The organism is Pseudobutyrivibrio sp. ACV-2 (assembly GCF_900107545.1).
In the GTDB taxonomy this organism is placed as follows: Bacteria; Bacillota; Clostridia; order Lachnospirales; family Lachnospiraceae; genus Pseudobutyrivibrio.
In genome coordinates, this window is record NZ_FNQZ01000006.1 from 115,343 (window position 1) to 209,821 (window position 94,479).

Genomic DNA, 94,479 nt, shown 5'->3' on the forward strand with positions numbered 1-94,479 from the left:
AGTATGTTGATGATTTTATCAATGTATTGCGAGGTTTCATGTTCTTCAGCAGTGACAATCTGAAACGATAGGCAGGGGGATTGGGATGAAGAGAAGAGGTACACTACTAAATAAAAAGTATAATGCCCTGCTGGTGGCAACCCTTGCTATGACAGCCTCTAACTACCTTGCCGGTATTTTTGATGGCATCATGGTGGGCAGGATACTTGGTACTATGGAGCTGTATGCCATAAATTTGACAACGGCTATCATATTTTTACGAAGTATTCCTATAGCCCTGTTTACCTTTGGTGGCAACACATTATCCGTCTATCATAAGAGTCAGCGTGATTCGAAATCAGCTAATATCGTGTTCACACTGTCATTCTGGGCGGGAGTACTGATTAGCGTACTTATATCAGGGGTTGGTATTTCTTTGCTGAAACCTACTGCAATGCTGCTTGCGCAGGGAAAAGAAGAACTTGCTGGACTTGTAATGGATTATCTGCTGCCCCTGTGGATTCTGACCCCACTTGTGGCTGTAGTCAATCAAACAGCTGCCTACGCCAGAACTGACGGGCATAAGGAAAAAGCTACAATGCTTCCCATAGTATCAAATGTAGTTAACTTAATCTGTGACTACATTTATATGGCCCTATTTGGCTGGGGAATTGCTGGAGCTGGTTGGGCGACCATCACCGGCTATGCAGTAGGTGTTGTTATGTCGGTTCTTTACTTAAGGTCGGATGGAAGAACTGTCCATTTCACAAAAGATGCCATTACCAGGCTCAAAGCTCTGGGTGAAATATTCCGCGTGGGACTGCCTTCAGCATTGATATATGTATGTAGTTTCATAAGACTGTTTTTCACAAATGCCATTATTCTTTCATTTACCGGCATAATGGGAGGAAAGATTGCTTCGGTGTCTTTCTCCCTGAATAGTCTTGCCTTTATATTCGTAGAGGGGGCATCTATGACCCTTCTGCCGATACTTGGTGCGTTGTACGGGGAGAAGGATGTCAATGGCCAAAGGCTTACACTACGTTATGGAATGATATTCAGTATCGCAATATCCTTGGGGGTGTTTATTATATCCGAGCTGTTTCCTGTTCAGCTTGCGATGCTATATGGTATGAAAGACCCTGAAATCATTCAGGTGTTTGCAGTCACATTCCGTATAGTTTCGCTGAACATCCCTATACTGGCAGTCATATACGTGATGCGATCCTTTTTTCAGGCAACAAAACAGGAGAAGCTTGCCAACCTGATAGTCATTCTGGATGGCGCTTTGGCAATCGTACCCCTAATGTTTTGGTTTGCACATTATAATATTTACTGGCTTTGGGCTTCCTTCCCGGTATCCAAACTGGTAACAGTAGCTATTACATTAATAGCAATGTTGATTAGCTGGAAAACAGAGCATAAGCAGAACATTCTTGGAATTCAGGAACAGGACTGCGTTTTATATGATTTTTCTGCCAAGAAGGATATTAATCAGGTCATAAAGGCTTCACAGGAAGCTCAGGACTTTTGTGAGAAGAACAATGTTCCTAAAAGAACAGCAAATGCTGTTGGTGTAACGGTGGAGGAACTATGTCACAATATCGTGGATTATTCACAGGGAAGCAGTGACGCCATTGATGTGTGTATACGCATTTTCCCTGAAATGGTAAATGTGCGCCTGCGTGACGATGGTGTAGAATTTGATCCTACCAATTATCTGGATGATAGTGGAAAACGTATAACCGGTCTAAAACTGGCACGAATGCTGAGTTCGTCCATAGATTATAATCGTGTGCTAGGCTTTAATGTGACAAATATTGCTATAAATTACTAAATGCAAAACCAAATATATACAATATGAGAAATCTAAGGACTTTTTTGCGTTAAAGTTTAAAAGTTTAAAGTGCTAACACATTGTATTTATAATGTTTTAAATCATTCGTTTTATAGAGATGACCTCTAAAAGATGGTATAATTTACGACGCTGTCGTAAAAATTAAATAAAGAATTCATTTAGAGGAGTCTTGAATATCAAAATGAAAGAGGAAAAGAAATTGGGACTCATGTCCCTCATACTGATGATTTTTACATCAGTTTATGGATTTAACAACATTCCAAGATCATATTATTTGATGGGCTATGCAGCTATTCCTTGGTTTGTTATCGCAGGTATTTTGTTTTTTATACCTTTTGCATTTATGGTTGCAGAATTTGGTTCTGCATTTAGAAATGAGACAGGTGGTATGTACTCTTGGATGTGCAAGTCTGTAGGTCCAAAATATGCATTCATAGGAACATTTATGTGGTACACATCTTACGTACTTTGGATGGTAAATGTATCATCAGGTATCTGGGTACCTGTTTCAAACGTTATCTTTGGTGAGGATAACACAGCAGGCTGGTCACTTTTTGGCTCACAGTTCTTATCTGGTTCAAGATTACTTGGACTTATGGCTGTAGTATTTTTCATCATCATTACTTACTTTGATTCAAAGGGAATCGATAAAATCAGCACAGTAACATCTGTTGGTGGTTCAGCAGTTCTTACAATCAACATTTTAGTAGTAGTTGGTTCAATCGTTATGATTATTGCCCGCCATGGACAGCTTGAGCAGCCTTTCGCAGGTCTTGAGTCTCTTAAGACACCACTTAATGTGGCTTACCAGGGCAGCCCAATCATGATTTTATCATTTATCGTATATGCGCTTTTTGCATACGGCGGAATCGAAGCAGTAGGTGGTCTTGTAGACAAGACAGAGAACCCTAAAAAGAATTTCCCTAAGGGAATCGTTTCAGCAGCGCTTGTTATCGTTGTTGGATACGCGCTTTTAATCATGCTAGTTGGTTCTTTCACAAATTACAGTGAGATCCTCGGATCAGACAGCATCACACTTGGTAATGTTTCATATGTAATCATGTCAAACTTTGCCGCATCATTTGGTAAGGCTTTTGGTGCATCACAGGCTACACAGATTGCACTTGCACACGGATTCGCCAGAGTATATGCCCTTATCATGCTTCTTGCACTTATGGGTGCTATGTTTACACTTGTTTATTCTCCACTTAAGCAGCTTATCGATGGTACTCCAAAGGAGCTTTGGCCTGGAAAGATGGGCGAAATCGCTGAGGACGGTATGCCAAAGAACGCTATGTGGGTACAGTGTACAATCGTATGCATCATGGTACTTTTAGTATCATTCGGTGGCGACACAATGCAGCAGTTCTTCGTTATTTTAACAGCTATGGTAAATGTTGGTATGACAGTACCTTACATGTTTATCTCATTTGCCTTCCCTAAGTTCAAAAAGATGAAGGGTGTTGACAGAAGCTTCGTAGTTTACAAATCACAGACTTCAGCAAACATCTGGGGCTATGTAGTAACACTTACACTTCTCTTTGCCAATGTATTTGCTATTATCCAGCCAGCACTTGATGGCGATTTCAAAACTACATTCTGGTCACTTAGTGGTCCTGTAGTATTTGGCCTTGCAGCTTGGATCATTTACACAGGCTATGAAAAGCGTATCGCTTCTGGCAAGATTGCAGCAGAAAAGACAAACACAACAGGCGTTACAGCAAACGCTAACGACTAAACCAATCATTAACCATCTGGTGAAAGCCAGATGGTTTTTTGTTATCTATAAATAAATCAGAAAATGGGTCGATATAAGAGGTAAGAAAGCAAAAATGAATTGAAACTTCAAAGAATAAATCCAAATCTCCGCTGGTTGATTTGGGAGATAGGCCAGATTGATTGGCGCGAAGGATGAGTATTTGAAATTCAATTCAGAAAGGACCCAAAATACATGACATTATCACAATCTTCATAAGAGCTGCTTCCCGATTTCAAAAAGAAGTCGGGGGGCAGCTGGCATCTTGTGAAAAGAAATTATGAAAATTTTGTTAAATTTTTATAATTCAGCTATAAAGTTTACAAAACACTGACCGATATATGCAGTGTAAAGGTAAAGATAGAAATGCTTTATGAAAAATGGTTAAACAAAAAAAGGGAGGAAAGGAGTGTGGCGTATGCGTATAGAGTCTTATAATCAGGTAGCACAGCTCTATCAGACAACAAACACTAAAAACACTACACAGGCTGCAAAATCAAGCGGCATGGGACGTGATCAGGTCCAGATTTCATCAAAAGGAAAGGACTATCATGTAGCAAAACCAGCAGTAGCAGACGCAGCTGACATCAGAGAGGACAAGGTTGCGGACATCAAAGCCAGAATTAAGAACGGCACTTATGATGTAAGCCCGGAAGACTTCGCAGAGAAGTTATTATCTCAGATGGGATCAATTTTTTAACAGAATTGTGAGGATTAATGCGTGGCTAGTTTAATGGATGAATTGCTCTTAACTATGGATGGTGAAACGGAGCAGTATGAAAAGTTAATTAGTCTTAATGGAGAAAAGAAAGATTCTATTATCCATAAGAAACTGGACGTACTGGAAGCAATAACCGCTCAGGAGCAGGCCATCGCAGACTCCTTATTGGAGTTGGAAAAAAGGCGCGTCAAATTGCTGGGTAGCATTGCGACAGTCATGGGCCACGATGGGGAGCAAATTAGTGTATCATGGATGATCGATAATTTGTCGAACCAACCTGTAGAGCAACAGCAGCTAATAAATGCCAGAGGAAGGCTTAAAGAGGCGGCAAGTAATGTTCAGGTTTTGAATAACCAGGTACAAGCGCTTTTAAGACAGGCTCTTGAAATGGTGGATTTTGACATCCAGCTAATCAAGAGCATAAAGCAGGCTCCTCAGACTTCAAACTATGGTAGAGATGCAAATACTACAGGATCAGTATTAAGTAGATCAGGATTTGATGCTAAGCAGTAGGAAAAGGATGTCCTTAAAGTTTTAGCAAGCTTTAAGGAGGACCTATGGCTAATAGTTTTGGAAGCTTATATGTTGGAGCATCTGGCCTACAATCAGCATCACACGGTTTAAATACAACATCTAACAACCTTATGAACGTAAACACAGAAGGTTACGTTCGCGAGCAGGTTGTTTATGAAGATAGAAATTATCAGAAAATAGGTAGAGCATCCGTCAGTGACCAGTATAGGGGTCTCGGCGTTGATGTTGGAACAATCGTCCATACTCGCGATGTCTTTTTGGATAAAGCATATCGTCAGGAGAATGGGCGACATTCTTTTTATGACGCTAGTTCAGAAGCAGTGCAGGAGGTATACACACATCTGCAGGAGATTGACGGCGTAGCTTTTAAGGATGCCATCGCTAATTTTGAGGAGGCATTTGAAGAGTTCGCCAAAGATCCGTCAGATACTGTATACCAGAATCTTGTGTTGCAAAGAGCTAGTCTTTTTTTAGATAGAGCACAAAAAGTGCAAAAAGGCTTTGAAGATTATCAAACCATCATCAATTCTAAGATTACAGAAGATTTGGACCGAATCAATAAAATAGGAAAAGAGATGGTTGAATACAATAAAAAAATCCAGACCATTGAAGCTGGCAAGGTAGAAAAGGCAATGGAGCTTCGTGATAAAAGAGATTTACTTTTAGATGAGCTTTCCGGTCTGGTTCGTATGTCATACGAGGAACTGCCAAGTGGTGTAGTAAGGGTTCAGATAGAGGGTGCAGAATTTGTAAGCGAAGTAAAATACAACCCTATCGGAAATCTTAAGAATCAAAGAACAGGCTATGTGACACCTTACTGGCCATATCTTTCAGAGATAGTTGATAAAGATGATCCTTCCAAGAACTTTTACTATCCTGTATTTGATACAACGAATGTCAGTGCCGAGCAAAACTCAGATATAGGTGAAGTAAAAGCGCTTCTTATGGCAAGAGGAACTGGCTGGAGTAATTTCCTTGGATTTTACGATGAAAAGGGAGAGCCTCTGGCTGCAGATGCTTATAAAAAGGGTATCGCTAATTCGATTATGATGAATTCTGAGGCTGAATTGGATACTCTTGTACATAAACTGGTTACAACAATCAATGATATCTTTAGTCCATTAACCACAGTTAAAGATGCATATTCTAACGCCGTTAATGCTATTTATAAGGATGCGGACGGAACGACTGTTACGGTGGATATGGACACTACAAGGATTCTTGATGAGGTTAATTGTTCCGTTGGTAGTGATGATGAGTTACCACCACGAGAGCTTTTCATAAGAAATAGTTATGAAAATAGATATGTGAAGCGTAAAGTTACCCTCACAATTGAGGACAAGGATAATCAGGGTAATGTAACAGGCTCACATGTAGAAGAGAAGGATATGTGGTTCTACAATGAAGAGGACTACACAAATCCTGACACCTGCTATTCAGTAAAAACTATTCACATTAACGAGGATTTGGAAAAGCAGGAATCATATATTCCACATTTAAAATATCTGGATCACAAAGGTGCTGTGGATATGGCCCTTGGCTCAGCATTGAGCAAGATTTGGAACGCCACAGATTTCAACCTTAATCCTGGAGATACAACTCCATGTGGCTACACCGGATTTTATGTAAAGTGGATAGGAGAAATTGGCAATACTGGAAATATTTATAAGGGTACAGCCAAGGCTTTGGAAGGCACAAAAGAAGAAATAGAATTCAGCCGACAGGGAGTAATTGGCGTATCTTCTGACGAAGAGCTTACAACAATGATTAAATATCAGTCAGCTTATAACGCAGCCAGTCGATATATAAATGTAGTAGATGAAATGATTGAGCATATACTTAATACCCTTGGCAATGCTTAGAAAGGATAGCCTATGTCATCAACATTTTTTGGTTTAACAATCGCAGCTTCAGGTCTTAACACATCTCAGGCTCAGATTAATACCACGGCTAACAATATTTCAAATGTAAATACTGACGGGTACAGCAGGCAGACTGTAAATACCGTGTCTTCATCTGCTCTGAGAGCTTATGCAAGCTGGGGTACCACAGGTACTGGTGTTGAGGCTGTTTCTGTAACACAGCGTAGAGACCTTTATTATGATGAGAAATACTGGAACAACCAGGCATCGCTGGGATTTTACACCAAAAAGCAGTACTACATGAACCAGATAGAGGACTATTTCAACGAGAATAACAACAACACCGGCTTCACCACTGTGTACACAAAGATGTTCAATTCCATGAGTTCAATGCAGGGTAATCCTGGTGATGACACCATCAGAAAGCAGTTCGTTTCAGGCGCTAAGCAGCTGACAGAATATTTCAATCAGTTATCAACAAAGCTTGAGGAATTGCAGAACAATATCAACGATGAGATAAAGACCGCAGTGGATAGTATCAATTCAGTATCTGAAAAGATAATGATTTTGAACAAGCAGATAAATACAATCGAACAGGGCGGTGGTCACGCCAATGAGCTGAGAGACCAAAGAGCACTTCTCATTGATGAGCTTTCAGATATTGTTGATGTAAAAGTTACAGAGTCTGAGGTTAGAAATAATAATAATCCGGATATGAAAACCGGAGCCACCTACTACACTGTTTATATCAACGGTCAGGTTTTGGTTGACACTTATGAACGCTATGAGCTGACAGTACAGTCCAGAGAAACTGAGCAGAAGCATAATCAGTGTGACATAGATGGCTTATATGAAATCATATGGGCAAAGGATGGAAATAGATTTAATGCAACACCAAGCTCTGGTGGTGGAAGTCTCAAGGCCATGTTTGAGGTTAGAGATGGAAACAACAATGAAAATATGCATGGTGTGGTAAGCGATGATTCTCCAACATCTATTACTATCTCAGGCCTGAGCATAACTGATTTAAATGAACTGAACATGCCAACCAAGGGTTCCTTGGATGTAAACAATAAAGAATATACATATCACGATTTTTCATTTAAAACCGATGCGGACGGAGCAGTTACTGAGGTAACCTTTTATCTGGAGCAGACACTTTCCGTATCAGAGCAGGATGGCCTAAGGGGTAAAGCACTCCAGGTAGGTGATGATGTGGACTTTATGGGTATTCCATATTATCAAAATCAGATGAATCTGTTTTTGAGAAACTTCTGTCAGGCTTTCAACAATGTAGAGATAGGCACAGAAGTATATGATGCAGATGGAAACCCAATTCTTTTAAAGGATTTTGAGAAATATGTTGAGGGCCAAGTGTATAATGCAGCAGGCGTGGCTCTTACAGGTGAAGAATTTGAGAAAGCCCTTAAAAAAATGGGTTCCGATTTAAACGACAACAGAATAGGCGCATTTTTCATTGCACAGGATAAAATGGACCAGGCCAATGAACATCAGATGAGAGGCAATGTGAGCAATGCAACTTTCTATAGCGCTCAGGATATAAATGACCCGGACAAAAAATATGAGTCATATTATCTTTTAACAGCGAAAAATGTAACAATAGCTAAAGAATCTGATAAAAATGCTGATGTATTCGCAACAACTACACATGGAAATTACAGCTCAGGTGTGGATTCAGCAGAATTAGTTGTAAAGCTGCTGCCACTACAGACAAAGGAAAAACTGTTTAGAGGCGGAGGAGGAAACGCATTTTTACAGTGTATATATTCAGACGTAACTGTTGACACCCAGGAATGCAAGATTTTCACCAAAAACTTTGAAAACATAGGGACCTCTATCAAAGAGCAGAGAATGTCAATCTCTGGCGTAGATGAAGATGACGAGGCCCTTGACCTGATGAAATTCCAAAACGCTTACAATCTGGCATCTAAGTGTATTTCGGTTTTCCAGGAAATATATGACAGATTGATTTTAAATACTGGAGTTTAATCTATAGCCTTCCCCTTGCGGTGGATGAGGTGTCATATTAGAGAGGTATTACTATGAGAGTCACAAACAAAATGATAATGAACAACGCATCTTCAAACATCAACAGCGCAAAGGAGTGCGTCAATACCAGAAACAAACAGATGACCAGTCAGAAAAAAATCGATCGTCCATCTGATGATCCTGTAATTGCTGTGCGTTCTCTTAGATTGTCTACGACTCTCTCTCAGGTTACGCAATATCACCAGAAGAACATCCCTGATGCTACAAGCTGGATTGAGGTTACAGAAACATCCCTTATCAACATCAGAGCGCTTTTTGACGATTGCAAAGGTCTGGCAAACAAGGGTACCAACGACACCTATAATAAAGAAGACAGAAATACCATGATTACTCAGATGGAAGCTTTGCAGAAGCAGCTTTTTGAAGAGGGCAATGCTGACTATGCTAATCGTACTGTTTTTACAGGCTACAGGACAAATAGCACTCTTACATTTACAGAGGATGCAAAAGAGACTACATATAGTATTTCACAGCGCCTATCCATTGAAAAAGACATGGAAGAGCATAGATACTACGATGGCGTTCAGGCAATTCCTACCACTGAAGAGGGGATTTTAGCACCTACAAAAACCCCTGGCACCGCAGATTACAGGGAAGTTGACTATATTGAGCAGACTACATATTACAGATTGCGCCTGAATTATGACAAAGTAGATTTTGATGCTATAAATGACAATCTTAAGATTATAGGTTCTGATTATCAGGAGATAGGATACGAAGCAGTAGTATTTGATAATGAGTCTGTGTGGAGTGATTATTCGGCTGATAAAGAAAAGGGAACAAAGACTGTTCCTGATGACAAAATTTATATTATAAAAGAGACTGGAGACATCATATTAGGTAAAAATGTGGCTGCTAATCTTAAAGAAAAACAGGCAGTCATAGATATAAATTACAAAAAAACAGGCTTCAATCAGGGGGAAATCCGTCCTGAATTCTATTACAACTGCACCAAGACTGCAGACCCAAAGGAAAAGGTTCCTGTAACATATACCAAGTATACTTTTGACGGAACTACAAATAACTATGTTATGAACCGCAATTTTTTTGATATTGAATATACAGTAGCTGCAAATCAGACAATGAATATCAACACCGAAGCTTGTGATGCCTTCACAAATGATATTCAGCGTGACCTTACAGAGCTTATAGATGCAGTAAAAAAGCAGATTGCAGCCCATGATAAATATGACCAACTCAAAAAGATGAAGGGTGAAACCCAGTATCAGTCAGAAGCTGTTCAGGAGCAGTTAGGTATTTGGATGGATGCCTTAAAGAAGGAAAGTGACTACTTTGATGACAATATTCAAAAACTTTTCTCTACAGAAATAGGCAAAATTGACAAATATTATGCTACAATAAGTTTATCTATTACTGATTTGGGTTGTAAGAAGGATTCTCTTGATCTTACTGGTAATAGAGTGGGGGACCAGAGAGAGACAGTACAGAGTTTACAATCACAGAATGATGACCTAGATTTATCCCAAATCATCATTGACTATACAGCCGCTTACACCGCATATCAGGCATCGCTTACAGCCGCTGGAAAGCTGGGCGATTCGACATTACTTAATTACCTATAATAACGCACAAAGGAGAAGGGATAATGCAGGTAAAAACTAGACTGTTCGGTGAAATTGAAATTTCAGATGAAAAAGTCATCAATCTCATTCATGGGCTTATCGGTTTTCCAGACATGAAGAGATACACCCTTATTTTTGATGAGGAAAAAAGGAACAAAGGTAATATCATGTGGCTACAATCATTAGATGAGACAGATTTTGCAATGCCGGTTATGCTTCCACACGTAGTAAAACCAGATTACGCACCAAGCTTTAATACAGATGCGTTGGCGCAGCTGGGGGAGCTTAACAACAATAACACCTATATCCTGGTAACAGTTCGAGTTCCAAAAAATCCAAAAGAAGCATCCATAAACTTAAAGGCACCTATCGTCATCAATACAGACTCAAATGTAGGGGACCAGATTATTATCGATGGCAATGAGCCAGTCAGGTTCCTTATTCATGACGCAATACATGGAAAGGATGGTGAGTAGCGATGTTGGCATTAACTAGAAAGACAGGCGACGCAATCATGATCAACAACAACATCGAGATTACAGTCCTTGACGTTCGTGGCGATCAGGTAAAGATTGGTATTTCAGCTCCAAAGGAAGTGTCAATTTATAGAAAAGAAGTATACTTAGAAATTCAGAAAGAAAATCAGGCAGCTCAACATATCAGCATAGATGATGTTGAAGCACTCAAGAATTTATTATAGGCAATAGTCTTCCCCCCAGGGGGAAGGTGCCCGAAGGGAAGAGATAATGCTTTAGCGTTATCTGCCAGCCCGGCGAGGGGCGGATGAGGTGTCCTCAACCTAAAAAACTTATACTAAACTACGATCTAGCCAGCTTCCCGCCCAGGGAAGCTTTTTTTAAACATTTTTCCGAAAATATTATTTCTCCCTATAAACTTTCCCCACCCACCCGACGATATAATGAATAGAAAACTATTAAACTCTGACAATAATACAAGGATGTATAGAAGGAGGAAACAATGAAAATAGGCGAAGTAAGTAGTGCGATAAGCAACTACCAGGGACAGGGAAGTTCAGCAAAAACGGCGCCAACACAAGAGACAAGAAGTAGTTCACCAGTGGATTTCTCAACAGTAGCAAAAGAAATTCGCGCCAGTGAGACTGAAGATAAAAAAGTTATCCAGAGTGAAGATGAAGAAGTGCATCAGGCTACATCATCTTTGAAGGAAGCGATCAGCAAAATTAATTCAGCACAGGGTAATGCCGAGGCAGTATTTGGAATACATGAAGGTACAAACCGAGTGATGATTAAAATGGTTGATAAGGAGACAAAGAAGGTTATCAAGGAATTCCCTGCTGAGGAAACACTAGATTTAATCGCAAAGGCTTGGGAACTTGCAGGAATAATGGTTGACGAAAAACGATAGTAAGATAGGAGGGTTGGTTATGCCTATTAGACTTTCGGGCTTAACATCAGGCTTGGATACAGAGGCTCTTGTAGGAGCTCTGGTGTCAGCCTATAGCTTTAAAAAAGATAAATATACCAAAGCGCAAACCAAGCTATCTTGGAAGCAGGACGCTTGGAAGAGCTTAAATAGTAAGGTGTACAGCCTTTATACTGAGGTGGGTAACATGCGTTACTCTGGTAATTATGCCACCAGAAAAACCACTCTCAGTGACAATACAAAAGCTTCAGTTACTGCAAGTGGTACAGCCATTACCGGTACGCAAACCCTTGAAGTAAAGCAGCTTGCAAAGACTGCTTATTTAACAGGTGGCGAGCTTGCCAAAACCACTACAGCTAAAACTGCATTAAAGGATTTGGGCCTGAAAACAGGCACATCTACAGGTGATGCAAGTATAGAGATTAAAACTGCTACATCTACAAAAACCATTACAGTGGATGGCAATACCACAGTGCAGGAATTTGTAGAAAAGTTAAATGGTGCTGGAGTTCAGGCAAACTATGATGAAAAGCACCACAGAATATATGTCAGTGGAAAATCGTCAGGTAAGGACGGAGACTTTAGCATTTCCGCAAATAACAATATGGGTCTTACCGCACTACAGAGTGTAGGCTTGCTATCTGATAGTGAAGTAAGGTCATACAATGACACCACAATTCAGGACAAGAATCTTATAAGCAAGACTTTTACCTTTGCAGCAGACGGTCAGGACAACAATATTCTTACTAAGGATATTGCTGGATTTAAAGATATGATTGATGTAATCCAGCAATCAAAAAATGCACTTGCACAAAATCCGAATGATGAAGAGGCAAAAGCTGTTTTAGAGGATACAGCAATCGCCAGATTTGCTGAGTATCTGGACAATACATATCCACCGACCACAAGTGAAGTAACTACTACAGATCCTGATACCGGATTGGCGACCACAACCACTGTGGAGACTCACTGGTGGGAGATTAATTCTTCAGCGGATAATGAGTCAATTGCCACAGCAATATACAATGCTTCTGAATATGATACCCACGCAGCAGAGGCAACCAATGAAAATATCACCAAGGTTGTCAACGCCATAAGGGATGCCTATGTAACATTAAATTCGGCTGACCCTTCTGATGCTGCCGTGAGTAAGGCAAATGCAACCCTGGAGCAGTATGCCGATTGGAAGGATTATATCGAGTCTACCTTCGGTTCCAAGAATTCAGACTCTGATGAAAGCTACAGCGATTTCTGGATTCAGAGTGACAACAAGGAGCTGGCTGAGAGAATTCAGTACAGGGTTTCTTTAACAGCGGATAATCTGGCCAAGCCAGAGGAAGAGCGTGTGAAATCCAACGCCAAAAAGATAGATGGCCAGGATGCCGAATTTATCATAAACAATGAAAACTATACTTCAAACTCAAATACAATCACAGTAAATGGTTTGACTATAGATGCCCTTGCTACAACTACAGATGCAATAAACATCACAGTTTCCAACGATACAGATGCACTGTATGACAAGATTAAAGATTTCTTAACAACCTACAATAATCTCATTAACGAGATGCAAAAGCTTTATAATGCCGACTCCGCAAAGGATTATGAGCCATTGACCGACGATGAGAAATCTCAGATGTCAGAGACTGAAGTAGAAAAGTGGGAGCAAAAGATTAAGGATTCACTTCTTCGTAGAGATACAACCTTAAGCGGCTTGATTTCCAGCATAACCACTGGAATGATGAAATCCTACGAAATAAATGGCAAGATGTATTCTTTGGCTACATTTGGTATCCAAACCCTTGGAACCCTTAGAGCTGAGAAAAATGAAAACTACGCTTATCACATCAACGGTGATTCAGAGGATACTTACACATCAGGCCTTACAGATAAGCTTAGAACTGCAATCGCTGAAGAGCCTGATACTGTAATTGAGTTCATGAAGAACCTTACTTCAGATTTATACAACAATCTGGATAAGCGAATGAAGTCTACCGCAGTTAAATCCGTATATACGGTTTACAATGACAAAGAAATGGCTTCAGAGTACTCAAATTATAGTGATTTAATTAAGCAGTGGACAGACAGAATTAAAGACCAGGAAGATGCATATTACAAGAAGTTCTCAAAGATGGAGGCTGCTTTAGCGAAACTACAGAACAATTCTTCTTCATTAACATCAATGCTTGGTGGAGGCTGATTTTAAAGAGATATAGCCGAGATAAAAGTGATTACAGGAGGCGAAATTTATGACACCAATGAATGGATATGATGCTTACGCACGCAATAAAATACTGACAGCTAGCCCGGCTGAACTGACATTGATGCTTTATGAAGGAGCTATCAAATTTTGTAACATAGCAATTGTTGCCTGTGAGAACCATGATATTGAGAAGGCTCACAACAACATCAGAAAGACGGATCGTATCATCGAGGAGTTTGAAATTACCCTTGATGATAAATATCCAGTTGCAAAGGACTTCCATGCAGTATATTCTTATCTTAGGAGCTGCCTGAAGCAGGCGATTGTTTCCAAAGATCCGGAAATCTTGCGTGAGGTGCTAAAACATTTACGCACTATGCGAGATGCCTGGAAGGATGTAATGAAGCTGACAGCCAATGGAAGAAAGCTGGATGGTCAGACCCATATCATCGCAGGATAACTAAAGGATATAAAAAGGCTCCTCACACGAGGAGCCTTTTTTAATAGCCTTCCCCCTCGGGGGGAAGGTGTCAGCGCAGCTGACGGATGAGGGCTAAGTTACGAGGGCTGAGTTACGAGGGCTAAGTACAGGTGAAGTTACACAAATCGGAGGTCAAAAGCTATGGAAAATATGGACTACGTAATCATGCTACGTGAATCATTGGAAAAGAAAGCTGACATACTGCGTGTTCTTCAAATACGAAACAAAGAACAGGCCGAAATTCTGCAGAATCCAAACACCACACCTGATGATTTGGAAAAAAACATGAATATGAAGTCTGAGCTCATAGACCGCATAATCATGCTGGATGACGGTTTTGAACAGCTTTTCAACAGGGTAAAGGACATCTTGGATGAAGACAGAGAAACTTATGCAGATGAAATCCGCCTCATGCAGGATCTTATCCGACGTATAGCTGACCTTACAGCCGATGTAGAGGCCTCAGAATATAAAAATAAGGAATATGCCAAAACCCGTTTCGCCAATATCAAAAAGGATATACGAGAAATAAAAAGGTCCGGAGATGTTGTCACATCATATTATAAGAACATGATGGCTCGTACCAGAGCCGGCGACCCAGCCTTTTTAGACAAAAAGAAGTAATTATTTTTTATAACATTTTTAACGCATATACGAATTCCGCAAACCCAGTAAAATCAAGGGTTTGCGGTTTTTTTGTGGCATTGATATTTAAGTGGGTATTATTAGATAATTTAACTTTTTTTCAGGAAAGACTAAAGTTTTGAGGGCTACTTTCGATAAATAAGGTGTAAGGAACAATTGTTACACCTAATCACCTTACAAAATCGAATTCGAAATCTTATTAAAATCAATTTAATAACAAGGCCAGACACGGATGTTGGGCTATCAAAAACAAAACGGATTTAGTTGCTAAAAGGACTTAGCAAAATCTCATGGAGGAATTATTATGGTAGTACAGCATAACTTGCAGGCAGCAAACTCATCAAGAACTCTGAACATAACAACAGACGCACAGTCAAAGAGTACTGAGAAACTTTCTTCAGGATTTAAGATCAACAGAGCAGCTGATGACGCAGCAGGTCTTTCAATTTCTGAAAAGATGAGAAAGCAGATTCGTGGTCTGACCCAAGCTTCTACAAACGCATCTGACGGTGTATCTTCAGTACAGACAGCTGAAGGTGCCCTCACTGAAGTTCACGACATGCTCCAGAGAATGAACGAATTGGCAGTTCAGGCAGCCAATGGTACAAACTCAGAGTCAGATCGTGACGATATCCAGAACGAAATCAATCAGCTCACTCAGGAAATCGATCGTATCGCATCTACAACAAAGTTCAATGAGACCTACCTACTTAAGGGTGATGTTGGACTACGTAAAATGTATATTACAGCACATGATGCAGGTCTTGACGGAACACTTGTACAGAACACCACAAGAGCAACATTTACAATGGAATCTCTTGAAGCTGGTGAGAAGTACACAATCGGTGGAATCCAGTACACAATCGGTGCTGCTTCAAACCTTGAAGTTGCAGAGGCTCTTCATATAACTGCATTTTACAATGTTGCAAACGAAGACTCAGAAGATGGTCCATGGAACTTTACAACAGGTGAGACCGTTTCAATCGATGGAAAGACATATACAATCAATGATGCGTCAGTAGGAACTGATATTTCAAACGCTAGAGTAACAAATGGATACCTTGTAAATCTTATTACACAGGGATCAACTATTAAATATAACGGCAATACAGTTACAAGATTTTCAAAGAGCTATAATCCAAATACTGGTGTAGACGATGCCAACGTAACACTTGTAAAAGCAACATTCGCATATCAGCAGGTAGCCATCGAGCTTAAGGCCGCTTCTTCAGTAGGAGCTACAGATGGATCCGCAGATGTAGATAAATGGTCAAATACAGCAGCAATTAATGCAGCTAAGGCAGCTGGCAAAGATGTATCAGCAATGCATGCAACATCTGCAAATGCACAGCCTTGGGAGACAACAGGAAACTATTACTGGAAGACAAGCAACATCAACAAGACAGTTGAAGGCCAGCCAGTACCAACTACAACAATCAGCTTCTCAATCGACAAAGGTTTCGTCAACATCCAGAACGCACTTACACTTAACCTTCACGTAGGTGCAGATGCAGCCATGACAAACAAGCTGAACATCAAGATGGAAGCCATGAACGCTAAATCAATCGGTATCAACGGACTTAACGTTTCAGATGCAACAGGAAAGGCTGCAACATACGCAATCGACGCTATAGCAGATGCAATCCAGAGAGTTTCAGCACAAAGAGCAGAACTTGGTGCAGTACAGAACAGATTAGAGCACTCTATCAAGAACTTAGACAACGTAGTTGAAAACACAGAGGCAGCTGAATCTCGAATCCGCGACACAGATATGGCCGACACAATGGTTGAGTACAGCAAGAACAACATCTTACAGCAGGCAGGACAGTCAATGCTGGCTCAGGCAAATCAGGCAACACAGGGTGTTCTTTCACTCCTTCAGTAGAGCTGAATAGTTCATCAGAAGTATAAATCAAATAAATAACTCCCCACCTCAATAAGGAGGTGGGGATGTTGAATGAAAATTACAATTGAATAAAAAATTAACAAAGCCAAAACTCCTTACATCTTTGACTTCCACTGGAGAGAAGAAGTACCGCTTTAGCGGTGGCCAAAATGCGAGGTTTTCATATATAGAAAAGAGGTAAAGCGTATGGCATATTTTACAAGAAGCAAGATGTTAACAATGGTATTAGAGCTTTACACAGCCAGCCACAGATTTGAAGCAGGAGGCACAGGAAACGACGCAGCAGATCTTAGAATCCTGATAGGATGCCAACAGAAAGCTTTAGTATTAGGTGAGTACCTCGAATCAATGGGAATGGATTATTCGGAAATCGTTGAAAAGTTTGAAAACTACTGCAATATGATTTACGATATAAGTGAAAACTTAAGTGACACACAGTTAGTAATGGATAGAACAGAGAGCATCCAATGGAAGCTCAGTGAAATCCTCCAAGACATTGAAAATAAAATAGTAGAAATTAGAAATATTGATATTTACGACTTTAGAGGACTTGTAACAGCACCTGGAGAAAAGGCAATAGTCAGCAGAGAGATAAATCGATTGATTGATGATTGCTTAGGCAAGGTCGAAGGACTTATCGAAGGAGAGGAAATCTACAGACCACTTATCGTTGGATCATATTAAAGGAAAAAAATAAGGCTCGTCACCAGACGAGCCTTTTAAAATATAAAGGGGAGAGGGCTTACCATGAACACAAAACCAAAAACCAAACTGCTCACAATCGGTCTTATTTGTTGTGGCAGAGCCGAGACAACCGAGCGATGCCTGAAATCATTGATGCCACTTCGCGAGGCGATTGATTCTGAAATCCAAGTAGTGGACACTGGCTGCTCACCTGAGACAAGGGCAATAGTAGAAAAATATGCTGATGAGGTTTTTGATTTTAAATGGATTAACGATTTTGCTGCAGCCCGCAATTTCCAACTGGATCAGGCCAATGGCAAGATGTTCATATATCTTGATGACGACGAATTTTTCTTAGACTGCAAATTTGCTATAGATTTCTTCAAGCAGCCTGACTGCACGTCTTACAACTTAGGAGGTTACTATCAGCGCAATTATCTCAACTGGGACGCCAGCGAATATCAGGATGTTGAAGTAACCAGAATGTGTACCGTCACACCGGAAACACATTTTGTGGGAAAGGTTCACGAGTACATCGAGCCGGCATTCGGAAACACGATATTTTTGGATCTCAGGGCAGGACATTTTGGATATCTTTTTGATAGCTACGAGGATAATGAAGCAAGATCCCTTAGAAACATTCCATTACTTTTGGATATGATGGAGGAGCAGCCGAAAAACCTCCGCTGGATTTATCAGCTGGTTCAGGAATATAGAAGTATAGATAAATATGATGAGCTCATAAAATATTGTGAATCTGGAATTAAACAGACATACGAAAGCACCGATAACGATGCAATAAGATATAGAGGAACCTTTATAGTAGGCCTAGGAATAGGCTACGCTGAGACAAAACAAAATGACAAATTACTAGAGCTCTACAGAAAGTATAAAGAGTCCAAGGATCTTATGGAGGTGGCAAGAGCAAAACTTGGAATTTACGCCTCCAGAGCCATGTTTATGAGAGAACTTGATGATGAATGTGTAGAAACCTGCAACTATTACTTAGCCGTAATGAAGCGCTATAAGGATGACAGAGGCATGGTATTCATCCAGGGAGGCATATTCATCAATGATATTTTTGAAGACTACAATGTAAATTCCATTTACGCATACCTTATGGCATGCGCCATGAAAAAAGATGATTTCGGTCCGGTAGTTCACTATTACCGCAGGATTGCCTGGGCATCGCCTGTGGTTCGCATCAATCGTGGTTTTCTGATTATACTTTTAAAAAAGGCAGCCCAGTACGGTGGCAAAAAAGAGATAAGAGATGTGCTAGGCAAATTTTTTGTGCGCCCAGGTCTTAGAGATGTAATCGAAAATGAGATTAATCTAAGCTGTAGCGCAATGAACAATGAGCAGCTTAAAAATATTAAAGCAGGATTCAAGGGAACAAAGGGTGAGAAGGAAATGAATTATTTCCTGGACATCAGAATTCTGGAAAATGACCTTGCTATAAAAGAAGATTATGGTAGCTTCAGAGAAATACTAGAGCTGGCCATGAAATATTCCGATTTGACAAAGGCGTGGAGAGAATATCATTTGGAGTGGATGGAGCCAAAGGCTGACCCAAACAAGGATTGTATTGAATACATCCTTGGAATATCCTTTAGACGATTTTATGACAGCATTGATACCGATCCAAAACATGCACTGACAATCCTAAAGGATTCATTAGGACTTAGAGTGAAAATGGACCAATTTATTCAGCAGCTTTCTACTTTCTATGTGGAATATAGAAAAGTTGTAGATGCAAAAATGGCAAACCCAGAGAAATTCCAGGAGATGTACAACTTGGAAGAAGCCCTGCTCAAACAAATCGAAAGCCTGGATGCAGCAGGCCAATCCGACCAAGCCCTGGCCACCTACCAACAACTGGTAGAAATCCTACGTAACACCTACGGCGTAGACTCCCTACACGTCTAAAAGGCTTCCCCTCAGTGGGAACCTGTCAGCTTGTTGACTGATGAGTGGTCAAACCCAAAGGCTTCCCCCTGGGGGGAAGCTGTCACCTTCAGGTGACTGATGAGGGGTGTACCTAAAGTCGACCCTCAAAACAAAAATAATTAATCATTGAAGAATACTTACCCACCAACACACCACAGCATACACTAAAAACACCCAATGAAAAAAATCCTAATGTACCGCTGGAAAGCGTACAACTATCTAGACATAAAGTTCACATTCGAAAAGCTGGGCTACGAAGTAGAGGAAGTCTACCAGGAACTTTTGAATTATGATGTAGATGAAGCCTTCGCCGAGAAATTAAAGGGCATGATTTTATCTGAAACCTATGACTTTTTATTTACAGTCAACTATTTCCCACTAATATCAAATGTTTGTGAGGAATGTGGTCTTTTGTATGTGTGTTGGAGCTGCGATAATCCACTGATATCTCTCTATCACAGGTCAGTTTTCAACAGTGTTAACAGGATTTTCCTTTTTGATTTAACAAATGTGGAAGAATTTAAGGGAATGGGAGCAGACCATATCTACCATCTGCCTTTAGCAGTAGATTGTGATAGGACCATGCATCTATTTTCACATTCAAAGGATTTGGATGACTACAAAAACGAAATCAGCTTTGTAGGTTCACTCTATGAGAAGAATTCCTACGACAAGATGGAATATACATTACCGGATTATCTAAAGGGCTATTTTGAGGCAACCATGGAAGCCCAAAAGGATTTGCAGGGAGTGAACATTGTAGACAGGATGCTTACTCCAGAGATTTTGATGGAGCTTGAAACATATTTTGAGCTGGATAAATCAGAGGACTCCCTTTCAGATTTGAATCTGATATTTTCAGTTACAGCCTTAGGCTTTAAAATCGCTCAAAAACAGAGGAGAAGCATACTTATAGAGCTCTCAAAACATCACAATGTCAGCCTTTATTCAAACAATGAAACCAGAGATTTAATTCGGGTAAATAATAGGGGAAGCGTTGACTACTGGGAAGAAATGCCAAAGGTTTTTGCTGGTTCAAAAATAAATTTAAACATTACCATACCTAACATAAAAAGCGGGATACCTCTTAGGGTATATGATATTTTAGGAGCCGGTGGTTTTTGCATCACCAATTTCCAGGCCGAACTTCCAATGTTCTTTGAAAACGGCAAGCACATGGTATGGTACTACAATGAAAGAGATTTATTTGAAAAAGTAGATTATTATCTATCACATGACGAAGAAAGAAATAGAATCGCTCAGGCCGGATATGATTATGTAAAGTCACATTGTTCATACGAACAAAGAGTAAATGAAATGCTTGATATAATCAAAATATAAAGCCATTTCATGGCAACTACATATATGATAATTGTCAGATAACATTACTAAATATAGCGTGTTTACAAAATTTATTATATATGATATTATGATAATAAGTAAAAGTGTAATTTTATGTCCTTGGTATGTTAAGGCATATCGAGGGCTGGGAAAACAAAAAAGAAAGGAGGGGATGTCTTATGGCACGCATTGATGCAGTATACGATTATTTTATGACGACCTATGGTAGAGACATAGGATCACGTTACGAATCCCATAAGAAAAGCGAGCTTCGAGACACATACAACAAAATAGTCAAAACCAATAAAGACTCTCCTCTATACAAGATAAAAGATACTGAAGACATAGGACAGTTCGCAATTGATATCAAAGAACATGCAAACTCTATGAGTCTTTCGGTATCTAACCTTTCAGCAGCCGGTGACGATATTGAAGCCATCCTTTCAAAACGCATAGCTTCTTCTTCAGACACAGATTCTGTAGAAGCTACCTATGTTGGCAATGGTGAAGATGATGCCGATGGTTTCAGCATCGAAGTAGAGTCTTTGGCTACACCACAGATTAATACAGGCAAATTTTTAGACAAAGATGGCCGTGATTTTGAAGAAGGTCAGTATTCGTTTGATTTGGATATCAGGAATCATTCCTACGAATTCCAGTTCAACGTAAACGACGGAGAGGACAACCTTGTCGTTCAAAACAAAATTGTCCGCCTGCTTAATACATCTGATATAGGGCTTGGTGCTCAATTGATTTCAAATAGGGTTGGGCAAAATGCAATCCAGATAGTATCAAAGGCAACAGGCGTTTCCGAAGATGAGAATGTTTTATTCAATATCTCATCTAATATTTCGCGCCATGAACTGCAGACACTTGGCATCGACAGAGTTACCCAGATGCCTAGCAACTCCAACTTCAAGCTAAACGGAACTGCTCACCAGTCACTATCGAACAACTTCACCGTAAACAAAGCCTATGAACTTGTACTTAAGGCTCCTTCAAATGGCGAGGTGCAGATTGGCCTTAAAAATGATGCAGAAGCTTTAACCGATGGCGTTCAGCAGCTTTTGGATAGCTACAATGGCATGATTAATGTGAGTCTTCGATACAATGGAGTTCACCAGAATCGTACTTTATTTAACGAGATTTCATCGATTGCCAAGGGAATGAGAGAGAGTTTAGCCTTTGCAGGAATACTCATTGATGGAGTAGGCCATTTAGAATTGGATGAGGATCGTCTTTCAGAAGTGATAAACAGTGAGGACAAAGCTCATGCGTTTAGCACTCTGAATCAATTAAAGGCCGCCATTAGCAAGGCAGCCACTAAAGCATCTATTAATCCAATGGCCTATGTAGATAAGTCCATTGTAGAATACAAAAATCCAGGAAAGACTTTGACAGCACCATATGCCACAAGCCAATATTCCGGAATGATGGTAAACTACGGATTATAATTAAGACGGTTAAATTAAATTTTTATAGATGCTAAGCATCTGATTACAATATTTATCAAGATTATCAAACTCTGCAGCGCGGTTTCGTGCTGCAGTTGTTTTTTGTCCGTAAATATTTTTATCGGTTAAAAGTTCTGTGATTGCAGCAGAGTAAGTAGCAGTGTCACTACAGATGTAGCCGCAATCTTCATTAATAATATCTGAAAGCCCCCCCACACCTGAACACACAACAGGCTTTCCAAGGGACATAGCCTCCAAAGCAACCAGGCCAAAGCCCTCGAAAATAGAAGGCATGAGGACCAGCTTGGTTGAGTTCATAAAGGTATAAACATTATCCTTGAAACCTTCGAATACAACATTAAGTCCATGGGTGGCAGCATATTCCTTACATTCCTCCAAAAGCTCCCCGTTACCAATCATCCTGAAGGTAAGCTGATTGTGGTCAGGTAATGCTTCAAAAATCTTGATGGCACCAAGTGGGTTTTTAGCTGGATTAAATCTGCCTACATAAAGTATATCTGATGAATCTGAAACGCCTTCTCTAGCAGCATTTAAGACTTGTTCCACTGAAAATGGATTGCCAAGTGTTGTGATAGGACATTTGATTTTATCACTATATACATATTCACGGCTAACGGCATCAGATACAGTGATAATCTCACTGAACCATCTGCTGGCAATATAATATGAAATTGAATTAGGGTGAAAAGAATTCTTTAACCAAAGAGGATTGCAGTGAATGTGAGAAATAACAGGAACACGCCCCTTTAGAGCATATCCACATAGAACACTGGCTGTAAAATCGTGAGCATGAACCGCAGTTGGTTTAAGCTCATTAACAGCTTTTTTAATTTCAGAAACAGTGATTTTATCTACACCACGGTAGTTTTCATACAAGCCAATAGAACGAAGCTTGTCTTCGATAGGACCGTGAGGAGCCATATAGACAAAATCCTCACGGTCTGAAAGACCTTTGATAATCTGGCACACTACATTTTCAGCACCAGAATAAATGTTAGATTTGATAACGTGTAGTATCATAGATTATTCTTCCTCGCTTGGAACGTATCTGGTAGTGGTACTTCCGTATTCGTAGGTTTCAAGGAAATTAGAAATCTCGTTGAAAGACTTTGGAAACTCCTTGCCTAGCTTTTCTGCGATTTCTCCATTGTAGAGTTTTACAGCATCGTCAGAATCTATACTGCCGATTTTAATGGTTTTAATATCATCGCCATTGAATACTTTCACAGCTTTTTTTCCGGCACTGTATCCGCTTATATAAGGGTCAGAAAAAAGTGTAACAAGTGCATTTTCACCGATTGTGGTATCACCTGCAACTATTGTAACGGAAGCTTCTGTGGCTATATTTCCGATAGTTTCCATCTGGTCTGTAAGAAGACTTCCAAAAGGAATGTAAATAGCTGAGCACTCTGTGCATATTTCCTTCATAAGGTCTTCAAGTGTTACAGTAATATCTTCCTCGGAGTCACTTACTTCTGTAGTAGTTTCATCTTCTGAATCTGATTCTTCAGGAGTAGTAGGAAGAACCTTGCCACCCTGCCAGAAACTTGAAATCAAAGCAGTGCGGGTAGAGGATGTGGAGTTAAGACCTAAAACTGTATCCTCTCCCAAAGCAACAACATCGTTATCTACGCCCTGTTTTGCGGAGAAAGCTACGTATTTGCTTGGTGTAAGAGCTGTTGACTTTTCACTTATATCAGCCACTGTGGAAGTATTTGTGGCTGGAATAGCGTATTCCTTCCATGGAATACCTGCCTGGTCTAGGTAAGCTTCAAATATTTCATTTTGATAAATTGCATCGGTATCTTCTGGTGAAAATAGAATACCCACAGTCTGTAAATCGTCTGTGGCTTCAATCATAAGGGAAACCTGCTCCACAATGCTTGGCTTAGAGCTGATACCAGTGATGTTTCTGCCTGTGGTTTTATCCCAGGATTTACCATTGAGACTGGCGATTCTAAGGGTTCCTTTGAAATCAACTATACCAGTTGCAATGATTGGAATAATATCAGTCTGGTCGCTGGCAGATAAAAGTGTAGGTTTGCCGGTAGTGAAAATCATATCTGGAGATTTTGCTATCGCAGAAGATGCTATCATGTCAGCGGATTTCTCTTCAGAAACTGTTTTGGTTGTGATGTTGATATGCTCAGCACCCATGTAGTCTTCAAGGGCATCGGAAAATCCTTGAAGAAGAACTTTGTCGTAGGTATTGTCTTCTGATAAAAGTGCTGTTATATTATAGCGATATGAATCCTCAACGGATTCGTCTTTTACCTCACTAATGGGCTGTTCACTATCTTTTTTGCCGCAGCTTACCATAGCAAAGGCCATAGATGCAGCCAAAATCAAACTTAAAAATCTTTTTTTCATATTTAAATCCTTTATCTATATCTGCTAATAGAAAGGGCGCACCCTTCGGCTATTAGTGACTAAATTTTAAAGAGATTACCCCAATAAGTCAAATAGGAGTACAAATGCATATATATAAAGAAATTATAGACCTAGCGATAGGAATATTGTATCCAAAACGTTGTGTGGCTTGTGACAAAGTTTTATTGAAAATAGAAAAAGATGTGGGATTTTGCAAGGAATGTCAGCCAAAAATCAGGCTAGTGGGTGATGGTGTATGTATGAAATGCGGTGCCCCCATAGAAGATACCCGTGTTGAATTCTGTAATACCTGCAAAACCTTCGAGCATTATTATGATCAAAACAAGGGCATCTATGTGTATACCGGTGAGATGAAAAATGCCATGTACAGATTCAAATATTCAAATAGAAGATGTTATGGAAAGGTGTTTGCCAGGCATGCTGCAAGGATGTATGGTGGCTGGCTCAAGAAAAATGGAATAGAAGCTATAGTCCCAGTCCCAATGTATAAAGAAAAGGAAAAGATGCGTGGATATAATCAGGCCAAGGTGTTTGGTAAAGCATTGAGCGATGCCACCGGCATTCCACTTGCAGGTGAAATTATCAGACGAGATAGCGACACGACAGTTATGAAACAATTAAATAGCCTAAAAAGAAAGAAAAATCTGTTAAATGCTTTTAGTTTACAGAAAAATATTGTACAATTTAGAAAAGTACTTATAGTTGATGATATTTATACAACAGGGACAACGATGGACGAAGTTACTAAAGTGCTTAAAGAAGGGGGAATACAAAGGGTATATGGCATAAGTATCTGTATCGGAAAGGTACAGTAATTTAGGAGGTATCATCTATGGATGTACGTAATTGTAAGACTTGTGGAAGGTTGTTCAATTATTTAGGAGGACCAAATATTTGCCCATCATGCCGAGACGAGATGGAGACGAAATTCCAGAATGTAAAGGAATATATTCGCAATAATCCTCGTGCGTCCATGCAGGAGATTTCTGATGAAAATGAGGTTAGTACAAACCAGCTTCGTCAGTGGATTCGTGAGGAGAGACTGCAATTTACTGATGATTCCCCAATTGGAATTGATTGCGAGATTTGTGGAGCTACAATAAAAACTGGTAAATATTGCGATGCCTGCAAGAATAACACAGCAAATGCTCTCGCTAAATCTATCGAAAAGGAGCAGTTGCCTGAGCCACCAAAGCCAAAACAGAAGAGGGAAAATGCAATGAGATTTTTGCAGAAATAAAAATAGTACACCTACCGGACTAGATTTCGGTAGGTGTTTTTTTTAGAAACTGTTTATGCTATACTTATTCTGAATTATTGTGCGGGGAGTCTATTCTTCGCTAAAAGGGGATAATTTATGATTAATGAAGAAAGAGTCAGGCACATGACTTCCATGGCCATTTTTGAAAAAGAAATGGGCCCTGAGTATCAGCCTATGCTCCGCTATTCAAAAAAAGAATATATTGCTCTCCATGGTTGGGGTGGCTTTATCGCGGGAACACTTTTCTTCGGAGCTATTTATTCAGGAATCGTTGTATACCTGGTCAGTAATGTCATCGAAAATCTTACTACCATGTATCTTTTGATTATAGCTTTGGCAGGATTATTAGCGTATGCTGCCTATATCATAATGCACGTTCATGGCGCCAGGGTGCGAGCTGCCAAGCGCTACAGACGCGGCAAACGCCTCATTAAAGAGCTTGCCTCAAAATACCAAAAGCTAGGTAAAATGTACGATGAGGAAGCTCAGCAGACAAAGCCGTTACTTGCAAGAGAGGATAGTTAAATGAACGCATTTATTAGATTTAGAGATGATATACGCAGATTTGTTCTGTCGAAAGAAATGCTTTTTTTAAAGCTTTGGAGTGCATTCGTCGCTTTTATTGGATTGCTTTGCATCAGTTCCAATTTTGGTCATAACAAAACCATCAGCCAGATTTGGGTTTCTATAATCATCTCAATAGTCTGTGCATTTTTTCCAATACAAGGAGTTGCTTTAGTGCTTGCCATAGTTCTGTTTGTCGATCTTGCATCACTTAGTGCCGAGGTCGCATTCGTTACACTGGGACTTGTCGTGGCAGGCTACCTTGTTTGTGCTTATTTTAGAAGTAAAAACTCATTTAACATGGTTATGGTGCCAATCTGTTATTCCATTGGTTCACCTTATGTTATGTCTCTTGGTGCCGGTCTTATGTCCAATCTCAACGAGCTTACATCTATAGTATGTGGCTCGGTTATTGCATATTATCTGCACATAATCAAAGATAACACCACTGCAATCGTAGACGAGACTTCAGATGTTTCGGTGTTTTCTCTCATAAAGGAGCAGATGATAGGAAACCGACTATTCTGGTTTTTTATTATAGCTATGGTGGCCATGTACATGGTGGTTTATTTGCTTAGACAGGCCAGCATAAATATGTCTTGGATTATCGCAAATGCAGCCGGGGTAGCAGTTGAGTTCATCATCATGCTTGCAGGATACCTGTTCTCAAGCCAGAAGTCACAAATTCCTGGACTCATACTGGGAAATATCCTTGTATTTATGGTTGGTGTAATCCTGAATTATTTTGTATTAGATTTAGATTATTCTCGTATTGAAAAGGTTCAGTTCGAGGATGATGATTACTATTATTACGTTACTGCGGTTCCTAAAATCCGAATCGCTGAAGAAGACAAAGAAGTTAAAAAAATATAATCCCTAACGGGAAAGTGAGGACGAATTCCATTGGTAGATTTTGTCAATGCTGTTGATGCTTTCATCGATGATTATTTCAATGTAAATATTCCAGATGTTTCCATAACAGATGTAATTGAAGTTTTTATAATTGCATATTTTATGTATCATCTGCTGGTTTGGGTTAAAAACAGCAGAGTTTGGATGCTTATCAGAGGTGTGCTGATTATAATGCTGTTCTTTGTACTGGCGGCCATCTTCCAGATGAATACCATTTTATGGTTGGGTGAAAGACTGGTTTCTGTAGCTGTAACAGTGCTTATTGTAGTGTTCCAGCCAGAGCTGCGCAGAGCTTTAGAGCAGATTGGTCGCAGAAAAATCACCTCTTTATTTTCATGGAATATTTTAAAGACAGCTTCTAAGAGGTTTGATGATTCCACAATCGTTGGTCTGGTTACAGCTTGTTATGAAATGGGCGCAGTGAAAACCGGTGCCCTTATTGTCGTGGAAAACGATATGCAGCTTACTGAGTTTGAGCGTACAGGTATTGGTATAGATGCCTTAGTTACACGTCAACTATTGATTAATATTTTCGAGAAAAACACTCCGCTTCACGATGGAGCTGTCATCATACGCGGGGACAGAGTTGTATCTGCCACCTGCTATTTGCCACTATCTGACAACATGGCTCTTTCCAAGGACCTTGGTACAAGACATCGTGCAGCAGTTGGAATCAGTGAGGTTTCAGACTCTCTGACCATTGTTGTATCAGAAGAGACAGGTACAGTTTCCTACGCAAGAGAAGGTCGAATCGTCAGAGATGTTAAGGAAGACGAGCTTATTGCAGAGCTCAAGAGATTACAAAATTCTGGCAACGAAGGTGGTAACTTTGAGACAGCAGAAAAGGAGGGCACAGTATGAAACAAAACTTGATTGATGCCCTCACGAAAAATGTCGGACTTAAGATACTTGCTATTATATTTTCATTTTTACTTTGGCTTGTGGTGGTCAACATCGACGATCCAAAGCAAACCAGGACATTTACATCCGTGGTAACAGTCACCAACGAGGATGTACTGACAAACCGGGGAAAGCTTTACGAGATAAAAGACGGTATTAATACCGTGAGCTTTAGAGTAACAGCCAAGCGTTCCATTATTGAAAAGCTATCACCATCAGATTTTTCTGCAATTGCAGATATGAACAATCTGGAAAATGAAGAGCGCATCCCGGTCACTTTGGCTGCTCGCTCATATGCCAACTACATCACTATTTCAAGCAGACAGAATTATCTGTATGTGGTGCTTAAAGATTTAACCACAGAAAGATTCGTAATCAGTGCTCAGACAACAGGTGAGCTTGCACCAGAGCTTGCTGTGGAGGAAGTAACCTGCAGTCCTACTGTTGTTACAGTGACAGGTCCACAGGAAATAGTAGATAAAATAGAATCAGTTGTAGCCACAGCAAATGTGGACGGTGTAAGCACCAATTTCACTGAAAATGTCATTCCAAAATATTATGATAAAAACGGTGATACGGTAGATATCAAAAAGCTTAGTCTTTCCGTGTCAACAGTTGGTGTTACAGTTAAATTCGTAAATACGAAGACAGTAGATATTGCTGTAAAGACCAGCGGTATATTACAGCCGGGACTTACATTGGGAAGCATCAAGACTGACCCACCATCTGTAATGATTATAGGTGAGGCCACAGCCCTTAATAACGTAAGCAATATCACTATTCCTGAATCAGTTATTAACCTGTCAAATTTAACAGGTTCATTTACTACTACAGTAGACATAAGCTCATATCTTCCAGAGGGAGTTACACTTGCAGAGGGTACATCTCCAAAGGTGTCTATTTATGTAACTATGGAAGGCGAGACAGCATCCACTATAAATGTGCCTGCCTCAAACATCGAGCTTAGAAATGTAAATCATGGACTTGGTGCAACTCTTGATGTAGAGGAAGTCATGGTAAATGTATTTGGTACGGAATCGGCACTTGCATCGCTTGATGCTGGCTCGGTGCAAGGATACATTGACTGTTCAGCACTTGGTGCCGGGGCAAATCAGAATGCAGTATTGCAATTTGACAATCCAGAAGGAATAACTATTCAAAATACATCCGTTACTGTTAGCGTCATTGAGGACCCAAATGCAAAAGAAGAGTCTACAACAGATGACGATGACCAGGATTAACATAGAAAGAGGTTTAATTAAAATGGGAAGATTATTTGGAACAGATGGAGTCAGAGGAGTAGCAGGCTCAGAGTTGACAATAGATTTAGCGCGTTCACTTGGCCAGGCAGGAGCTTATGTACTCACTAAAGAGGCAAGCCACCAGCCTACAATCATCGTTGGTTGTGATACTCGTATTTCAGGAACAATGCTTGCTTCTGCTCTTATGAGTGGTATTTGTTCAGTTGGAGCAAACGCAGTTTATGTAGGAGTTCTTCCAACACCAGCCATTGCTTACCTTACCAGAAAGCATAAGGTAGATGCTGGTGTAGTTATTTCTGCCAGCCACAACCCAATGGAATTCAACGGAATCAAGTTTTTCAATGGAGAGGGATTCAAGCTTTCTGATGAGCTAGAGGATGAAATCCAGAGATTAATCGAATCAAACTTACAGGGAGTCAACCTTCCTACAGGTGCAGAAATCGGAAAGATTGATTACAGATTTGACCTTGGCCGTGAGTATGTGGATTTCTTAAAGCACACAGTTCCACTTAATTTGTCAGGAGTTAAAATCGTTATTGACTGTGCTGAGGGCGCATCATATCGTACAAGTGTTGCTTGTTTATCAGAACTTGGTGCAGAGCTTATCACAATCCACAACAATCCTGATGGAACCAATATCAACAGCAACTGCGGAAGTACTCACATGGATGAGCTAAGAGCCAGAGTTGTTGCTGAAAACGCCCAGGTCGGCCTTGCATTTGATGGTGATGCAGATAGAATGCTTGCCGTAGATGAAAAGGGACATCTTATTGATGGTGACCAGATTATGGCTATCTGTGCTAAGCACATGAAGGACAAGGGAACACTAAAGAAAAATACCTGCGTAGTTACTGTAATGACAAACCTTGGTTTCACATTAATGGCTAAAGAACAGGGCATCAATGTTGAAGCTACTAAGGTCGGCGATAGATATGTATTAGAGAACATGCTTGCAAATGGCTACAACATCGGTGGTGAGCAGAGCGGACATGTTATTTTCTTAGATGATAATACTACTGGAGATGGATTGCTTTCAGCCCTTCACCTACTTCGTGTAATGGTAGAAACTGGCAAATCTCTTTCAGCACTTGCATCAATTATGACAGTCCTTCCACAGGCGCTTGTAAATGCAAAGGTGCCAAACCACAAGAAGGAAAGCTACATGGAGTATCCTGAAATCGCTTCAGCTATTGAAAAGCTGGAGGAGAAGTTTGCAGGAGAGGGAAGAGTACTCATCCGCCCATCAGGTACAGAGCCACTTGTTCGTGTTATGATAGAGGGCAAAAATCAGGAAGAAATCGAAGCCGATGCAAAGGCATTAGCAGAGTTAATTACAAAAACAATTCTTTAGAAATAAGGATATAGATATAATATGGTTTCGCAAAAAGTAATAATTAAAAACGCCATTGGACTGCACTTGCGTCCAGCTGGTTTATTGTGTGAGGTTGCTATGAAATATCAAAGCAAAATCACTTTTTGTACAGATAACAATTACGAGGCAAATGCCAAATCAGTGCTTAGCGTACTTGGTGCCTGCGTAAAGTCTGGAGATGAAATTGAACTATTCTGCGAGGGCGCCGATGAGGTCGAGGCGCTAGCCGAAATCACTACTGCAATAGAATCTGGTCTCGGAGAATAAAACAGCGGATACCCCTCTCAACAGGGTCATTCATACACAAATCGTACTTGTGAAACATGTGTTAGTCAGAGCTTGCTAAAAAAGTGAAAATAGCTTGTAGTCTACAATGTATCATGCCTCTAAAGCGAGGCATTCCTAGCCGAGTGTAGAGGTATGATACATTGTAGACGTAACAAGCGAGCCACAACCCAAATTACAAACACAAAAATAAAGCAAGCCAAAACTTAAAGTGATAATTCACAAGTAAGCTATATTAAGGAGGAAGAACAATGTTGAACTACAAGCGTTACAAAGCCAACCCAGTATTACAGTTCCCAGAGCGTACATGGCCTGAGAAGCAAATCACCAAAGCTCCAATTTGGTGCTCAGTAGACCTACGTGACGGTAACCAAGCCCTCGTCGAGCCAATGAACGTCGACGAAAAAATGGAACTATTCGACCTCCTACTAAAGCTAGGCTTCAAAGAAATAGAAATTGGCTTCCCAGCAGCCAGCCAGATTGAATTTGATTTCTTAAGACAGTTAGTAAAAGAAAATAAAATCCCTTCAGATGTAAAGGTGCAGGTGCTTTCTCAGTGTAGAGAAGAGCTTATCGACCGTACATTTGAGGCAATTCAGGGCATTCCAAATGTCATTTTCCATATTTACAATTCCACATCTACATTACAGCGTGATGTAGTGTTTAATGCTGAAAAAGACGAAATTATCGAGATTGCAAAGAAGGGCACTCAGATGGTTAAGGACAGACTTGATCGCTACAATGGTAACCTTCAGCTTGAATACTCACCAGAGTCCTTCACAGGAACTGAGGTAGAGTTTGCACTCGATATTTGTACTGCTGTTCAGGACACATGGAATCATGCTACAGATGCTCCTATTATTTTCAATCTTCCTGCAACAGTTGAAATGAACACACCAAATGTTTACGCAGATCAAATTGAATGGATGAGCACTCACTTTAAGGATAGAGAAAATATCATCCTTTCTATTCATCCACATAACGACCGTGGTACAGGTGTTGCCATTACAGAGCTTGGTCTTTTAGCAGGTGCTGACCGTGTTGAGGGAACACTTCTTGGAAACGGTGAGCGTACAGGAAATGTGGATATTCTTACAATCGCATACAACATGTTCTCACAGGGCGTAAACCCTGAGCTTGAGCTTGACGACATCAAAGAAATTGTCGAAGTATGCGAGAGAGTTACCAAAATGCCAACAGACGCAAGACACCCATATGCAGGTGAGCTTGTGTTTACAGCATTCTCTGGTTCACACCAGGATGCAATAAATAAGGGCGTAACTGCAATGCACAATCGCCAGAATATGTATTGGGAGGTTCCATATCTTCCAATCGACCCTGCTGATATCGGCCGTAAGTACGAGCCAGTAGTTCGTATCAACAGCCAGTCTGGCAAGGGCGGTGTCGCTTTTGTTATGGACACAGTTTATGGCTACAAGCTTCCAAAGAAGATGCAGCGTGAATTCGCAGATGTTGTTCAGTACATCTCTGAGAAACAGGGTGGCGAAGTTACACCACAGCGCATCATGGAGGCATTCAAGTCACAGTACTTGGAGAACAAAGAGCCACTTACACTTGAGTACGTGGTTATCAAGGATGACAAGGATACAGACGACACAGTTGCTGTTCTTGACTTCAGCTATCATGGAGAAAAATTCCATTCAGAAGCAGAAGGAAATGGTCCTATTGATGCAGTTAAGCTTGCTATCAAGCAGTGCATACCAGAGCTTGATTTTACACTTATCGATTACACCGAGCATACACTTGCTCAGTCGCAGGGCTCAGGTGCAAAGGCTGCAGCCTATATCGAAATGCGCGATGAGCGTCACGGCAACACAACCTTTGGTGTTGGCGTAAGCTCAAACATCACACGAGCATCTATCCGCAGTTTATTCTCTGCGTATAATAGATTAATTGCGAAAGCAAAAGATTATGTTTAATTTAAGGAGAAAAAAATGAGAACTTATTTAGTAACAGGTGGAGCAGGTTTCATCGGTTCAAACTACATTCACTACATGTTTAAGAAATATGACAACGAAATCAGAATTATCAATGTTGATAAGCTTACATACGCTGGTAACCTTGAGAACCTTAAGGATATCGAGAACCGCGACAACTACACATTTGTAAAGGCTGACATTTGTGATAAGGAAGCAATCAGCAAGATTTTCGCTGAAAATGATATCGACAGAGTAGTTCACTTTGCTGCAGAGTCACACGTAGACCGTTCAATCAAGAACCCAGAAGTATTCGTACAGACAAACGTACTTGGTACTGCTGTAATGCTTAACTGTGCAAAGGCTGCATGGGAGCTCCCTGACGGCACATTCAAGGAAGGCAAGAAGTTCCTTCACGTATCTACAGACGAAGTTTACGGATCACTTCCAGATGATGACAACGCATTCTTCTATGAGACATCACCATACGATCCACACTCACCATACTCAGCATCAAAGGCTTCATCTGACATGCTTGTAAAGGCTTACATGGATACATATAAGTTCCCAGCAAACATTACAAACTGCTCAAATAACTACGGCCCTTACCAGTTCCCAGAAAAGCTCATTCCACTTATCATCAACAATGCTCTTCAGGGCAAAGACCTTCCAGTTTATGGTGATGGTAAGAATGTCCGTGATTGGTTATTCGTAGAAGACCACGCTAAGGGAATCGATATGGTTCAGGAGCAGGGTAAGCTCTTCGAGACTTACAACATCGGTGGACACAACGAAAAGCAGAACATCCAGATTATCCACATCATCCTTGATACACTTCAGGAGATGCTTCCAGACGGTGATCCACGTAAGGAACTTGTTTCAGAGAACCTTATCAAATACGTTACAGACCGTAAGGGTCATGACAGACGTTACGCTATTGCCCCAGACAAAATCAAGGCTGAGGTAGGCTGGTATCCAGAGACATGCTTCGAGGAAGGCATCAAGAAGACAATCGCTTGGTTCTTCGAGCACGAAGATTGGATGAAGAATGTAACATCTGGTGATTATCAGAAGTATTACACAGATATGTATTCTAATAAGTAGAATACATAATTAAGAGACTAGAAGTTTTGGGAGATGATGAAAATGAAAGGAATTTTTGGTGGCCTTAAGTTTTTTATAGGCACCCATAAGGCGGTAAGCATTGCCACAGCAAGTGTGGTGGGCGTTGCTGCCCTGGGAGCAGGAGGCTATGGCATTTACAATGCACTTCAGCCAAAAGATGAGCCACAAGAAGAGGAAATAATTCAGGAAGCGGAGGTAGTGGAAGAAGTTGCCGCTGTCGAAGATGTATATATTCCTGAGTTTAAAAAAGTAGATATAACCAGCGAATCACTTGAAAAAGATTTGACTATTTATATATCAGATGCTGACGATAATGCAGTGACAGGTGTGCCATTTCAGGTAAAGCTTATGGAGCCAAAGAAGGCTGAGGCGCTCTCAAGCTACATCGAGGCCATTGATGATATTAATACTCAAATCGCTGATTTGACTGCGTCATATGATAATCAGGACGTCATCTCCATTCTTAGAGATAGAAACGTTGATGTTGAGATTACAGATGAAAATGGTGAAGTAGTTGAAACACAACGCGGTGATGTAAAAAGTGATCCACTATACAATCTTTATTTAGACAAAGAGACTGCTATTCAGTCCTTTGCGATGGCTCTTAAGGATGTAGAGGGTACAGTTTACACAGATGAGGACGAGGATGGTGTTATTGCCGAAAAGGATTTAAATCCTGGCGATTATGTGGCATGTATGTTGTACGATTTAGACGACGGTCCTCTCTACGATCCTCAGAGCTACCTTACAAAAGTAAACGTAAAGGATAAGGTAGAGTTCAAGGTTCAAAAAGAAATCACAAAGCAGATTAAAAAGGACGTTGCTTCAGAAGATCAGCAGCCAAAAGCTGCAGCTCCAGTAGAGGAAGTTCCTAAGGATACAGTTGAGTGGGTTGACTCACGTAAAGAGGAAAACGGCGGCTCAGCTAAAGGAATCACAGGAGCAGAAATTGTTGCACCAAAGAGCACTGCAAAGGCCAGCAAGGCTACTAAAAAAGATGGCGGCAAAACATCTGTAAGCCATGAGGTAAAGGTTGCAGCTAAGGAGCATACCATTACTGTAAAGGATGTTTATTGTAATGCTGACGGAACAGTAGATGAAAAGGTAGAAACCAGAGCTACTGAGAAAAAAGCTGTAGGTGCAGCATATGAATATGCTGGCAAGACTGGTTTAGATGGATATGAGCTTATAACTTTAAGCCCTGTCAAAGGAACAGTAGCTGATAAGGACATTGAGGTAGTATTCAAGTATAAGAAGACTCAGACCGCTGCAGAGAAGAAGGTCGAAGAAGAAAAGAAGGCTAAAGAAGAGGCAGAGAAAAAGGCCAAGGAAGAAGCAGACAAGAAAGCAAAAGAAGAAGCTGATAAGAAGGCCCAAGAAGAGACAGACAAGAAAGCAAAAGAAGAGGCTGACAAAAAGGCTCAGGAAGAAGCAGATAAAAAAGCAAAAGAAGATGCAAAAAATGAGTCAAAAGAAGAGAGTAAGCCTCAGGAAGAAAATAAACCTCAAGAAGAAAAAACTGCAGAGCCACAACCTCAAACAGATGAGCCTCAAGCAGCACCTTCTGAAGAAAAAACTAATGATAGTTCTAAAGCGCGTGTAAACGGTTCGCGCCCACTTGCGATTGCACTTAACACACCTAACAGATTTTTTGCTTCAAAAATCCGCAAGGTAGCTGCAGTTGCAACAAATAATTCAAAAGTAGAAACAGCTACTCTTGATATGACTTTTTCAGCAGGGACATTTACAGTTAAAGCTTCAGCTAATGTAGGTTCAGTAAAGATCAACGGAACTGATATTGCCATGACAAACGGCAAGGGAACCTGCACAATACCACAGGATGGTGACTATACTTTGACAGGTATAGCAACATTCTCAGATGGAGCTACAGATAATAGCTTAACTGTTACATATACTGTTACTGGTATGGGTTCAAGCTCGACAGAGAGATTAAAAGACAAGGAAGGTCATGAACTATTTCTTGATGAAGGCTTAACAAAGCCTGCAACAGTAGCCGATTATGCCAAGGACAAAACTTTCTACTACAAGAGTGCGTCATACAGATATTTTGGATGGCAGTCAATCGATGGTGCAACATATTTCTTCGATAAAAATGGAAATAAGATTACAGGCACTCAGACAATCCAGGGTGTTAAGTATGATTTCGGTCCAGACGGAGCTCTTTTAGTAAAGGGTAACGGTATCGATGTTTCAAAATATCAGGGTAACATAGATTGGAACCAGGCTAAATCAGCAGTTAGCTTTGCTATCATTCGTTGTGGATATAGAGGACAGAATGATGGACAGCTTCACGAAGACCCATATTTCTACCAGAATATGAAGGGTGCCAAGGCTGCAGGTGTTGCAACTGGTGTATATATCTTCTCAAGAGCCCTAAATGAAGCAGAGGCAGTTCAGGAAGCGTCGATGGCAGTAGCCATGGCTCAAAAAGCCGGAGGTTGTGCATATCCTATCTATATTGATATGGAGGATACAACAAGAGGTCAAAGTAAGCTTACTAATGCTGAGCGTACAGCTATCGTAAATGCTTTTGTTGCTACAGTACAATCATCTGGATATAAGGCAGGTCTATACTGCAGCAAGAATTGGATGACATCAAAGATGGATGCAGGTTCAATTTCTTGCCACGTATGGATTGCTCAATACAATACAAAATGTACATATGGTGGAAAATATACTATGTGGCAGTATTCAAGTACAGGTTCTGTTCCTGGAATTAAGGGCCGCGTAGATATGAACAGATCATATTTCTAAATAATTAATATAGGTTGCTATGAATAATTCAAGAAGTAATAACGTTGAAACTGAAAAGAAGATATTTCGTTTTGTAAGCTGCGCAGTGCTGGTTGCTGTTTTGACCGCACTGTTCGCAGTTATGTGGTACTTTAGACTGCAGATGCTTATGGAAAGAAGATTCCTTGGCCTTGGTAACTATCTGATGGTGGGACTTTATGCAGTTCTTACGATTTTGGTCATCAATACCTTTAAAGGCTTTAGTATCGGAAGTGGTCGTATTTCCATACTTACCATGTCCCAGGCTATCGCTATGGGAATCGTAAATGCTTTGGAATATGTAATTGTTATATTGATGGCACGTATCAAAGTGCTTATGTGGATTACATTAGCCTACATCATAGTTCTTATTTTAGTGGACTGTGTTGCAGTACTTGCAGTTACATATATCTGTACAAAGGTTTATCGAATGGTATTCCCACCATTTACTATTTTAAATATTTATGGTGAATACCAAAATGATTTGGTTGTCAAGATGAACAGGCGTGCAGACAAATATAGTATCACAGGCGAAATGAGCTGCAATGAACCTCTTGAAAAAATCACAAAAGAACTGGAAAACTACGATGCAGTTCTGATAAATGATGTTCCGGCAGAAATCAGAAACGATATTGTAAAGGCTTGTTTTGCCACAGGTAAGCGAGTTTATTTCACACCAAAAATTTCGGATATTATTATAAAGGGTTCTGAAGAGGTCAATCTTTTTGACACACCTTTGTATTTGTGTAAGAATGTTGGAATGGATGCCATTTCAGCAGCAATTAAGAGAGTTGGAGATATTTTGATTTCTGGTATTGGTATCATTCTTACATCTCCAATTATGCTTGTTACAGCTATACTTATCCACAGTTATGACGGTGGCCCTGTATTTTATAAACAGACCCGTTGTACTATCGGTGGAAAAGAGTACAAAATCATGAAATTCAGGTCAATGATTACTGATGCGGAAAAGGATGGTAAAGCCAGACTTGCCAGCGTCAATGATGACAGAATTACACCTATTGGACATTTTATTAGAGCTACCAGAATCGACGAGATTCCTCAGTTCTTCAATATTTTCAAGGGTGAAATGTCAGTAGTTGGCCCTCGTCCAGAGCGCCCGGAAATCATTGCTGAATATATAAAAGAGGTTCCAGAGTTTGCTTTCCGTACCCATGTAAAGGCAGGGCTTACAGGCTATGCCCAGGTTTATGGAAAATACAACACAACCTCATATGACAAGCTGAAGCTTGACATGATTTATTGTGAAAAATGTTCAGTACTACTTGATATTCAATTAATATTGATGACTCTGAGAGTCATCTTTACAAAAGATGCCACAGAGGGTGTGGCTGAGGGAGAGACTAACGCTAATGTCGGCAAGTAAAAAGGCACTCATGCACGCCCATACCGCGTACATGGTAACTCAATTTAATATCGACAACATTAAAATACTTCAAGACTTAGGATATGCAGTAGACGTTGCCTGCTGTTGGCAGGACGATGACAGTGCGGTGAGCCCGGAAGCTCTAGCCGCACGAAGAAAAAAATTAGATGATTTAGGATGCCGGGTAATTGAGACATCCAGTCTCCGAAAGATATTTCATTTTGGAGAGCTTTCAAAAGCATATAAACTTCTTAAAACAGAGGTAGAGAAAAATAAGTATGAAATAGTTCATACCCAATCCCCTATTGGAGGAGTTGTTTGTCGATTGGCCTGCAGAAGGGCTAGAAAACTTTATGGGACAAAGGTTATTTACGCAGCTCATGGATTTCACTTTTTCAAGGGAGCCAGTCTTATAAACACTATAATTTTCAAAAATGTGGAAAAGTGGTGCAGCAAATACACCGATTTGTTGATAACAATCAATAAAGAGGATTACGCCAACGCTCAAAAAATGAAAGCAAAACAGGTGGCATATGTTCCTGGCGCAGGTGTAGATACACACAAATTTGTTGCAAGCGAAGGTGCAAGACAAAAAATCCGAAAAGAACTTGGAATTGATGATGAAACCATAATTATTTTATCGGTTGGAGAGCTGATTCCAAGAAAGAATCATACAGAGGTTCTTAGAGCTCTAAAGATGATGAAGGATAATGGCACGCTTCTTGCTGAGGGCAGCGATGAACGTGTTCAGCCTAAATACAAAATAAAATATTTAATAGCAGGAAGAGGTAAAATTCAAGCCGAGCTTGAAGAAAACATAGCCCGACTTGGACTTTCTGACTATGTTCAGATGCTGGGATTTCGTTCAGATGTTGCTGATATTTTTGCAGCTAGCGACATATACGTATTTCCATCACATCAGGAGGGACTTCCAGTTGCATTGATGGAGGCTATGTCTGTTGGCATGCCGGTGGTTTGCTCAAAGATTCGTGGCAACACTGACCTGATCGAAGAGGGAATTGGAGGATATTTCTTTGATTCTCACGATGCGGCAACACTGGTAACAGCGCTTAATAAAGCCCTTTCTGACAATTTAACAAAACGCGAACAAATGGGACAGGCTAACATTGAAGTTATGAAACAGTTTGACAAAGAAACTGTTAATAAAGTAATGCGAGAACTCTACAGTAAACTTTAGTTTTAAAGGACAGAATTTGGCAAAAGCTATATTCTGTAGACTAGGAGTTAATAATGACAGTCTTACATGTATCCAAATCAAACACCTATTCTGGCATGGAAAATGTAGCTATCAACATTATTAAAGCCATGCCTGAGGAAATACGCTGTGTATATCTCACAGCTACAGGTTCGATAGAAACCAAACTATTGGAGCAAAACATCGAGTATATCGGTGTGGAAAAGGTGGATGAGAAAGTCATTAAAGGAGTTATTGATGAAATTCATCCTGATATTATCCATGCCTATGAATATGACTGCAGTGTTATGTGCACAAAGGTCACAGATACCATTCCTATTGTGAGCCATTTATATTCAATGCCTAAATGGGCACAAAAGATTGGTCCAAAATCCATCATTTATGGTGGAGCATGCAAGTCTTTCGCCAGGATTATCCTTCCAGACAAAAAGGTGGCAGAAGACGCATGGTTCAAAGATAAGATGGAAGGTAAGACTAACGTCCTTGGTATCCCATACAATGCAGTAAAGACATACGAAAAGGGATACGTAGCAGGAACTGAAATGAAAAAAGAGAAGTTAGAGGCTACAAAATCTGATCTTCTCTTTGTTGGTTATCTTACAGATGACAAAAACCCATATGAATTTGTAAGGATTGTGGGTGAGATTAAGAAAACTCATCCAAAAGTCAAAGCAATTATGGTAGGCGGAGGCTATTTAGGAAGTGAATGCCTGAGCCTGATAGGCAAGATGGGATTGATGGACAATATCAAGATGGTAGGGATGCAGCACAATCCTTATGTCTACATGAATCAGACTAAGATTTTAGTGGTACCATCCAAATTTGAGGGCTTCGGAATGGCAGCCCTTGAAGCTATGACATTTGGTAAACCTGTCGTAGCCAGTAAAGTGGGCGGTCTTAATGTGACCGTCGATGATAGCTGCGGAAAAATATGTGGAACTGATAAAAAGCCTACAGACAGAGAGGCTTTTATATCAAATATAAACGAACTTTTGGACAACAGCGAGATTTATCGCATGAAATCTGAGGGGGCAAGAAGACGCGTCAAAGAGCTAAACAACTTTGACACATACATGGAAGAAGTAATCAAAATTTATGAGGATATTTACAACACTGCTAAAAAAGCTTAAGAGTGCAGATTTTATATTAGTAACTTTATCAACAGTAATTTGTTCAGGCTTATCATTCGTACTGAACGTTTATTCAAAGCACGAAGTAGACTCGCGTCCAATGGGTATTTACAGTGCCTGTCTAATCGTAATGACTTACATGAATTACGCACAGTTTGGAGTGCTTAACGCATACAACAGGGATTATCCACAGGCACTTGGACGTAAGGATTTTAACGAAGCAAACAAACAAAGAAATATTACTGTAACTTTCATGTTACTGGTTTATACTTTAATATTTATCCTCTTTGAAGCATGGGTTTTTTTTAATTACAGAGGTCAGATTGGTATAGATGAAAAGAACACATTTTATGCTTTTGGTTATGCAATGTGTCCTATTATGATTCTTCTGAAGAGTTTTGACGATATGGCAAACTCTACAGTGAGAATGCAGGGAAAATACAATAAATCAGCTCTGCTTGGATTTATACGTACGGTTCTGGCGTTTGGAATCGGTGTAGTTTTCATTAAGATTTTTGGCTACTATGGTCTGTATGCCATGTCCATTTCATCAGCTCTCATAGGAATCATTTTCTTTTACAAGGATTCCTTTAAAGGGACCAGACTTGATTTAGATTTTAACTATATGAAGTTGATGGTAGTGGGTGGTCTTCCACTTCTAATAAACAGCCTGATATGGACAATAGTTCAAAATGTGGATAAACACGTAATTCAGCTGTTCTTTGAGGACTCGGACAATGCACTGGGTGTTTACTCAGTACCAACAATGGGATTCACAACAATGGTCCTTGTACCACAGACAATTTCCCAAGTATTCTATATTAAGATTTCACATTTATATGGAGCTAATCACGACGAGAAGGAACTGCTTGATAAGGCAGGCTACTTTACCTGCATTACATCGGCTATCTCAGGCATTGCATGTGTATTAGTATTCTATATAATGCCTATATTCGTAGGTATATTTATGCCAAGATACACAGATGGAAATGTGGCGACGCAAATTCTTATCATAGGTGTTGCTATATATTCAACCACAATGCTTTTTGGAAATATTTTCAGCGTGGTAAAGCTTAACAAATCTTTAATTGCAAACTCAGTAGCACTTTGTATCTTTAACATGATTTTCTCCAGTGCATTAGTGTTATTGGTAGAAAGAAGCATTAACATGGTGGCTATCGGTACAGGTTTGTCATATGCTCTGTATTCGCTGCTATTAATGATAAAACTTACGAAGCAATTTAATTACCCATTTTTAAAGCTGGTGGCCAACAGCTGGCTTCCAGTGCTATCCATGGTAATACCGGGCGTGCTGTTTTATTTGATTATTCCAAACATCTATATTGCAGCGGGATTCACTTTGTTTACCATATTAGTGGTTTGTGCTATACTTCTTAAGTTAAGAATAAGAGAACGAGGATAAAACTGTGCTTAATTTATGCTTTATGGCTAGACGTCCATTTGATGATTTGTCGCCAGCCATATATAAAGACATCAGAAAAAATCATGATCCTGAAGCCAGAGGTATTTTCATAACCTGTGACTGTAAGGAGTCAAAATACATCAGAGATAAATTCGAACCAAATGATGAAAAAGTCATTATCTGTGAAATGTCAGAGTTTATGAATGCTCATTGGGACGAATTTACCCTTGAAAAATTGGTAGAATACGAAAAGAAATATGACGCTTCACCAATTTGGAAATATATATACGCAGATAGATTTTTAGTATATAGGGGTTATGAGTACTGTGTTCAGACCGCTTGTGGCTTGTTTGCATTCTGGGAGCACGTATTTACCACCTATGACGTAGACTTCTACTATGACGAAGTTATAGCTACATTACTCACCTACATAGCATACCTGGTAGGCAAAAAGGTGGGCACACATTATTATTCAGCATTATTGATGCGTTCCGTAGGAATGGATTTAACACATCATTACATGTTAAATGATCCTTTTGAGATGATGTATGACATGCCACAGGATTATTTAACAAAAGAATATACTGACGAGCAGCTGAAAAAGGCAGAAGATTTCCTTTCTGGTTTTGAAGAAAAGCACTCAAAACCAGCATTCATGCAGTTCTCAGGAAAGAAGCCAAAGTGGAAAGCAAAGTTTTTTATACTTCCGCTGTTCTGGGTTAGACAGAGATTTTTCAATCCTCACACCAGAGACAAGGGCTCATATCTTTACTACAAGGCTTATGAGCGTACAATGGAGCAGATTTTATTCTACTTCAGATACAAGGCTAGTATGAAATATTACAAAAAGCCTGATATGACCAAGAAATTCGTTTATTATCCTTTGCATCTGCAGCCGGAGGCATCCACACTGGTATGTGCTCAGAAATATGAAAAGCAGTTGTTCTTCCTGGACAATCTGGCAAAATCAATTCCGGCAGACACAGTTATTTATGCAAAGGAACATTATTCTTTCCTTGGTTGCAGAGACAACAATTTCTACAAGGCATTAGCAGAATATCCAAACATTGTTTTAATAAATCCATGGGAGGATAGTTTTGAACTAATAGAAAAAAGCCAGTGCGTTGCGACCTTAACAGGTACCGCAGGAATAGAGGCGATGCTTCTTCGTCACCCGGTTATCATGGGTGGAAATGCATTGTACCAGGATGCGCCAGGTGTAATGCACATAGAAGATATTTATGAAAATTATGAATCTGCTATGGCATCTTGGAAAAAGCCAGAGCGAGAAGATATTATAAAGTATTTGGCAGCCTATATGAGCTGTGCTCGCCCGGGAAATACTTATGCAATGAGCGATGCTCGTTTGGAGCCTGATAATGTTGCATTGGTTGCAAAATCAATGTACGACTATTTTAAGGAGATGAAACATGAGTAAAGTATTAGTTACTGGATCAGATGGATTTATAGGTTCTCACTTGGTTGAGGAATTAGTTAAAAAGGGATATGAGGTAAAAGCTTTTGTTTACTATAATTCCTTCAATAACTGGGGATGGCTTGACACATTAGATAAAAGCATTATGGACCATGTAGAGGTATTTGCAGGTGATGTCAGAGACCCTAACGGTGTTCGTGAAGCTATGAAGGGCTGCGATGCAGTGTTCCATTTAGCTGCACTTATCGCTATTCCATTTTCATACCACAGCCCTGATGCTTACGTAGACACCAACATCAAGGGTACACTTAATATCCTTCAGGCAGCGAGGGATTTAGGAACAAAGCGTGTGCTTGTTACTTCTACATCTGAAGTATACGGTACAGCTCAGTATGTTCCAATCGATGAGAAGCACCCATATCAGGGTCAGTCTCCATATTCTGCTACCAAAATCGGAGCAGACAGACTTGCAGAGTCATTCTATCGCTCATTTGATTTGCCTGTTACAATCGTGCGTCCATTTAACACATTTGGACCACGTCAGTCAGCTCGTGCAGTTATTCCTACTATCATCACACAGCTTCTTGCAGGCAAAGAGGAAATCAAGCTTGGTTCTCTTACACCTACCCGCGATTTCAACTATGTTAAGGATACAGCCCATGGCTTCATCGCAATGTATGAAAGCGACAAGACCATCGGTCAGGAAATAAATATTGCAACTCAAAAGGAGATTTCTATCGGTCAGCTTGCAGAAGAGCTTATCCATCAGATTAATCCAAACGCAAGAATTATCTGTGACGAGGATCGCCTCCGTCCAGAAAAATCAGAGGTTAACCGCCTCCTTGGCTCTAATGCTAAAATCTTAGAGCTTACAGATTGGAAGCCTCAGTTCACATTCGAGCAGGGACTTGCCGAGACAATCGAATTTTTACGTCACAACTTAGATAAATATAAAGTTGATATTTATAACATTTAATTTTTTCAACCAGGGGACTAGAAGATTAGAGGTAAATAATTATGTCAGATGAATTTATAGCTTTATCAGTTCCAAATTTAAAAGGAAACGAACTAAAATACGTTACAGATGCAGTAGAGACAGAGTGGGTTTCTACAGCAGGACCTTATGTAAGTGACTTTGAAAAAAAGCTTGCAGAATATGTAAAGGCTCCAGCGGCAGTCAGCACACAGAATGGTACATCAGCCCTTCACATAAGCTTGCTACTTAGCGGCGTTACCAGAGAAGATGCGGTTATTGTACCTACTCTTACATTTATTGCTGCAGTCAATCCTACAAAATACATCGGCGCAGAGCCAATCTTCATGGACTGTGACGATAGTCTGTGCATGGATCCAGTAAAGCTTAAAAAATTCTGCGAGACAGAGTGTGATTTCACAGATGGAAAGCTTATTGATAAACAGACAGGTCGTCATATTAAAGCCATGGTAGTTGTTCATGTATTTGGCAACATGGCTGATATGGAGTCTATTTTACCAATAGCTGAAAAATACAATATCAGAGTTGTTGAAGATGCTACAGAGGCTCTTGGCACATACTACACAGAGGGTAAATACGCAGGAAAGTATGCCGGAACAATGGGTGATTTCGGCTGCTATTCCTTCAACGGCAACAAAATCATCACCACAGGTGGTGGCGGTATGATTGTGGCTAAAGATCCTGAGGAGCTTGCCCATGCAAAGCACCTTACCACACAGGCCAAGGCAGATCAGGCTAACTTTATCCATGATGAAATCGGATTTAACTATAGAATGACCAATCTTCAGGCAGCACTTGGCCTTGCTCAGTTAGAGCAGCTTGAAGATTTCATCAAAACAAAAGAAGCAAACTATTTGCGCTACAAAGATGCTGTGGATAAAATGGAAGGCCTTCATGTTCAGGATTTCCGCGAAGGTATTCGCAGCAACTACTGGTTCTATTCGGTAGTATTTGAAAACGATGAGACAGGTCGTGACAGACTTATTGAGGAACTCAAGGAAAATCACATCCAGTCGCGTCCAATCTGGGGACTTATTTCAGATCAGCTCCCATACGAAGGTTCTCGTACCTACGAGCTTGAGAAAGCACCTTGGTATTGGAAGAGAGTAGTAAACGTACCTTGTTCAACGAATCTTACCTCAGAAGGTGTAGATAGAGTTTTGGATGTAATCAGAAATTTTAAATAGAGAATTTAAGTATGCTAAATGTTTTAATACACGAAGAAGATACAATTTTACAGGCAATGCGAACCTTTGATGCCAGCGGACGAAAAACAGCATTTATTGTTGATGAAGACAATAAATTGCTTGCTGCTGTATCAGAGGGTGATGTTAGACGTTTTATTTTGTCAGGCGGCGATTTAAATGAGCCTGTTAGCAAAATTGCCAATTATAAGCCTCGTAGTCTCAAGGAAGATGAGCGTGATGACGCCAGAGATTTCCTTCGCCGTCATAATATTCAGGGACTTCCAATTGTGGATGATGAAGGCAGAGTTATCGACACCATATTCTGGAGCGAAAATAATCTTACAAAGCAGAGCAATATTTCAGCTCCAGTTGTAATGATGGCAGGCGGTAAGGGCACACGTCTATATCCTTATACACGCATCCTTCCAAAGCCACTTATTCCAGTTGGAGACAAACCTATATCAGAGCTTATCATGGATAGCTTTGCAGAATATGGCATCAATAAGATGTTCATGATTGTAAATCATAAAAAGGGCATGATTAAGTCCTACTACGGTGAAACTCCAAAGCCTTATGATATCGAATTTGTTGATGAAGATGCTCCACTTGGTACAGGAGGTGGATTGTCCTTACTTCGTGGCAAGGTTAATGAAACCTTTATCCTTACCAATTGTGATATCCTAATCGAGGAGGATTACTCCAAGATATACGAGCATCACAAAAAAGAAGGCAATATGATTACGATGGTCTGTTCCCTTCGCAACTTCCAGATTGCTTATGGTGTGGTTGAGTTTGGCGAACATGGCAATATCATTGACATGAAAGAAAAGCCGGAATTCAGCTTCTTTACAAATACAGGCATCTATATTGTAGAGCCAGAGGTTATAGATTACATCAAAGATGGAGAAGTTATTGGATTCCCAGATATTATCAACAGACTAAAGGATGATGATAAAAAGGTAGGGGTTTATCCAATTAACGAAAATACATGGATGGACATGGGACAGCTTGATGAATTAAGCAAGATGGAAAGCCGTCTCCGCGGTAAATAGTACGCTAGGTACTAGAGTTAGAGAGGATAATTATTTGGAAAAAATTAAGAGTTTATTTTATCCAATGGATAGAAATAAAGCTGCAAGTATAGGCGCTGTACTAATAGCAGCTGTAGGTATTATCTATTCTATAGTTTTCTTTTTAATTAATTGCTTCAACAGAACCAAATCCCGTCATTACAATATGTATTTTGGTCTTATTCTTGTTGTAATGATTGCTATGGTGCTATACCTGCTGTGGCTGTTTTTCAGAAAGAAAGAGTGGAGCTATTCCAGAGTTTATGTGATTCTCACGTTGGGCTGGAGTATAGTGATGCAGTTTGTGATGCCTCCTATTTCTGGGGCTGATGAAGTTCATCATTTCTATAGTGCGTATCATTGCTCTGATGTATACATGGGTATCAAAGACCATGATTATGACACTACGCCAGGCAGTGAGCCAAACTGGATTGAAGGCACCACATATTCAATGATGCGAGCAGAGGAATACATCAAGCTTCCATTTGTTGATGTTACATTTCCTTATCAGTATCAGGTCCTTGCAGATTTTAACTGGTTTAGTACATCAGACGAATTAAAAGCTCTGGTTCCTTGTTATATCAAGCCTACACAGGCGCGCAGATATCTGTTGTCAGGACTGGGAATAGCAATAGCCAGATGGCTTGGCCTTGGGTTTTCAGGGCTGCTATTCATGGGCAGATTTGTCAACAGTCTTACACTCATAGTGGCAGGCTGGTTTTGCATAAAGCTTCTTCCAGTGGGAAAGCTACAGCTGCTGACATTTTCATTATTCCCAACTATATTACAGCTGTGCGGGTCATACTCTTATGACAACATGAGCATACTGTTTTCCATGATATTACTTGCTATGTGTCTCTACTTCAGCAAGGAAAATGTTCGACTACATGCATGGTACGTATATTTTATTGGAATAGCGTTACTTGTGCTTGTACCTAACAAAATGGTTTACACATTGTTTGGAATCTGGTTCTTTGTTATTCCTTTGAAAAAATGGTGGACAGATGTATGCTTGAGCAAAAAATGGTATGAATACATTTTTGGTGGAGCATTTGTAGTAGGAGTTATTGGTGTTGTAGCAAAAATGTATCCAAAATATTCCTACATTTTGTATGACCAGTTCGTGCTTACTCAAAATCATGCAACCATCGAAACAGACACCAGCAGAGCGGCATACACTTTATTCGATGTTGTAGCAGATCCTGCAGGAACAGCCAAATTCGTTTGGGAAGGAATCAAGGTAGATTTCTGGTACAACATACATCATGTTATCGGTAGTGAGCTTGGTAACGTAAACCTAAACGCCAAGGCGCCGATGGCAGCCATTGTGACAATGTTAATTGTCTTGATAGCAGGAGTCGTAATTAGCAGAGGTAACAGACTTAAGAATTGGCAGAAAATAATTATCTGCGTTGGACTATTTGTTTGTGTAGTGGCTATATTCGTGGGTTGTCTTGTTAGATTTACACCTCTTGAAGGAAGCCAGCGAGTACAAATTTCCTATAGATATTTGATACCTATATACATGGCACTGGCTATCTGTTTTGGTACAGATGAAAAGGAAAACAAAAGAGCATTATCACTTATATTAATCCAAAATGTGGCTCTTATGTTTGCAATGTGTGGAGTATTATATTTCTTATTCCATTTAAGAGATGGAATGCCAGTTCCAGAGATTTTACATCAGATTGGTTATTAAACGGAGGTTTATGATATGACAAGAGAAGAAGTACTTGAGATTTTGACAGAGATTTTCCAGGACGTATTCGATGACGATGAAATAGAGCTTACAGATGCTACAACAGCTGACGATATTGAGGATTGGGACTCATTAGAGCAAATCAATCTTGTAGTTGCCTGTGAGAAAAAGTTCAATGTTAAGTTTGATATGAAGGAAATCCAGGCTCTTAAAAACGTAGGTGAAATGGTTGATACAATTCTTTCAAAGGTGCAGTAATGAACAATTACAAATTTGAAGATTTAAGCGTGGGCATGAGTGAGTCCTTCAAGGTGACCATTACTCAGGAAATGTTGGACAGCTTCAAAGGAATTACTGGTGATATCAACCCACTACATAACGATGAGGCTTTTGCCATATCAAAAGGACATCCAGGTAGGGTGGCCTATGGCATGCTTACAGCCAGCTTTCTTTCTACTTTGGCAGGTGTTTATATACCTGGCGAGCGCAGCCTTATTCAACAGGTGGAAACGAAATTCTCAAGTCCTGTTTATATTGGTGATGAACTGACTGTAAAGGGCGAAATCGTAGAACTGGTTGAAAGTGTTCAGCGCCTTGAGTTAAAGGTTACCATCACAAACCAGAGCGGCAAAAAGGTTCTTAGAGGGAAAATGCAAATTTTAGTGGTATAGAATTAAGAGGTCATCGCGACCTCTTAAAGCTATGTTTACGGAGAAATAATTAATGAGAGAAAAAAAGACTTTATTTGTTACAGGTGCTTCATCAGAGCTTGGCTGTTCATTAATTGAAAATGTAGCAGACAATTATGATATAGTGGTGGCTCATTACCGCAGCAGTGTTGAAAGGCTCTTACCTCTTGAGGAAAAGCTTGGAGCCAAATTGATGCTTGTACAGGCGGATTTTTCTGATTCTGTATCAGTCAGAAAAATGCTGGATTTTCTTAGTGAGCGTGAAATAAAGCCAGACCATATCGTTCATATGGCAGCATTGCCAATGGAAAATAAACATTTCAAAAAGCAAAGCTGGTGCAACTTTGCAGAAAATATAGAGACAGACCTTAGACCGATAGTAGAGATACTAGGTGAGTTTCTGCCTGCCATGAGCAAGCAGAAATATGGCAAAGTAATATTTATGCTTACCTCATGTACGGTGGGAATGCCACCTAAATACACTACGGTTTATACCACAGCTAAATACGCTTTACTTGGACTGCTGAAATCATTGGCTGCTGAGTACGCTGAAAAGGGCATAACAGTAAACGGGGTTAGTCCTGAGATGATAGATACACGCTTTTTAAAGGATTTACCGGATCTTATAAAAGAAATGAATGCCCAAAATATGCCTCAGAAAGAAAATCTCAAAGTAGAACAGGTAGTGCCAACTCTTGCATTTTTACTTTCAGACGGGGCAGATATGATTAGTGGGCAGAATATTGCGATAACTGATGCAAAAGCATAATAGTGTATTTTAAGGAGTTAATATGCGAAACATAGTTATAGTAGGTACAGGCGGCGCAGGCAAAGAGACCAGATGGTTGATTGAGCGTATAAATGTAGTAACACCTACATGGAACATATTAGGATATATAGATGTTGAACCAGGTGAAGATGTCATTGGTGATGATAGTTTCATTACAGAAACTACAGAGGACTTAGACGTAGTTATTGCCATGGGCTCAATGGAAAGACGCAAGTTTTTATATGAGCTTTATGGCAAAAATCCTAGGGTTCATTTTCCAAATCTTATTGATCCTTCAGCAACCATTTCAGATAAAGTTACTATGGGTGAAGGAAATATAATCTGTGCTGGTGCTATACTCACAGTTGATGTGAAAATAGGTAATCAGAACCTTATCAACTTTAATTGCACAGTTGCGCACGATAGCGTTTTAGGAGATTTCAATACACTAAATCCTAACGCAAATATTTCAGGTTCCTGCACATTAGGTAACCTAATCGAAGTAGGTACCGGTGCACAAATTGTTCAGGGGAAGAAAATTGGAGACGAAACCCATATTTGGGCCGGCTCTTGCGTAATTAAAAACACAAAAGGGAGATGTGAGGTTGTTGGTGTTCCAGCCAAAACCGTACTTAAATTTTAATGAAGCATATATTAATAATTTGTCAGTACTTTTATCCTGAGCAGTTTAGGATAAATGATATGGCTTTTGAGTGGGTTAAAAGAGGATATAAAGTTACTGTAGTTACAGGAATACCTAATTATCCTGAGGGGAAATTTTATCCAGGTTACGGGTGGTTTAAAAATACAGAAGAAACTGTAAATGGGGTGGAGATTCACAGAATTCCATTGATTGCAAGAGGAAATGGAAAGCTTGGTCTTATCATGAACTATTTCAGTTTTCCATTTTTCGGCTTTTGGTGGAGCCTGTTTACAAGGATAAAAGCTGATGAAGTTTTCATGTTTGAAACCTCACCTATGAATCAATGCAAGGTAGGTGTACGTTATGCCAGAAAGCACAAGATTCCATGCTACCTTTATGTACAGGATTTGTGGCCAGAAAATGTGGAGATGATAACTGGTATACATTCACCAATTGTAGTTAAGCCTATTGAGAGAATGGTGAGAAAAATCTACAAGGGATGTACACATATTTGGGGTACAAGCCCAAGTTTTGTAGATGGAATTCGTAAATACGTAGATGATAAGGAAAAGGACAAAGTAAGTTTTTGGCCACAGTATGCAGAGGAGTTTTACCAGCCACTTCCAAAGGTTGAGCATAAAGGCTTTAATGTGATTTTCACAGGTAATATTGGTCAGGCTCAGGGACTGGAGATTTTACCTTTTGCTGCGAAAATTATTCGTGAACAGGGAATCAAGAACATCCGATTTACTATTGTTGGAGATGGTCGTGCCAGAAAGTCCTTTGAAGAATCAATCACTAAAAATGGTGTTTGGGATATGTTTGAGTTTGCAGGACGAGTTCAGCCAAAAGAAGTTCCAGGCCTTCTTGCCAAAGGCGATGCTGCTTTCATTTCATTTGCAGATGATGAACTCTTTGCAAAAACCATCCCTGCCAAATTGCAGTCATACATGGCATGTGCTATGCCAATCATCGCATCAGCAAAAGGTGAAACAGCCAGAATCATCAAAGAAGCCGATTGCGGCATGTGCTCTAGTATCGGTGATGCCGAGGAGTTGGCTTTTAGCATAATAACAATGAGCAAGATGGCCCAGGAGCGAATCGCAGAAATGGGACAGAATGCTTTGAGCTACAATAAGAGTCACTTCGACAAAAAGACACTCATGGATGAGATGGATAAATATTTAAAATAAAAAATGCTTCTTCCATAGCTACAATACAGCATTGGAAGAAGCATTTTTATTTATAAAGATTCAATATAAAAATCCATGTATTTCATTCGCTCTATTACATAGTATCTAAAATCATCTAGCTTTACAGTAGAGTCGTAGTAGTTGCCATCAGGCCAGCGAGCCATGGTGCGGTCAAAAGCACCGGAATCATATATATCTGATTCATACTGATCAATCATGGAAACGAGGTTTTGATCAGATAATACAGATTCTCTTAAAACTACGTATCTGGCTTTGACTTGATTGATGATTTCTGTGTCACCACAGTTGATTAAAAATGGTACAGCCCCCCAATCGATAGTCAGGTCGTAGTCGATAGGATTGTAGTAGGAGCTTATCCCGTGATGACCTTCCCCGTCAACATATCTGTTCCCCCAGGTTTGATCCATATCCCATGGGGAAAAAAGGAGTTTGTATCCTTCGTACCCGGTTTCAGATAGTTTGGTGGCGGCATACAGGTTTTTTACTCCCGAACCATAAATGTTGTCAACCGCCTGAGTAAGCTTGTAGAATATCCATAAATCAATGGAATTATCAGTATCCACGCTTTCACGAATGGTGTAAGGGTCGTTGGAATAGGCCATATTGTAATACAGCTGATGCAAAATACTGTAGCTTAATTCAGAACCGCTTTTAACAGTATATCCAGGCAGCCATAAAAGGTCGGGATTATCATCCATAGGCTCCAGGTCCAGGGCAAATTCGGTTTCAGACCAGTCGGATTTTTTGAATAAAGCTTCTCCGGTGGAGATATTAAAAGATTTATTATCAATAGGGTAAGTCAACGCATACAGGCCGTGATATCTTCCATTAAAGAACAACTCCACATATTTATACTGGTTTGATGCAGTCGCGCCCCATTCGTTGTTTTCCGATGACATCTGTCGCCACAAATTCATGGAAAACACAGTTCTGATTTTTTCATAATCCGAATATGCGGAATATAATATCCAATCGTCGTCGGTTCTAAGGCCCAATAGATTCATATTTTTAGAGTCACCGAAGTTGTTGGTTGAGTCTAAAAGAGTTATGCGATAACTTTTTTGTGGAAAATCAACAGTGGTGCCGCCACGACGATGAATCTTGAGCGCTGTGTTTGTTGTTCTTTTGCTGGAATCGAAATCGTCACGGTTATCATACAAGGTCATATATCCCGGAGCGTAATCCAATATATCGTAGGTCTCGTCTAGATCTAATTCTAGAGCAGTATCCACTGAAATGGAAATATTCATAAGCGGAAGATTAGTGACAACAAAATTTGAAACACTTATGGAATCTTTATTGTAAAGTATTAGCTTTGGTGCGTCGTTATTTAAAATGGCGGCGTGGATGAAATTGCCCTTTAATGCTTCATCATAAGGATAGGTATCATTTTCGATGTGAAGAGTTTCCTTGCCAAAGTCGTTGCCATCAATGTGAGAATAGTAAAAGCTATTATCGATTACATCATATATAAGTTTTTCATCACCAATATATATTTCAGTAGTCAGGGGCGTTTCAGAAGGAATATTATATTTGGTCAGGGAATCAAAACGTCTTTGCGTAATGAAAATCTTGGAAATGGTATATTCCGGGGAAACTCTTGAAGAAGTCACAACGATAACCCAGGCGCAAATGGCCATAACAATAATAAAAATTATGGAAAGGATGCGGTGAGTTAGGTTGATAGTAATGAGGTCTTTTATTCGTTCCATAAAATCGAAAAGGTTTGCCTTTCTAATTAAAGATTATTATGATGTAATAGTGTAAATTCCTTGATATCATTATATCGATATGGTTTATAATTACAATTATTTATGTGAGGTGAACAGTGGAATATCGCCACGAACTGAAATTTCTGGTACCAGATATCACTTTGGAAAAAATCAAATACAGATTAAGTCCGTTTATGGAAACTGATGAGCACCATGACTCAGAGTACTATACCATACGCAGTCTGTATTTTGACGATTATTTTGATAAATGTTTAAATGAAAACAGAGCCGGCACAGACAACAGATTCAAGTACCGCATACGCTACTATTTGGACAATCCAGAATATATTAATCTTGAAAAGAAATACAAGCTGCGAGGCATGACAAAAAAGGATTCAGAAACTATTACAGCCTCTCAAGTGAATGGCTTTTTACAGGAAACTGCTGACGTGACAGACGGTAAACTTGCCACAGAATTATTTGCGGCAAATCTAAAATCAGGTATGCAACCAAAATGCATTGTGGAATATGACAGATGTGCATTTGTGGAGCCGGCGGGCAACGTGCGAATTACTTTTGACAAAAATTTAAGGGGCAGTACGGAAGTTGAACGTTTTTTTGATACATCCGAAGAATTTCCTATCCCTGTCATGGAACCGGGGTGGCACATTTTAGAGGTTAAATACGACGAATTTTTGCCGAGACATTTGCTGCAGCTGGTGGATATCAACAATCTCCACAGACAGTCATTTTCAAAATATGCAATGGTTAGAGAGGAACTAAAAATAAGATGAGCTTTTCAGATATTATCAAAAAATCAGTATTAGAGGGCTTTGCAGCAGCGGATATGTCCGCAACCTATATATCAGCTGTAATGCTTGAGACATTTCTTATAGCACTATATATATTCTTTGTTTACAGATTCTTTACCAGAAGTACTTTTTACAACAGAAATTATGCCGTATCCATGTCAGTTATTTCTCTTGTAACTGCAGGAATTATTCTTGCCATGCAGTCTAATCTGGTTATCTCGTTAGGTATGGTTGGTGCGCTTTCTATCGTCAGATTCAGAACTGCCATCAAGGAGCCTATGGATTTATTATTTTTATTTTGGTCCATCGGAATAGGTATTGTAACAGGCGCAGGACTTTTCAAGCTGGCAGTTATCATGTCGATTTTTATCACAATAGGAATCGTTGCCTTTAATATGATTCCAGCCATTTCATCACCGGAACTTCTGGTGTTAAAGGTGGAAAATCCAGAGACTCAGCAGAGTGCAATGGAGATAGTAAAAAAATATACCACAGCCCATAAGGTTGATTCAAAAAGCTCCACAAAGGGTTCAATCACTATGGTTATAGAGATAAAAACAAAGGAAGGCAGCAAGCTTGTAGACGAGATCACAGGAGTGACAGGGGTGATTTCAGCCACTCTAATGAAGCATGAGGGAGAGGTTAAATTCTAAACTCTTATTGATAAAAAGTTGAAATTAACTCTATTGACTTTTGGTGGGATAAAAGCTAAGGTCAATAATAAAATGATAGATTTATTTGAGCTTCTATTTATTAAGGAGGAAGACTATGAACAATATATTAGTTATTGGCGCTCATTTTGATGACGCAGAACTTGGAGCAGGTGGAACAATGGCAAAGTACATTGCCATGGGTAAAAATGTATATAAAATCACATTGACAGATACAGAAGTAAAGTCAGACCTTATGGATTTGGACATCAAGACTGAAACAGGTCGCGAAAACAGTGCGAATGCCTGCAAGGCCCTTGGTGTTAAGGAATTGGAGTTCCCAGCAGCCAAATATGGCAATCTTGAATATTCACAGGAAACAATGCAGAATCTTGAGAAAATCATCTCTGAGTATGACATTGATACATGTATTTTCCATTTCAAAGAGGATTACAACACAGACCACCTTGCAGCTCATCAGATTTGCTACACAGCTGCAAGACATTGCGACAATCTTTTGATGTTCCAATCAAATCCATACATCATTGGTGAGTCATTCTATCCAAATGTATTCGTAGACGTATCTGATTTTGTTGAAAAGAAGCGTGCAGCACTCCAATGCTATGAGGCTGCCCACAACAGACAGGGAAACCTTTTTGAGACAAATATCGAGCGCAACAAAATCTGGGGCTATGGTAACCACTGCCAGTACGCTGAAGGCTTCGTAGCTGTAAAGCTAAAGCTTGAAGAGCACAAATAAATATTTCTACAATATGGAGACGGGCTATAGCTCGTCTTCTTTTATTTTTGTGTATTAGTGGATTTGTAATTATGGTAGAATTGTTACGAAATAGTGAATGAATTATGGAGCCAGTGAATGAAAGTAGCATTTGGAACAGTAATATACAAGCAGGCAAAGCACTTTTTTAAAGATCTGATGACCTGCGTAGCTAATCAAACTGATATAGATTTTGATGTTTTAATAGTAAATGACAACTATTCTAAAGTTGAACTTGAAGATTTAAATATTACTGCAGATATATTTTTAGACCTTGAGCCAAAGCATTGTTCTGTAGCACAGACCAGAATAGAGATGATAAAGGCGGCCAAGGCGGCAGGTTATGACCTACTTGTGGTGGCAGATGCAGATGATACCTTTGTCAATGCCAGAATTGAAGAGTATAAAAAAGCGTACGAATTAGACAAATCCTATGCTTTCTACTATAATGAATTGGTTACGGAGAATGGCAGTACTGTACTGGAAAGTATGCCTGAATTCGTGACAAGCGTTAAAGCTATCTCCCAAAGCAATTTTATTGGCATGGGAACAACAGCGATAAATCTTGCTTTACTTAGTGAGGAATATATTGATTCCCTAAGTGAAGGCGATTGCCCTGTGTTTGACTGGTATGTTTTCAGCAGACTTCTTATGGATGTGGGTGCAGGAAAGCTGGTTAGAAATGCCGCAACCATATATCGCATTCACGATAACAACACAGTCGGCACCAGCCACAATGTGCAGCAGGAGTATCAGGTTAAGCTTACACATTATTTCAATTTAGCTAAACGTTATCCATACTTTAAGTATCTTTATGACGAATTAAAGGATTTGGATATTAATAAAATAGACACAAGCCAAAGTCACAACGGCTATTGGTGGAGCAACATAATTATGGAGGATTCCTATGAGATTTAATTATCAGGATATGGTATCAGGTGGCAAAAAGCCATACGTTATTGCAGAGCTTGGAGCTAATCACAATGGTGATATGGAGCTTGCCAAGACAATGATCAAGACAGCAAAGGAGTGTGGTGCTGACTGCATCAAGCTTCAGTCTTTCACAAAGAGCAATGTATTTTCAAAGAAGAATTATGAGGACAACTTCTTCCTTGGAGATGATTATAGAAACAGAACAGACTACACATTAGAGTCTATCGTAGAGGCTTACGCTCTTTCAAAGGAGCAGCATCACGAGCTCAAGGCATATTGTGATGAGCTTGATATCGATTTTACATCTACACCATTTGATAAAGCTGGTGTTGATTTACTTGTTGATGAGCTTCACGTGCCATTCATCAAGGTTGCATCTATGGACGTTGAAAACGTACCATTCCTTAAGTATATCGGAAGCAAGGGTGTGCCTGTAGTTATTTCTACTGGTCTTACAGGAATGGATGATGTAGTAAATGCTATCGCAGCAATCGAGGCAGGCGGCTGCAAGGAAATCTGCGTACTTCACTGTGTATCTATCTACCCACCAGCAGACGAGCAGGTTAACCTTAACAATATCGATATGTATCGCATGGCTTTTGGCTATCCTACAGGATATTCTGATCACACATTTGGCGTGGTTGCACCTATCATGTCTATTGCTAAAAATGTATGCATCATCGAGAAGCATTTCACAATGGACAAGAACATGAAGGGTTGGGATCACAAGATTTCAGCAAACCCAGAGGAAATGAAAATCATCTGCGATGCAGCAGAGCAAGGCTACAAGATGATGGGAAGCTTCCGTAAGGTAGTAAACGAGAGCAAGCATCAGCGTGAAGAATACAAGCGTTCAATCGTAGCAGCTCGTGACCTCAAAAAAGGCCACATCCTTACCGAGGACGACCTCGACTACAAACGCCCAGGCACAGCCATCTCACCAAAATTCTATGAGATGCTCATCGGAAAAGAATTAAAGCGCGACATCACCGAAGACGAATTATTCCAGTGGGGCGATTTCTAAATCGTAGCGTGTAGCGTATAAATAAATTTCTATTTCGCGTAGATATTCACACAACCTAGCTGGCAGGTGGCAATTGCTATACCCACTATTTTTGAGAGTATAGTGAAAACGATGAAAAAATAGTGGGTATAGCAATTGTCGCCTGCCAGCGGAGGATTGAGAAAGAGTAAATTATGATTGCATTTATTCCAGCTAGAGGTGGCTCCAAAGGAGTCCCAGGAAAAAACATAAAAGAAATATGTGGCAAGCCTTTGATTGCATGGACTATAGAGGCCGCCAAAAAAGCAAAATGTATAGATAGAGTAATCGTCACCACTGATGATGAAACCATTGCAGCAGTAGCAAAAGAATATGGTGCAGAGGTCCCATTTATGAGACCAGCGGAGCTTTCAAGCGATACCGCATCAGCTATCGATGTTTATCTTCATGCTACAGAGTTCGTCATGAATGAAACAGGCGAAAAAATTGATAAGTTCATGGTACTTCTTCCTACAGTTCCTCTTAGAACTGAAAAGCACATAGAAGAAGCTATTGCCCAGTTTAAAGCGGATGATGCCACTACTCTTATTTCATTTGCAGAAGCCGAGGTCCCAGCCAGCTGGTACCACGTAACAGACGAAAATGGCAGAGTTCATAATGCAGGCTTTGGCACAGGGGTAACCATGAGCAACCGCCAGAATAATGAGACTTACATAGTCCCAAATGGTGCAATTTACATTTTGGATTATGACCTTTTGAAAAATAACAGAACCTATTATTGTGATAACACAGTGGCATATATCATGAGTCGTGAGGATTCAATAGACATTGATTATCCTATCGATTTTGAGTTTGCAAAATGCCTGATGGAAAAGAGAGTTAATGACACTATTTAGAGCCATAGCCTTTTTGCTGCATTTCACCATAATACCGGTAGCAATAGGCAGACTAATTACATATACTAAAAAAAATCCTGCCGGTAAGAAGCCGGTAGTTACATATTTTGTTGGATGGTTTTCGTCGCTGGGAATTTTTTATGTTTTATGCTCAGTGCTTGAGTGGCATCAATATTGGAATACTTTTGACAAACCATTTACAGGTTCTTTTTCAGCATTATGTATTTCCTATTCATTTATAACTATGTGTATGTGTCTTGGTTGGGTGAAAAAGGATTTTGCCCAAATAAAATTGGCACTAAGCAAGCTTAAAAATGTACCAAGTTGGATAGGTCAAAAATTAAATCGTGGTATAAAGGATAAAATATATAAAATCTTATATACCGCAGTATTTGCAGTTATATTAGGTGTTCAGTTATATTTTGCCTATGGATACCAAGTGGGAGAATGGTCATATGACGATTATGACTATGTAGTAAATAGTCAGGATACTATAACTACAGATACGATAGCATACGTAAATTATATTACTGGCGAAATGCCATTTACTGCAGATAAAAGAGCTGTTGTAGCATGGCCTACTTACATTGCATATTTGGCTAAAATATCAGGATTTGAAGTTGCCACTATATGCCATACTATAATGCCTGTTATATTGCTTTTGGTAGCGTATTTTGCATTATATTATATGGCTATGTTCCTGTTTGAAGAATTTGAAAATCGTATGATTTTCATGAGTTTGTTGGCTTTTACTTTTATGTTTGGTTTTTATTCGCACAGTTCATTGACATTTAGATTGCTAGGTACTCTATGGCAGGGTAAGGCGGTTCTTGGAGCTATAGCATTGCCTTTCTTTATGATTTATTTATTTGATGAATATAAGAGTGACATTAAAAATACAAACGCTGTTCAGATTGCGCTAGTTTCGCTAGGAATTAGCTCGTTAAGCAGTATGGGATTGATTCTCTTACCATGTCTTGATATGAGTGTCTGGTTTGTTATGTGCATTTACCATAGACGTATTTACGGATTGAGATATTTAGTTGCCAGCCTATTTGGTGTTATCTATTTATACGTATTTTACATACTTATGAGTATGCTGATTCAGGATATGGCGGGAGTTACTAGAATTTTTCATCGTGGGAAAGATATTAACTGGTGGTATAGATGGTTTGGAACGAATTTCTAATTTATATTTCCAATGAATATTGGGGAAATTATATTTTTGCAGCACTGTTTGGTATCGCTCTCATTGGTATATTTTTTATAGAAAAAGAAAAAATCAAAAGATATGGATTTTTATGGTATCCACTTTTAATTCTAATATTTATCTATAATCCTTTAACAGTTTATCTCAGTGGAAAAATATATGAGGCTAGTACATTCGATCAGTATTTCAGACGTTTTTTTAATTTGATACCTGTTATCGGTATAATTGCGTATGGATTAGTCTTGAGTTTAACAAAACTGCATGGCAAGAAGAAATTTATCGCTTTCATTGGCATGTTACTAACAATCAGTATAATAGGACATTCAATTTACTCAGAAGAATGGTTTGCGAAGGCTGAAAACAGAATGAAGGTACCGCAGGATGTGGTAACCATTTCAGATTTGTTTGCGGATTATGATAGTGATAAAATACGAATAATGGCGCCAAAGGATTTGGCAGTTTACCTTAGGCAGATTGACTCAAGGTTTTCAATGCCTTACGCCAGAGATATTCCAGATGAGGCTTATGAGCTTACCAATCCTATACCAAAGCCTCAGATAATAGTGGATTATTGCAAAGAGGAAAATATAGATTTTGTAGTTGTGTCGGCAGTAGATACTGTACTTAATACTTACCTGAATTATGGATTTAAGTTATATGGCAGAACTACCTACTATGCTGTGCTTGAGCCAAACGACCCTGATTGGATTTTGACTGAGTATGAGGATGAATCCGGTGACCAGGGCATGGCGTATATCATGAAAAATATAAACGATGGCACTGTCATCGTTATAGATGGTGGCAACGCAGGCAATGAAGAGCAGATGCGAAAGGCCATCAAGAAAAACGGTGGAGTGGTTGATGCCTGGATTTTATCCCATTATCACAAGGATCACATAGATACCTTCAATGCTATCTACGAAAATCCTAAGGGTATCAAGATTAAAAATATTTATGCCACACCACTTGATGCTGAAACATTCCATAGCCTTCCATTGGAAGAGTGGGATGATGTGGATACATTCGAGACATTTCAGCAGATAACAACAGGTGCAGACAACATCAACTATATCGATAGAAATGATGTTTTGACATTTTCAGATGGGCTTAAGATTACATTTTTCAACAGCTGTGATGATGTTGTTATTGAAGGGCGAGAGGACGTACCAAATAATGTCTCACTGGTTTTCAAGATGGAAACAGAGGACAGAAGTATTCTGATTTGTGCAGACGCTCATAGCAAATATCTTGCAGAGTATCTGGTAGATACCTACGGCGAGGATTTACATGCAGATATCCTCCAGTGTGGACATCATGGCAACAACAGTATGCCAGCAGAAACACATTTTTATGAGGTGGTAGCACCAGAGATTGCAATATTTGACGCACCTGAGTGGGTTATGACTGGTGCAGAATACACAGCCGGAGCACTGGCTGCATATCTGCAAGACCTTGGCGCAAGAATAGTGTGGTTTGAAACAGCACCTAATATATTTGGATTTTAGTTGTGGAGATTTAAAATGAAACAAATACTTGAGAATAAAAAGTGGATATCTATTATTATAATCTCATTAGTAGTATATATACGATGCTCTTATGGTGTTGTCAGAAATTATGCTGTAGTAATGAATGTTATAGTAGTAGGAATTGGCTTTCTATATTGTTGCATATTAACTGCTAATGATTATAAAGCAACAAAGAATAGCATTATTAATCCAGCAATACTATGGTTGGTGGTATTTGTTTTTTTTGAATTTATATATGGACATTTTAAGCTATTTATAAATACAGACGAATATAGTATGCAGTATACATTGTTAACAATTGTACCTGCATTATTGTGTTATGAAATATTATGGCACAATAAAGATGATATATTAGATATTCTTACCAGTGTTGGAAGTTTCGTAATTATCGTGGTCTTTATAACAAATATTCTTTATGATTCATTATGGGATGAAGTCCGTGCAGGTGTTTTGGTAAGGGTTGGTGAATTGCCAGGTGCATCAGTTATTGACACCGGTAACCTTTACTTATTAATGTTGATTCCAATCTTATACGCAATCATAGTTGAACGGAAGAGGCTAATACTTCTTATTCCTACAGTAGTAGGAATAAGTGGAATTTTATTGTCAGGCTCAAAGTCGTCACTTATTCCAATAGTTTTTGTGTTTGCCATATTATTTATTGGTTCATCTAATGATCAGATTACACTAAAGAAAAATATATGTATTTTTTTAGCAGTTATATGTTTCTTAGGTATTCTTTGTTATTTTGTACCTCTATTAAATGATATTGTTATAGGCAGAATAGTAGAGTTGTTAGAGGAAGCGAACGCCACAGAATATAACTTTAAGACAAGTACTGGTCAAAGAAAAGCAATATGGGATGCATTTAAGGCTCATTTTTTTGAAAAACCAATACTAGGGCATGGATTTTATGCATTTAAAGAAATGCCATATTCAGCATGTACTTTGGTAAAAATATCAGAAGGAGTTTATGAGTTAGAAAACTCACAAACTCATATGAATTATACGGAGATTCTTTTCTCGTTCGGAATTGTTGGATTTATATTGTATTATTGGCTACCTGTATTATTATTAGTTAAGTCATTCTTATCAAAGAATAGGGTTGGAAAAATGATAGGGCTGTCAATGTTGGTATCTTTTATCTTTATTGATATGGGACTGGATATGTTCTATAAGTACATGACACCATATTATGTATATTTATTGGTATATATATTAGTTGGAGCAAAAGATGCTCAGGAGGAGAGATAATATTATGAAATATGCAATTATCGGATGCGGACGTATTTCACCAAACCACGTTGTTGCATCACAGAAAACAGGATTAGATTTAGTAGCACTTTGTGACCTTGACCTTAAAAATACTGAGGACAAAATCAGAAAATTTGATTTGGATGCTAACTATGTAAAGCAGTACACAGACTACAAGGAGATGCTTGCAAATGAAAAGCCAGAACTTGTAGCTATCGCCACAGAGTCAGGAAAGCATGCTCAGATTGCTCTCGACTGCATCGAAGCAGGATGCCATGTTATCATTGAAAAGCCAATCGCACTTTCACTTGCAGATGCTGATGCAATTATCGAGGCTGGTCACAGAAAGGGTGTTAAGGTATGTGCCTGCCACCAGAACAGATTTAACAAGTCTATCCAGATGATTAGAGAAGCTCTTGAAAAGGGAAGATTTGGTCGTCTTTTATATGGAACAGCTCACATCCGCTGGGCACGTGACCACGAGTACTATGACCGCGCTTCATGGAGAGGCACATGGGAGCAGGATGGTGGAGCACTTATGAATCAGTGTATCCATGACATCGACCTTCTCCGTTGGATGATGGGTGATGACGTTGTTAGAGTAGTTGGTATGACAGACAGATTAAAGCACGACTATATACAGGCAGAGGATTTAGGTATTGCATTAGTTCAGTTTGCCAACGGAAGCTATGGTATCATCGAAGGTACTACAAATGTATTCCCTAAGAACCTTGAAGAGACACTTTATATCTTCGGTGACAAGGGAACTGTAAAGGCTGGCGGTGACGCTGTAAACCTTCTTGAGGAGTGGAACTTCTCTGATTACATCGATGAGCCAGAGCAGGTAAAGAAGGAGTGTTCAGAGCTCCCTCCAAACGTATATGGTTTTGGTCACTCAAAGCTATATCGCGATGTAATTGATGCTATAGAAAATGATAGAGAGCCATATGTAAATGGTGAGGCAGGACGCCGCGCCCTTGAGATGGTTCTTGCAATTTATAAATCGGCTGCAACAGGCGAGAGCGTAGAGTTCCCACTTAAGGACTGCAGCACAATGGATTTTGTAGGAAGATTTGATAAATAAAATGAAAGAATATGGCGGCCCATTGCCACTTGAACTAAAGAAAATAAACAAATCCTTCTTCCCAGGGTTTCAGCATGTAGCTCTAAACTCTGGAAGAAGTGCTATTGCATATGCAGCTCTTGCAGGAGACTTTGAGAAGGTATACATACCTTACTACACCTGCAAGACAGTAGAAGCTGGTTTGCTTGAAGCTGGTATAGAGGTTTTATATTACAACATTGACAATCAGTTTATGCCAGTTGAGCCCGAAGGCGGTTTTGATAATACTGCATTATTCGTATATACGAATTATTTTGGTATAATGACACATGTGCAGCAGATGGATATTATTGCTGAACATAGTCACGTATTATTCGATAATACTCAGGGATTTTTCACAAAACCTGTCCGTGGTTCGTATAGTGCCTATAGCTGCAGAAAGTTTTTTGGAGTTCCAGATGGTGCATTTCTTGTAGCTGATAGATTAAAAGGCTTAGACATTCCAAAAGGAAACAGTGCAGAAACAGCTGGATTTTTATTTAAGTCTCTTGAGGCAGGGCCAGATTCATCTTATGAAATGTCAAAAGAAAATGAAGAGCATATTAACTCTGAGGGAATGTGTTACATGTCATCCCTCACCAAAGCTCTGATGGAAAGCATAGATATAGAATCAGTAAATGACAAAAGAATAGCAAACTTTAATGCTATTCATAATAGATTGAAGCATATCAATCAGTTGTCACCTGTGTTGGAAAACGGGGCTCCTATGGTTTATCCTCTTTTAGTAGAAAAAGAAGGTGTCAGAGAGCATTTGGTTGCCAACAAAATATTCGTCCCACGTTGGTGGAGATGGATTGCAGAATCTGATAAGACTAATGATTTTGAAAAGCATTTGTCTAAATATCTGGTTCCAGTACCGATTACACAGATTTATGATATAGAGGATATGGAATACATATCTAAAATAATATTAGAGTATGTAAACTGAGGGCAGAATGAAGAATAAAAATACCGTTAGAAAAATCGAAAGTATAATTGAATTGCTTATTATGGCCGTGGCTTATTATTTCATGTGGAAATATAAGATTTTTGACAGGGCATATTTTTATCCATTCCTGGGTCGAGGCAAATACGTATTGATGGGCATATATTTTCTTATGATGCTTGTCATCATCCATTTGTGTGAAGGCTTTAAGTATGGATACCTTAGAATAGCAGATGTACTGTTTTCTCAGTGGATAGGTATTTTTATAGTAAACTTTATCACCTATTTGCAGTTGAGTCTGATGGCCAATTTGCTTATTCCGGCAGGGCCACTTGTGATACTTACTCTTATTGATTTTGCATTTTCTTTTGTTTGTGTATATATATTCTTTGCAATATATGATAGATATGCCAGAGCAAGCAAGCTTTTGATGGTATATGGCAAAAAGGAATCAGTTGGTCTTAAGCTTAAGATGGACACCCGTTCAGATAGCTACAATGTCAGCAAAATTGTAAGCATCACTGAGGGCATGGATAAAATCATCGAGTTGATGAAGGATTATGACGGTATCGTCATTTCGGATGTAGGTGCAAAAAAACGTAATGACTTATTGAAATATTGCTACATGCATAACATCCAGACTTACATTACACCAAAGATTTCCGATGTTATCATTTCAGGCGGCGAAAAGATTCATCAGTTTGATACACCACTTGTACATATCAATACAACAGGTCTCACACCCGAGCAGGAGTTTGTAAAGCGCTTTTTTGATATAGTATTATGCACAGTGGCATCTGTGGTATTGTCACCACTTATGATAATCATTGCCATTGCTATAAAGCTAGAGGATCATGGTCCTGTATTTTACAAGCAGGCCCGTGTGACAAAGGATGGCAAAGTATTTGATATTTTGAAATTTAGAAGTATGGTAGAAAACGCAGATCAGCGTCCAGCCGATGATGATGACGACAGAATCACAAAGGTAGGACATGTAATTCGTGCTACTCGTGTAGACGAGCTACCACAGCTTTTCAACATAATAAAGGGCGACATGTCAATCGTAGGCCCACGTCCAGAACGCACAGAACACGTGGAAAAATACACTGAGGCTATCCCAGAATTCGAGCTTCGTAGCAAAGTAAAGGGCGGTCTTACAGGATATGCACAGATTTACGGAAAGTATAATACCTCCGCATACGACAAACTCAAGCTAGACTTGATGTACATTGAAAAATATAGCTTTTTATTAGACATCAAACTCGTCCTAATGACAGTGCGCATCCTATTCAAAAAAGAGAGCACCGAAGGCTTCGACAAAATCGTCAACCCCGACGAAATCCTAAAAGACCTCGAAGCCGATTCAAACGATTAATCGTTGTATTTCGTTATTAATAAATTACAATGTTTTTTAAAGTAAGCTTGTGTGCTGCTGTTTGGATTTATGAGCATTTTTGAGAGTATAGTGACAACGATGAAAAAATGTTCATAAATCCAAACAGCAGCCTGCAAGCGGGGTTCTTAGAAAGAGTAAAGAAAACTATGCCAATATACGTACCTAAAATTAAAAGAGAATTTCAACGCTGCACTCAATGTGTTATGGACACTACAGACTCCATGATTGTCTTTGACGAAGAAGGTGTCTGTGATCACTGCCGCAACTTCGAAAAAAATATAAAACCATATTGGGATCCTACAAAGGAAAATCGTGAAGAGCTGGAAAAAGTAGCAGCTCAGATTCGAAAAGATGGAGAGGGCAAGGATTACGATTGCATCCTTGGAATGTCAGGAGGAGCAGATAGCTCTTATCTGGCATATATTGCCAAGGAGGTAATGCATCTTCGTCCTCTTATTTACGTTGTAGACACCGGTTGGAATCTTAACGTAGCTGTTGAAAACATTGAAAAGATTGTCAAGGGAATGGACCTTGATATGTATACAGACGTTATCAACTGGAAAGAAATGAGTGATTTTCAGCTTTCAATGTTTAAGTCTGGCATTAGTAGTTGTGATGCCCCACAGGATCACGCTATTTTCTCATCGCTTTACAATTATGCAGTAAAGCATAAGATTAAATGGGTCCTTACAGGTTCTAACAACAGTACAGAATTCGTTCGACCACCTGTTGAATGGATTTACATGAATGACCTGAGAATGTATAAGGATATCCATAAGAAATTTGGTAAGCGTCCACTGAAGACCTATCCTACCTGTGGCATCCTAAAATATCGTCTACTCTATAAATATGTTTATGGAATGAAACGCTTTTATCCACTTGACTATGTTGTTTATGACAAGGCTAAGGCTGAAGAATTCCTTCACGAAAAATACGGATGGACAAAATACGAAAATAAGCACTATGAAAACGTATTCACCAGATTTTTCGAAGGCTATTATTTGCCATATAAATTTGGTTTTGATACACGTAAAAATGTATTCTCAACCCAGATTCTTGCTGGAACAATGACCCGTGAAGAAGCATTGGAGAAACTTAAGACCAATCCATACGACGTGGATCAAATGGAGCAGGACAAGGAATACATAGCTAAAAAGCTAGGCGTAACAACAGAGGAATTTGACGAAATCATAAACGCTCCAGCCCACGTTCCGGATGACTACAAAAACTCCATGTGGATGATTCGTTTGGGCGTAAAAATAAGTCAGCTGTTAGGCATCGAAAAACGTAATATGCGTTTCTAGCGTATATTTCGTTTTTACCTAATACATTCTGATAGTAAATTTTAAGAGAAAGAGTAAGCCGGTAGGCTGCAATCTGCATGGGGATTTTTTGAGAGTATAGTGAAAACGATGAAAAAAATCCCCATGCAGATTGTAGCCGTAACCGGCGTAGGCATTAGAAAAACTATGGTAGCAATAATAAACTATGGCCTGGGTAATCTAGGCAGTATAGCAAATATGCTTAAGGTAATTGGCGAAAAAAGCGTAATTACTTCAGACCCGGAGAAAATAAAAAACGCAGATCGAATCATCCTCCCAGGCGTAGGTGCATTCGATGCAGGCATGAGCAAACTAAACGAGGGCGGCCTGGTGGATCTGATTAAAGAAGAAGCAAAAAATGGCAAGCCAATCCTTGGTATCTGCCTCGGAATGCAGCTTTTAGGAAATGCTTCAGAGGAAGGTGAACTTCCAGGACTTGGACTCATAGATTTTGAATGTAAAAAGTTTAATATCCCGGCAGAAATGAATCTTAAAGTACCTCACATGGGATGGGATATTGTAGAGTTTAAAAAGGATGTGCCACTTCTTAGAGGGATTGAAGGCCGACAGAGATATTACTTTGTACATACATATCATGCGGTCTGCAAGAATCCAGAGGATGTTATGATGACATGCGATTATGGTTATGAATTTGCATGTGCCGTAAATAAAGGCAATGTGTATGGTGTACAGTTCCATCCGGAAAAGAGCCATGACTTTGGCATGAGACTACTCGAGAATTTCGTCAAATAAGAGGTAATTATGTTTAATAGACCAAGAATTATCCCAGTTCTCTTGATTGATGACAGAGACCTGATTAAAACAATAAATTTTAAAAAGCCAACCTATTTGGGCGACCCTGTAAATGCCTTGAAAATTTTTAATCGTAAGGGTATTGATGAGATGGCAGTACTTGATATATCTGCCAGTAAAAAGGGTATAGAACCAGATTTTGAGCTTCTTACAGATATGGCGTCAGAAGCATTTATGCCACTTTCCTATGGCGGCGGCATCAAGACTTTAGAACAGGTGAGAAAGCTTCTTGCAATCGGCTATGAAAAGGTTGTGCTTAACACAAGCCTTGTAGAAGATGAACAGCTTGTAAAGGATGCAGTAGCACTGGCAGGCTCTCAGTCTGTTGTTGCATCTATCGATGCTAAGCTGGTAAAGGGTGAATATAAATGTGTTATTTGCGATGGCACAAAGGTTATCAATATGTCTCCTGTTGAGCTGGCAAAACATGCCGAAGCTCTTGGTGTGGGAGAAATATTCTTAAACAGCATCGATCGTGATGGAATGATGACAGGTTATGACACAAAGCTGATAAATGCTGTTGTAAATGCTGTCAACATACCTGTGACAGCATGCGGTGGCGCTGGTGGCATAGATGACCTTAAGGATGCACTCCAAAATGGTCATGCACATGCTGCAGCAGGCGGTAGTATGTTTGTTTACTATGGTCGCCTTAAGGCAGTCTTAATCACCGCACCTACAGAAGAAGAACTTACAGAAGCTGGAATATACACAGAATAATGAAAATACTTCTAATCGATGTAAACTGCAAATACAGCTCCACAGGCAAAATAGTCTACGACCTTTATCGACGTCTGAACGAAGACGGACATGAAGCTCGCGTAGCCTATGGTCGCGGAGATGTCATAGATGAACCGGGTATTTATAAGTTTGGTTTAGACTGGGAGACAAAAAAGCATGCTCTTTTAGCCCGTATTACAGGGAAAAATGGCTACTATTCACCTAAATCTACCGAAAACCTTATTCGATATATCAAAGAGTTTAAGCCGGATTTGATTCATATACATGAGCTTCATGCATATTTTGTAAATCTAGGTGAATTGCTTGGGTTTCTAAAACAGGAGCAGATTCCTGTAGTATGGACATTTCACTGTGAATACATGTATACAGGTAAGTGTGGATTTGCCTATGAGTGCGAAGGGTACAAAAGTGGCTGTGGCAACTGCCCATATCTTAGAGAATACGTAAGCTCATTCATGATTGACAAAACTGCTCAGATGCTTGCTGACAAAAAGCAAAGCATGGAAGGTCTTAATTTAAAAGCAATAGTCACACCATCAAAATGGCTTGCAGATAAGACAAGAGAAACATATTTGTATCAGAATAATATTCAGGTTATCCATAATGGAATTGACACTGATGGCATTTTTTATCCTAGAAAAAAGGACAATGCCCTTAGAGCAGAATACTGTATAAAACCTGAAGATAAGCTAATCCTTGCAGTGGCTCCAAACATAATGGATGTTCGCAAGGGTGGACAAATGGTACTTGATTTAGCAGAAACTATGCCAGATACACAGTTTGTGATGGTTGGAGCGGATGAAACAAAACGCCACAGTGCCAATGTCCAGCTGATTGCCCGTACCAAAAACCAGGATGAACTGGCCAGGTGGTATTCTGAGGCGGATTTGTTTATAATATGCTCTAAAGCAGAAAATTTCCCAACCACTTGTATCGAGGCATTGTGTTGCGGAACACCGGTGGTAGGGCTAGATGAATGTGGCACGAAAGAAACTGCACCTGCACCTTTCGGGACTTTCGTAAAGGTAGACATTGCAGGGGATGCAGATGTGAAATATGCCGCAACACTTGAAGCTTTAAAAAAGGCAACAGCAACTCAGATGAACAGAAATCTCACTTCAGATGAGATTAGAGGCTATGCTGTTGAACATTACGATAATTCAGTAATGTATAAATCATACTTGGAGATATATAACACATGAAAGTTTTACATATAGGTATGCCGTCCCATTTTACGGAGGGCATGCTATATCAGGAAAATGTTTTAATAGATATGAACATGAAGGATGGTCATGATACCACCATTATCACTGATGTCTATCATTATGAAGGAAGTGAGCTTGTGGAAGGCCCAGAGGAAGACAGAATCATGGCAAACGGTGCTAGACTTATCCGTTTGAAATATGACAGAATCCTTTGGAGTGATTTGTGGACAGAGAAAATCCAAAAGTGTCACAAGCTAAAGAAATACTTAAATGAAATACAGCCAGATACAATTCTCTATCATGGAGTTTGTGGATACGAAATGATGGATGTGGCTGATTATTGTAAGCATCATCCAGAGTGCCTGTTCTATATGGATAGCCACGAGGATTACACTAATTCTGCAATGACACCAGCCAGCAAGGCATTTTACCAGATTGTACATGGATATTTCGTTCACAAGGCATTGCCTCAAGTGGACAAGGTGCTTTATCTGGGCGTTCAGATGCGTGACTGGCTTAAGGATATTTACGGTATCCCAGATGATAAAATGGAGTTTATGGCCATCGGAGGAATCATTTATTCTCCAGAGCAGCAGCGTCAGGCTCGTCAGGAAATCATTAACAGATATGCCCTCCCAGGTGATGCTATTATCATGGCTCATTCGGGAAAGCTTTCTGCAGGCAAGCGTACTGCAGAGCTTTTAGAGGCATTTTCAAAGGTTAATGATCCTCGTCTTGCAATGTTTGTGTTTGGCTCCATTCCATCAGAAATGGAAAGCGTTATTCGCCCGCTGTTAGAGGCTGATAGCAGAGTGCATTTTATGGGCTGGAAGGTTAATAAGGAGATCGAGCAATTCCTTGCCGGAGTTGATTTGTATTGCCAGCCAGGTGGACAGTCATCTACCTTTGAGACCGCCATGTGTTGCGGCTGTGCCAACATGACCTACCCACACGAGACTTACAAGGATGCCACTTACAGTGATTGTAATGGAGAAAACTATTTCTTTGTAGAAACAGTGGATGACATGGTAAAGGTCTTTGAAAGAATCACAGAGGAGCCAATGATTTTAGAGCAGACAAAGGCTAAATCATTTGCCTTCGCAAAACTCCAATTTGATTACGAAGTAATCGCAAGAAGGATATATAAATAGCATGAATAACAAAGAACTATTCAACAAATTTTGCGCCGACAACTACGTCTGCATTTATTCGCAGCCATGGTGGCTCGACGCCATTGTAGGCCCTGAGAACTGGGATGTGTGGATCTATGAAAAGGGAGGCCGTATATGGGCAGCAATGCCATATTATCTTGAGGATAAAAATGGTGTAAAGCGTATCACCAAGCCACCACTCACACAGACAAACGGTTTGGTGGTTAGCTATCCAAAGGATCCACAATCTTTAGCAAAACGCGCCAGCTACGAGGAAGAAATCTGCGATGCAGCTATAGAATTTATCGAAAGCATGGGGCTTGATATTTACGAGCAGCAATTCCAGTACAAATATCAAAACTTCCTTCCATTTTTCTGGCACAGATATAGCTGCATTCCTAGATATACTTATGTTATTGAGGATACCAGCGATATGGAAAAGGTTGACGCTGGAATCAGCAGTAAATATAAAAACATGATTCGAAAAGGCGAAAAGAACGTTCATCATTTCGGAACAATCGATGCTGATACATTCTACACAGAGCACGAAAAGATTTTTGCCAGACAGAATCTTCCAGTTCCATTTACACGTGAACAATGGATTCGTATATACGAAGCGGCTTATGCACATAACGCAGGTGAAGTATTTGCAGCACTTGGAGAAAATGACGAAGTATTATCCCTTAGCTTTTTAGTGTGGGATGATGAGAGCTTATATCTTGATGCAGGTGGTCCTGTTCCAGAGCATTCAAGACTTCAGACTTACGATGCATTAGTACACAAGTCAATCGAGAAAGCCCATGAAAAGGGCCTTAAATTCGACTTTGAAGGCAGTGTAGTAAAGCAAATCAACCACAGCTTCCGCGAATACGGTGGTCGCCCGGTAGAGTACTATCGCTTCCGCAAAGTATTCAACCCAGAAATCATACGTAAAGAAGCTGAGGAGGCTATTAATCACCTTTAAGCCTTCCCCTTGAGGGATGAGATAATGCTTTAGCGTTATCTGCCACCCCGGCGAGGGGGAAGGTGCCCGGAGGGCGGATGAGGTGTTACTAGAGGTTACCATGAACTTTAAGCAAAAAAATATTCTAATCATAATGCCAAATTTCTACTCCTTCCAGACCAACATCAAGGATGAGCTGGAATCCAGAGGAGCTAATGTCAAGTTTTATGATGAGGAACCTTCAAGAGGAAAATTTTTAATTCTAAAAAATATGGAGGATATCCTTCATAGGAAAAACGTATTTGATAAATTCAATAAACAGCTTACAAGCCAAATCCTTGCAGAAAAGCCAGTCAGTGGCTATGACTATTTCCTTGTAATCAGAGGCAACGTTCTGTCAGAAGAAACTATCATTACCATAAAGGAAAATGCTTTGGCACCAGGTGCTAAAACCATATATTACACCTGGGATCCTGTGGAATATGTTCGCCACAAGGGAAAACTCGGATTACTTTTTGACAAGAGATATGATTTTGACTCAGTTGATGTAAAAAATACAGACATGGGATATGAGCTGCTTCCACTTTTCTACACAGATGAGTTTGATGCAGCCACAATGGAACAGCCAGCACAGTACAAATACGACTACGTCAGTGTTTCAGCCTATTTCCCATATCGCTACAGATATTTAGAGGCGTTCAAAAAAGCCAACCCTGACAAAAAATTATTGTTCAAATTGTACTTGAGCCCAGTGGTATATTGGGGTAAGAAGATTAAAGATCCAAAGCTTGTGAAGAATTTGGATATGGATATCATCACATTTAAGCCATATACCCACGATGAAATGAGACAGCAGTGCATTGAAACCAAGGCAATCCTTGACTTAACACAGGAGCATCAGCAGGGGCTTACAATGCGCACACTTGAGACTGTCGGTGTCAAGAAAAAGCTGGTGACTAATAATAGCTATATCACAGAGTACGATTTTTACAATGACAACGATTATGCAATCATGACAGATTTATCTGCCAAGGCTGATGAAGCAGAAAAATCAGGTGACTACAGCGCATTTACTCTTCCAGGCGAAGAATGGTTGTCAAAACCATATCTGGAAAACGAAGAGATTAGACAAAGCTATTCAATACATGCTTTCGTAGATAAAATTTTTAGTTAAAATAGGGTTCTTCTACTAAGCCTTCCCCCTCTGGGGGAAGGTGTCCCGAAGGGACGAATGAGGGCAAAAGAAGGAGAAAAAATGAAACCAGTCCTATACATAGTAATACCATGCTATAACGAGGAAGAGGTTCTTCCAATCACAGCACCATTATTTCTGGACAAAATAAAAGAGCTTATCAATCTTGAAAAGATTGATGACAAGTCTCGTGTTATGTTTGTAAATGATGGTTCAAAGGATAAAACCTGGGAAATAATCAAGGATTTAGCAAAGCAGAATGAGCATTTTGTAGGTATCACCCAAAGCCGCAACCGTGGTCATCAAAATGCCGTTTTAGCAGGTCTGATGGAAGCAAAGGAGCTTTGTGATATCACCATTTCTATCGATTGTGACGGTCAGGACGACATCAATGCCATGAACGAAATGGTAGATGCATATTTGGACGGATGTGAAATCGTATATGGTGTACGTAACAGTCGTCAGACAGATACCTTCTTCAAGAGATTTACAGCTGAAAGCTTTTACAAGCTTTTAAATGGTATGGGCGCAGAGGTTGTGTTTAACCACGCAGACTATCGTCTTGTTTCAAGCCGCGTCCTTAATGAATTCGCAAACTTCAAAGAGGTAAACCTTTTCCTTAGAGGAATGTTCCCTCTTGTAGGCTTTAAGAGTACAAGTGTTTACTATGCCAGAAACGAGCGTATCGCAGGAGAGAGCCACTATCCATTATCAAAGATGCTTTCCCTTGCATTTGACGGTATCACAAGCCTAAGTGTAAAGCCTATCAGAATGATTACAGGTTTTGGCGTGTTTGTAGCTTTTATCAGCTTAGTGCTCCTTATATATTCAGTTGTTCAGCATTTCCTTGGCAACACCAACGCAGGCTGGGCAAGCCTTATGGTTGCTATTACTTTCCTTGGTGGTATCCAGCTTATTTCTCTCGGTGTAATCGGAGAATATGTTGGCAAGACCTACATGGAGACAAAGCAAAGACCTAGATACATAATCAGTGAGAGAACATATGGAACCGACAATTGAAAATTTTCTATATTTTGAGAAAAAAAATAAATGCAATCAAATAGAGATTGAGGGAATGCATGTATGGGCGCTGTATCGTTATGAAATCCATAATGCTATAAAGGCACAAACTGTTGGCAGGACTGAAGAAACAGAGGCAGCATTTACAAAAAAGGAGCTTATTACAATGGCATTGAATGCCCTTAAGCCTTTTATGTATAGAAATGTTGATGTGCTGTTTGTCGGAAATGGTCGCAGAACAAAAAATCCAGACACCGGCGTATATGAAGATATTTATTGCGACGAAATAGCAAAAAAATATAACAGTGTTATACTAGAACATCCGGAAAATCACGGTCACTGTCAACCAAACGGCATGAACAATGTTTATTTTACTGACAGGGTAGCTTTTGAAACAAATATTGCGGTTAAACTATCAAAAAAGCTTAATACACCAAAGAGGCAGCGAAGAACTGAAGAGGTAAAGGCAAAATTAGCACCAATCTTTGATGAGTTGAAAAAAGAATTTGGTCCAGATTTAAAGGATAAGCTTATTCCAGAAATCGTTGATAGAATGTACTACATAGATGTGACTAAGAAATATTGCGGAAAAATTCTGGACAAAGCACGACCAAAGCTTATTATAGAGATTTGTTATTACGCAATGGAATGTTATGCCATGAATATGTTGGGGCATGAACGAGGTATTCCAACAGCAGAGTATAGTCATGGATTCGCATTTCCAACACATACACCAATGCAATACAATCCAGAAGACCATTTGAATGAACTTCCAGATTACGAGCTTGTCTACAGCGAGACCCAGTTACCAATAGTAAATCTTCCTGGCAATGTAAAAATGCGCACAGTAGGTTTCCCGTTTTTTGAAAAGCAAAGAGCTCATTATCAATCTGCAAATCCAAAGAATGATAAGACTATATGTTTCATTTCAACACTTACTGAGGGTGAAGAAATCAGTAAAGTGGCTGCCAGAACAGCGGAACTACTAGGGGATGAATATCATATAATATACAAGCTTCACCCAAAGGAATTTGGATACTATAAAGAAAGATATCCTTGGCTTAATACTCCTAAGCTTGATGTGATAGATAACGGTGAAAATCATATTTTCAAATATCTGGCCGAAAGCGCAGTTGTTGTAAGCACCCGCACAGCCTCTGTTTGGGAAGGAATTGGTTTTGGTTGTAAAACTATTCTTTTGAATTTTGGTGACACAGTAGTTAATATGGAGTATTTTATTAAAGAGAAGAATGTTCCTATTGTTGATACAGCAGAGGAAGTAGTCGATTTAATTAAGACGGATTCTGCGGGCTATGTTGAGCCAGATGGAATGTTTGAGCCAAATGCAATGCATAATATTTGTGAGTTTATAGATGAGGTGATTAAAAAATGAAAACAGTAGCATTTGTACCTATTAAGCTTAATAACGAAAGACTGCCAGGAAAAAACCTAAAGAAGTTTTCTGATGGAACTCCACTAGTGCAAGTTATTTTAGATAAATTAGTTGCGCTTAAAGGTGAATGTATTGATGAAGTATATTGCTATTGTAGCCAGGAAGAAATAACAGGTTATCTTCCAGAGGGAGTGCAATGGCTTCAGCGTCCAACATTTTTGGATGATAAATATTGCAAGGGGCGTGCTATTTATGAGGAGTTTGTCAAGACTATAGAGGCTGATGTATATGTTCTTTGCCATGCGACAACTCCTTTTACAAGTACTGAACACATTAAAGAATGTATACAAGCAGTACAATCAGGAAATTACAAGTCAGCATTTGCTGGCCAAAAAATACAGACCTTCATATGGAAGGATGGTAAGCCATTCAACTTTGATTTAAGTAATCCACCACGTACACAGGATATGGAAGCTTATTATCTTGAAATCCCAACTCCATATGTATTTACTAAAGAATCATTTGCTGAAACACATGCCCGTAGCAATATAAATCCTTACATTGCCGAATGCGATGCAGTAGAATGTGTTGATGTGGATAATGCTGATGATTTTGAATTAGCAGATGCTGTTTATGGTTTTATTAAGAATAAATATGGAATGAATTAATATTAGAAAAGGTGTTTTATGAAAGATAATATAATTTTATTAGATACATCGTTAAGAGATGGAGGCCATCTCAATGATTCAAGATTTGGTAAAGATATGATTTTGGATACAGTATTAGGTCTTTGCAAAGCTGGCCTTGATTACATTGAGTTAGGTTTTTTAACAACTGACGATTACGATGAAAATGTTTCTTTATTTAGAAATGTTGCAGATGCTAGAAAGGTAATACCAGAGAATTCATATGATACCAGATTTGCACTTATGGCATATCGCTTTGATGTAAACAACATTGAGGATTATGATGGTGGGAATGTTGATTTGATTCGTACAACATTTCATGTTTACGATTTTGAGGAAGGAATCGAAAACTGCAAAAAAACCATTAATAAAGGATATAAATGTTCGGTAAACCTCATTAATTTTTATGGTGCATATACTGAGGAGCAGAAGATTGAAAACTTTAAGCGTATAAATGATTTACATCCATTTGCTATTTCGATGGCAGATACATATGGACTTCTTGATATGCCAGAAATAGAGTATATTTATGAATTGGCTGATAAATATCTTGATAAGGATATTACTCTTGGTATTCATCTTCATGAAAATAAAGGAATCAGCTACGCTATGGCGCAGAGATTTTTACAGCTCAAGTCCCCTGAAAGAAAAGCGTTAGTTGATGGTACTCTTTATGGAATAGGTGAGGTACCAGGAAACCTTAGACTTGAGCAAATTTGCGAGTTCATGAACAAGTATCATGGAACAGATTATAAAATGGATGAAATTTATAGTCTTATTGATAAATACTATATTAAAGAAAAGGCAAAGAAGGATTGGGATTACGAGTTACCATATGCTATATCTTCTAAATATGGTATCAATAGAAAGTACGCTCAGTTCTTGATAGAGAAGGGGGATGTTGGAATGTATGATATCAACAAAATCCTTTCAAATGTTCATGGTGCTGATAAGCCAAGCTACAATAAGGTTTTGGCTGCTAAGATTTATGAGGATTATAAAAATAATAATTAAAGAGATTTAGCAAGGAATAATCTAATGAAAAAAATACTTAATGTTAATTATGACGATCTTAGAGCAACAGCTTTAAAAAATCGATTAAAGATACTGAATATGGTTCATGATGGGGCATCAGGTCATCTTGGTGGTGCTCTTTCAGCGTGTGATATTATTACATATCTTGGTGAGTGTATCATTGATTATGATAGCGATGAACGTGATAGATTTATTCTTTCAAAGGGACATGCTGTTACAGCTTTGTATGCTGAGTTACATGAGCTTGGAATAGTTAAAGATGAAGAACTTCATACATTTAGAAAGCTTAATTCAAGACTCTCAGGACATACAAATCGAGAAAAACTTCCTGAAACAGATGTTACAACAGGCTTATTAGGTCAAGGTCTTTCTTATGGAGTTGGAATGGCTTTTGCAAAAAAATTAAAGAAGAGCCGCGATACCGTTTATGTAATGATTGGCGATGGTGAAACACATGAAGGACAGATATGGGAAGCCCTGATGGAAGCTGGGCATTTTAAACTAGATAATCTGGTTCTTATTATTGACAGAAATGGACTTTGTTCTCATCAACCAGTGGAGAATGTTATTTCTATTGAGCCATTAGCTGATAGGCTCGAGAGCTTTGGTTGGTTTGTAAAAGACATTAACGGCCATAGTATGGAAGAAATTGATTCTGCAATTACCTCACTTCAGTCTCAATATGGTAAGCCTAAATGCATTATTGCTCATACTGTAAAGGGTAAAGGAATTAGTTTTATGGAAAATGATGGTCAGTGGCATCGTAATATTCCAACAGATGAGCAATATGAAATAGCTAAGGCTGAGCTTGAGGCTCAGATTGGAGGTACAAATGTTTAGTCAGTATGAATACAGCATCCCAAAAGAAGCTATCGGTAATACACTGATAGAACTTGCTGAGACAAATAATAAGATTTGTGTGTTTTCAAGTGATGTAAGCAAATCTGTAAATGTTTATGAGTTTAGTCAGGCTCATCCTGATAGATTTTTTGAAATGGGTATTGCAGAACAGAGTACGGTATCAGCAGCAGGCGGCATGGCAATAGAAGGTTTTATTCCTGTATATGTGGCATTATCTATTTTTTCAAATGGAATGACTTTTCCACAGACAAGACAAGTATGTAATAATAATTTGAATGTAAAGATAATTGGTACTCATGCCGGAGTAGATGATGGAGCGGACGGTCCAGGTCATCACTCGACAGAGGATATGGCTATAAGTAGAGTTATTCCTAGGATGACAGTGTTGTGTCCTTCTGATGAAAATGAGGTGGCTGCCGCAATTAGAGCTATGATAGACATGGAAGGCCCTTGTTATATGCGAGTTGCTAGAGAGGTTCAGCCAATTATCCATGATAAAGATATTAAGTTTGAGATAGGTAAAGCCGAGATATTATATGATGAAGGTGATGACTTTGCTATTATTTTTGAGGGTAGTGCCTTGGAGCAGGCTCTTGAAGGCTGGGAAGCATCAAAGAATACAGGCAAAAAAGGTAAACTTATTAATATCCGTAGTATCAAGCCATTAGACGAAGAATGCGTTCGCAAAGTAGCAGATATGGTTGATACAATTATTACTGTTGAGAATCATAGTATCAAGGGTGGGTTATATTCTGTTATTTGCGAAACATTAGCCGGTGAGAAGCATAAAGCTGTTGTAAAACCAGTTGGTTTTCATGATCAATTTATGGAATCTGGACCATCTGCTGGAATTAAAGAAAAATATGGATTAAATGCTAAAGCCATAGTAGATTATATAAACTAGGTGTGTAATAATTCACACAAAATACATAGTTTCACCTTGATTTGTACATGGTTATATTCTACACTTACCATAGGGTTATGTACAAACATTACAAATGTAATGACAATACAATAATGAGAAAGGTGGTAATATTATTATGAAAAAATTCAGAGTTACAAGGATTTTATCAGGAGCTCTTGCTTTAGTAACTGCAGTTACAGTATTTACAACAAGCGCATTTGCTGGCAATGTACGTACAGACCAGTACAAGAGAGAGCTCACAGCAGAAGAAAAACAGCTTATTTCTACAGTATTTGATGCAAAGTATTATGCTAATGCATATTTAGATGTTTTGCATTTTTATGGCTACGATTATTATAAGCCAGAAGCTGATGCTGTTCTTTTGAATCACTTTTTGGATTTTGGTATTTGGGAAGAAAGACAGCCAAATGCTGCGTTTGCAATTGATGTTTATGCCACAAGAAATGGTGATTTAAGACAGAAATATGGTGATGATATAATTGCATACTACGTTCATTACGCTAGTGAGCCAAAGGAAGCTGGATGGAGAGTTATTCCTACATGGAATGATGCTTACGCAAAAGGGGCAACAATCTACTCTGTTTATGATTTAGTTTCAGGTTCAACTACAGCAATTAAGGCTGGAGCAGTTCCTGTACAGACACCAACTTATGCACCAAATCTTGGTATAGGTGTAACTAATAATTAATTGAAAGATATTTAGAGAACCTGAAGTCAATCGACTTCAGGTTCTTTTTTTGCTATGAATAGATTAATGTGATAAACTATAATACTGAATTAGTACGCATTAAGGTGGAAAAATATGGAACAAAGTTCTAAAAATTTATTCGTAAAGTCTTTATTGGTAATTGTAATTGCTGCATGGGCTCTATGGACATTAAATTCCGGTCTTTATGTAGATGAAAATGGGTTACTTACCATTTATAAAGGAATCAACCAGGGGCAGCATATGTTTGTTGATAGCTGGGAATCTCTACAGACTGGAGGATTTCTGGCATGGCCGTTGTTTGCACTCTATTATGATGTTTTTAAGCCAATGTTTGAAACAGCAGGGATAAATATAGGTCTTGTTTTGTTAATGAGAATAGCCTATATGATCGTCAGGGCTTTAGTGGCTATTTATTTATATTTCACTATTAGAAAAACAGCGTATGAAGATGGTGCATATTATGGTGCCCTGTTCTACTTTTTATTTGTTGTTACATGGAAAAATTTCTCATACAAATCCTATTGTGAAATTGCAGTCATGTTAATACTCTGTTTTTTAATTAGATATCATGAAAGCAGAAACGTAGCCTATTTTGTCCTAACAGGTATTGCTGCCTCAATAGCTATTTTGGCATATCCAACCATGTTAATATTGGCTGTTGTTATTGGTGTTATTATCATCTGGAAGATGTATAGCAGTGACATAGGAATTATGCCATTAATTTTATTTGTTACTACATGTGTCATATGTGGAATTGCTTTTCTGACATATTTGCAGCTGACATCTGGTATACCAGAAGCGTTATCTCAATTAAAATATCTTGGCGATCAGGATTATGAGGAAAATGTATTTGTCAGATTCGGAAAAATTCTTATTAGCTATGCAGCATTTGGAGTGGTCGCATATATACCAGTAGTGTTGATTAATTTATTTAAGCGAATCATTAATATCGATGATTATTTAGAAAAAGGAATACTATCGCTTTACTGGTTTGTATTTCTACTAGCTGTTTGCTTTTTGAAAGTAGATAGCATATCAAATTCGCGATTTATATATGCGCTGATATTAGTCTATTTTTGGTTCCCATATTTAATCCATGAAAGATCTGAAAATGGCTATACCGTAATTGGCGCCTACAATAATACAATCAATAGTGAAAAAGAAGTACTATGGTTGATGTTTACCATGTCTACTGCAGCGCAATTTGTTTGGGCTGTATCTACAAATCAGGATATTTCTGTGCCAGGCCACATGGCAGTGTATGCCGCAATAGCTGTCATATTGTTGTTATGCACTAATGGTGAGATGCTCGGTTTAGTGAGATTGATGATTATTTCAGCTGTATTCTTCTTATGTTTTTGGGTGGCAGAAGGTAACGGTGGCTATTCAGACATATTAAAGGAAAGATGGATTGTTACTGAAGGTGAGCTAAAAGGTATAGCTCTTCTTCCGGAGGACTATAAGGCTAACCAATCCGTTTATAATTTAGTTACAAACTATGTATCCAAAGATGACAAGCTTCTCGTAGCATTTGGAAGTAATAGCACAGGATATTTGAATTGCGATGCAAAGCAAGGTACGTATTCTGTATATGCCCGCACACAGAAAAATACAAAGCTATTAGAATATTATGAAATAAATCCAGATAACCAGGCGGATTATGTGCTCATTGATACCAGTAATGTAAAATATCAGGATTTCATGGATGGTGAGGTCGGAAAATACATAATGGAAAATTATACAGCGCAAGTAGCCAAGGACGGAGATTTTGTTTTGTGGGGGAGATAATAGATATTTCGATGCAAAAAATAACTAAACAAAAATTTATTTATTCAATATTTCTTTTAGGAATTATATTTGTGGCGAGTCTGCCTGCGTTTAGAAGCGGCATATATGAAGCTGGACACGATTTACAGTTTCATTTAGGCAGGATTCAAGCTATTGCAGATGAACTTTCAAAGGGGCAGTTTCCAGTAAGATATGAAAGTGGAGCTTGGTATGGACACGGATATGTGTGTACCACATTTTATGGAAATATCTTTTTGTACATTCCAGCGATTCTTTTTAATATAGGTGTAAAGCTATGGAGATGCTACAATATTTATCTTATTTTGGTAAATGCTGTTACAGTTTTTGTGAGTTTTTATAGTTTTAAGAGATTGTTTAGGTCTGGGGAGTGGGGATTATTTGCAACAGGTTTGTATATGTTGGCAGGCTACAGATTGACTAATCTTTATGTTCGTGCAGCAGTTGGTGAATACACTGCCATGATATTTATACCACTTGTAACTTATGGCCTTTATCGCATATATGATATTGATAATACAGAAAAAAATAGGGTGGGAACTATACTTCCTCTTGTAATTGGTGCAACCGGCATGATTCAAAGCCACATACTTACAACTGAGATTGTAGTAGTATTGGCATTGATATATTGTCTGGTTCTATGGAAAGACACATTAAAACATCTTAGGGAGCTTGGATTAGCTCTATTATTTATCTTCGGGATAAACGCGTTTTTTATCATCCCATTTATAGATTCCTATACATCTATGGATTTATATATCAACAATATTTTGACAAAGGATAGTATCAGATCAGAAGGTTTATATATCAGTCAGTTGTTTGGAATGTTGACATATGGTGGTGGTAGTAGTTTTCAATGGACTGCGGCTGATGAAGGTCATTTAAATATAGGCATATCAGTTGTGCTTTGTTTTATCGTGACACTCATATTTATAATCATTGCCATTGCGAAAAAGAAGCAGGCTTTATCAAGAAATATTGTTGTGTTATTCATCTGTGGTATTATTGCAGGATGGGTGTCCACAGTATATTTTCCATGGGACGTTTTTGCAGGGGAATCAGTTTTAGACAAGCTGGTGTCATCTGTTCAGTATCCATGGAGGTACCTTATGGTGATGACAACGTGTTTTATAATTTCAGGCACATATAGTCTGAAGCAACTTATCAGTAAAAAGGTAATTTTTGTTATAGCTGGCTTTGCAGCATTAGCAGTAGTATGTACAGGATATTTTGATTACACACTATCAATTTACAATACGACAGTCACCAATGAGACAGCGGTGGAAAGTTGGGCTGACAAACTCTATTTGCCAGTAGATACAGATAGGGAGTCGCTTAAGACGTCGGAGTTTGTAGAAACAGCGGATGGCATTATTATTCCAGTTCTCTCATATAAAAATGTTTATGTTTTAGATGAAAATGGAACTGAGATAGATTGGTCGGCGGGAGATAATAATCTGATTAAAATCCCCAAATTAGAACATCCAGAAAATCTTACAATTCGCTTTAGAGAGCCGCTGTTATGGCGGATAAGTGAGATTATCACACTATTGACAATATGTGTATGTGTAGTTTCAGTAGTAAAGGATGCCAGGTTTAATAGCAATTGATTATTAAATTGTAGACTTATTATATTTTTATGAAAGAATGATAAAAATGGGTACATATTTAAATCCAGGCAATAGTGGTTTTGCCACAATTAAAGACAAAGATTATATAGATAAAACGGGCTTAATTAGATTAATAAACGACACTATTGATACATCTAGCAAATTGACATGTATCAGTAGACCTAGGCGTTTTGGAAAATCTTATGCTGCCCAAATGTTATGCGCTTATTATGATTATACATGTGACTCCCATTCTTTATTTGAAGGATTAGAGATTTCAAAATCAGATGATTATGAAAAATTTATAAATAAATACAATGTTATTTATATTGATATAACTGGATTGCTTTCTGAATTGAATGGCGAGGGTAAGGATTTAATAAACTTTGTGCCTTTGCTTAAAAAAGATATTATCCGAGATTTATGTAAGGCGGAGTCTAGAGTTGATGATACTAGAAGATTATCTGAATGTTTATTAGACTATGTGGAATATACAGGAAAAAAGATAGTGTTTATCATTGATGAATGGGATGCCCTTATTCGAGAAGCAAAAAAAAATGATAAAGTTCAGATTGGTTATTTGAATTTTCTAAGGGAGATATTCAAAAACGGAAATATTACACCAAGAGTAGTAGCAGGTGCATATATGACAGGAATTCTTCCAATTAAAAAGGATGGGACAGAATCTGCCATATCAGACTTTAATGAATATTCGATATTAAATCCCGGTGTATTTACTGAATATACTGGTTTCTTAGAAAAAGAGGTTTGTCAGATTTGTTCAGATAAAGGATTGAATCCGCAACTCTTTAAGGAATGGTATGATGGATACTTATTTGACAAAGGAACATCTATATACAATCCCTATTCAGTCATGCAAGCAGTGTCTCGCAATAGTTTTGAGTCATATTGGCAAAAGACAACTGCAGCCGAATCATTAGTTACATATATCAGTATGAATTTTGCAGGATTGCAGGATGATATCGCTAGACTTATAACAGGTGAGCATCTTGAAGTTGATATATCGGGCTTCAGCAATGATGTTGAAACATTCAAGACAAAAGATGATGTGTTGACATTGTTAATACACCTTGGATATTTGGCTTTTGATAGTATAACTCATAAGGCAAGAATTCCAAATGAGGAAATAAAAACAGAGTTTGTAGCCCTGTTAAAAAATTCATCAAAAAGTGAATTGGCCAAGTTAGTTACACAATCAGATACTTTATTACAAGATACTATCGAGCAAAATGAGGAAAAAGTAGCGAAAACTATAGATGATATAAGAATGTCGGAATATGCGCCAACATTCTATAATGACGAGCAAGCCTTGAGATATGTCATCAAGTTTGCATATCTAACTTGTGTAGATAAATACAGTAAAATAGAAGAGTTGCCATCCGGTAAAGGTGTGGCTGATGTTGTATATATTCCCCAAAAGACCACTGCGGATCCAGCTTTGGTTATAGAATTAAAATGGAACAAAACTGCTGAGGCTGCGATTTCTCAGATAGAGAATAAAAATTATCCCGAGATAATAAAGGCTTTCAGTGGTGATATTTTAATGGTGGGAATAAACTATGATGAAAAGACAAAGCGGCATAGTTGCAAAATTAATAGATTACAAAAATAATTTTGCCATATGGTTACAGTGAGCTTGGCTTCAATTAGAAGGGTAAATGATTAAAATGGAAAATAGTTATAGAAAGTTTCTGTCAAAGAAGCATGTACATAGATATATACTGGGAATCCTGTATTTAGTGTTGTTTGTTCCGTATTTTTATTCTTTGTATTATTCTGTGCCAGCGAGTGATGATTTTGCTTTTGGCGCGGACACTTGTTCAGACAATTTATTGCTAAATGCAATATTGTATAGTGTGTGGAACTGGCGATTTCACAGCGGAAGATGGTTAATATTTATCATTCAAAAAATTATTAATCCATTGAATCTACATATTCATCTAGGTCATGCATATGGAGTATATATGATCGTTTTGTTTCTCTTTTTCACAGGGATAATCATATACTCACTAAACGAGATAATAAGATATATATTAGATTGCAATGGAATTCTTTCAAATTGGTCAACGTTTATACTAATAGCTACTTTTTATACAACTTATTATTACGTTGAAGCTTATAACTGGTATGTAGGAGCGACAGCTTATGCTCTTCCTATGGCACTTATGTTATTAGCTGTAGCACTAAATATAAAATACTTGGAAACAAAAGAACTAAAATATATGGTGTGGCTATCAGTAACAGCTATCATACCTGCAACAAATGAGTTTTGTGATGTCCCACTTGGTGTAGTGTATATATACTTGATGTTTTTGGTTGGTAAAGGAACCATCACAGATAAAAAAGAATTAGTTCATAGATTGTTACCATTATTGGAGTTTGTGGTACTTGGAGTATCAGTAGTTTTTGCTCCGGGAAATTTCGTAAGACAATCTGGATATCAAGTTGAATCCAATTTAGGAAATGCAGTTAGACAATCTGTTATAGATATTGTCTCTAGGATTACGTCTACAATTGTTGTAAAACCATGGGTATTAGCAGCATTTTTGGGTATATTTTTGATAGGTATAGCCTCAAATAAAAATAAGCACAAAACTACTAATATTTTTATGTTAGGATTAGTTTGCGGGATAGCAATATTGGGTTCTATTTTTCCATATATGTATGGACGTAATTTCACAACTACATATATGGATGTAAGAATGCAATATGTAATGGGGCTTCTGATTGTCATATGTATAGGCATATTTGCTATGGTGATAGGAAGGAAATTCGCAAGATTAATAAAAATAGATTTTAAGAGCAGTCATATAGCTCTTGTAACAGTCTGTATTGTCATAGTGGGTGTGATTGGTCTTGTTAGAAATAGCGCCTATCTCAACTCTGTTCCAGTTGATATGTATAACAAGAAAGAACTTATTAAATCAAGCTATGACCTATGGGATGGCGTTCTTTTAGAGATAGAACAATCACCAGATGATGATGTAAAGGTCCATAGAGAGTCAGATGTTTCATGGACCCCATATTTCCTATATTCAGGGTTAGTTAGTGGGGAAACATTTGATGTAGATTTTGATGAAGTCTATAGTTCTAAACAAATTATGTTGAACGTATATTATCAGAAAAAATCTGTCACATTGTATTTTGATAATCAGTAAGGTAAATAGGTTTATGTTAAAGAAAATAAATATTAAAGAAATATTACTTAGAATTCCGTTGATAATAGGATATATATGGTTACTTAGCCCTTTTGTATATAGTGTTTATTATTCTATGCCAGCAAATGACGATTTTGCCCATGGAATTAATTGGTGGGGAAGTAATTTGGTTGGAGAGGCTTTGCATAGAGCTGGATGGAACTATATGCATAGCTTTGGACAGTCAGGTGTATTTGCTGCCTTCACACAGGTACTATTTAATCCGTTATATTGGTTTAAAGATAGGGGGCATAGCTTTGGAATCTGTATGGTAATTGTATTTCTATTAGTTATCATAGGAACGCTGTATGCTGTAAGAAGATTAGTAAAGCTATTGGGAGCTGTGCAGAATAGTTATGTATTAGATATATTTACATTCTTGTTGGCATTACTGCTTCTTACAAGCTATTATTATAGCGATGTATATAATTGGTGGTCAGGTGTACCTGGATACTCTCTGATGATGATGGTGAGTATGTTTGCCTATGGAAATATTGTAAAGTATAACGATACACGTAGCAAAAAGGATTACATTCTGATGATTATTCTAGGAATGATTACCTGCACTTGTTTAATGAATTGTGTGGCAACTGGCATATTTTATGTCATTTATGTTTTTATTTATAATTATAAAAATGGTGAGAAATTAACAAGAAAAATTCTCCCTTTAGTATTATATATTTTTGTCGGACTTCTTATGATTGCAGCGCCTGGTATACGTGAGAGAAGTGGAGAGGATATACCTGTAGATTATGTAGAAGCTTTAATGGTAACAGCTTATCGTGTGAAAACTCGTTTTACTGTATCATATCAGACGCGACCATGGATTATCTTATTTATTGTTTTGATCCTATTAGCCGGAATGATGGTTAAGTCTGAAAAGAAGCCTAAGATTCTTGTGATTATTATGGGTTATCTGTGTTCACTTGTGGCTGCATTTGGTGCAGTAGCTCCATATGTAGTAGGCTCACATAAGACATATGATTCAGAATTTACACCTAGAATATATTTTGTAGAAGATTATTTAGTTTTCATAGCTTTTGCAGTATTAACATTTAGATTGGGACAATGGCTAGCCGTAAAGATTGACAGAGAAATACAATGGAAAATTGTTATTCCATTAGGGCTTTGTTGTGTTTTAATTAATTATATATACTGCGCAAATCATCAAGAGGAGATAGGTGTATTAATACCATCTGACATAAAAGAACATGTGGCATTAATAAAAGAAAGCTATTATTTCTGGGATGATATTATAGATGAGATAATAGAATCTCCTGATATGGATGTTGAGATTTATAGACAAAATGTGGATTGGTGCCAGTATGTGTATTATACAAGTTTAGATGATGGAACTAGTGATTGGGACTGGTCTGGAGATAAAAAAATATATTATGGAGGATGTAATCAGTGTGCGGCAATTTTCTATGGAAAGGATAGAATAAGAGTTTATTTTAATGAATAGTTGATGATGGGATGATTTTAATGGGGAAAGATAGAAACATAATGAAAAGGTATTTTATGCTTGTTTTAGGCGTGATTATACCTATAATGACAACATTTATATACTACTTTTTAAATTTGAGATTTGGAGATAGTGTATTTGATTTGCCAATATCTTCTTGGGGGGATGGAATATTATATTATAAGCAAATTGAGAGTTTGGTGAATGGGGGCAACTTACAGGGCTATTATGGTTTTAATGAAAGCCATGCAGAAATTGGGAAAATGGCGGCATGGTCACCAATTATATATGTTCCTTTTACATTATTGGGAATGATAGCTGGATGGAATTATTCTTCCCCAATTATATACAATGTTATTTATTGGATTATTGCCTTTGAATTATTTGTAATTTTATTAAAACCAAGGCTGGTTCAATTCACGTCTTTCTCGATTATGTGGATTAGTTTTGGCATATTACATTACTATAGTTTGCAGTGTATGGCGGAAAGCTTTATTGCGTCTCTAACCGTTATTTATGTTATAATTGCATTCAAATATTCATATGATTCAAGACAATTTAATATTTGGTTGGTTATAGCATTGGTTCTTCTAGTTCTTTTAACATTAATGAGAGGATATTGCGCAGTATTTGGTTTACCATTATTCTACTTTGCCTTAAAAAAGGTCGGTAAATTAGTCTCAGCAATTATAGGCATAGTGATGATATTATCTACTGCTACATATATTGTAATAATAAAAAAATATACATCATTATATTTTTGGCCTCTAATAGATGCTTCTTGGGTTCGGGCATTTAGATATGGTATACGACCAGGGATTGAAAGCACTTTAGAGAGATTTCTTTTAGCATATTCAGAATGTAAGGAACTTATACTAGGGACTTTAGCACGGAATTATATGTGGTATGCTTCATATGTATTACTTATTATTGCAATGCTTTGGTTATTATATAAGACGTTCCGTGATAGGAAATTGTCATATGTATCTGTTCTAATAATCCCATTAGCTTTTATAGCAGCTTTTTGGATGCTTTATGATGTAGGAAACGGTGGGAGACAGTTTATTTGTCTTGTATGTGGATTCTTCCTAATACTGGCTATGGATCAAAAGGCAAGTCCCCTCATTGGAGTAGTGCTGCTACTTTCCTTTTACATGACATGGTTTACTAAGGGAGATGTAAAATTTTTAAACACAAGTAGTAATGCTTCATTTGAAACTGAAGTAAGTCGTTTGACAGATTATTTAAATGCGGAACAGGGAATTAGTGAATGGGATAATACAATTGTATGGGCATATGGAACCCAAACTTTATATGGTGTACCATCGAAGTTTGGATTAAATTGTTGTAGAGATGAATATTTAGAAGAAAACGGCGGATCTTTAAAAGCAAAATACGTTATGATTGGTAAAGGCAGCCCTGCTGAGAAATATGTTCAGCCTAGCGGTTGGAAATATCTAGATACATTTTTGGATATGGATTTATATAGTACAAGGTAGAAATAAAATGAAGAAAAAGTTGGAATATATTTTTAAAAATTATACTGACACACCATTTTGGTTAGGTGTTATAGCGGTTAGCCTAATATGGATTCTTATCTATTACACATTAGGACCATATTGGGATTTTGAGGAGCATATTAAACTTGCGAAATATATTATTCGTCCGGAAATAGACGCCCAGGATTTATTGGATGTTGGTTTAACACTTGTTGCACCATACCCGTTATTTCACATCAGTATTAAGCTGTTGCATTATATGTTCAGACTTGATTACGTAACGGTTCAGGCAGTTTTTTTGACCTTATGCAATGTTTGCTCAATTCTTGTTTTTAGATTTATTATAAAAAAATATACAAAGGTAGAAAATTCATATTTTGTTGATTTTTTAAGTATATCCGCGATGATTTTTATGGGCGCAAGGAGTTGGTTAAATGATTGGGTATATTTTAGGTGGCAGGCGGGACCTAATCCATTGCATAATCCAACTATAGTTGTGGTGAGACCAATAGGTCTATTATGCTTTTATTTTTTCATAAAATACATGAACGATTTTAAAAATAATAATAAAGATTATTTACTTTTTTCTATATTTAGCGCACTTTCTGTATTAGCAAAACCTAGTTGGGCAACCGTATATATAGCAGCAATGGGAGTATATACTTTGTTCGTGATGTGCTCAAATAAGGATATTTTTATTGGAATTAAAAATTTTATTGCAGTATTACCGACGTTATTGATAATGGTGTGGCAATTATCGGTATTTAAGAATAATACAGACAAGATGGATGTTAGTATTCATTTTGGTACATATTACGATTACAGTGTACTCAAAGTAATAGGAATATCGTTAGTGATGGTTCCGGTTGTATTTATATTGTTTGATTATAAACGTGTAAAAGAAAATGTGGCGATGGTAATTACACTAACTGCGTTGATTATAGGGTGGGCTCAGTTTTTCCTATTAACTCAAGGTGGAACCAATGATTTTAGTTGGGGTTACGACTTAGCAATTCAATTGACAACAGTTTTATTTATGGCTGATGGATATATTAGAGACAAACAGAATAAGATCGCAAAATGGCGTGTGAATTTAGCTTATATAATGTTTGTGTATCAAGTATTTGTAGGGTTATGTTACATGTATATCACATATAAAAATTGTGACTACAGATTTTAATCAAATTATAATATTTTAGTAAATTTGGTTGAGTAAGAAGGAGTACCATAGTTAAAGGGATAATATATGTATAGGAATGATAAGAAATATAAATTGTTTGATTTAGTAATTTGGATAGGAACATTGTTTATATGTACTGTGTTAATGTTCGTTTTAGTTTATAAGCAAGCTTCTAACGGTGAAATATATCACTCAGATATAGGTGCTTATATTGATGAAATGTTAGGAATACCTACTGACTATAGTTTTCCCTATCCTATAATGTTCAAAACGGCAGCTCTACTAAATAAATTTGTTTGGCCGAGCTTAGCGATGTCACTAACAGTTACAGGTTTTAACATTTTAGCGTTAATCTATACTAGAATAAGTTTCCGAAAAAAAACAAATATTGGAATATTAGCTACCTTTTCAACAGTAGCATTATTTTTCTGTTCAATGATTTATAATCCCTTATTTGCAAAAGTAGGGATTTATAATAGATATGTAGGTGTATTTACACATAACGCTTGGCATAATGCCACCTATTTGGCGTCTCGTCCATTTATAATTGGCTCATTCATTTATGGAGCATACACTATGCTTAACTATGAGTCGGATTTTGAAAAGGCAGAAATACTGACGTTTGCAAAACACAAAAATTATCTAATTTTTTCATTGTTTATGTTTTTGGTTACAATGACTAAACCAGCATATACATTACCACACATGGCAGTGGTCGGTATAGTTGCAATATATAGGTTGCTTAAAATGAAGTTTAAAAATTTTAGGCAGACTTTATGTTTGGCATTAACATATGTTCCTACTTTGTGTGTATTACTATATCAATATGCTGGAGTGTTTACAGGAACATCTAGTAGAGGAGAGGATAATGGTATAGGAATATGTTTAGGCAAAGTGTGGTTGAACTATGTATCCAACCTTCCTTTGGCAATAATTTTAGCAGCAGGGTTTCCTATTGTTGTACTGTTATTTCATATAAAGCAGTTGCGTGAATCTGAACAATATCGGTTTGGATGGCAAATATATCTTGCGGGGCTATTGATGGCCTTTTTCTTATATGAAAAAGGATTTAGGGCGATGCACTTTAACTTTGCATGGGGCTATATCTGTGGCCTGTTTGTTGTTTTCTTTGTATCATTAGAAGAATGGTGTATTGATATAAAAGAGGCTTATTCAGAAGATGAAAGATTCAAAGTTAACAAGAAATTAGTAGCAGAGACTATTGCATTGCTGCTGCATTTGATATGCGGTGTATGTTATTTTATGTCGTTACTAAATGGAGGAGATTATTTGTAATTTGAACAGTATGAGCTCCATATGTATTATAGAAATAATAGGCTATTCAATTATATAAAGGACAAGATTATAACATATTTAGGAAGGATACAAAATGATACCATTTAACGTCCCACCATTTGTGGGAACAGAAACAAAATATATCGAGGACGCCATCGCAAAGCACAAGATCTGCGGTGATGGCGAATACACTAAGAAATGTAATGCGTGGCTTGAGGAAAAAACAGGATCACCAAAGGTGCTTCTGACCACATCTTGCACACATGCTACAGAAATGGCTGCCCTCTTATGTGATATTAAACCAGGTGATGAAGTAATCATGCCTTCATATACATTCGTATCTACAGCTGATGCGTTTGTACTTCGTGGAGCGAAGGTTGTGTTTGTGGATATCCGCCCAGATACAATGAATATTGACGAAAACAAAATCGAAGCAGCAATTACAGAAAATACAAAGGCAATCGTGCCTGTTCATTACGCTGGTGTATCTTGCGAGATGGATACTATCATGGATATTGCCCGCAGACATAATCTGCTTGTAGTAGAGGATGCTGCCCAGGGTATCATGAGCACATACAAGGGAAAGTCCCTCGGAACAATCGGAGATTACGGCGCTTTCTCATTCCATGAAACTAAAAACTATTCAATGGGTGAGGGTGGAGCACTCTTGATTAAAAATCAGGATATGATTGAGCCAGCAGAAATCATCCGTGAAAAGGGTACAAACAGAGCTAAATTCTTCCGTGGACAAATTGATAAATACACATGGGTAGAGGCAGGCTCTTCATATCTTCCATCTGAGCTTAATGCTGCCTATCTCTATGGTCAGTTGGAATCTGCTGACAAGATTTTTGATGACAGAATGAACTCTTGGAACAAATACTATGACGCTTTCAAAGAATTAGCTGATGCAGGAAAAGTTGATTTACCAGTGGTTCCTGAAGGCTGCACTCACAATGCCCATATGTTCTATCTTAAGTGTAAGGACTTGGAGGAGCGTACAGCACTTATTAACTATGCCAAGGAAAATGATATCCTTATGGTATTCCACTATATTCCTCTTCATTCTGCACCTGCCGGTAAAAAATATGGTCGCTTCAGTGGCGAAGATATCTTTACCACAAAGGAAAGTGAGAGACTTGTCAGACTTCCTCTTTACTATGGTCTTACAGATGAGGATCATGCAAAGGTAGTAAAAACAGTAAAGGATTTCTATAGCAAGAACTAATGGCAAATATGAGAATAGACGGAGAAAAAATATATCTAACCCCTATTTCAGATGAGGATTTGGCAGATTTTGTCCGCTGGCGTAATAGCCAGTTGGTAAGAGAACGCTATATATACCGAGGCGAATTTACCATAGAAGGGCAAAAGGCCTGGATAAAATCCCATGTGGATACAGGTGAAACCATTCAGTACATTATCTGGGACAAGCAGGATGATAAAAGAATCGGCTGCGTGTATATCCAGGATATTGACAATGTTAATCACAAAGGTGAATATGGCATTTTCATAGGTGAGGAAGACTATTTGGGAGGTGGCCGAGGACGCGAGGCTGCAGAACTTATAGTAGACTATGCTTTTTCACATTTGAGTATGCATAAAATATATTTAAGAGTTTTATCTGACAACATTCGAGCATACAAATCCTATGAGCATGCAGGGTTTGTAAAAGAGGGATTATTCCATGACGATGTTTGTATAGATGGACTCTATCATGACGTGATTTTTATGGCTAGATATAAGGATTGAAGGTGCAGAAAATGAAAGTTTCTTTTGTAATACCATGCTATAGATCTGAAAAAACTCTGGAAATAGTAGTAAGCGAAATACAAAATAAAATGCAGCAAATGACAGAGCATACCTACGAAATCATTTTAGTCAATGACTGTTCGCCAGATGGCACACTAAGTGTTATTCGTAGACTCTGCGCAGACAATGAAAATATCATTGGAATAGACCATGCTAAAAACTTTGGTCAGCACGCAGCTTTGATGGCTGGATTCAGCTTTGTATCAGGTGATGTAGTTGTATGCCTGGATGATGATGGTCAGACACCTGCTGACGAGGTAGACAAGCTT

84 protein-coding genes (1 of these 84 running past the window's edge) are annotated in these 94,479 nt (G+C 38.6%); 81 read left to right on the forward strand and 3 right to left on the reverse strand.

All coding sequences use genetic code 11. The features are described from left to right. The 19 genes from BLV53_RS08285 to BLV53_RS08375 all read left to right on the forward strand — a co-directional run. On the forward strand, positions 1-71 hold the 3' portion of the coding sequence (locus BLV53_RS08285; protein WP_090299765.1) for a non-ribosomal peptide synthetase. It extends 5,863 nt beyond the left edge of the window; the window shows 71 of its 5,934 coding nt (coding positions 5,864-5,934); the start codon falls outside the window, past its left edge; its stop codon occupies positions 69-71. Between the two features lie 14 nt (positions 72-85). Continuing rightward, positions 86-1,816 (forward strand): MATE family efflux transporter, encoded by a 1,731-nt coding sequence (locus tag BLV53_RS08290; RefSeq protein WP_090299767.1) that lies wholly within the window; start codon positions 86-88, stop codon positions 1,814-1,816. A 202-nt stretch (positions 1,817-2,018) separates the two neighbouring features. Continuing rightward, positions 2,019-3,575, forward strand: coding sequence for a glutamate/gamma-aminobutyrate family transporter YjeM (gene yjeM, locus BLV53_RS08295; RefSeq protein ID WP_090299769.1), 1,557 nt, complete (start codon positions 2,019-2,021; stop codon positions 3,573-3,575). A gap of 436 nt (positions 3,576-4,011) precedes the next feature. After that, positions 4,012-4,293 (forward strand): flagellar biosynthesis anti-sigma factor FlgM, encoded by a 282-nt coding sequence (gene flgM, locus BLV53_RS08300; RefSeq protein ID WP_090299771.1) that lies wholly within the window; start codon positions 4,012-4,014, stop codon positions 4,291-4,293. Positions 4,294-4,314: 21 nt separating this feature from the next. Further along, entirely contained in the window at positions 4,315-4,827 is a 513-nt protein-coding gene (locus BLV53_RS08305; protein WP_090299773.1) for a flagellar protein FlgN, read from the forward strand. 44 nt (positions 4,828-4,871) lie between these two features. Then, on the forward strand, positions 4,872-6,710 hold the full coding sequence (locus BLV53_RS08310) for a flagellar hook-associated protein FlgK (protein ID WP_090299939.1): 1,839 nt from the start codon (positions 4,872-4,874) through the stop codon (positions 6,708-6,710). Positions 6,711-6,722: 12 nt separating this feature from the next. Continuing rightward, positions 6,723-8,720, forward strand: a complete 1,998-nt coding sequence (gene flgK / locus BLV53_RS08315) for a flagellar hook-associated protein FlgK (RefSeq protein ID WP_090299775.1) — start codon at positions 6,723-6,725, stop codon at positions 8,718-8,720. Positions 8,721-8,773: 53 nt separating this feature from the next. Then, positions 8,774-10,363, forward strand: coding sequence for a flagellin N-terminal helical domain-containing protein (locus BLV53_RS08320; protein WP_090299777.1), 1,590 nt, complete (start codon positions 8,774-8,776; stop codon positions 10,361-10,363). Positions 10,364-10,386: 23 nt separating this feature from the next. Continuing rightward, a complete protein-coding gene (fliW, locus tag BLV53_RS08325) occupies positions 10,387-10,839 on the forward strand; it encodes a flagellar assembly protein FliW (RefSeq protein ID WP_090299779.1) in 453 nt (150 codons plus the stop codon). A 2-nt stretch (positions 10,840-10,841) separates the two neighbouring features. Then, positions 10,842-11,063 carry a carbon storage regulator CsrA gene (csrA, locus tag BLV53_RS08330; protein ID WP_090299780.1) on the forward strand — a complete coding sequence of 74 codons (222 nt, stop codon included), beginning with the start codon at positions 10,842-10,844 and terminating at the stop codon, positions 11,061-11,063. 278 nt (positions 11,064-11,341) lie between these two features. Then, positions 11,342-11,749, forward strand: coding sequence for a flagellar protein FlaG (locus BLV53_RS08335; RefSeq protein WP_090299782.1), 408 nt, complete (start codon positions 11,342-11,344; stop codon positions 11,747-11,749). Positions 11,750-11,768: 19 nt separating this feature from the next. Then, on the forward strand, positions 11,769-13,967 hold the full coding sequence (gene fliD / locus BLV53_RS08340) for a flagellar filament capping protein FliD (protein WP_090299784.1): 2,199 nt from the start codon (positions 11,769-11,771) through the stop codon (positions 13,965-13,967). Between the two features lie 49 nt (positions 13,968-14,016). Then, positions 14,017-14,430 (forward strand): flagellar export chaperone FliS, encoded by a 414-nt coding sequence (gene fliS, locus BLV53_RS08345; RefSeq protein WP_090299786.1) that lies wholly within the window; start codon positions 14,017-14,019, stop codon positions 14,428-14,430. Positions 14,431-14,592: 162 nt separating this feature from the next. Next, the gene (locus BLV53_RS08350; protein WP_090299787.1) at positions 14,593-15,075 is read left to right on the forward strand and encodes a hypothetical protein; all 483 of its coding nucleotides are present in this window, start codon (positions 14,593-14,595) and stop codon (positions 15,073-15,075) included. A 325-nt stretch (positions 15,076-15,400) separates the two neighbouring features. After that, complete coding sequence (locus BLV53_RS08355) at positions 15,401-16,981, forward strand: flagellin N-terminal helical domain-containing protein (RefSeq protein WP_090299790.1); 1,581 nt, start codon at positions 15,401-15,403, stop codon at positions 16,979-16,981. Positions 16,982-17,188: 207 nt separating this feature from the next. After that, positions 17,189-17,686, forward strand: coding sequence for a hypothetical protein (locus tag BLV53_RS08360; RefSeq protein ID WP_090299793.1), 498 nt, complete (start codon positions 17,189-17,191; stop codon positions 17,684-17,686). 63 nt (positions 17,687-17,749) lie between these two features. Next, entirely contained in the window at positions 17,750-19,615 is a 1,866-nt protein-coding gene (locus BLV53_RS08365; RefSeq protein WP_090299795.1) for a glycosyltransferase, read from the forward strand. A gap of 213 nt (positions 19,616-19,828) precedes the next feature. Further along, the gene (locus tag BLV53_RS08370) at positions 19,829-20,977 is read left to right on the forward strand and encodes a CgeB family protein (protein ID WP_242879059.1); all 1,149 of its coding nucleotides are present in this window, start codon (positions 19,829-19,831) and stop codon (positions 20,975-20,977) included. Between the two features lie 179 nt (positions 20,978-21,156). Continuing rightward, entirely contained in the window at positions 21,157-22,431 is a 1,275-nt protein-coding gene (locus BLV53_RS08375; protein ID WP_090299799.1) for a hypothetical protein, read from the forward strand. 9 nt (positions 22,432-22,440) lie between these two features. On the opposite strand, the gene BLV53_RS08380 is transcribed toward BLV53_RS08375, so the two are convergent. Together BLV53_RS08380 and BLV53_RS08385 are read right to left on the reverse strand one after the other, a co-directional pair. After that, positions 22,441-23,472: a glycosyltransferase gene (locus tag BLV53_RS08380; RefSeq protein ID WP_090299801.1), complete on the reverse strand. Its 1,032-nt coding sequence runs from the start codon at positions 23,470-23,472 to the stop codon at positions 22,441-22,443. A gap of 3 nt (positions 23,473-23,475) precedes the next feature. Continuing rightward, on the reverse strand, positions 23,476-24,822 hold the full coding sequence (locus BLV53_RS08385; protein ID WP_090299803.1) for an ABC transporter substrate-binding protein: 1,347 nt from the start codon (positions 24,820-24,822) through the stop codon (positions 23,476-23,478). Positions 24,823-24,926: 104 nt separating this feature from the next. Between BLV53_RS08385 and BLV53_RS08390 the strand changes: the two genes are divergently transcribed. From BLV53_RS08390 to BLV53_RS08510, 25 genes are all read left to right on the forward strand, one after another. Continuing rightward, entirely contained in the window at positions 24,927-25,658 is a 732-nt protein-coding gene (locus tag BLV53_RS08390; RefSeq protein WP_090299805.1) for a ComF family protein, read from the forward strand. 17 nt (positions 25,659-25,675) lie between these two features. After that, a complete protein-coding gene (locus BLV53_RS08395; protein WP_090299807.1) occupies positions 25,676-26,083 on the forward strand; it encodes a flagellar protein in 408 nt (135 codons plus the stop codon). 117 nt (positions 26,084-26,200) lie between these two features. Next, positions 26,201-26,629: a hypothetical protein gene (locus tag BLV53_RS08400; protein ID WP_090299809.1), complete on the forward strand. Its 429-nt coding sequence runs from the start codon at positions 26,201-26,203 to the stop codon at positions 26,627-26,629. Continuing rightward, a complete protein-coding gene (locus tag BLV53_RS08405) occupies positions 26,630-27,541 on the forward strand; it encodes a hypothetical protein (RefSeq protein WP_090299811.1) in 912 nt (303 codons plus the stop codon). It abuts the gene before it with no gap. Between the two features lie 30 nt (positions 27,542-27,571). Continuing rightward, complete coding sequence (gene cdaA / locus BLV53_RS08410; RefSeq protein WP_242879060.1) at positions 27,572-28,441, forward strand: diadenylate cyclase CdaA; 870 nt, start codon at positions 27,572-27,574, stop codon at positions 28,439-28,441. Further along, on the forward strand, positions 28,438-29,721 hold the full coding sequence (locus BLV53_RS08415) for a CdaR family protein (protein WP_090299813.1): 1,284 nt from the start codon (positions 28,438-28,440) through the stop codon (positions 29,719-29,721). Before cdaA ends, BLV53_RS08415 begins: the two co-directional genes overlap by 4 nt. 22 nt (positions 29,722-29,743) lie before the next feature. Continuing rightward, complete coding sequence (gene glmM, locus BLV53_RS08420; protein WP_090299815.1) at positions 29,744-31,093, forward strand: phosphoglucosamine mutase; 1,350 nt, start codon at positions 29,744-29,746, stop codon at positions 31,091-31,093. A 21-nt stretch (positions 31,094-31,114) separates the two neighbouring features. Next, positions 31,115-31,381: an HPr family phosphocarrier protein gene (locus tag BLV53_RS08425; RefSeq protein WP_090299817.1), complete on the forward strand. Its 267-nt coding sequence runs from the start codon at positions 31,115-31,117 to the stop codon at positions 31,379-31,381. A gap of 269 nt (positions 31,382-31,650) precedes the next feature. Further along, positions 31,651-33,339, forward strand: coding sequence for a 2-isopropylmalate synthase (leuA, locus tag BLV53_RS08430; protein ID WP_090299819.1), 1,689 nt, complete (start codon positions 31,651-31,653; stop codon positions 33,337-33,339). Positions 33,340-33,354: 15 nt separating this feature from the next. Next, the gene (rfbB, locus tag BLV53_RS08435) at positions 33,355-34,440 is read left to right on the forward strand and encodes a dTDP-glucose 4,6-dehydratase (protein WP_090299821.1); all 1,086 of its coding nucleotides are present in this window, start codon (positions 33,355-33,357) and stop codon (positions 34,438-34,440) included. Positions 34,441-34,482: 42 nt separating this feature from the next. Then, positions 34,483-37,236, forward strand: coding sequence for a GH25 family lysozyme (locus BLV53_RS08440; RefSeq protein WP_170830798.1), 2,754 nt, complete (start codon positions 34,483-34,485; stop codon positions 37,234-37,236). A 19-nt stretch (positions 37,237-37,255) separates the two neighbouring features. Continuing rightward, positions 37,256-38,641 (forward strand): sugar transferase, encoded by a 1,386-nt coding sequence (locus BLV53_RS08445; protein WP_090299826.1) that lies wholly within the window; start codon positions 37,256-37,258, stop codon positions 38,639-38,641. Beyond that, positions 38,628-39,839 (forward strand): glycosyltransferase family 4 protein, encoded by a 1,212-nt coding sequence (locus tag BLV53_RS08450; protein WP_170830799.1) that lies wholly within the window; start codon positions 38,628-38,630, stop codon positions 39,837-39,839. The genes BLV53_RS08445 and BLV53_RS08450 overlap by 14 nt, the downstream gene beginning before the upstream one ends. 53 nt (positions 39,840-39,892) lie before the next feature. Further along, a complete protein-coding gene (locus BLV53_RS08455) occupies positions 39,893-40,987 on the forward strand; it encodes a glycosyltransferase family 4 protein (RefSeq protein WP_090299830.1) in 1,095 nt (364 codons plus the stop codon). Then, a complete protein-coding gene (locus tag BLV53_RS08460; protein ID WP_090299832.1) occupies positions 40,953-42,410 on the forward strand; it encodes an MATE family efflux transporter in 1,458 nt (485 codons plus the stop codon). Before BLV53_RS08455 ends, BLV53_RS08460 begins: the two co-directional genes overlap by 35 nt. Before the next feature lie 4 nt (positions 42,411-42,414). Further along, entirely contained in the window at positions 42,415-43,848 is a 1,434-nt protein-coding gene (locus BLV53_RS08465; protein WP_090299834.1) for a capsular polysaccharide export protein, LipB/KpsS family, read from the forward strand. Continuing rightward, the gene (locus BLV53_RS08470; protein WP_090299835.1) at positions 43,841-44,821 is read left to right on the forward strand and encodes an NAD-dependent 4,6-dehydratase LegB; all 981 of its coding nucleotides are present in this window, start codon (positions 43,841-43,843) and stop codon (positions 44,819-44,821) included. Before BLV53_RS08465 ends, BLV53_RS08470 begins: the two co-directional genes overlap by 8 nt. Before the next feature lie 41 nt (positions 44,822-44,862). Then, positions 44,863-46,026, forward strand: coding sequence for a LegC family aminotransferase (locus tag BLV53_RS08475; RefSeq protein WP_090299837.1), 1,164 nt, complete (start codon positions 44,863-44,865; stop codon positions 46,024-46,026). An 11-nt stretch (positions 46,027-46,037) separates the two neighbouring features. Then, entirely contained in the window at positions 46,038-47,078 is a 1,041-nt protein-coding gene (locus BLV53_RS08480; protein ID WP_090299839.1) for a sugar phosphate nucleotidyltransferase, read from the forward strand. Between the two features lie 34 nt (positions 47,079-47,112). Next, positions 47,113-48,795, forward strand: coding sequence for a DUF2142 domain-containing protein (locus tag BLV53_RS08485; protein WP_090299841.1), 1,683 nt, complete (start codon positions 47,113-47,115; stop codon positions 48,793-48,795). A 15-nt stretch (positions 48,796-48,810) separates the two neighbouring features. After that, a complete protein-coding gene (locus BLV53_RS08490) occupies positions 48,811-49,053 on the forward strand; it encodes an acyl carrier protein (RefSeq protein WP_090299843.1) in 243 nt (80 codons plus the stop codon). Then, on the forward strand, positions 49,053-49,466 hold the full coding sequence (locus tag BLV53_RS08495) for a MaoC family dehydratase (protein WP_090299845.1): 414 nt from the start codon (positions 49,053-49,055) through the stop codon (positions 49,464-49,466). The genes BLV53_RS08490 and BLV53_RS08495 overlap by 1 nt, the downstream gene beginning before the upstream one ends. A gap of 52 nt (positions 49,467-49,518) precedes the next feature. After that, entirely contained in the window at positions 49,519-50,253 is a 735-nt protein-coding gene (locus BLV53_RS08500; RefSeq protein WP_090299847.1) for an SDR family oxidoreductase, read from the forward strand. Between the two features lie 22 nt (positions 50,254-50,275). Further along, positions 50,276-50,896: an acetyltransferase gene (locus tag BLV53_RS08505; RefSeq protein WP_090299850.1), complete on the forward strand. Its 621-nt coding sequence runs from the start codon at positions 50,276-50,278 to the stop codon at positions 50,894-50,896. Positions 50,897-50,955: 59 nt separating this feature from the next. Beyond that, entirely contained in the window at positions 50,956-52,089 is a 1,134-nt protein-coding gene (locus tag BLV53_RS08510; protein WP_242879061.1) for a glycosyltransferase family 4 protein, read from the forward strand. Positions 52,090-52,139: 50 nt separating this feature from the next. Here the strand turns inward: BLV53_RS08510 and BLV53_RS08515 are convergent, their stop codons facing one another. Next, positions 52,140-53,822: a CotH kinase family protein gene (locus BLV53_RS08515; RefSeq protein ID WP_090299853.1), complete on the reverse strand. Its 1,683-nt coding sequence runs from the start codon at positions 53,820-53,822 to the stop codon at positions 52,140-52,142. Between the two features lie 116 nt (positions 53,823-53,938). On the opposite strand from BLV53_RS08515, the gene BLV53_RS08520 reads away from it, so the two are divergent. From BLV53_RS08520 to BLV53_RS08700, 37 genes are all read left to right on the forward strand, one after another. Continuing rightward, positions 53,939-54,616, forward strand: coding sequence for a polyphosphate polymerase domain-containing protein (locus tag BLV53_RS08520; RefSeq protein ID WP_090299855.1), 678 nt, complete (start codon positions 53,939-53,941; stop codon positions 54,614-54,616). Beyond that, positions 54,613-55,287, forward strand: coding sequence for a DUF4956 domain-containing protein (locus BLV53_RS08525; protein ID WP_090299857.1), 675 nt, complete (start codon positions 54,613-54,615; stop codon positions 55,285-55,287). Before BLV53_RS08520 ends, BLV53_RS08525 begins: the two co-directional genes overlap by 4 nt. A 115-nt stretch (positions 55,288-55,402) precedes the next feature. After that, positions 55,403-56,044, forward strand: a complete 642-nt coding sequence (locus BLV53_RS08530) for a PIG-L deacetylase family protein (RefSeq protein ID WP_090299859.1) — start codon at positions 55,403-55,405, stop codon at positions 56,042-56,044. A 117-nt stretch (positions 56,045-56,161) separates the two neighbouring features. Further along, positions 56,162-56,980 (forward strand): glycosyltransferase family protein, encoded by an 819-nt coding sequence (locus tag BLV53_RS08535; RefSeq protein ID WP_090299861.1) that lies wholly within the window; start codon positions 56,162-56,164, stop codon positions 56,978-56,980. Next, a complete protein-coding gene (locus BLV53_RS08540) occupies positions 56,970-58,019 on the forward strand; it encodes an N-acetylneuraminate synthase family protein (protein WP_090299863.1) in 1,050 nt (349 codons plus the stop codon). The genes BLV53_RS08535 and BLV53_RS08540 overlap by 11 nt, the downstream gene beginning before the upstream one ends. A gap of 173 nt (positions 58,020-58,192) precedes the next feature. Continuing rightward, the gene (locus BLV53_RS08545) at positions 58,193-58,894 is read left to right on the forward strand and encodes an acylneuraminate cytidylyltransferase family protein (RefSeq protein WP_090299865.1); all 702 of its coding nucleotides are present in this window, start codon (positions 58,193-58,195) and stop codon (positions 58,892-58,894) included. Beyond that, positions 58,881-60,083, forward strand: a complete 1,203-nt coding sequence (locus tag BLV53_RS08550) for a DUF6077 domain-containing protein (RefSeq protein WP_090299867.1) — start codon at positions 58,881-58,883, stop codon at positions 60,081-60,083. The genes BLV53_RS08545 and BLV53_RS08550 overlap by 14 nt, the downstream gene beginning before the upstream one ends. Next, positions 60,062-61,609: a ComEC/Rec2 family competence protein gene (locus BLV53_RS08555; RefSeq protein ID WP_090299869.1), complete on the forward strand. Its 1,548-nt coding sequence runs from the start codon at positions 60,062-60,064 to the stop codon at positions 61,607-61,609. The genes BLV53_RS08550 and BLV53_RS08555 overlap by 22 nt, the downstream gene beginning before the upstream one ends. A gap of 15 nt (positions 61,610-61,624) precedes the next feature. Continuing rightward, a complete protein-coding gene (locus BLV53_RS08560) occupies positions 61,625-62,884 on the forward strand; it encodes an O-antigen ligase family protein (RefSeq protein WP_090299870.1) in 1,260 nt (419 codons plus the stop codon). 4 nt (positions 62,885-62,888) lie between these two features. Next, positions 62,889-63,968, forward strand: coding sequence for a Gfo/Idh/MocA family protein (locus tag BLV53_RS08565; protein WP_090299871.1), 1,080 nt, complete (start codon positions 62,889-62,891; stop codon positions 63,966-63,968). Between the two features lies 1 nt (position 63,969). Further along, positions 63,970-64,935 carry a hypothetical protein gene (locus tag BLV53_RS08570; protein ID WP_090299872.1) on the forward strand — a complete coding sequence of 322 codons (966 nt, stop codon included), beginning with the start codon at positions 63,970-63,972 and terminating at the stop codon, positions 64,933-64,935. Positions 64,936-64,942: 7 nt separating this feature from the next. Continuing rightward, on the forward strand, positions 64,943-66,307 hold the full coding sequence (locus BLV53_RS08575) for a sugar transferase (RefSeq protein ID WP_090299874.1): 1,365 nt from the start codon (positions 64,943-64,945) through the stop codon (positions 66,305-66,307). 167 nt (positions 66,308-66,474) lie between these two features. Beyond that, on the forward strand, positions 66,475-67,632 hold the full coding sequence (locus tag BLV53_RS08580) for an N-acetyl sugar amidotransferase (RefSeq protein ID WP_090299876.1): 1,158 nt from the start codon (positions 66,475-66,477) through the stop codon (positions 67,630-67,632). 108 nt (positions 67,633-67,740) lie between these two features. Further along, a complete protein-coding gene (gene hisH, locus BLV53_RS08585) occupies positions 67,741-68,403 on the forward strand; it encodes an imidazole glycerol phosphate synthase subunit HisH (RefSeq protein ID WP_242879062.1) in 663 nt (220 codons plus the stop codon). 9 nt (positions 68,404-68,412) lie between these two features. Further along, a complete protein-coding gene (locus BLV53_RS08590; RefSeq protein ID WP_090299878.1) occupies positions 68,413-69,183 on the forward strand; it encodes an AglZ/HisF2 family acetamidino modification protein in 771 nt (256 codons plus the stop codon). Further along, positions 69,183-70,406 carry a glycosyltransferase gene (locus BLV53_RS08595; RefSeq protein WP_090299880.1) on the forward strand — a complete coding sequence of 408 codons (1,224 nt, stop codon included), beginning with the start codon at positions 69,183-69,185 and terminating at the stop codon, positions 70,404-70,406. The genes BLV53_RS08590 and BLV53_RS08595 overlap by 1 nt, the downstream gene beginning before the upstream one ends. Beyond that, the gene (locus BLV53_RS08600) at positions 70,403-71,560 is read left to right on the forward strand and encodes a glycosyltransferase family 4 protein (protein ID WP_090299882.1); all 1,158 of its coding nucleotides are present in this window, start codon (positions 70,403-70,405) and stop codon (positions 71,558-71,560) included. The genes BLV53_RS08595 and BLV53_RS08600 overlap by 4 nt, the downstream gene beginning before the upstream one ends. Before the next feature lies 1 nt (position 71,561). Continuing rightward, on the forward strand, positions 71,562-72,524 hold the full coding sequence (locus BLV53_RS08605) for a GNAT family N-acetyltransferase (protein ID WP_090299884.1): 963 nt from the start codon (positions 71,562-71,564) through the stop codon (positions 72,522-72,524). Positions 72,525-72,624: 100 nt separating this feature from the next. Next, positions 72,625-73,677, forward strand: coding sequence for a WaaS/CpsH family glycosyltransferase (locus BLV53_RS08610; protein ID WP_090299886.1), 1,053 nt, complete (start codon positions 72,625-72,627; stop codon positions 73,675-73,677). A gap of 81 nt (positions 73,678-73,758) precedes the next feature. Continuing rightward, positions 73,759-74,715 (forward strand): glycosyltransferase family 2 protein, encoded by a 957-nt coding sequence (locus BLV53_RS08615; protein WP_090299888.1) that lies wholly within the window; start codon positions 73,759-73,761, stop codon positions 74,713-74,715. Next, on the forward strand, positions 74,699-76,108 hold the full coding sequence (locus BLV53_RS08620) for a hypothetical protein (RefSeq protein ID WP_090299890.1): 1,410 nt from the start codon (positions 74,699-74,701) through the stop codon (positions 76,106-76,108). Before BLV53_RS08615 ends, BLV53_RS08620 begins: the two co-directional genes overlap by 17 nt. Beyond that, positions 76,105-76,776, forward strand: a complete 672-nt coding sequence (locus tag BLV53_RS08625) for an acylneuraminate cytidylyltransferase family protein (protein ID WP_090299892.1) — start codon at positions 76,105-76,107, stop codon at positions 76,774-76,776. Before BLV53_RS08620 ends, BLV53_RS08625 begins: the two co-directional genes overlap by 4 nt. A gap of 18 nt (positions 76,777-76,794) precedes the next feature. Beyond that, positions 76,795-77,808: a beta/alpha barrel domain-containing protein gene (locus tag BLV53_RS08630; protein WP_090299895.1), complete on the forward strand. Its 1,014-nt coding sequence runs from the start codon at positions 76,795-76,797 to the stop codon at positions 77,806-77,808. A 24-nt stretch (positions 77,809-77,832) separates the two neighbouring features. Next, entirely contained in the window at positions 77,833-78,669 is an 837-nt protein-coding gene (locus BLV53_RS08635) for a transketolase (RefSeq protein WP_090299897.1), read from the forward strand. Continuing rightward, a complete protein-coding gene (locus BLV53_RS08640; protein ID WP_090299899.1) occupies positions 78,662-79,594 on the forward strand; it encodes a transketolase family protein in 933 nt (310 codons plus the stop codon). Before BLV53_RS08635 ends, BLV53_RS08640 begins: the two co-directional genes overlap by 8 nt. 136 nt (positions 79,595-79,730) lie before the next feature. After that, a complete protein-coding gene (locus tag BLV53_RS08645) occupies positions 79,731-80,303 on the forward strand; it encodes a hypothetical protein (protein WP_090299901.1) in 573 nt (190 codons plus the stop codon). A gap of 114 nt (positions 80,304-80,417) precedes the next feature. Further along, positions 80,418-82,112 carry a glycosyltransferase family protein gene (locus BLV53_RS08650; RefSeq protein WP_090299903.1) on the forward strand — a complete coding sequence of 565 codons (1,695 nt, stop codon included), beginning with the start codon at positions 80,418-80,420 and terminating at the stop codon, positions 82,110-82,112. A gap of 11 nt (positions 82,113-82,123) precedes the next feature. Next, the gene (locus BLV53_RS08655) at positions 82,124-83,740 is read left to right on the forward strand and encodes a hypothetical protein (protein WP_090299905.1); all 1,617 of its coding nucleotides are present in this window, start codon (positions 82,124-82,126) and stop codon (positions 83,738-83,740) included. 46 nt (positions 83,741-83,786) lie between these two features. After that, complete coding sequence (locus BLV53_RS08660) at positions 83,787-85,373, forward strand: AAA family ATPase (RefSeq protein ID WP_090299907.1); 1,587 nt, start codon at positions 83,787-83,789, stop codon at positions 85,371-85,373. Positions 85,374-85,419: 46 nt separating this feature from the next. Beyond that, positions 85,420-86,919 carry a hypothetical protein gene (locus BLV53_RS08665; protein WP_090299909.1) on the forward strand — a complete coding sequence of 500 codons (1,500 nt, stop codon included), beginning with the start codon at positions 85,420-85,422 and terminating at the stop codon, positions 86,917-86,919. Between the two features lie 13 nt (positions 86,920-86,932). Next, positions 86,933-88,423, forward strand: a complete 1,491-nt coding sequence (locus BLV53_RS08670; protein ID WP_090299911.1) for a DUF6056 family protein — start codon at positions 86,933-86,935, stop codon at positions 88,421-88,423. 20 nt (positions 88,424-88,443) lie between these two features. Next, complete coding sequence (locus tag BLV53_RS08675) at positions 88,444-89,922, forward strand: hypothetical protein (protein ID WP_090299913.1); 1,479 nt, start codon at positions 88,444-88,446, stop codon at positions 89,920-89,922. A 7-nt stretch (positions 89,923-89,929) separates the two neighbouring features. After that, positions 89,930-91,102: a hypothetical protein gene (locus tag BLV53_RS08680; protein WP_090299915.1), complete on the forward strand. Its 1,173-nt coding sequence runs from the start codon at positions 89,930-89,932 to the stop codon at positions 91,100-91,102. 66 nt (positions 91,103-91,168) lie between these two features. Continuing rightward, positions 91,169-92,398 (forward strand): hypothetical protein, encoded by a 1,230-nt coding sequence (locus BLV53_RS08685; RefSeq protein WP_090299917.1) that lies wholly within the window; start codon positions 91,169-91,171, stop codon positions 92,396-92,398. A gap of 94 nt (positions 92,399-92,492) precedes the next feature. After that, on the forward strand, positions 92,493-93,626 hold the full coding sequence (gene rffA, locus BLV53_RS08690; RefSeq protein WP_090299919.1) for a dTDP-4-amino-4,6-dideoxygalactose transaminase: 1,134 nt from the start codon (positions 92,493-92,495) through the stop codon (positions 93,624-93,626). After that, complete coding sequence (locus BLV53_RS08695) at positions 93,626-94,150, forward strand: GNAT family N-acetyltransferase (RefSeq protein WP_090299922.1); 525 nt, start codon at positions 93,626-93,628, stop codon at positions 94,148-94,150. Before rffA ends, BLV53_RS08695 begins: the two co-directional genes overlap by 1 nt. Before the next feature lie 11 nt (positions 94,151-94,161). After that, a partial coding sequence (locus BLV53_RS08700) for a glycosyltransferase (RefSeq protein ID WP_139298943.1) occupies positions 94,162-94,479 on the forward strand: 318 nt, incomplete at its 3' end.

Coding starts and splice junctions, on each gene's coding strand:
- BLV53_RS08290 (WP_090299767.1), top strand. CDS start 86: ATGAAGAGAAGAGGTACACTACTAAATAAAAAGTATAATGCCCTGCTG.
- yjeM (WP_090299769.1), top strand. CDS start 2,019: ATGAAAGAGGAAAAGAAATTGGGACTCATGTCCCTCATACTGATGATT.
- flgM (WP_090299771.1), top strand. CDS start 4,012: ATGCGTATAGAGTCTTATAATCAGGTAGCACAGCTCTATCAGACAACA.
- BLV53_RS08310 (WP_090299939.1), top strand. CDS start 4,872: ATGGCTAATAGTTTTGGAAGCTTATATGTTGGAGCATCTGGCCTACAA.
- flgK (WP_090299775.1), top strand. CDS start 6,723: ATGTCATCAACATTTTTTGGTTTAACAATCGCAGCTTCAGGTCTTAAC.
- BLV53_RS08320 (WP_090299777.1), top strand. CDS start 8,774: ATGAGAGTCACAAACAAAATGATAATGAACAACGCATCTTCAAACATC.
- fliW (WP_090299779.1), top strand. CDS start 10,387: ATGCAGGTAAAAACTAGACTGTTCGGTGAAATTGAAATTTCAGATGAA.
- csrA (WP_090299780.1), top strand. CDS start 10,842: ATGTTGGCATTAACTAGAAAGACAGGCGACGCAATCATGATCAACAAC.
- BLV53_RS08335 (WP_090299782.1), top strand. CDS start 11,342: ATGAAAATAGGCGAAGTAAGTAGTGCGATAAGCAACTACCAGGGACAG.
- fliD (WP_090299784.1), top strand. CDS start 11,769: ATGCCTATTAGACTTTCGGGCTTAACATCAGGCTTGGATACAGAGGCT.
- fliS (WP_090299786.1), top strand. CDS start 14,017: ATGACACCAATGAATGGATATGATGCTTACGCACGCAATAAAATACTG.
- BLV53_RS08350 (WP_090299787.1), top strand. CDS start 14,593: ATGGAAAATATGGACTACGTAATCATGCTACGTGAATCATTGGAAAAG.
- BLV53_RS08355 (WP_090299790.1), top strand. CDS start 15,401: ATGGTAGTACAGCATAACTTGCAGGCAGCAAACTCATCAAGAACTCTG.
- BLV53_RS08360 (WP_090299793.1), top strand. CDS start 17,189: ATGGCATATTTTACAAGAAGCAAGATGTTAACAATGGTATTAGAGCTT.
- BLV53_RS08365 (WP_090299795.1), top strand. CDS start 17,750: ATGAACACAAAACCAAAAACCAAACTGCTCACAATCGGTCTTATTTGT.
- BLV53_RS08370 (WP_242879059.1), top strand. CDS start 19,829: ATGTACCGCTGGAAAGCGTACAACTATCTAGACATAAAGTTCACATTC.
- BLV53_RS08375 (WP_090299799.1), top strand. CDS start 21,157: ATGGCACGCATTGATGCAGTATACGATTATTTTATGACGACCTATGGT.
- BLV53_RS08380 (WP_090299801.1), bottom strand. CDS start 23,472: ATGATACTACACGTTATCAAATCTAACATTTATTCTGGTGCTGAAAAT.
- BLV53_RS08385 (WP_090299803.1), bottom strand. CDS start 24,822: ATGAAAAAAAGATTTTTAAGTTTGATTTTGGCTGCATCTATGGCCTTT.
- BLV53_RS08390 (WP_090299805.1), top strand. CDS start 24,927: ATGCATATATATAAAGAAATTATAGACCTAGCGATAGGAATATTGTAT.
- BLV53_RS08395 (WP_090299807.1), top strand. CDS start 25,676: ATGGATGTACGTAATTGTAAGACTTGTGGAAGGTTGTTCAATTATTTA.
- BLV53_RS08400 (WP_090299809.1), top strand. CDS start 26,201: ATGATTAATGAAGAAAGAGTCAGGCACATGACTTCCATGGCCATTTTT.
- BLV53_RS08405 (WP_090299811.1), top strand. CDS start 26,630: ATGAACGCATTTATTAGATTTAGAGATGATATACGCAGATTTGTTCTG.
- BLV53_RS08415 (WP_090299813.1), top strand. CDS start 28,438: ATGAAACAAAACTTGATTGATGCCCTCACGAAAAATGTCGGACTTAAG.
- glmM (WP_090299815.1), top strand. CDS start 29,744: ATGGGAAGATTATTTGGAACAGATGGAGTCAGAGGAGTAGCAGGCTCA.
- BLV53_RS08425 (WP_090299817.1), top strand. CDS start 31,115: ATGGTTTCGCAAAAAGTAATAATTAAAAACGCCATTGGACTGCACTTG.
- leuA (WP_090299819.1), top strand. CDS start 31,651: ATGTTGAACTACAAGCGTTACAAAGCCAACCCAGTATTACAGTTCCCA.
- rfbB (WP_090299821.1), top strand. CDS start 33,355: ATGAGAACTTATTTAGTAACAGGTGGAGCAGGTTTCATCGGTTCAAAC.
- BLV53_RS08440 (WP_170830798.1), top strand. CDS start 34,483: ATGAAAGGAATTTTTGGTGGCCTTAAGTTTTTTATAGGCACCCATAAG.
- BLV53_RS08445 (WP_090299826.1), top strand. CDS start 37,256: ATGAATAATTCAAGAAGTAATAACGTTGAAACTGAAAAGAAGATATTT.
- BLV53_RS08450 (WP_170830799.1), top strand. CDS start 38,628: ATGTCGGCAAGTAAAAAGGCACTCATGCACGCCCATACCGCGTACATG.
- BLV53_RS08455 (WP_090299830.1), top strand. CDS start 39,893: ATGACAGTCTTACATGTATCCAAATCAAACACCTATTCTGGCATGGAA.
- BLV53_RS08460 (WP_090299832.1), top strand. CDS start 40,953: ATGAGGATATTTACAACACTGCTAAAAAAGCTTAAGAGTGCAGATTTT.
- BLV53_RS08470 (WP_090299835.1), top strand. CDS start 43,841: ATGAGTAAAGTATTAGTTACTGGATCAGATGGATTTATAGGTTCTCAC.
- BLV53_RS08475 (WP_090299837.1), top strand. CDS start 44,863: ATGTCAGATGAATTTATAGCTTTATCAGTTCCAAATTTAAAAGGAAAC.
- BLV53_RS08480 (WP_090299839.1), top strand. CDS start 46,038: ATGCTAAATGTTTTAATACACGAAGAAGATACAATTTTACAGGCAATG.
- BLV53_RS08490 (WP_090299843.1), top strand. CDS start 48,811: ATGACAAGAGAAGAAGTACTTGAGATTTTGACAGAGATTTTCCAGGAC.
- BLV53_RS08495 (WP_090299845.1), top strand. CDS start 49,053: ATGAACAATTACAAATTTGAAGATTTAAGCGTGGGCATGAGTGAGTCC.
- BLV53_RS08500 (WP_090299847.1), top strand. CDS start 49,519: ATGAGAGAAAAAAAGACTTTATTTGTTACAGGTGCTTCATCAGAGCTT.
- BLV53_RS08505 (WP_090299850.1), top strand. CDS start 50,276: ATGCGAAACATAGTTATAGTAGGTACAGGCGGCGCAGGCAAAGAGACC.
- BLV53_RS08510 (WP_242879061.1), top strand. CDS start 50,956: ATGGCTTTTGAGTGGGTTAAAAGAGGATATAAAGTTACTGTAGTTACA.
- BLV53_RS08515 (WP_090299853.1), bottom strand. CDS start 53,822: ATGGAACGAATAAAAGACCTCATTACTATCAACCTAACTCACCGCATC.
- BLV53_RS08525 (WP_090299857.1), top strand. CDS start 54,613: ATGAGCTTTTCAGATATTATCAAAAAATCAGTATTAGAGGGCTTTGCA.
- BLV53_RS08530 (WP_090299859.1), top strand. CDS start 55,403: ATGAACAATATATTAGTTATTGGCGCTCATTTTGATGACGCAGAACTT.
- BLV53_RS08535 (WP_090299861.1), top strand. CDS start 56,162: ATGAAAGTAGCATTTGGAACAGTAATATACAAGCAGGCAAAGCACTTT.
- BLV53_RS08540 (WP_090299863.1), top strand. CDS start 56,970: ATGAGATTTAATTATCAGGATATGGTATCAGGTGGCAAAAAGCCATAC.
- BLV53_RS08545 (WP_090299865.1), top strand. CDS start 58,193: ATGATTGCATTTATTCCAGCTAGAGGTGGCTCCAAAGGAGTCCCAGGA.
- BLV53_RS08550 (WP_090299867.1), top strand. CDS start 58,881: ATGACACTATTTAGAGCCATAGCCTTTTTGCTGCATTTCACCATAATA.
- BLV53_RS08555 (WP_090299869.1), top strand. CDS start 60,062: ATGGTTTGGAACGAATTTCTAATTTATATTTCCAATGAATATTGGGGA.
- BLV53_RS08560 (WP_090299870.1), top strand. CDS start 61,625: ATGAAACAAATACTTGAGAATAAAAAGTGGATATCTATTATTATAATC.
- BLV53_RS08565 (WP_090299871.1), top strand. CDS start 62,889: ATGAAATATGCAATTATCGGATGCGGACGTATTTCACCAAACCACGTT.
- BLV53_RS08570 (WP_090299872.1), top strand. CDS start 63,970: ATGAAAGAATATGGCGGCCCATTGCCACTTGAACTAAAGAAAATAAAC.
- BLV53_RS08575 (WP_090299874.1), top strand. CDS start 64,943: ATGAAGAATAAAAATACCGTTAGAAAAATCGAAAGTATAATTGAATTG.
- BLV53_RS08580 (WP_090299876.1), top strand. CDS start 66,475: ATGCCAATATACGTACCTAAAATTAAAAGAGAATTTCAACGCTGCACT.
- hisH (WP_242879062.1), top strand. CDS start 67,741: ATGAAAAAAATCCCCATGCAGATTGTAGCCGTAACCGGCGTAGGCATT.
- BLV53_RS08590 (WP_090299878.1), top strand. CDS start 68,413: ATGTTTAATAGACCAAGAATTATCCCAGTTCTCTTGATTGATGACAGA.
- BLV53_RS08595 (WP_090299880.1), top strand. CDS start 69,183: ATGAAAATACTTCTAATCGATGTAAACTGCAAATACAGCTCCACAGGC.
- BLV53_RS08600 (WP_090299882.1), top strand. CDS start 70,403: ATGAAAGTTTTACATATAGGTATGCCGTCCCATTTTACGGAGGGCATG.
- BLV53_RS08605 (WP_090299884.1), top strand. CDS start 71,562: ATGAATAACAAAGAACTATTCAACAAATTTTGCGCCGACAACTACGTC.
- BLV53_RS08610 (WP_090299886.1), top strand. CDS start 72,625: ATGAACTTTAAGCAAAAAAATATTCTAATCATAATGCCAAATTTCTAC.
- BLV53_RS08615 (WP_090299888.1), top strand. CDS start 73,759: ATGAAACCAGTCCTATACATAGTAATACCATGCTATAACGAGGAAGAG.
- BLV53_RS08620 (WP_090299890.1), top strand. CDS start 74,699: ATGGAACCGACAATTGAAAATTTTCTATATTTTGAGAAAAAAAATAAA.
- BLV53_RS08625 (WP_090299892.1), top strand. CDS start 76,105: ATGAAAACAGTAGCATTTGTACCTATTAAGCTTAATAACGAAAGACTG.
- BLV53_RS08630 (WP_090299895.1), top strand. CDS start 76,795: ATGAAAGATAATATAATTTTATTAGATACATCGTTAAGAGATGGAGGC.
- BLV53_RS08635 (WP_090299897.1), top strand. CDS start 77,833: ATGAAAAAAATACTTAATGTTAATTATGACGATCTTAGAGCAACAGCT.
- BLV53_RS08640 (WP_090299899.1), top strand. CDS start 78,662: ATGTTTAGTCAGTATGAATACAGCATCCCAAAAGAAGCTATCGGTAAT.
- BLV53_RS08645 (WP_090299901.1), top strand. CDS start 79,731: ATGAAAAAATTCAGAGTTACAAGGATTTTATCAGGAGCTCTTGCTTTA.
- BLV53_RS08650 (WP_090299903.1), top strand. CDS start 80,418: ATGGAACAAAGTTCTAAAAATTTATTCGTAAAGTCTTTATTGGTAATT.
- BLV53_RS08655 (WP_090299905.1), top strand. CDS start 82,124: ATGCAAAAAATAACTAAACAAAAATTTATTTATTCAATATTTCTTTTA.
- BLV53_RS08660 (WP_090299907.1), top strand. CDS start 83,787: ATGGGTACATATTTAAATCCAGGCAATAGTGGTTTTGCCACAATTAAA.
- BLV53_RS08665 (WP_090299909.1), top strand. CDS start 85,420: ATGATTAAAATGGAAAATAGTTATAGAAAGTTTCTGTCAAAGAAGCAT.
- BLV53_RS08670 (WP_090299911.1), top strand. CDS start 86,933: ATGTTAAAGAAAATAAATATTAAAGAAATATTACTTAGAATTCCGTTG.
- BLV53_RS08675 (WP_090299913.1), top strand. CDS start 88,444: ATGGGGAAAGATAGAAACATAATGAAAAGGTATTTTATGCTTGTTTTA.
- BLV53_RS08680 (WP_090299915.1), top strand. CDS start 89,930: ATGAAGAAAAAGTTGGAATATATTTTTAAAAATTATACTGACACACCA.
- BLV53_RS08685 (WP_090299917.1), top strand. CDS start 91,169: ATGTATAGGAATGATAAGAAATATAAATTGTTTGATTTAGTAATTTGG.
- rffA (WP_090299919.1), top strand. CDS start 92,493: ATGATACCATTTAACGTCCCACCATTTGTGGGAACAGAAACAAAATAT.
- BLV53_RS08695 (WP_090299922.1), top strand. CDS start 93,626: ATGGCAAATATGAGAATAGACGGAGAAAAAATATATCTAACCCCTATT.